Source organism: Roseobacter sinensis, from assembly GCF_025755255.1.
GTDB lineage: Bacteria > Pseudomonadota > Alphaproteobacteria > Rhodobacterales > Rhodobacteraceae > Roseobacter > Roseobacter sinensis.
In genome coordinates this window covers 1-110,693 of record NZ_JALIEB010000006.1, presented here as the reverse complement: position 1 = coordinate 110,693, position 110,693 = coordinate 1, and the positions used below count along the sequence as shown (strand labels likewise).

General features: G+C 63.9%; 115 protein-coding genes, 3 tRNA genes and 1 other RNA gene (1 of these 119 running past the window's edge). 52 read left to right on the top strand and 67 right to left on the bottom strand.

Annotated features, from left to right (window positions below; translation table 11 throughout):
* The 3 genes from MUB52_RS11310 to MUB52_RS11300 form a co-directional block, all read right to left on the bottom strand.
* On the bottom strand, positions 1-645 hold the 5' portion of the coding sequence (locus MUB52_RS11310; RefSeq protein ID WP_263844331.1) for an SAM-dependent methyltransferase. Its footprint begins 567 nt before the window's first position; the window shows 645 of its 1,212 coding nt (coding positions 1-645); it begins with the start codon at positions 643-645; the stop codon falls past the left edge of the window.
* A gap of 75 nt (positions 646-720) precedes the next feature.
* The gene (locus MUB52_RS11305) at positions 721-2,139 is read right to left on the bottom strand and encodes a cryptochrome/photolyase family protein (protein ID WP_263844330.1); all 1,419 of its coding nucleotides are present in this window, start codon (positions 2,137-2,139) and stop codon (positions 721-723) included.
* A gap of 68 nt (positions 2,140-2,207) precedes the next feature.
* Positions 2,208-3,431 carry an aminotransferase class V-fold PLP-dependent enzyme gene (locus tag MUB52_RS11300; RefSeq protein ID WP_263844329.1) on the bottom strand — a complete coding sequence of 408 codons (1,224 nt, stop codon included), beginning with the start codon at positions 3,429-3,431 and terminating at the stop codon, positions 2,208-2,210.
* 274 nt (positions 3,432-3,705) lie between these two features.
* Here MUB52_RS11300 and MUB52_RS11295 point away from each other — a divergent pair, with 274 nt between their 5' ends.
* Positions 3,706-5,559: a BCCT family transporter gene (locus MUB52_RS11295; RefSeq protein ID WP_263844328.1), complete on the top strand. Its 1,854-nt coding sequence runs from the start codon at positions 3,706-3,708 to the stop codon at positions 5,557-5,559.
* A 41-nt stretch (positions 5,560-5,600) separates the two neighbouring features.
* Here MUB52_RS11295 and MUB52_RS11290 read toward each other — a convergent pair whose 3' ends face one another.
* From MUB52_RS11290 to MUB52_RS11265, 6 genes are all read right to left on the bottom strand, one after another.
* Positions 5,601-6,389 (bottom strand): metallophosphoesterase family protein, encoded by a 789-nt coding sequence (locus tag MUB52_RS11290; protein WP_263844327.1) that lies wholly within the window; start codon positions 6,387-6,389, stop codon positions 5,601-5,603.
* Positions 6,386-7,378 (bottom strand): acryloyl-CoA reductase, encoded by a 993-nt coding sequence (acuI, locus tag MUB52_RS11285; RefSeq protein ID WP_263844326.1) that lies wholly within the window; start codon positions 7,376-7,378, stop codon positions 6,386-6,388. The genes MUB52_RS11290 and acuI overlap by 4 nt, the downstream gene beginning before the upstream one ends.
* Before the next feature lie 92 nt (positions 7,379-7,470).
* On the bottom strand, positions 7,471-8,574 hold the full coding sequence (locus tag MUB52_RS11280) for a dimethylsulfoniopropionate demethylase (RefSeq protein WP_263844325.1): 1,104 nt from the start codon (positions 8,572-8,574) through the stop codon (positions 7,471-7,473).
* Positions 8,565-9,080, bottom strand: coding sequence for a DinB family protein (locus tag MUB52_RS11275; RefSeq protein WP_263844324.1), 516 nt, complete (start codon positions 9,078-9,080; stop codon positions 8,565-8,567). The genes MUB52_RS11280 and MUB52_RS11275 overlap by 10 nt, the downstream gene beginning before the upstream one ends.
* Complete coding sequence (locus tag MUB52_RS11270) at positions 9,077-9,784, bottom strand: DUF1326 domain-containing protein (RefSeq protein ID WP_263844323.1); 708 nt, start codon at positions 9,782-9,784, stop codon at positions 9,077-9,079. The genes MUB52_RS11275 and MUB52_RS11270 overlap by 4 nt, the downstream gene beginning before the upstream one ends.
* 3 nt (positions 9,785-9,787) lie before the next feature.
* Positions 9,788-10,561 (bottom strand): DUF2182 domain-containing protein, encoded by a 774-nt coding sequence (locus MUB52_RS11265; protein WP_263844322.1) that lies wholly within the window; start codon positions 10,559-10,561, stop codon positions 9,788-9,790.
* 71 nt (positions 10,562-10,632) lie between these two features.
* Here MUB52_RS11265 and MUB52_RS11260 point away from each other — a divergent pair, with 71 nt between their 5' ends.
* The 7 genes from MUB52_RS11260 to MUB52_RS11230 all read left to right on the top strand — a co-directional run bounded on the left by MUB52_RS11260 (position 10,633) and on the right by MUB52_RS11230 (position 16,133).
* Positions 10,633-11,364, top strand: a complete 732-nt coding sequence (locus MUB52_RS11260; RefSeq protein WP_263844321.1) for a FadR/GntR family transcriptional regulator — start codon at positions 10,633-10,635, stop codon at positions 11,362-11,364.
* Positions 11,365-11,630: 266 nt separating this feature from the next.
* On the top strand, positions 11,631-12,365 hold the full coding sequence (locus MUB52_RS11255) for a leishmanolysin (RefSeq protein WP_263844320.1): 735 nt from the start codon (positions 11,631-11,633) through the stop codon (positions 12,363-12,365).
* A gap of 38 nt (positions 12,366-12,403) precedes the next feature.
* Positions 12,404-12,757, top strand: a complete 354-nt coding sequence (locus tag MUB52_RS11250) for a DUF4345 family protein (protein WP_263844319.1) — start codon at positions 12,404-12,406, stop codon at positions 12,755-12,757.
* Between the two features lie 153 nt (positions 12,758-12,910).
* Positions 12,911-13,259, top strand: a transfer-messenger RNA (tmRNA) gene (gene ssrA / locus MUB52_RS11245).
* A 265-nt stretch (positions 13,260-13,524) separates the two neighbouring features.
* A complete protein-coding gene (locus MUB52_RS11240; protein WP_263844318.1) occupies positions 13,525-14,283 on the top strand; it encodes a chromate resistance protein ChrB domain-containing protein in 759 nt (252 codons plus the stop codon).
* Positions 14,280-15,533: a chromate efflux transporter gene (gene chrA, locus MUB52_RS11235; RefSeq protein WP_263844317.1), complete on the top strand. Its 1,254-nt coding sequence runs from the start codon at positions 14,280-14,282 to the stop codon at positions 15,531-15,533. Before MUB52_RS11240 ends, chrA begins: the two co-directional genes overlap by 4 nt.
* 81 nt (positions 15,534-15,614) lie before the next feature.
* Positions 15,615-16,133 carry an SspB family protein gene (locus MUB52_RS11230; protein WP_263844316.1) on the top strand — a complete coding sequence of 173 codons (519 nt, stop codon included), beginning with the start codon at positions 15,615-15,617 and terminating at the stop codon, positions 16,131-16,133.
* Between the two features lie 3 nt (positions 16,134-16,136).
* Here the strand turns inward: MUB52_RS11230 and MUB52_RS11225 are convergent, their stop codons facing one another.
* Entirely contained in the window at positions 16,137-16,691 is a 555-nt protein-coding gene (locus tag MUB52_RS11225; protein WP_263844315.1) for a hypothetical protein, read from the bottom strand.
* A 227-nt stretch (positions 16,692-16,918) separates the two neighbouring features.
* Between MUB52_RS11225 and fumC the strand changes: the two genes are divergently transcribed.
* The 3 genes from fumC to MUB52_RS11210 are packed head-to-tail and all read left to right on the top strand — an operon-like array spanning position 16,919 to position 18,748.
* Complete coding sequence (gene fumC, locus MUB52_RS11220) at positions 16,919-18,310, top strand: class II fumarate hydratase (protein WP_263844314.1); 1,392 nt, start codon at positions 16,919-16,921, stop codon at positions 18,308-18,310.
* A gap of 4 nt (positions 18,311-18,314) precedes the next feature.
* Complete coding sequence (locus MUB52_RS11215; protein WP_263844313.1) at positions 18,315-18,491, top strand: DUF4169 family protein; 177 nt, start codon at positions 18,315-18,317, stop codon at positions 18,489-18,491.
* The gene (locus tag MUB52_RS11210; protein ID WP_263844312.1) at positions 18,488-18,748 is read left to right on the top strand and encodes a ribbon-helix-helix domain-containing protein; all 261 of its coding nucleotides are present in this window, start codon (positions 18,488-18,490) and stop codon (positions 18,746-18,748) included. The genes MUB52_RS11215 and MUB52_RS11210 overlap by 4 nt, the downstream gene beginning before the upstream one ends.
* A gap of 260 nt (positions 18,749-19,008) precedes the next feature.
* Here the strand turns inward: MUB52_RS11210 and MUB52_RS11205 are convergent, their stop codons facing one another.
* From MUB52_RS11205 to MUB52_RS11190, 4 genes are all read right to left on the bottom strand, one after another.
* Positions 19,009-19,899 carry a fructose bisphosphate aldolase gene (locus MUB52_RS11205; protein ID WP_263844311.1) on the bottom strand — a complete coding sequence of 297 codons (891 nt, stop codon included), beginning with the start codon at positions 19,897-19,899 and terminating at the stop codon, positions 19,009-19,011.
* A 69-nt stretch (positions 19,900-19,968) separates the two neighbouring features.
* Entirely contained in the window at positions 19,969-21,321 is a 1,353-nt protein-coding gene (locus MUB52_RS11200; RefSeq protein ID WP_263844310.1) for a cytochrome P450, read from the bottom strand.
* The gene (locus tag MUB52_RS11195; protein WP_263844309.1) at positions 21,318-22,556 is read right to left on the bottom strand and encodes an alpha/beta fold hydrolase; all 1,239 of its coding nucleotides are present in this window, start codon (positions 22,554-22,556) and stop codon (positions 21,318-21,320) included. Before MUB52_RS11195 ends, MUB52_RS11200 begins: the two co-directional genes overlap by 4 nt.
* 55 nt (positions 22,557-22,611) lie before the next feature.
* Positions 22,612-23,364, bottom strand: coding sequence for a cytochrome c biogenesis CcdA family protein (locus tag MUB52_RS11190; protein ID WP_263844308.1), 753 nt, complete (start codon positions 23,362-23,364; stop codon positions 22,612-22,614).
* Positions 23,365-23,456: 92 nt separating this feature from the next.
* Here MUB52_RS11190 and MUB52_RS11185 point away from each other — a divergent pair, with 92 nt between their 5' ends.
* On the top strand, positions 23,457-23,687 hold the full coding sequence (locus MUB52_RS11185; protein WP_263844307.1) for a sulfurtransferase TusA family protein: 231 nt from the start codon (positions 23,457-23,459) through the stop codon (positions 23,685-23,687).
* Positions 23,688-23,740: 53 nt separating this feature from the next.
* On the opposite strand, the gene MUB52_RS11180 is transcribed toward MUB52_RS11185, so the two are convergent.
* From MUB52_RS11180 to purC, 6 genes are all read right to left on the bottom strand, one after another.
* Positions 23,741-26,329 carry an Rne/Rng family ribonuclease gene (locus MUB52_RS11180; RefSeq protein ID WP_263844306.1) on the bottom strand — a complete coding sequence of 863 codons (2,589 nt, stop codon included), beginning with the start codon at positions 26,327-26,329 and terminating at the stop codon, positions 23,741-23,743.
* A 479-nt stretch (positions 26,330-26,808) separates the two neighbouring features.
* Positions 26,809-28,143 carry a sigma-54-dependent transcriptional regulator gene (locus MUB52_RS11175; protein WP_263844305.1) on the bottom strand — a complete coding sequence of 445 codons (1,335 nt, stop codon included), beginning with the start codon at positions 28,141-28,143 and terminating at the stop codon, positions 26,809-26,811.
* Between the two features lie 3 nt (positions 28,144-28,146).
* Positions 28,147-29,907: a sensor histidine kinase gene (locus MUB52_RS11170; RefSeq protein ID WP_263844304.1), complete on the bottom strand. Its 1,761-nt coding sequence runs from the start codon at positions 29,905-29,907 to the stop codon at positions 28,147-28,149.
* A 37-nt stretch (positions 29,908-29,944) separates the two neighbouring features.
* Positions 29,945-30,613, bottom strand: coding sequence for a phosphoribosylformylglycinamidine synthase subunit PurQ (purQ, locus tag MUB52_RS11165; RefSeq protein WP_263844303.1), 669 nt, complete (start codon positions 30,611-30,613; stop codon positions 29,945-29,947).
* Positions 30,613-30,843 (bottom strand): phosphoribosylformylglycinamidine synthase subunit PurS, encoded by a 231-nt coding sequence (gene purS / locus MUB52_RS11160; RefSeq protein WP_263844302.1) that lies wholly within the window; start codon positions 30,841-30,843, stop codon positions 30,613-30,615. Before purS ends, purQ begins: the two co-directional genes overlap by 1 nt.
* Positions 30,844-30,884: 41 nt before the next feature.
* Complete coding sequence (gene purC, locus MUB52_RS11155; RefSeq protein WP_263844301.1) at positions 30,885-31,646, bottom strand: phosphoribosylaminoimidazolesuccinocarboxamide synthase; 762 nt, start codon at positions 31,644-31,646, stop codon at positions 30,885-30,887.
* 154 nt (positions 31,647-31,800) lie between these two features.
* On the opposite strand from purC, the gene MUB52_RS11150 reads away from it, so the two are divergent.
* Together MUB52_RS11150 and bmt are read left to right on the top strand one after the other, a co-directional pair.
* Entirely contained in the window at positions 31,801-32,115 is a 315-nt protein-coding gene (locus MUB52_RS11150; protein ID WP_263844300.1) for a DUF1476 domain-containing protein, read from the top strand.
* Positions 32,116-32,269: 154 nt separating this feature from the next.
* Complete coding sequence (gene bmt / locus MUB52_RS11145; RefSeq protein ID WP_263844299.1) at positions 32,270-33,292, top strand: betaine--homocysteine S-methyltransferase; 1,023 nt, start codon at positions 32,270-32,272, stop codon at positions 33,290-33,292.
* Positions 33,293-33,297: 5 nt separating this feature from the next.
* Here the strand turns inward: bmt and MUB52_RS11140 are convergent, their stop codons facing one another.
* Positions 33,298-33,927: a TetR/AcrR family transcriptional regulator gene (locus MUB52_RS11140; protein ID WP_263844298.1), complete on the bottom strand. Its 630-nt coding sequence runs from the start codon at positions 33,925-33,927 to the stop codon at positions 33,298-33,300.
* Between the two features lie 78 nt (positions 33,928-34,005).
* On the opposite strand from MUB52_RS11140, the gene MUB52_RS11135 reads away from it, so the two are divergent.
* From MUB52_RS11135 to MUB52_RS11110, 6 genes are all read left to right on the top strand, one after another.
* Positions 34,006-35,169 (top strand): efflux RND transporter periplasmic adaptor subunit, encoded by a 1,164-nt coding sequence (locus tag MUB52_RS11135; protein WP_263844297.1) that lies wholly within the window; start codon positions 34,006-34,008, stop codon positions 35,167-35,169.
* The gene (locus MUB52_RS11130) at positions 35,169-38,306 is read left to right on the top strand and encodes an efflux RND transporter permease subunit (protein ID WP_263844296.1); all 3,138 of its coding nucleotides are present in this window, start codon (positions 35,169-35,171) and stop codon (positions 38,304-38,306) included. The genes MUB52_RS11135 and MUB52_RS11130 overlap by 1 nt, the downstream gene beginning before the upstream one ends.
* Positions 38,307-38,517: 211 nt before the next feature.
* Positions 38,518-39,216 (top strand): corrinoid protein, encoded by a 699-nt coding sequence (locus MUB52_RS11125; protein ID WP_263844295.1) that lies wholly within the window; start codon positions 38,518-38,520, stop codon positions 39,214-39,216.
* Positions 39,217-39,257: 41 nt separating this feature from the next.
* Positions 39,258-39,473 (top strand): hypothetical protein, encoded by a 216-nt coding sequence (locus MUB52_RS11120; RefSeq protein WP_263844294.1) that lies wholly within the window; start codon positions 39,258-39,260, stop codon positions 39,471-39,473.
* Positions 39,474-39,475: 2 nt separating this feature from the next.
* Entirely contained in the window at positions 39,476-39,799 is a 324-nt protein-coding gene (locus MUB52_RS11115; RefSeq protein WP_263844293.1) for a YbjQ family protein, read from the top strand.
* Entirely contained in the window at positions 39,786-40,418 is a 633-nt protein-coding gene (locus MUB52_RS11110; protein WP_263844292.1) for a DUF1638 domain-containing protein, read from the top strand. The genes MUB52_RS11115 and MUB52_RS11110 overlap by 14 nt, the downstream gene beginning before the upstream one ends.
* Before the next feature lie 128 nt (positions 40,419-40,546).
* Here MUB52_RS11110 and MUB52_RS11105 read toward each other — a convergent pair whose 3' ends face one another.
* Entirely contained in the window at positions 40,547-40,957 is a 411-nt protein-coding gene (locus tag MUB52_RS11105; RefSeq protein WP_263844291.1) for a SufE family protein, read from the bottom strand.
* Positions 40,958-41,084: 127 nt separating this feature from the next.
* Here MUB52_RS11105 and MUB52_RS11100 point away from each other — a divergent pair, with 127 nt between their 5' ends.
* Positions 41,085-41,600 carry a hypothetical protein gene (locus MUB52_RS11100; RefSeq protein ID WP_263844290.1) on the top strand — a complete coding sequence of 172 codons (516 nt, stop codon included), beginning with the start codon at positions 41,085-41,087 and terminating at the stop codon, positions 41,598-41,600.
* A 12-nt stretch (positions 41,601-41,612) separates the two neighbouring features.
* On the opposite strand, the gene rnd is transcribed toward MUB52_RS11100, so the two are convergent.
* From rnd to purM, 3 genes are all read right to left on the bottom strand, one after another.
* Positions 41,613-42,773, bottom strand: coding sequence for a ribonuclease D (gene rnd, locus MUB52_RS11095; RefSeq protein WP_263844289.1), 1,161 nt, complete (start codon positions 42,771-42,773; stop codon positions 41,613-41,615).
* A 96-nt stretch (positions 42,774-42,869) separates the two neighbouring features.
* Positions 42,870-43,463, bottom strand: coding sequence for a phosphoribosylglycinamide formyltransferase (gene purN / locus MUB52_RS11090; RefSeq protein ID WP_263844288.1), 594 nt, complete (start codon positions 43,461-43,463; stop codon positions 42,870-42,872).
* Positions 43,460-44,506: a phosphoribosylformylglycinamidine cyclo-ligase gene (gene purM, locus MUB52_RS11085; protein ID WP_263844287.1), complete on the bottom strand. Its 1,047-nt coding sequence runs from the start codon at positions 44,504-44,506 to the stop codon at positions 43,460-43,462. Before purM ends, purN begins: the two co-directional genes overlap by 4 nt.
* 129 nt (positions 44,507-44,635) lie before the next feature.
* On the opposite strand from purM, the gene MUB52_RS11080 reads away from it, so the two are divergent.
* Both MUB52_RS11080 and MUB52_RS11075 read left to right on the top strand, forming a co-directional pair.
* Positions 44,636-44,712, top strand: a tRNA-Ile gene (locus MUB52_RS11080).
* A 268-nt stretch (positions 44,713-44,980) separates the two neighbouring features.
* Positions 44,981-45,790, top strand: coding sequence for a VPLPA-CTERM sorting domain-containing protein (locus tag MUB52_RS11075; RefSeq protein ID WP_263844286.1), 810 nt, complete (start codon positions 44,981-44,983; stop codon positions 45,788-45,790).
* A 10-nt stretch (positions 45,791-45,800) separates the two neighbouring features.
* On the opposite strand, the gene MUB52_RS11070 is transcribed toward MUB52_RS11075, so the two are convergent.
* Positions 45,801-47,126 (bottom strand): ATP-binding protein, encoded by a 1,326-nt coding sequence (locus MUB52_RS11070; protein WP_263844285.1) that lies wholly within the window; start codon positions 47,124-47,126, stop codon positions 45,801-45,803.
* Between the two features lie 48 nt (positions 47,127-47,174).
* On the opposite strand from MUB52_RS11070, the gene MUB52_RS11065 reads away from it, so the two are divergent.
* The 5 genes from MUB52_RS11065 to MUB52_RS11045 all read left to right on the top strand — a co-directional run bounded on the left by MUB52_RS11065 (position 47,175) and on the right by MUB52_RS11045 (position 51,059).
* Positions 47,175-48,086, top strand: coding sequence for an MBL fold metallo-hydrolase (locus MUB52_RS11065; protein WP_263844443.1), 912 nt, complete (start codon positions 47,175-47,177; stop codon positions 48,084-48,086).
* Positions 48,087-48,166: 80 nt separating this feature from the next.
* Positions 48,167-48,241, top strand: a tRNA-Asn gene (locus MUB52_RS11060).
* Positions 48,242-48,465: 224 nt separating this feature from the next.
* Complete coding sequence (locus tag MUB52_RS11055; protein ID WP_263844284.1) at positions 48,466-49,293, top strand: DNA adenine methylase; 828 nt, start codon at positions 48,466-48,468, stop codon at positions 49,291-49,293.
* Between the two features lies 1 nt (position 49,294).
* Positions 49,295-49,909: a hypothetical protein gene (locus MUB52_RS11050; protein ID WP_263844283.1), complete on the top strand. Its 615-nt coding sequence runs from the start codon at positions 49,295-49,297 to the stop codon at positions 49,907-49,909.
* On the top strand, positions 49,902-51,059 hold the full coding sequence (locus MUB52_RS11045) for a DGQHR domain-containing protein (RefSeq protein ID WP_263844282.1): 1,158 nt from the start codon (positions 49,902-49,904) through the stop codon (positions 51,057-51,059). The genes MUB52_RS11050 and MUB52_RS11045 overlap by 8 nt, the downstream gene beginning before the upstream one ends.
* A gap of 27 nt (positions 51,060-51,086) precedes the next feature.
* On the opposite strand, the gene MUB52_RS11040 is transcribed toward MUB52_RS11045, so the two are convergent.
* The 15 genes from MUB52_RS11040 to MUB52_RS10970 form a co-directional block, all read right to left on the bottom strand.
* Positions 51,087-51,590, bottom strand: a complete 504-nt coding sequence (locus MUB52_RS11040) for a hypothetical protein (protein WP_263844281.1) — start codon at positions 51,588-51,590, stop codon at positions 51,087-51,089.
* A 109-nt stretch (positions 51,591-51,699) separates the two neighbouring features.
* Positions 51,700-52,779, bottom strand: a complete 1,080-nt coding sequence (locus tag MUB52_RS11035; protein WP_263844280.1) for a DUF3800 domain-containing protein — start codon at positions 52,777-52,779, stop codon at positions 51,700-51,702.
* 145 nt (positions 52,780-52,924) lie between these two features.
* The gene (locus tag MUB52_RS11030) at positions 52,925-53,263 is read right to left on the bottom strand and encodes a DUF3684 domain-containing protein (RefSeq protein WP_263844279.1); all 339 of its coding nucleotides are present in this window, start codon (positions 53,261-53,263) and stop codon (positions 52,925-52,927) included.
* Positions 53,264-53,274: 11 nt separating this feature from the next.
* The gene (locus MUB52_RS11025) at positions 53,275-53,634 is read right to left on the bottom strand and encodes a hypothetical protein (RefSeq protein ID WP_263844278.1); all 360 of its coding nucleotides are present in this window, start codon (positions 53,632-53,634) and stop codon (positions 53,275-53,277) included.
* Between the two features lie 194 nt (positions 53,635-53,828).
* Positions 53,829-54,269 carry a hypothetical protein gene (locus MUB52_RS11020; RefSeq protein ID WP_263844277.1) on the bottom strand — a complete coding sequence of 147 codons (441 nt, stop codon included), beginning with the start codon at positions 54,267-54,269 and terminating at the stop codon, positions 53,829-53,831.
* Entirely contained in the window at positions 54,266-54,928 is a 663-nt protein-coding gene (locus MUB52_RS11015) for a hypothetical protein (RefSeq protein WP_263844276.1), read from the bottom strand. The genes MUB52_RS11020 and MUB52_RS11015 overlap by 4 nt, the downstream gene beginning before the upstream one ends.
* Positions 54,929-55,106: 178 nt before the next feature.
* On the bottom strand, positions 55,107-55,481 hold the full coding sequence (locus MUB52_RS11010) for a hypothetical protein (RefSeq protein WP_263844275.1): 375 nt from the start codon (positions 55,479-55,481) through the stop codon (positions 55,107-55,109).
* On the bottom strand, positions 55,474-55,635 hold the full coding sequence (locus MUB52_RS11005) for a hypothetical protein (RefSeq protein WP_263844274.1): 162 nt from the start codon (positions 55,633-55,635) through the stop codon (positions 55,474-55,476). Before MUB52_RS11005 ends, MUB52_RS11010 begins: the two co-directional genes overlap by 8 nt.
* Positions 55,636-55,827: 192 nt before the next feature.
* Positions 55,828-56,115 (bottom strand): hypothetical protein, encoded by a 288-nt coding sequence (locus MUB52_RS11000; protein WP_263844273.1) that lies wholly within the window; start codon positions 56,113-56,115, stop codon positions 55,828-55,830.
* A complete protein-coding gene (locus tag MUB52_RS10995; RefSeq protein WP_263844272.1) occupies positions 56,108-56,809 on the bottom strand; it encodes a hypothetical protein in 702 nt (233 codons plus the stop codon). Before MUB52_RS10995 ends, MUB52_RS11000 begins: the two co-directional genes overlap by 8 nt.
* 557 nt (positions 56,810-57,366) lie before the next feature.
* Positions 57,367-59,775 (bottom strand): bifunctional DNA primase/polymerase, encoded by a 2,409-nt coding sequence (locus MUB52_RS10990; RefSeq protein WP_263844271.1) that lies wholly within the window; start codon positions 59,773-59,775, stop codon positions 57,367-57,369.
* 3 nt (positions 59,776-59,778) lie between these two features.
* Positions 59,779-59,934, bottom strand: a complete 156-nt coding sequence (locus MUB52_RS10985; RefSeq protein ID WP_263844270.1) for a hypothetical protein — start codon at positions 59,932-59,934, stop codon at positions 59,779-59,781.
* Positions 59,935-60,173: 239 nt separating this feature from the next.
* Entirely contained in the window at positions 60,174-60,632 is a 459-nt protein-coding gene (locus MUB52_RS10980; RefSeq protein ID WP_263844269.1) for a hypothetical protein, read from the bottom strand.
* Positions 60,629-60,829 carry a helix-turn-helix domain-containing protein gene (locus tag MUB52_RS10975; RefSeq protein ID WP_263844268.1) on the bottom strand — a complete coding sequence of 67 codons (201 nt, stop codon included), beginning with the start codon at positions 60,827-60,829 and terminating at the stop codon, positions 60,629-60,631. The genes MUB52_RS10980 and MUB52_RS10975 overlap by 4 nt, the downstream gene beginning before the upstream one ends.
* Before the next feature lie 205 nt (positions 60,830-61,034).
* A complete protein-coding gene (locus MUB52_RS10970; RefSeq protein WP_263844267.1) occupies positions 61,035-62,159 on the bottom strand; it encodes an integrase family protein in 1,125 nt (374 codons plus the stop codon).
* 482 nt (positions 62,160-62,641) lie between these two features.
* Between MUB52_RS10970 and MUB52_RS10965 the strand changes: the two genes are divergently transcribed.
* Positions 62,642-62,731 (top strand) — tRNA-Ser (locus MUB52_RS10965).
* Positions 62,732-62,857: 126 nt separating this feature from the next.
* Positions 62,858-63,247, top strand: coding sequence for a cytochrome c (locus MUB52_RS10960; protein WP_263844266.1), 390 nt, complete (start codon positions 62,858-62,860; stop codon positions 63,245-63,247).
* Here MUB52_RS10960 and choV read toward each other — a convergent pair.
* The 4 genes from choV to MUB52_RS10940 form a co-directional block, all read right to left on the bottom strand.
* A complete protein-coding gene (choV, locus tag MUB52_RS10955) occupies positions 63,244-64,281 on the bottom strand; it encodes a choline ABC transporter ATP-binding protein (RefSeq protein WP_263844265.1) in 1,038 nt (345 codons plus the stop codon). The genes MUB52_RS10960 and choV overlap by 4 nt on opposite strands.
* Entirely contained in the window at positions 64,278-65,111 is an 834-nt protein-coding gene (choW, locus tag MUB52_RS10950) for a choline ABC transporter permease subunit (protein ID WP_263844442.1), read from the bottom strand. The genes choV and choW overlap by 4 nt, the downstream gene beginning before the upstream one ends.
* 68 nt (positions 65,112-65,179) lie before the next feature.
* Complete coding sequence (locus tag MUB52_RS10945) at positions 65,180-66,106, bottom strand: choline ABC transporter substrate-binding protein (protein WP_263844264.1); 927 nt, start codon at positions 66,104-66,106, stop codon at positions 65,180-65,182.
* Positions 66,107-66,221: 115 nt separating this feature from the next.
* Positions 66,222-69,461 (bottom strand): chemotaxis protein CheB, encoded by a 3,240-nt coding sequence (locus tag MUB52_RS10940; RefSeq protein WP_263844263.1) that lies wholly within the window; start codon positions 69,459-69,461, stop codon positions 66,222-66,224.
* 243 nt (positions 69,462-69,704) lie between these two features.
* Between MUB52_RS10940 and MUB52_RS10935 the strand changes: the two genes are divergently transcribed.
* Together MUB52_RS10935 and MUB52_RS10930 are read left to right on the top strand one after the other, a co-directional pair.
* The gene (locus MUB52_RS10935; protein WP_263844262.1) at positions 69,705-70,385 is read left to right on the top strand and encodes a hypothetical protein; all 681 of its coding nucleotides are present in this window, start codon (positions 69,705-69,707) and stop codon (positions 70,383-70,385) included.
* A gap of 348 nt (positions 70,386-70,733) precedes the next feature.
* On the top strand, positions 70,734-71,063 hold the full coding sequence (locus tag MUB52_RS10930; protein WP_263844261.1) for a TfoX/Sxy family protein: 330 nt from the start codon (positions 70,734-70,736) through the stop codon (positions 71,061-71,063).
* A gap of 55 nt (positions 71,064-71,118) precedes the next feature.
* Here the strand turns inward: MUB52_RS10930 and ndk are convergent, their stop codons facing one another.
* On the bottom strand, positions 71,119-71,541 hold the full coding sequence (gene ndk, locus MUB52_RS10925; RefSeq protein ID WP_263844260.1) for a nucleoside-diphosphate kinase: 423 nt from the start codon (positions 71,539-71,541) through the stop codon (positions 71,119-71,121).
* Positions 71,542-71,662: 121 nt separating this feature from the next.
* Between ndk and MUB52_RS10920 the strand changes: the two genes are divergently transcribed.
* The 3 genes from MUB52_RS10920 to MUB52_RS10910 all read left to right on the top strand — a co-directional run bounded on the left by MUB52_RS10920 (position 71,663) and on the right by MUB52_RS10910 (position 74,844).
* Complete coding sequence (locus MUB52_RS10920; protein ID WP_263844441.1) at positions 71,663-73,522, top strand: ABC-F family ATP-binding cassette domain-containing protein; 1,860 nt, start codon at positions 71,663-71,665, stop codon at positions 73,520-73,522.
* Positions 73,523-73,623: 101 nt separating this feature from the next.
* Entirely contained in the window at positions 73,624-74,211 is a 588-nt protein-coding gene (locus MUB52_RS10915) for a MarC family protein (protein ID WP_404818219.1), read from the top strand.
* A gap of 51 nt (positions 74,212-74,262) precedes the next feature.
* Positions 74,263-74,844 carry a retropepsin-like aspartic protease family protein gene (locus tag MUB52_RS10910; protein ID WP_263844258.1) on the top strand — a complete coding sequence of 194 codons (582 nt, stop codon included), beginning with the start codon at positions 74,263-74,265 and terminating at the stop codon, positions 74,842-74,844.
* Between the two features lie 23 nt (positions 74,845-74,867).
* Here the strand turns inward: MUB52_RS10910 and MUB52_RS10905 are convergent, their stop codons facing one another.
* Together MUB52_RS10905 and MUB52_RS10900 are read right to left on the bottom strand one after the other, a co-directional pair.
* On the bottom strand, positions 74,868-75,341 hold the full coding sequence (locus tag MUB52_RS10905; RefSeq protein ID WP_263844257.1) for a DNA polymerase III subunit chi: 474 nt from the start codon (positions 75,339-75,341) through the stop codon (positions 74,868-74,870).
* 4 nt (positions 75,342-75,345) lie between these two features.
* The gene (locus tag MUB52_RS10900; protein ID WP_263844256.1) at positions 75,346-76,818 is read right to left on the bottom strand and encodes a leucyl aminopeptidase; all 1,473 of its coding nucleotides are present in this window, start codon (positions 76,816-76,818) and stop codon (positions 75,346-75,348) included.
* Positions 76,819-76,954: 136 nt separating this feature from the next.
* Here MUB52_RS10900 and lptF point away from each other — a divergent pair, with 136 nt between their 5' ends.
* Genes lptF through rsmA form a run of 6 tightly spaced genes read left to right on the top strand, consistent with a single transcriptional unit; the run spans position 76,955 to position 84,385 of the window.
* Positions 76,955-78,091 carry an LPS export ABC transporter permease LptF gene (gene lptF / locus MUB52_RS10895; RefSeq protein ID WP_263844255.1) on the top strand — a complete coding sequence of 379 codons (1,137 nt, stop codon included), beginning with the start codon at positions 76,955-76,957 and terminating at the stop codon, positions 78,089-78,091.
* Positions 78,088-79,185 (top strand): LPS export ABC transporter permease LptG, encoded by a 1,098-nt coding sequence (gene lptG, locus MUB52_RS10890; RefSeq protein ID WP_263844254.1) that lies wholly within the window; start codon positions 78,088-78,090, stop codon positions 79,183-79,185. Before lptF ends, lptG begins: the two co-directional genes overlap by 4 nt.
* A gap of 5 nt (positions 79,186-79,190) precedes the next feature.
* Positions 79,191-81,308 (top strand): LPS-assembly protein LptD, encoded by a 2,118-nt coding sequence (locus MUB52_RS10885; RefSeq protein ID WP_263844253.1) that lies wholly within the window; start codon positions 79,191-79,193, stop codon positions 81,306-81,308.
* Between the two features lie 8 nt (positions 81,309-81,316).
* Positions 81,317-82,537: a peptidylprolyl isomerase gene (locus MUB52_RS10880; RefSeq protein ID WP_263844252.1), complete on the top strand. Its 1,221-nt coding sequence runs from the start codon at positions 81,317-81,319 to the stop codon at positions 82,535-82,537.
* Positions 82,534-83,508 carry a 4-hydroxythreonine-4-phosphate dehydrogenase PdxA gene (gene pdxA / locus MUB52_RS10875; RefSeq protein ID WP_263844251.1) on the top strand — a complete coding sequence of 325 codons (975 nt, stop codon included), beginning with the start codon at positions 82,534-82,536 and terminating at the stop codon, positions 83,506-83,508. Before MUB52_RS10880 ends, pdxA begins: the two co-directional genes overlap by 4 nt.
* A 34-nt stretch (positions 83,509-83,542) precedes the next feature.
* Complete coding sequence (gene rsmA / locus MUB52_RS10870) at positions 83,543-84,385, top strand: 16S rRNA (adenine(1518)-N(6)/adenine(1519)-N(6))-dimethyltransferase RsmA (RefSeq protein WP_263844250.1); 843 nt, start codon at positions 83,543-83,545, stop codon at positions 84,383-84,385.
* Positions 84,386-84,524: 139 nt separating this feature from the next.
* Here the strand turns inward: rsmA and MUB52_RS10865 are convergent, their stop codons facing one another.
* From MUB52_RS10865 to prfA, 3 genes are all read right to left on the bottom strand, one after another.
* A complete protein-coding gene (locus MUB52_RS10865; protein ID WP_263844249.1) occupies positions 84,525-85,079 on the bottom strand; it encodes a DUF4167 domain-containing protein in 555 nt (184 codons plus the stop codon).
* Between the two features lie 224 nt (positions 85,080-85,303).
* Complete coding sequence (gene prmC, locus MUB52_RS10860; protein ID WP_263844440.1) at positions 85,304-86,119, bottom strand: peptide chain release factor N(5)-glutamine methyltransferase; 816 nt, start codon at positions 86,117-86,119, stop codon at positions 85,304-85,306.
* Between the two features lie 14 nt (positions 86,120-86,133).
* Entirely contained in the window at positions 86,134-87,189 is a 1,056-nt protein-coding gene (prfA, locus tag MUB52_RS10855; protein WP_263844248.1) for a peptide chain release factor 1, read from the bottom strand.
* Positions 87,190-87,251: 62 nt separating this feature from the next.
* Between prfA and MUB52_RS10850 the strand changes: the two genes are divergently transcribed.
* Positions 87,252-87,539 carry a hypothetical protein gene (locus MUB52_RS10850; RefSeq protein ID WP_263844247.1) on the top strand — a complete coding sequence of 96 codons (288 nt, stop codon included), beginning with the start codon at positions 87,252-87,254 and terminating at the stop codon, positions 87,537-87,539.
* Here the strand turns inward: MUB52_RS10850 and MUB52_RS10845 are convergent.
* The 4 genes from MUB52_RS10845 to MUB52_RS10830 are packed head-to-tail and all read right to left on the bottom strand — an operon-like array spanning position 87,483 to position 91,019.
* Positions 87,483-87,878: a DUF1499 domain-containing protein gene (locus MUB52_RS10845; RefSeq protein ID WP_263844246.1), complete on the bottom strand. Its 396-nt coding sequence runs from the start codon at positions 87,876-87,878 to the stop codon at positions 87,483-87,485. The genes MUB52_RS10850 and MUB52_RS10845 overlap by 57 nt on opposite strands.
* Before the next feature lie 46 nt (positions 87,879-87,924).
* Positions 87,925-88,878: an agmatinase gene (speB, locus tag MUB52_RS10840; protein WP_263844245.1), complete on the bottom strand. Its 954-nt coding sequence runs from the start codon at positions 88,876-88,878 to the stop codon at positions 87,925-87,927.
* On the bottom strand, positions 88,875-89,849 hold the full coding sequence (gene speB, locus MUB52_RS10835) for an agmatinase (protein ID WP_263844244.1): 975 nt from the start codon (positions 89,847-89,849) through the stop codon (positions 88,875-88,877). The genes speB (MUB52_RS10840) and speB (MUB52_RS10835) overlap by 4 nt, the downstream gene beginning before the upstream one ends.
* Positions 89,850-89,852: 3 nt before the next feature.
* Positions 89,853-91,019, bottom strand: a complete 1,167-nt coding sequence (locus MUB52_RS10830; protein ID WP_263844243.1) for a M20 aminoacylase family protein — start codon at positions 91,017-91,019, stop codon at positions 89,853-89,855.
* 64 nt (positions 91,020-91,083) lie between these two features.
* Between MUB52_RS10830 and mazG the strand changes: the two genes are divergently transcribed.
* From mazG to MUB52_RS10810, 4 genes are all read left to right on the top strand, one after another.
* Positions 91,084-91,902, top strand: coding sequence for a nucleoside triphosphate pyrophosphohydrolase (mazG, locus tag MUB52_RS10825; protein WP_263844242.1), 819 nt, complete (start codon positions 91,084-91,086; stop codon positions 91,900-91,902).
* Positions 91,903-91,987: 85 nt separating this feature from the next.
* The gene (locus tag MUB52_RS10820) at positions 91,988-92,929 is read left to right on the top strand and encodes a nucleoside hydrolase (protein WP_263844241.1); all 942 of its coding nucleotides are present in this window, start codon (positions 91,988-91,990) and stop codon (positions 92,927-92,929) included.
* Positions 92,926-93,375: a GNAT family N-acetyltransferase gene (locus tag MUB52_RS10815; RefSeq protein ID WP_263844240.1), complete on the top strand. Its 450-nt coding sequence runs from the start codon at positions 92,926-92,928 to the stop codon at positions 93,373-93,375. Before MUB52_RS10820 ends, MUB52_RS10815 begins: the two co-directional genes overlap by 4 nt.
* A 40-nt stretch (positions 93,376-93,415) precedes the next feature.
* A complete protein-coding gene (locus MUB52_RS10810; RefSeq protein WP_263844239.1) occupies positions 93,416-94,828 on the top strand; it encodes a protein adenylyltransferase SelO in 1,413 nt (470 codons plus the stop codon).
* Positions 94,829-94,888: 60 nt separating this feature from the next.
* On the opposite strand, the gene MUB52_RS10805 is transcribed toward MUB52_RS10810, so the two are convergent.
* Both MUB52_RS10805 and MUB52_RS10800 read right to left on the bottom strand, forming a co-directional pair.
* Positions 94,889-95,788: a DMT family transporter gene (locus MUB52_RS10805; RefSeq protein WP_263844238.1), complete on the bottom strand. Its 900-nt coding sequence runs from the start codon at positions 95,786-95,788 to the stop codon at positions 94,889-94,891.
* A 77-nt stretch (positions 95,789-95,865) separates the two neighbouring features.
* On the bottom strand, positions 95,866-97,200 hold the full coding sequence (locus tag MUB52_RS10800) for a DEAD/DEAH box helicase (RefSeq protein WP_263844237.1): 1,335 nt from the start codon (positions 97,198-97,200) through the stop codon (positions 95,866-95,868).
* Positions 97,201-97,551: 351 nt separating this feature from the next.
* On the opposite strand from MUB52_RS10800, the gene MUB52_RS10795 reads away from it, so the two are divergent.
* Positions 97,552-97,965 (top strand): Fur family transcriptional regulator, encoded by a 414-nt coding sequence (locus MUB52_RS10795; RefSeq protein WP_263844236.1) that lies wholly within the window; start codon positions 97,552-97,554, stop codon positions 97,963-97,965.
* Between the two features lie 273 nt (positions 97,966-98,238).
* On the opposite strand, the gene MUB52_RS10790 is transcribed toward MUB52_RS10795, so the two are convergent.
* From MUB52_RS10790 to MUB52_RS10755, 8 genes are all read right to left on the bottom strand, one after another.
* On the bottom strand, positions 98,239-98,538 hold the full coding sequence (locus MUB52_RS10790; protein ID WP_263844235.1) for a putative quinol monooxygenase: 300 nt from the start codon (positions 98,536-98,538) through the stop codon (positions 98,239-98,241).
* A 64-nt stretch (positions 98,539-98,602) separates the two neighbouring features.
* Positions 98,603-100,162, bottom strand: coding sequence for an amidase (locus MUB52_RS10785; protein ID WP_263844234.1), 1,560 nt, complete (start codon positions 100,160-100,162; stop codon positions 98,603-98,605).
* Positions 100,163-100,226: 64 nt separating this feature from the next.
* Positions 100,227-100,934: an ABC transporter ATP-binding protein gene (locus MUB52_RS10780; RefSeq protein WP_263844233.1), complete on the bottom strand. Its 708-nt coding sequence runs from the start codon at positions 100,932-100,934 to the stop codon at positions 100,227-100,229.
* On the bottom strand, positions 100,931-101,653 hold the full coding sequence (locus MUB52_RS10775) for an ATP-binding cassette domain-containing protein (protein WP_263844232.1): 723 nt from the start codon (positions 101,651-101,653) through the stop codon (positions 100,931-100,933). Before MUB52_RS10775 ends, MUB52_RS10780 begins: the two co-directional genes overlap by 4 nt.
* A complete protein-coding gene (locus MUB52_RS10770; protein WP_263844231.1) occupies positions 101,650-102,681 on the bottom strand; it encodes a branched-chain amino acid ABC transporter permease in 1,032 nt (343 codons plus the stop codon). Before MUB52_RS10770 ends, MUB52_RS10775 begins: the two co-directional genes overlap by 4 nt.
* Positions 102,681-103,547, bottom strand: coding sequence for an ABC transporter permease subunit (locus tag MUB52_RS10765; protein ID WP_263844230.1), 867 nt, complete (start codon positions 103,545-103,547; stop codon positions 102,681-102,683). Before MUB52_RS10765 ends, MUB52_RS10770 begins: the two co-directional genes overlap by 1 nt.
* Positions 103,548-103,557: 10 nt before the next feature.
* Complete coding sequence (locus tag MUB52_RS10760) at positions 103,558-104,796, bottom strand: urea ABC transporter substrate-binding protein (protein ID WP_263844229.1); 1,239 nt, start codon at positions 104,794-104,796, stop codon at positions 103,558-103,560.
* 111 nt (positions 104,797-104,907) lie between these two features.
* A complete protein-coding gene (locus MUB52_RS10755; protein WP_263844228.1) occupies positions 104,908-106,428 on the bottom strand; it encodes an amidase in 1,521 nt (506 codons plus the stop codon).
* 420 nt (positions 106,429-106,848) lie between these two features.
* Here MUB52_RS10755 and nthA point away from each other — a divergent pair, with 420 nt between their 5' ends.
* Genes nthA through MUB52_RS10735 form a run of 4 tightly spaced genes read left to right on the top strand, consistent with a single transcriptional unit; the run spans position 106,849 to position 108,535 of the window.
* Positions 106,849-107,457: a nitrile hydratase subunit alpha gene (nthA, locus tag MUB52_RS10750; protein ID WP_263844227.1), complete on the top strand. Its 609-nt coding sequence runs from the start codon at positions 106,849-106,851 to the stop codon at positions 107,455-107,457.
* 30 nt (positions 107,458-107,487) lie between these two features.
* Entirely contained in the window at positions 107,488-107,799 is a 312-nt protein-coding gene (locus MUB52_RS10745; RefSeq protein ID WP_263844226.1) for a nitrile hydratase subunit beta, read from the top strand.
* Complete coding sequence (locus MUB52_RS10740) at positions 107,799-108,149, top strand: nitrile hydratase subunit beta (protein WP_263844225.1); 351 nt, start codon at positions 107,799-107,801, stop codon at positions 108,147-108,149. The genes MUB52_RS10745 and MUB52_RS10740 overlap by 1 nt, the downstream gene beginning before the upstream one ends.
* Positions 108,149-108,535, top strand: coding sequence for a nitrile hydratase accessory protein (locus tag MUB52_RS10735; RefSeq protein ID WP_263844224.1), 387 nt, complete (start codon positions 108,149-108,151; stop codon positions 108,533-108,535). The genes MUB52_RS10740 and MUB52_RS10735 overlap by 1 nt, the downstream gene beginning before the upstream one ends.
* A 68-nt stretch (positions 108,536-108,603) precedes the next feature.
* Here MUB52_RS10735 and MUB52_RS10730 read toward each other — a convergent pair whose 3' ends face one another.
* Positions 108,604-109,068, bottom strand: coding sequence for a MarR family winged helix-turn-helix transcriptional regulator (locus tag MUB52_RS10730; RefSeq protein WP_263844223.1), 465 nt, complete (start codon positions 109,066-109,068; stop codon positions 108,604-108,606).
* 50 nt (positions 109,069-109,118) lie between these two features.
* On the opposite strand from MUB52_RS10730, the gene MUB52_RS10725 reads away from it, so the two are divergent.
* Positions 109,119-110,261 (top strand): substrate-binding domain-containing protein, encoded by a 1,143-nt coding sequence (locus MUB52_RS10725; RefSeq protein ID WP_263844222.1) that lies wholly within the window; start codon positions 109,119-109,121, stop codon positions 110,259-110,261.
* A 144-nt stretch (positions 110,262-110,405) separates the two neighbouring features.
* Here MUB52_RS10725 and MUB52_RS10720 read toward each other — a convergent pair.
* On the bottom strand, positions 110,406-110,693 hold a 288-nt coding region (locus MUB52_RS10720), incomplete at its 5' end, for a hypothetical protein (RefSeq protein ID WP_263844221.1).

Sequence of the window (110,693 nt, the reverse complement as noted above, 5' to 3'; positions counted from 1 at the left end):
CAGCCCCGTAACCTTGAGCCCGCGCTCGCGTGCTGCGTATTCGGCGAACCCGCCCCAGCCGCAGCCGATCTCGAGGATATGATCGCCCGGCTGCGCGCCCATCTCATCGACCATGGACTTGTACTTGGCGATCTGCGCCTTCTCTGTGCTCTCTTGCCCGTTCTCGAAGAGCGCGGAGGAGTAGGTCATCGTGTCGTCAAGCCAGAGCCCGTAGAACTCGTTGCCGAGATCGTAGTGAAAACTGATGTTGCGCCGCGCCTGTGTCTTGTGATTGCGCTGCAGCCAGAAGCGGAACTTCTCGAAGTTGCGCAGCACGATCATGCCCGGAAAGCCGTCGTAGATGTGCTCGTTGTCCTGCGCGTGCACCAGATCCATGAAGGCCTGCAAATCGGGTGTGGACCACCAGGCATCGAGATAGGCATCGCAGAACCCCAGATCGCCCTCGCGAATGAGCCGTGCAAAGAGATCCTCGTTGTGGATATGCAGCTCGGCCACCGGGCCGGGACCGTGCCCTTCGGCCCGAAAGCGGCGCCCGTCCGGCAGGACGAAATCCGCCCGCCCGCTCTGCATCTGCTGTGCCATCGCAAAGACATGCGTGAAGTACCGCGGCAGCCCCGCCTGCCCCTGAGTCGTCGTTAAAACCATCTGCGCTCCCCGTTTCGCATCTTGGTCAGGCTAGGCTGACACATATCCCATAGCAAGTTGATATTGCTTCATTTTCTAAAACTCCCGGTTCTCGTAAGCCGCAAGGGCTCGTTGCCGCCCTTCGTCAGCGGCTACGACCGGCTCCGGATAGCTGTCCTCCGGGCTCAACCCCCAGCTGCGCGGCACCGCGTCGAAGTAGGCCAGCGCGGTCTCCGACGGGCTTTTGCGTCCTTCCGCGATCCAGCGGCGCACGTAGGCGCGATCCTTGTCGAATTTGTCGAGCTGTGTGACCGGGTTGAAGACGCGAAAGTAGGGCGTGGCATCGGGGCCGGAGCCTGCCGACCATTGCCAGCCCATCGCGTTGCTCGCCGGGTCCCAGTCGATCAGGCAGTCCTCGAACCACTGCAGCCCGATCTTCCAGTGGCAGAGCAGATGCTTGGTGAGGTAGCTCGCCACGATCATCCGCCCACGGTTGTGCATCCGCCCCGTCACATACATCTCGCGCATCGCCGCATCGACGAACTGGATGCCGGTGCGGCCCTGTTTCCATCGCCGCACCTCGGCAAGGCGCTCGTCCTGATTCCAGGGGAAGGCGTCCCAGTCTTCTTTCCAGTTGCCAGTGAGCAGCTGCGGCGTGTGGTGCATCAGGTGGTAGGCGAACTCGCGCCAGACCAACTCCTTCAGGAATGTCTCGGCGCCCGCCTTTCCCTCTTCCCGCGCCCGCAGCCCGGCATGCCAGCACTGGTGCGGGCTGATCTCACCCAAGCTGAGGTTTTCAGACAGCCCCGAGGTCCCGTCCACCGCAGGCAGATCCCGGGTTTCGTCATAGCCGGCCACGATCTGCGCCATGAAGGCCCCCAGCCGCGATTGCGCCGCCTTTTCCCCCAGCCGCACGTGGGGCCGCACCACTGCCGCGCCGCGATCCATCGCCGCCCCCAGGTGCCAGTCGTCCAGATCGTCGCTGCCGGGCCAGCTCTCCGGCGCCGGAATCTCGCTGGGCGCGGACAGCGGTGCCTCGACGGCGCGGCTCTTCACCATGTTCCAAAACGGCGTATAGACCTTGTAGAACCCGCCGGTCTTGGTCTCGACCGTCCAGGGTTCGAACATCAGATGCCCGCCGAAGGACTTCGCCTCGACGCCGGCCTCCTTCAGCGCCGATTTGATCGCGGTGTCGCGCTTGATCGCTTCGGGATCGTAAAGCCGCGACCAATAGACCGCCTCGGCTCCCGTCTGGTCGATCAAATCCTGCAACACCTCCAATGCGTCTCCGCGCCGCAGCACCAAGCGGCTGCCTTTCTCGCGGAGCGCAGCGTCGAAACACTCCAACCCCAGCCCCAGCCGCCATTTCGGCGCAGCACCCAAGCTGGCCACGCTGTCGTCATGGATAAAGACCGGGATCACGGGGCGCCCGCTGTCGCAGGCTGCATGCAAGGCCGGATGGTCGCTCAACCGCAGATCGCGGCGAAACCACACAAGAACAGGAGACACACTCACGCAGCAAGGCCTTTGCAATTCATTTCAAATGCTACGTAAGCCAAATCGCTTTGGATCAACCCGAAAGCTCACAAAACATCGTCGAGCGCGTTCAGCAGCTGGTCGATCTCGCCGGGGGTCGTGTAATGCGTAAAGCTCAGGCGCAGAACGCCTTTCTGTGTATCGACGCCCATCGCCTCCAGCGGGCGGCCCGCGTAGAAGTCGCCGCCGCCCGCCATGATGCCGTGATCGGCCAGCAGAGCGGCCACCTCTTCGCCCGGCTGTTCCAGCGCCAGGGCCACCGTGGGTGCACGCCGCTCTGCGTCGCCCGGCCCGATCAGCCGGACGGAGTTGCGCGATTTGACCGCCTCGAGCAGCGGCGCAAGCAGCGCGACCTCATGTGCGCGCATCAAGTCGTGCACGGCGCGGCCCGTCTCCACCGGACTGGCGGCCCCGCCGATGTGGTGGTCATGGAGCGCGTCGATGTAATCCGCCATGCCGGCGCAGGCCGCCACCTGCGCGTGATCGGGCCCCGCGGGCGTGAAGCGCTTGGTGAGCACGTCGCCGTTGAAATGGTGCCCCTGGTTCGGCAGCAACTGGCCCAGCGTGCGGCGGATCACCATCAGCCCCTGATGCGGCCCATAGGTCTTGTAGGCCGAGAAGAGGTAGATGTCGGGGCCCAGGCTGCCCACATCCGGCAGCCCGTGCGGCGCGTACGACACTCCGTCGACGCAGGTGAAGGCGCCCGCCGCATGGGCCAGGGCCGTGATCTCCGTCACCGGGTTGATCTCGCCCACAACGTTCGAACAATGCGGAAAGCACACCAGCCGGACATCATCGTCCAGCAGGTTTTCCAGATCCTCGGGATCGAGATGCCCGGTGTCGGGATCAAGCCGCCATTCCCGGACCTCGATGCCGCGATCCGAGAGCCGCCGCCAGGGTCCGGAGTTCGCCTCGTGGTCCTGATTGGTCACGACGATCGCTTCGCCGGGCTGCAACATCTGCGCAAAGGCCTGCGCAAGCACGTAAGTGTTTTGCGTGGTCGAGGGGCCAAAGCTCAGCTCATCACTTTCCACCCCGAGGATCGCCGCCAGTCGCGTGCGCGCCTCATCCATCTCGGCTCCCGCCAGCCGGCTGGCCTCGTAGGGAGCATAGGGCTGGACCTTGCGCTCTCGGTAGAACCGTATCAGCCGGTCGATCACGGCCCCACAGGTGTAGGAGCCGCCCGCGTTCTCGAAAAACGCCTGCCCCTGCAGGCTCGGCTCGGAGAAGGCGGGAAACTGGCGGCGGACGAAGTCTGTATCAAGTGTCATGCCCGCACCGTTCCCCGATGGAGGGCGCAGGTCAAGAAACGAAATACAGAGAGGCGCGGCAGGCACGAGTCTCATTTTTCGTCGCTTTAGTGCCGGACATGTCGCGGATTCGACAACTGGCACGGGAATCATTTGGCAGACTCAAGCATCGCGCGGGGTCCGCGCGTCCTCCAAACGGTCGGCGAAACATACCGCGCCATCGCGCGAACGCCGGTCTGACCCCGATACCGACCCATCAAGATGGTCGGATCGCAACAGAGAGAAAACAAAACACATGTCAGTCAAACCGCCCTTTACGGACCTGGAGATCAACACCCAGGACTCCGGCTTTTACGAAGGCTACAGCTTGCCGATTGCGCTGTTGTCGAAAATCACCATGGTCGCCCTCGTGCTCTGGGCCATCATCTGGCCCATCGGAGCCACCCAAACGCTCGACGCCTGGAATTGGGCGACGCTTCAGGATTTCAACGCCTTCTACATCATCTCCGTCGGCTTCTTCGCGTTCTTTCTGTTTGTCGTGGCGCTGCTGCCCACGGGCAAACGCAAGCTCGGCGGGCCGGACACCAAAACCGAATTCACGACTTTTTCGTGGTTCGCGATGATGTTCGGCGCCGGTCTCGGTGTGGGGCTCATGGTCTTCGCCACCGCCGAGCCAGTGGGCCTCTGGGGCTCGAACCCGGTGATCGTGGCGCAAGGCGCCGATCCCAATTCGGCCGAGGCGGTGCAATCGGCCTTCCGCTATGCGCTGCTGCACTTCGGCTTTCATGCCTGGGCGATCTACGTGATCACCGGGCTGAGCCTCGCCTACTACGCCTATACCCGCGACATGCCGCTGACCATCCGCTCGGCGCTGACCCCGCTTCTGGGCCGCTTTGCCAATGGCTTCCTGGGCCATGTGGTCGACGTGCTGGGGGTGGTTGCAACCATCCTGGGCGTCGCCGTCACCATCGGTTATGGCGTTAGCCAGTTCGTCGATGGCGTCTACAACGTGACGGGCATGGAGTGGCTTATGGGCACCGCCGCCGAAGGTGAGGCCGCAAAACCTTCCACCGTCGGGCTGATCACGGCGCTTTCGATCATCATGGGCATGTCGATCCTCTCCGCCGTCTCCGGCGTCGGGCGCGGCATCAAGTATCTGTCGAACCTCAATCTGGTGCTGTCGCTCCTGCTACTCTTGACCTTCATCGTCTTCGGCTCGTTCCTCTTCTCGCTGACAACCTATGGCACCGCACTGGCGGATTACGTCTGGAACTTCATCCCGCTGAGCTTCGAAGCCTATAGCCCGCTAGATGAGGCGAGTTTCGCCGCCGCCCTGCCCGCCGAGGCACAGCCCGTCGCGGGGAGCCTCTACAGCGGAGCCACCAATGCCTGGGGCAGCTACGACAGCTTCGCCTCCGGCCTAGACGGCGACGCCGCCGCCCTTGCGCCAGCCACTCTGGCCGCGGCTTATGAGGCCGGCACCCAGGGCCGTCTTTTCGGCTGGCAGTCGGGCTGGACGACCTTCTACTGGGCCTGGTGGATCGCGTTTTCACCCTTCGTGGGCCTGTTCCTCGCGCGCATCTCCAAGGGCCGCACGGTGCGCGAGTTCATCTTCGGCTGCGTCATCGCCCCGGCGCTGGTGTGCTTTGCCTGGCTCACCATTCTCGGCGGCACCGCGGTCAACAACGAGCTTCAGGGCGTGGCCGACGGCGCCATCATCGCCGCGTCGAACACCAACAAGCTCTTCGTTTCACTGCAGATGATCGTGCCGGAGTGGCTGCTGGGTGCGGTCATCATCATGTGCGTCGTGCTGATCATGACGTTCCTGGTGACCTCGGCGGACAGCGGCATCCTCGTGATGAACACCATCATGTCGGGCGGCGAGCAGGAGACGGGCGTCAAGCATCGCATCATCTGGGGCCTGATCCTGACCTTCGTGATCGGCAGCCTGATTGTGGCGGGGGCCATCGATCCGAACAACGCGGACCCGCTCGCACCGCTTCAGGACGCGATGATCGTCGGTGCCCTGCCCTTCACCATGGTGATGGTGCTGATGGCGATCGCGCTGATCAAGGCGCTCGTCAACGACGGCCGCCGCGTGAAGGCCGGCATGACCATCGGCGAGACCGATCCGCAACCGGCCGAGTAACCGGCCACCGCACCAACGTGGGCGCCCCACCCTTGGGGCGTTCACGCTTGTGTCTGCGCCCTCAGCCACCCCGTTGCCACGGCACTGGCCCAGTCCGGTCGTCCGGCCGCCTCGGCCAGGGCCGCCATCCGCGAGGCGTCATAGGGCACCGCGCGGAAACTGACATCCCACCCCGCAGCCCCCTTGCTCAGGACGGCATAACAGGCCGCTGGATTTCCACTTTCCATCACGTGGTAGACGGGCAGATCGTCGTCATAGGCCGGCAGTCCGACGCTGCCGGGGTTCAGGATGATCCGACCATCGCGCAACCGAACCAGCCGAGGGCGATGCGTGTGCCCGCAGAGCAGGACGGGCGCCTCTAGCCCGTCCGCTGCCGTCTCGATCTCATCAAGCGGGCGGAACAGCACCTCACCCGAGGGCGCCACCCGCTCCATCCAGTAGCTCGTATCGCTGGCCGGGGTCCCGTGGCACATGAAGATATCGTCGCCCAGAGGCAGGGTCGCGGGCAATGACCGCAGCCAGTCGAGATCACGCTCCGCCAGTTGATCGTAGGCAACCCGGTCCGAGGGCCCCATCTCGTCCGGGGACTGGTCGATCAGCCAGCGGTCATGATTGCCGCGAATGCAGATCATGTCGCGCGCAGCGATCAGCTCTGCGGTCTCGGCGGCAGCAAGCGGCCCGCTGAAATGGTCCCCGAGGTTCAGGATCGGGCCGATCCCCAGAGCATCGATATCGGCCAGCACGGCGCGCAGGGCATCGCTGTTGCCATGCACATCCGCAATGACCGCAATCGCTGCCCCATGCGACCCGTGCTCGGGGACAGCGGTCATCCGTTCACATCGACGACCACACGGCCCTTGACCTGACCTTTGAGAATCTCGGCGCCGAGCTGCGGCAGGTCAGACAGGGTTGCGGGCTGTACCATCGCCTCGAGCTTGTCCATCGGCAGATCGCTGGCAATCCGGCTCCAGGCCCGCACGCGATTGTCATAGGGCTGCATGACGCTGTCGATGCCCAGGAGGTTCACACCTCGCAGCAGGAAGGGAATGACGGTCGCAGGCAGCCCCGCGCCGCCCGCAAGCCCCACAGCGGCAACCGAGGCGCCATATTTCATCTGCCCCAGCACCCGTGCCAGCATGGCGCCACCCACCGCATCGACGCATCCCGACCAGGTCTCCGCCTCCAGCGGGCGCTTCACGGTCTCATTGATCTCCTCGCGCGCCACGATCTGGCTCGCGCCGAGGCCTTTCAGATACTCGGCGGTCTCTGGGCGGCCTGTCACACCGGCCACCTCATGGCCGAGTTGCGCAAGGATCGCCGTCGCGACCGAGCCCACGCCACCCGCGGCCCCTGTCACCAGAACCGGCCCGTCGCCAACCTTCAACCCATGGTCCTCCAGTGCCATCACCGCCAGCATCGCGGTGAAACCCGCTGTCCCCACGGCCATCGCCGCCCGCGTGTCCAGCCCCTCGGGCAAGGGCACCAGCCAATCGGCCTTGACCCGCGCCTTCTGCGCATAGCCGCCCCAATGCACCTCGCCCACGCGCCAGCCGGTCAGCACCACCTTGTCGCCGGGTGTGTAGCGGTCATCGTCCGATGCCTCGACGGTCCCGGCAAAATCGATCCCCGGCACATGCGGATACTGCCGCACCAGCCCGCCTCCGGGCCCAATGCACAAACCATCCTTGTAGTTCACCGTGGAATACTCCACTGCGACAGTCACATCCCCCTCGGGCAGGCGGGCTGCATCGATCTCCTCGACGGCAGCGGATGTCTTGCCGCTTTCCTCATCCTTGTCCACCACAAGTGCCTTGAACATCGCTCTCTCCTGTCCTTCGGGATGCGTGGGGCAAATGGCCTCCCGCTTCACCCGTCCACAAATACTCAATGGCGCAACAGCTGTCGCCTCGCTCACGCCCAGAAGCCTGGTTGCACCACAGCCTTGCGCATGCCATCGGGCGTCTCCACCTCCAACTCGGTGCCGCTGTCCCAATGGGTCATGCGCACCATACCGATGGCGACATTGGTCTGAAAGTCGGGGCTCCAGGCGGCAGAGGTCACCTGCCCCACGCGTCGGCCCGAGCCATAAAGCGGCCAGATCCGATCACAGACCGGCACCGGATCGCCTTGAATCGCAATCGCCTGGACCTGCTGCACGGGCCCTTCCTTGGCGACCCGCAGGAGCGCATCGCGCCCGATGCAGCCAATCGCCGTCTGCGTGTCGCAGAACCGCCCGAGCCCGCATTCATGGGGCGTATTGTCGTCGGTCATGTCGTTGCCGTAACTCAGCAAACCGCCCTCGATCCGCTCGATGGCGTTTGGACAGCCGGCGCGCACGTTCAGGTCTTCGCCCGCCTTGAAGAGCGCATTCCACAACGGCATGCCCAGGTCGCTGCCCTCCATGTAGATCTCGAAGCCGCCCTGCTTGGAGTAGCCCGAGCGCGCAATCGCCAGCTCGCGCCCCTCAAACTCGAAAAGGCCGAAGCGGAAAAACCGCACATCCCGGATGCTGTCGCCAAAGACCCGCGCCATGAGGTCGTCCGCCTTGGGCCCCTGCACGGCCAACGGGCTCACGTCCGGCTCGTCGATCAGCACATCGAGCCGCCAGCCATTGGCAATGCCCTTGACCCAGAGCAGCAAGTCCGAATCCGCAATCGAGATCCACCAGCGGTCCTCGGCCAGCTTCACCGCCACAGGATCATTCAGCATGCCCCCGGTTTCATCCACGATGGGGATGTAGAAACACCGCCCCGGCAGCATCCCCCGCAGATCGCGCGGGGTCAGCATCTGCATCAGACGCGCCGCATCAGGCCCGCGCAGTTCCACCTGCCGCTCTACCGAGACATCCCAGACCTGAACGTGGTTCTTCAGGTGGTGATAATCCGCTTCAACGCTCTCGAAGACCGTCGGCAACAGCATGTGGTTGTAGATCGTGTAGGCTTTCACGCCCGCGGCCTCGACACCGTCGGAAAAGGGCGTGCGGCGCAACCGCCGCGAGGGAGAAATCAGCGCCATTCCGGCACCTCGTCAGGCATGAAGGGTACATCGGTATCGTCGGGCCGTGCGCCGGCCGCGGTGAGCATCGCATGGACCTGCCCGCGGTGATGGGTCTCATGGTTAAAAAGCTGCACGACACAGAGCGCCTTCGGACGGGTCAGGTCGGCGCCGAGAAAGCCCGAATGCCACGTCAAGTCCCCCTTCAGATCATCGTCCGCCACCGACCAAGCCCATCCAGCGATGCGGGCATCGAGTTCGGGCCGCAGCGACCAGAGCGTCTCCCAATCATAGGCCTCGAATGCCTCCATCGCGCCCATCGCCGGACCGTCACCGCCATCAAAGCGCGCGATCCAGATCTGGTCGCCCCAGGCAAGGTGCGCCAGCGTCTTGCGGATCGACCCCCAGAACGCGCCGCGGTCGGCCTCGCGCGCCTCGGCGTCCAGACCAGCGGCCGCGTAATAGAGCGAATGGTTCTGCCAGGCGTTGTAGCGCGCCATCAGCCGCACATACTCCCGGTCGATCACGGCTTGGGACCTTTCCAGTCAATCGGGCAGATCTCGGCCGATTTCCCGCCGAAATCCCAGACGCGGCCATAATCCCGCACCCGGCTCTTCAGCCCGGTGGCCGCGATGATATCGGGGCCCATCCAGTACTTCGAGTTGCTCACCATCACCGGATGCTCGGGATCCTTGCCCGCCAGCATCTCGATCTCTCCTTGTATCTTGCGCCCGATCATGATGGAGCGGCGGTTGCCGTCCCGCACGATCTCCACTGGCGCGCGTTCCGCCCCGATAATCTCGCTCACCAGCATCGTGAAGAGCCCCGTCGTGCCTCCCGCAGCACCCGAGAAAATCTGCAAGATCCCGTTGTAGGCCTTGCCCGTGGCGCGTTCGTCCACGTAAGCCGCGACCTTCCAGTTCCCCTCGCCCATCCGGCCAGGGATGTCGACGAGCAGCCCGATGTTCAGACCGCCGAGGTCTTCGCCCTCGTAGTGCCCCTCGTCGATGGCAATCGCCATCCAGGCGTGGCAGTGCCCTTCAGTGGGCGGATGCGCGCCCAGCGACACCACGCAAGGGCAGAACACCGTGCAGGAGCAGTTGAGGAACAGTTCCCCCTTGATCGCCCATTCCGTCGGGCTCATCTCCCGACGCTTTGGGTTCGGCATCCGCTGGTCGATCCGCTGGCTGATCGGCAGACGATCCGCATCCGGCTTTCTGTTCTTGGCCATATCCTATCCTCCCACGATGACCGCAAGCCCCGCGAGGCACAGCAGCACACCCATTGGTTTCGTCACATAATGCCCGATCTGCGGCAGCTTCTCGATCACCATGAAGAGCGTCGCGAGGCCCATCCACGCCAGGTTCATCACCCCGCCGACAAAGCCGAGGCTCATGAACCCCCAGCAACAGCCGACGCAGAATGCGCCCAGGCCCAGACCCATGCGGAGCCCGCCCGCAAAGCCGGTGCGCCAGTGCCCCAGGAAATACATGGCCGGCGCGTGGCACACACCATGGCAGATGTCCTTGGCGCGCGTGAACTGGAAGGCGCCCACGGCGAGCAACAATCCGCCCGCGACCCAAGGGCTCCGGGCGATGCCCAGCATATCCACCACGCCACCAAAGAGCAGCGCAAGCTGTGCACCCGTGATGACCGCGGCAAAGCCCACCCAAACGATGAAGTAGCCCAGCAGCACGCCCAACCACCCGGCGCGGGTTCCGTTTGCGCTGACCATCAGGTCCTCATATGCGCGGAGCGTGGGCACCAGCGTCGGCAGCATCATCGCCGCCATCATCACCGCCCACATCGCGAACAGCGGCCCGAAAGTCGCCATCGGCATATACATGGGCATGCGCGGATCCATCGCCGCCATCGCCTGCCCCGCCGGGCCGGGACGGCCCAGCAGGTCGAGGTCCATTTCGACGCTCATCGCATACATCACCCACCACGCGGCCAAGATTGCCGCGAAAAAGCCCAACCAGAGAGTGGTGCGCAGGGTGCCTTGCATGAGTCGCCTTGTCTCCTTGCGATTCAAATGCCAGACATTTAGAACCCGGGCAAACATTAAATGTAAGACATATGAAAATCGACCCCGACAGCACCGTCGACCTCTCTGCCCAGATCGCGGGCGCCATCCGCGATGCGATCATCTCCGGCAGCCTGATTGTCGACGAACGCCTGCCGTCCGAGGCGGAGCTCGCCGAGCAATTCGACGTCTCGCGCCCCACTGTGCGCGAGGCGCTGAAGCGGCTGGCCGCGCAGTCGCTCATCCGCACGCAGCGCGGGGCGACTGGCGGCGCTTTCGTGAACCGGCTCAGCTTCGAGGCGGCGCAACCCCAGCAGATCACCACCTCGACGCTGCTGCTGAGCATGAACGCGGTGAGTTTCGAAACCGCCTGCGAGGCGCGCTACGCGCTCGAGCGCGCCTGCGCCCCGCTCTCAGCCGCACGGCGGACGCCGGATCACCTCGCGACCATGCGCGCCGAGATCCATCGCCAGGCTCAGCCGGGCCTGACTGACGAAGCCTTCTGCGCCTCCGACGTGGCCTTTCACCGCGCGTTGGTGGATGGGGCCGGAAACCCGGTGCTGAGCTACCAGCTCGCGGGCGCTGTGGAGGCGATGCAGCCGCTGATGAACATGATCACCTTCACCGCCCGCGACCGCGCCCGCATCATCGCGCTGCATGAAGGCATCGCCGACGCCATCGAAGCGCAAGACGGTGGCGCCACGGCCACCGCTCTGACTGCGCTGGAGCAGGAAACCCAAACGCTGGCACAAAGCGTTTTCGCCGCGCGTGCCGCCCGCCGCTAGAGCAGCGGACGACACGTCTCCCTGTCTGTCCTTTGCGTTGAGGACAGCCTTCGTCCTTGGCCTCGCGCTGCCCAACAGGCAAAACACCTCCACGGTTGGAGCGAAAGTCCCTCACCGCAGTCTCTAGGCCGGAACCCGCCGCCCGCCATTCGTCGTTCTCGCAGGAATGCGCCGCTTGCAGGGGTGGCCGTTCCCCCTGGGCTACCGCGCCCCCACGTCATGGAGAAGACGGCCCGAGAGGCCGCGTCAAAGCATGAGGCCCTGATATGATCACACTCGATTTCACCACCCCAATCTCCGACAGCCGCCGCGGTGCCTTCACCCGCGCCGCCGACCGCTGGGATGCCATCATCGAAACCGCCTTCGAGCCGATCGACTTCGATGGGCGCCGCCTGGACGGCGTGCTCATCGAGGTGTCGATCGCCCCGATCGACGGGCCGGACGGCGTACTCGGGCAAGCCGGCCCCACCGCCTTGCGCCCGGGCTCGGAGCTTCCCGTCGCAGGCATCATGCAGTTCGACACCGCCGACGTCGAACGGCTGGAGGCCAACACCAGTTTCGAGGACGTGGTGCTGCATGAGATGGCACATGTGCTGGGGTTCGGCACACTCTGGGCCCGCGCCGGGCTGGTGCAGGCCAGCGGCACGAACGATCCGCGCTTCGTCGGCGCGCAATCAACGGTCGAGTACCGCGATCTCGGCGGCACGGGTGCCGCGGTGCCCATTGCCAACACCGGCGGCGCGGGCACGCGCGAGGGCCACTGGCGCGAGCTCATTTTCGGAGACGAGTTGCTCACCGGTTTTCTGTCGGGCGCCAACCGGCCGATCAGCCGGCTCTCCATCGCTTCCTTTCAGGACCTCGGCTACGAGGTCGATCTGGGCGCCGCGGATGACTACACCCTGCCCGATTTCCGCGCGCTGGCCGAGATGGGCATCACCGAGGCGGTGCGCATCTGCGATCTCTGCCGCATGGGCCGTCCCGAGCCGGTTGTGTTGAACTGACGCTTGCCAGCGGCCGCGCGCAGTCTAGATCGCGCCGCATGCTGGACCTTCTGAACATCTGCGCAAGCCTCATGACCATCACCTTCGGGCTCTTCGGATTCCTCGCACCACGCTACACCGCCGCCGCGCTGGACCTCGCGCCGACCGACAGCACCATGGGGCTCAGCGAGATGCGCGCCTCGGTGGGTGGTCTCTTCGTGGTGGCCGGGCTCGCGGCCCTCTGGCTCGATGAGCCGCTGGCCTATGCGATGATCGGCTTCGCGTTCGTCGGGGCCGCGCTGGGACGCGGGCTGTCCTTGATCTTCGATGAGCCGCCGCGACGCAAGGTGCTGATCTTTGGTGGGATCGAAGCCGCACTCGCTGCGGCCTTTCTGGGCGCTAACCTGGTTTGAGCGCGTCCGCGCGGTTGTCGTCCTGTGTGCCGACCGCCGACGGACGTACGGCCTGGCTTCGAATGACATTAATTACATCTACTTATGAGTTGATACTATTTTATTTTTCCTCTTCGGCCATGTAACGACCGCCAAACCTATGCAGGCGGCTTCCCTCTTGAGATTTTCGTCCGGGCGGCCTATATCTATCGTGTTCTTCGGAACTATGGACATAAACGCGCTCGCAATAAGCGGATCGGACCCGGGGGCGGTACCCGGCGGCTCCACCACCATCCTTCATTTGGGGATCATGGGGCCGAAACAGGATCGACGAACGTCTAAAGGGGTTTGCTTTGTCCCGGTGAGATACCACCGTTATCGGTTCAAAACGTACAATTGCAAATGACAATCGTGCACCGGTGGCAATGGCTGCGTAAGCAGTCGGAACTACCGAAATCTTAAGCCCTAGCGCCTTGCAGCGCTAGGCGGGGTTCGCAGGCACCTGGCAACAGAAGCCTGCACTTCTTCTCCTCACAGCCGCCGCCCACAGACAGCGCGGAATGCTGATCGCGCATTGTCCAGCGGCCGCAGCCCGGACTGGTATTGCGGCCACTGTCATAACCGGCCGCTTCCGTGCCTGCCCGGGCGGCCGTGCCGCTCGGGCGACATCGGCGTTGACCGCGCGCGCTCTTCTATGGCACCCCTGACCTCAGGGGAGTTCGCGATCGCCCCGTGAGGCGTTGGCCCAAGTATCGCATCCTGTTGACGTGACAAAAGGATGCTTCGATATGGCGCAATTCGCCACACTGACCCCGCAAACTCTCATGCGCCTGATCGGAACCGATCACGCTCCGGCAATCGTTGATGTGGCTCTGGACGGCGACGTGCAGAAAGACCCTTTCATCGTGCCGACTGCTCGTCGCTGGAGTCACTTGAAGATCGACGCTCTTCTCTCTGACTTAAAAGAAAAAACCTTCGTTATCGTCTGTCAGAAAGGGCGCAAGCTCAGCCACGGGGTGGCGGCCCTGCTGCGGCAGCGGGGCGCAGACGCGCTGGTCCTCGAAGGTGGCAATTTCGCCTGGCGCGCCGCCGGTTTGCCACGGGTGCCGCTTGGCCAGCTGCCAGCCCCGGCCGGGCCAGGCCGCTGGGTGACCGTGACAGACCCGGCGCTTGAGAGTCTCGCCTGCGCCTGGCTGATCCGGCGGTTCATCGCACCCGATGCGGAGTTTCTCTTCGTACCTCCTGCGGAGGTGGACGATGTTGCGGAGCGGTTTTCGGCGATCCCCTTTGGCACGACGGAGGGCTCGGCCGCGGCCTTCAGTGCCCTGTCTCAGCGCATGGGGCTCGACACCGATGCGCTCCGCAAGATGGCGGGCGTGCTGGCGCCCCGCGCAGCACCGGCAGAGGCTGCGGGCATTGCCGCGCTTGGCACCGGACTGGAACTGAGCGGCGCGGGCGATCATGCGCGCCTCGCAGCGGCGATGACGCTCTGCGATGCGCTCTATCTCTGGGCGCGGGACGGGCAGACACCGGAGCTGGCCGCATGAGCGCGCCCAGCCAGGCCGAGTTGATCCGCGTCTTCGGGCGGATTGGCCTTTTGTCCTTCGGCGGACCGGCGGCCCAGATTGCACTGATGCACCGGGAGCTGGTCGAAGAGCGTCCCTGGCTGACGGAAGACGGGTTTCTGCGCGCGCTCTCGCTCTGCATGCTGCTGCCCGGCCCCGAAGCGATGCAGCTTGCAACCTACGCCGGATGGCGGCTGCGCGGCACGCTCGGCGGGCTGATTGCGGGCCTGCTCTTCGTGCTGCCGGGCGCGGCGGTGATCCTGTGTCTGGCGCTCGGCTATGCGCTCTACGGGCAGGTGCCGCTGGTGCAGGCGGCGTTTTCGGGTATCAAGGCAGCGGTGATCATCATCGTGCTGCAGGCCTTGCTGAAAGTCGCACAGAAGGCGTTGACGACGCGCAGCGCCTATGTCCTCGCGGGGTGCGCCTTTCTGGCACTCTTCGTCCTGGGGCTGCCCTTTCCGCTGATCATCGCCGCCGCAGCGCTTTACGGCGCTGGGGCGGCGGGCGCGGTGCCGGGCGAGGCGCGCGCCGCGCCCGGCGCCGCGCCCCACACCGTCCGGACGCTGGGGCTTTGGGGCAGCCTTTGGGCCTTGCCCGTCGTCGCAGTCTGGCTCGCAGATCACAGCTTCCTGACACAGATCGCCCTGTTCTTTTCCAAACTGGCCGTCGTGACCTTCGGCGGGGCCTATGCGGTGCTGGCCTATATGACCCAGACAGTCGTGCAGGACTATGGCTGGATCAGCACCGCGCAGATGATCGACGCGCTGGGTCTGGCCGAAACCACCCCGGGGCCGCTGATCCTGGTGACCGAATTCGTCGCCCTGTTGGCGGGGTTCGCCCAAGGCGGGATCCTGCTCGCGCTCGCAGCAGGGGCGCTGGCGCTCTGGGTCACCTTCACGCCCTGTTTCCTCTGGATTTTTCTGGCCGGCCCCTACCTCGATCTGATCTCGACCAAACCGCGGGTTGCGGCAGCCCTGCGCGCCATCACTGCGGCTGTCGTCGGGGTGATCCTGAACCTCGCGATCTGGTTCGGCATCCACGTGCTCTTTCGCGACATCGGCAGCGCGGAGTGGCACGCGATCCCCGTCCCGCAACCGGCTTCGCTCGATCCCGGCGCGCTTGGTCTCACGCTGCTGGCGGCGGTTCTGCTCCTCGGACTGAAGCGCGGGCTCGTGGAAACGCTCGCCACGATGGCGGCCGCCGGGCTGGTGCTGTCAGCCATCTGGGGCTGAGGTGAATTCTGCATCCCCTCTTTCCTCCCTGCGGGAATCGGCTATGCTTTGATCATACCCCCGAGACGTGCAGAGGACTTCATGGGCCGCAGCATTGATTATGGCAACCTGATGCATGAAGCCATGCGTGGCCTCATCCGGAAGGTGCTGGACGATGTGGCGGAGAACGGGCTGCCCGGCGCGCATCACTTCTTCATCACCTTTGACACCAGCCACCCAGACGCCGAACTGGCAGATTGGCTGTCGGACCGCTACCCGGGCGAAATGACAGTGGTGATGCAGCATTGGTACGACAATCTCGATGTGGGCGAGGATGGCTTTTCGGTCACGCTGAATTTCGGGGATTCGCCCGAACCGCTCTACATTCCTTACGATGCGATCAAGACCTTCGTGGATCCATCGGTCGAGTTTGGCCTGCGGTTCGAGACGCAGGAAGAGGAAGAGACCGCGCCGGCCCGGACAGAGCTTGCCCCTGCCCCCGCGGCCGGCCTGCCGGCGCTCAAGCCCGAGGACAAGCTGCCCGCCGAGACAGACGCCAAGAAAACAGACAAGAAACCGCAAGATGCGGAAATCGTCTCGCTCGACAGTTTCCGCAAGTAGCGGTCACTCCGCTTCGAGAAAGGTGGTCACGGTGCGCTGGATTTCACCGTTGCGCACGCTCTTGTAGTCCAGCTCCAGCCCGCCTTCGGCCAAGGTGCGGTTGAACTGCTGGATCTCGTATCCGCCGTCTTCCGACACAAAGAGCGAATAGACACTCAGCGTGTCGCCTTCGATCCGGCTCCAGACATAGGGTTCGCCCTTCATCGGATCGAGCTGCACGTCATGGCCGAAGACATTGCGCTTCATGGCCGAGGCATAAACATCGCCGCGGTCCGACGGCACGAACTCGACCTTGTAGGATTTCTGCTTGGTAGATCCGTCCGGGCGAAAGGTTGACGTGGTCCAAGAGACCACGAACCCCTGTTTGGTCTCGGAAATGGTCACGCTCATGTCACGATCTTGCGTGCTGCCATCGGCCGACTTCACCTCAGCCGATCCCGTGTAACTGCCCACAAAGCGCGAGATGTCCGCCTGCGCGGCCTGCACAGCGGCGGCCAGGAGCAGCAGCGCTGCAACCGCAAGCGCTGCCCATGACGTCATCTGGCGGGTCACACGCATGGCCGGGGGTCCTTCTCATTACGCACCGCGAGGCGGCGCGGCAGACCGCGGACCTCCTCACATCAAAGATAGCATCTCGGGGCGCCCGTTCAACGGGCAGCGCCATTCAATAGGGCCATCGGCGATCACAAGTATTTGTGCGTGCGTGCACCCCCGGACGATCTGCCAGTTGCACCGCACAGCACGCGAGGCTACACCGCGAATACCGCAATTGTAGGGAAGAGATCATGGCTGAGACCCGCACAGAAACCGATAGCTTTGGCCCGCTTGAGGTCCCCTCGGACAAGTATTGGGGTGCGCAGACGCAGCGGTCGATCCTGAATTTCCCCATCGGTTGGGAGAAACAGCCCGTGGCCGTCGTCCGCGCCCTCGGCGTGATCAAACAGGCCTGCGCCCAGGCGAATCTGGAGTTGGGCAAGCTCGATGCGGAGCGCGGCAATGCGATCATGCAGGCCGCCTCCGAGGTGGTTGCGGGCAAGTTTGATGACAACTTCCCGCTGGTGGTCTGGCAGACGGGCTCGGGCACCCAGTCGAACATGAACGCCAATGAGGTGATCGCCAACCGCGCCATCGAGATCCTCGGCGGCGAGATCGGCTCGAAGGACCCGGTGCACCCCAACGATCACTGCAACATGGGACAATCCTCCAACGACACCTTCCCGACGGCCATGCACATCGCCACCGCGATGATGGCCCGTGACGTGCTGCTTCCGGGCTTGAACAAACTGCATGATGCCCTGCAGGCCAAGGTCGAGGAATTCGATGGCATCATCAAGATCGGGCGGACGCATACGCAGGACGCCACACCACTCACGCTCAGCCAGGAATTCTCCGGCTACACGCATCAGGTCGCCATGGGCATCCAGCGGGTCAAGGACGCGTTGGGGCGCATCTACGAGCTGGCCCAAGGCGGCACCGCCGTCGGCACCGGGCTCAACACGCCGAAAGGCTGGGACGTCATGGTGGCCAAGAACATGGCCGAGATCACCGGCCTGCCTTTCGTGACCGCACCGAACAAGTTCGAAGCGCTTGCCGCCCATGACGCGATGGTCGAGATGTCCGGGGCGCTGAAGACCGTGGCTGCGAGCCTTTTCAAGATCGCCAATGACATTCGCCTTCTCGGCTCCGGGCCGCGTTGCGGCTTGGGCGAGCTGATCCTGCCCGAGAACGAGCCCGGCTCCTCGATCATGCCGGGCAAGGTCAACCCCACGCAATGCGAAGCGCTCACCCAGGTCTGCGCCCATGTCTTCGGCAATGACGCCGCTGTGGGCTTTGCGGGCAGCCAGGGCCACTTCGAGCTCAACGTCTACAAGCCCATGATGGCCTACAATGTCCTGCAATCCATGCAACTGCTTGGAGACGCCGCCTCGGCCTTCACCGACAATCTCGTTGTGGGCCTGAAAGCGGATGCGGAGCGCATCGACAAGCTCATGCGCGAGTCGCTGATGCTCGTGACGGCCCTCGCCCCCGAGATCGGCTATGACAACGCCACCACCGTCGCCAAGACCGCGCATAAGAACGGCACCACCCTGATCGAGGAGGCGGTGAACCTCGGATTCGTCACCGAGGAGCGCTTCAACGAGGTGGTCCGGCCAGAGAACATGGTCGGCCCGAAGTGAGACGATGAGCGCACCGATCAACCTCAACAAGCACCGCAAGGCGCGGGCCAAGGCTGCGAAGAAGACGCAGGCGGATGAGAATGCGGTGCGCTTTGGCCGAACCAAGGCCGAGAAAGACGCTGAGAAATCGCAGGCCGCGAAAGACGCCCGCCATCTCGATGGCCACAAACGCGAGACATGAGCCGGCGACCGGTGAAGCATTCGGTGACGCTTAAGGGGCATCGCACGTCGGTTTCACTGGAAGAGGAGTTTTGGCAGGCGCTGCGCGCCATCGCCGAACGGCAGGGCAAGCCGATCAACGCACTGGTCGCTGAGATCGACGTCGCCCGCGGGGCGGAGATGGGCCTGGCGTCCGCCATCCGCGTCCATGTGCTGAGGGATCTGCAGGCTCGTGCGGAACCAGCCAATGGAAAGGATATGCCTCCTGCCGGACGATAGCGCGCCAGACCCCTCTTTGCACTGAGGGCATCGCACGACCCGGAGGGCTTCTCGTTGGGTCTATGTTAAGCGATGCGCTGAAGACCAGCTGACGTCGAGCTGCTTGCCAACGTGAAAATCGCCCTGCGGGGGGAGGTGTCGCCACTGTCGCTCGAACCAATGGCGCGACAACGGCAACCGATGCCCGGCTTGTCAGCCGGGCGGGACATCCTCGTTGCGTCTCTTAGAAAGTCGGGCGCTCCGCCAACCGCGATGGCCCCTTAGATCGACGCCCGGTAGATCTTGTCGATATTGCTGCCCAAGGCGGCGTTGAACTCCGCATCCGACATCTTCACGTTCAGGCCTTCGGTCAGCGCACGGCTGAAGCTCGCGATCATGCTGGTGGCCTGCGTCAACCGCTGACAGGCCTCGTCGGTCGAATAGCCACCCGAGAGCGCCACGACCCGCAGCACCCGCGGGTGGGCCGCGATCTTGTCATAGCGCCAGGGCTCGTCCGGCAGCGTCAGCTTCAGCATTACGTCCACACCATCGTCCAAAGTATCGAGGTGCTTGGCGATCTCCGCTTCGAGGATTGTCTCGGCCTCTCCTTTGGTTTTGGAATGGATATTCACCTCCGGCTCAAGGATCGGCACGAGGCCAGCAGCGATCACCGTGCGCGCCACCTCGAACTGCTGGGCGACGTTCTCGGCGATGCCTGTCTCGTTCGCCTCATGGATGACCGAGCGTTCCTTGGTGCCAAAAATGCCCTTCGATTTCGCGACCTGCAGGGTCTCCTCCAGGCCGGGCATGGGCTTGAGGAGCTGTACCCCGTCGGCCTGCTCTTCGAGCCCCTTGTCGATCTTCAGAAAGGGGACAACCCCGCGCTCAGACCAGAGCAGCTCGGCCACGGGGGTGTCGTTGATCGTGTCGTGCATGGTGCGCTCGAAGAGAATGGCGCCGATCACCTTGTCCTTGGTGAAATCATCCGCCAGGATGATCCGGGCCCGCATGTCATGCATGGCGCGGAACATCTCTTCGTCGCCGGAATAGTCCGACGGTTCAACACCATAGAGGCTCAACGCCTTGGGCGTGGAGCCGCCCGACTGGTCAAGGGCGGCGATGAAGCCTGCGCCGGATTTCATTTGTTCGCGCATCACGCTGTGGTCTGACATGATCGAAATATCCTTCTGATTCCGCCCCTTGGCCTCTCCATAAAACAGACCGGCGCGGGATGGTACATGTTAGCGCCGGACAACCTTAAGCCGGATCCCGTCGCGGGACCGCACGGTCAGATGCGCCACCGGGATGGGCGGCGGACCCTCGCCTAAGGTCACCCTCAGATCGCGTAGAATATGCGCCAGCATCATCACCCCTTCGAGCATTGCAAACCCGGCCCCGGGGCACACACGCGGACCGGCGCTGAACGGCAGATAGGCGTCCCGCGCGCAGGTTTGCCCGGTCTCAGTGTCCCAGCGGGTCGGGTCGAAGTCATCCGGATGCTCCCATATCCGCGTTTGCCGGTGCAGATGCCACTGGCTGATCACCACCTGCGCGCCGGGGCGCACGTCGCGGTTGCGAAACCGCTCTGGCGCCGTGGTCTCCCGCACCATCATCGGCACCGGCGGGTAGAGGCGCAGCGTCTCGCGAAAGACATCGCGCGTGGCCTTCAGTTTCGACATCTGCGAAAACGCGGTCAGGTCAGCGCCTTGCGCCTCTTGCGCGACCCGGTCCTGCCAGTCGGGAAACAACGCGAGCAGATAGAGCGCCCAGGCCAGCGCCGACGCACTCGTCTCATGGCCGGCCAGAAAGAAGATCGCCACCTGATCGACCATTTCATCCACATCGAAGCGCTCGCCGGTCTGCGGGTCCGCCGTTGTCATGATCTTGGTCGCGAGGTCCTGCGGGGCGCGCCCGGCGTCGATCTCGATTTGCCGCTCTGCTGTCAGCTGGTGGATCAGCCGGCGGATCCGTGCAGCACTCGCCCGTGTCTCGCGCCGATACCCACGCGGCACCCAAGGTGGAACCGGCACGAAGGCGGCGAGGTTCAGGATCGGCTGGCTGCGCTGGTAGGTCTGGAAGGCCTCGAAGACCTCTCGCGCCACCGCATGCTCGATGGGGATGGAGAAGAGCGTGCGAAAGATCACGTCCGCCGCGGCATGGCTCGTCTCCGGTTCGATGTCGATGTCCTGATCCATGTGCCCGGCGAAGCGCTCCGCTGCGTCCTGCGCGGCCCGACAGATCGAGGGGAATGTCTCGCGCAGCCGCCCGCCTTCGAAAGCCGGGTCGATGATGCGCCGCTGCCGCTCCCAGGTGGCGCCATTCGTCAGGAAGACCGAATTGCCCAGGAGCGGCCGCAGCCCGGAACCCACACGATCCGACTTGGGAAAGGCCTTGGGCCGATCCTTCAGCACCGCGCGGATGACATCGCGATCATTGACCATGTAGCTGCGGAAAAACGGCGTGCGGAATTCGGCCATCCAGGCACGGTAGAGCTTCTCCGGTTGAGCCGACAGGATATCGCGCCGAAAGAGCCGCATGTACTGCCAGAGGCTGACCTTCTCCGGGCGGCTCCGAGGTTTCGGCGGCCGGGTCACGAGATGGATGTGTATTTGCTGACCGCGCGCGTGATCCGTGAGGCCGAGGCCGGGCGCCCCGCGTAGCGCGCCCGCAGCGTCAGCGGGCCGGCGGTGATCTGGAAATAGTCGTAGTCCTTGGGCCGGTCGAAAGCGCAGAGATACTGAAAATGCAGCCGGAAGAAGCGCCAGCGCAAGGCCCGCCAGCGCGCGGGGCTCAGGCTCTGCGTGAAGGCCGCCGAAAAGACCAGCGGCCAGCGCTTGTCAGGCGTCTCCTGCCCCGAAACGCTCACCGGATCACAGAGTGCAAAGGAGCAGCCGTCCCCCGGGGCGGTGACATCGACCCAGGCGATCTCCTCCGCCACCGACAGATCGCGCAGGTCGCGGCGCATCTGCTGCGCCTCGGGCAGAAAGGCGATCATCGGCACCACATGGCCCAGCGACAGGAAGCTCAACGCAGGCCGCGCACCGGCCAGCGCTCCGCCGCGGAGCAGATCCGCCAGCACCGTCACGGCCAGATGCGCGCCGGAGGAATGACCCACGACCAGCACCTCGTCCACGGGCTCTTCGAGGGCGGCCGCGATCGCGGCCCGGAAGTCCTGCAGCCGAGAGAGGATCGCGGGCGGGTAGGCCCCACGCAGCGCCGCGCTGTGGGCAAAATCATGCATGAGGTAATGGGCGAAGATCTTGCCGTCGATCTTCTGGAAGAAGCGCAGGCACGCCGCGAAGACCGCCGCCGCAGCGCAGGCGGCCACGATGATCTGCGCCGTGGGCCAGATCGGCAAGAGCGCGAGCAGCACCTGCACGACGCGGCCCACAGCCCACCCCAGGGCGACCGCAAAGATGAACTGGCCCGTCAGCATGACCACCGGGTAGAGCGCTGCGATCACCGGCCCCTTGCGCAGCCGCATCAGCCGCCAGAGCGCACCTGTCGAGACATAGATCCAAGCGGTGCGCAGCATCGCGAGATACGTGCGTGTGATCGAGGCGTGGAAGCTCTCCTGCACGATATCGGACCAGATCAGCACTTCGATTTCGGCCTGTGTGACGGCGCCGTCGATCTCGCTGCGCACCTGCCAGCCGAAGCGCTCGGCCTGGGCGTTGGCGCTTACCTCCAGCGTGTAGCCGCTGATCGCTGCCTGCGCTGCGCCCTCGGTGCGGTAGAGCTCGCGATAGCGGCGCGGCGGAAAGGGGTCGTATCCCGGAATATAGAAAACCTTGCGGCGTCTCACCTGTGTTTCAGACGTGCTGCCCATGGCAAACCTTACTAATCCCGGCAGCAACGCAGGGTTGCCGACCAGTCTAAGGGGATCAGCCCAGCAAAGCCAAGGCCGGGAATTGCTCCAGCAGCCAGTAGGAGAAGGTGGTGAAGGCGCCGGTGACCATGGCGAGACCCACGAAGATCAGAAGGCCACCCATCACGCGCTCGATCGCTTTCATGTGGCGCTTGAGGCGGTTCATCACGCCGACAGCCCGTGTCATGAACATCGCGGCCAGCAGGAAGGGGATGCCCAGCCCCGCCGCATAGACACCCAGCAAGACCGTGCCGCGGCTGACCGAGGCCTCAGACGCGGCGAGCGACAGGATCGCGCCAAGCTGCGGCCCGATGCAGGGTGTCCAGCCAAAGGCGAAGGCAAGGCCGAGGATATAGGCGCCAAAACTCGACCCGCCCTGATCGCCTGCGTCCAGCCGTGCCTCGCGGTCCAGAAAGGGGATGCGAAAGAGGCCGAGAAAATGCAGGCCGAAGACGATCACCACGAGGCCCGACAGCTGGGCGAAAAGCACTTGATTTTGAAGGAAAAACGCCCCGAATGCCGAGGCCGTGAAGCCAAGCAGCAGGAAGACCGTACTCAGACCCAACACAAAGAACAGCGCCGAAATCACCGCACGGCGGCGCGCCGCGGTCTCGCCGCTCATGTCGCCGACCGAGACCCCGCTCATATAGGCGAGATAGGGCGGTACGATCGGCAGCACGCAGGGGCTCAGAAAGCTGATGATCCCGGCAAGCAGGGCAACCATCATGGCAGGCAGCAGACTGGCGTCAATGATTTCGATTCCGAACATGCCCAACCCCTAACGGATAAGCGTTAAGACGTCACGCAGATGACAGTCACAACCTTGTGGACAGAGTGAAACATCGCGCCTATCTGAGGGCCATGAGTGAGACCAGAACAGAGCTTGACGCAACCGGGCTGCTCTGCCCCCTGCCCGTCCTGAAGGCCCGCAAGAGGTTGCAGGCCCTCACCCCCGGCAGCACGCTCACCCTGCGCGCCGACGACCCGGCGGCGGTGGTCGATGTGCCGCATTTTTGTGCAGAATCTGGGCATGAGCTTGTGTCATCCGACATAGAGGGTCCCGTGCAGGTCTATGTCATCCGCAAAACCTGACACGAAAAAGGGCGCGCCCTCCGGCACGCCCTCCTGATTCTGTCCTTGCTGCCTCAGCTACCGAGCGACCACCAACCCTTGCGTTTGGGCTTTGCAGGTGCCGGTTCGGGCGCAGGCTCCGGTGTGGCCGTCGCCGGCTCTGCCGCCACAGGCTCCGGTTCGGGCGCAGGTTCTGCGGCTGCGGGTTCGGGCGCGGGCGCCTCGGCAGCTTCGGGGGCCACCTCCTCACCTTTCGGCTTCTTGGCGCGACTGGCGCGCTTGCGCTTGGGTTTTTCCGCCACCTCCTCGGGGGCCTCCGCCGCAGGTTCCGGGGCGGCTTCACTTGTCTTTGCGTCTTCGGTGGTGACCGCTTCCGCCTCTTCCTTGGCCTTCGACTTGCGTGTGCGGCGCTTGGGCTTGGGCTTTTCCGCGTCGGCACTCTCGTCCGGCGCAGCCTCGACCGGCGCTTCTGCCGGTGTCTCGGAGGTATCCGCGCCGTTCTCGACCGGCGCATCCTCGCTTGCGTCCTGCGTCTCGGCGGACTGGCCGTTCTCCGCACCGTTCGACTTGTTCCGGCTGCGCCGACGACGGCGACGGCGGCGCTTGGGCTTGCCGTCCCCCTCCCCGTCGTCCGGTCGTCCCTGGTCCGCCGCTGGCGCCTCTTCGGCGACCGCATCGCTATCGTCGTCGGCGTCCACCTGATCCATGATCGAGGTGTCGACCGAGACCACAGTGTCCGGGGCCGCCGTCACAACGCGCGTGGCCGTCTTGAACTTCTGAAGGTCGAAATCGGGGCTGACCAGCATCGGGTCTCCCTCGATCCGCACCGACATGCCATAGCGCGCTTCGATCTGGGCGATGTGTTCGCGCTTCTGGTTAATGAGAAAGTTCGCGATACCAACCGGAGCGCGCACAAGCACCTCGCGCGAGCGTTTGCGCGTCCCCTCTTCCTCGATCTGCCGCAGGATCGACAACGCCATGCTGTCATCGGAGCGGATAAGCCCGGTGCCGTGGCAGTGCGGACACGGTTGGGTCGACGCTTCAAGCATGCCGGGGCGCAGGCGCTGCCGGGACATTTCCATCAGGCCGAACCCCGAGATCCGGCCCACCTGGATGCGCGCGCGGTCGGTCTTGAGCTTCTCTTTCACGCGCTTCTCGACGGCGGCGTTGTTCTTGCGCTCGTCCATGTCGATGAAGTCGATCACGATCAGACCGGCAAGGTCGCGCAGCCGCAGCTGGCGCGCCACCTCATCGGCGGCTTCCAGGTTGGTCTTGGTCGCGGTCTGCTCGATCGAGCCTTCCTTGGTCGCGCGCCCGGAGTTCACGTCGATCGCCACCAGAGCCTCGGTGACACCGATGACGATATAGCCGCCCGACGGCAGCTGCACCGTCGGGTTGAACATGGCCGCCAGGTAGCTTTCCACCTGATAGCGCGCAAAGAGCGGCAGGCTCTCTGTGTAGAGCTTCACGTTCTTCGCGTGAGACGGCATGATCATCTTCATGAAGTCCTTGGCGATGCGGTAACCGCGTTCGCCTTCCACGAAAACCTCGTCGATCTCGCGGTTGTAGAGGTCGCGGATCGACCGCTTGATCAGGTCGCCCTCCTCATAGATTTTCGTCGGCGCAATGGACTTCAGCGTGAGCTCGCGGATCTGCTCCCAAAGCCGCTGCAGATACTCGTAGTCGCGCTTGATCTCGGCCTTGGTGCGCTTGGCGCCTGCCGTGCGCACGATCAGCCCGGCGCCATCGGGCACCTCGATCTCGTTGGCGATCTCCTTCAGCTTCTTGCGGTCGGCCGCGTTGGTGATCTTGCGGGAAATGCCGCCGCCCCGCGCGGTGTTGGGCATCAGCACGCAATAGCGACCTGCCAGCGACAGATAGGTGGTCAGCGCCGCGCCCTTGTTGCCGCGCTCTTCCTTGACGACCTGCACCAGCAGGATCTGACGGACCTTGATGACCTCCTGGATCTTGTAGCGCCGGGGCCGCGGCTTGCGGACCGGGCGAATGTCTTCCTGGTCGTCGTCATCGGCCACGGATTCGATGCTGTCATCCTTGGCCGACGCGTCGGATTTGCGCGCAGATGGTGCGGCATCGTCATCGTCGCCCGCGTCGTCCTCCGCGTCGACCTCTGCCACCTCGGCGTCATCTTCGGGTTCTTCCACAGGGGTTTCCGCCACCCGCTCCATCGGCGAGGAACCTTCCTCGTCGTCGAGGTCGATGGTCTGCATCCCGTCGATCTGGTCGGTGTCCACATCGGCGGACGCGGTGGCGTCCTCGCTCACCGTCTCCTCGGCTTTCACCTTGGTGCGGCTGCGGCTGCGCGAGCGGCGCTTGGGTTTTTCGTCCTCGTCCTCCTTGGCTCTCTGCGCTTCGGCATAGGCCCGTTCCTCTTCCATCAGAGCCTGACGGTCCGCGACCGGGATCTGATAGTAGTCGGGATGGATCTCCGAGAACGCGAGGAACCCGTGGCGATTGCCGCCGTAGTCAACGAATGCCGCCTGCAGCGACGGTTCGACGCGCGTTACCTTTGCAAGATAGATGTTGCCGGCCAGCTGCCGGCGGTTTTCGGATTCAAAATCGAACTCCTCGACCTTGTTTCCGTCCACCACCACAACGCGGGTCTCCTCCGCGTGGGTGGCATCGATAAGCATTTTCTTAGCCATATTTCCAGTTTGCACAGCCGTGACCGCGCAGACCCTGGCGGGTCGGCGAGGTAAGGGACGTGTCTTGTCAGGGCGATCTTAGACGTGCGCTGCGCCCGGCCCCTCGGGGCCATGGCGGATCTGCTCAGTGCATCGGCGCGCGTCATCGCGGTTCTTCTCCGACACGGGCACGCCAAGGCGGCCTCGTGTCCATTATATACTGCGTGGTTTGGGGCGCTTGCGCCTTGTCCACGTCAGCGGTTCGTTGGCCGTTTCCAGCCCAATCGGTCTACCCCGGCGGTGTAATACGTCCCACACCGCGCCCAGAGCAGCGAATCTCATCCGACGGCAGCATGCACAGATGCAGCGCACCATCGTTCCCTTAGATAATGCGACTGTGTGAGAAAACACAATGGGGAATGTGCGGGGCGAGCCGCAAAACGGCTCTAGCCCCCGGATTCTACGCGATTTTTCGCGACATCAGCGGAAAGTCGCGGCTCTCAGAGGTAATCAGACCGCTGCAAGCCGTACTTCGCCATTTTCTCGTTTAACGTGCGGCGTGGCAGGCATAATTCCTCCATCACCGACGCGATGGACCCACGATGACGGCGCATGGTGTTGTCGATCAGCATCCGCTCGAAGGCTTCCACATACTCCTTGAGCGGCTTGCCTTCCGTCGTCATCACCGGCTGCATGTCTTCGTGATCGTTCATCAGCAGCGACGCGATGGTGCCGGAGCCGCGGCGCGACTGCAGCACCGCGCGTTCCGCCACGTTGATCAGCTGACGTACATTGCCGGGCCAGGGCGCCTGCAGCAGCTGTGCGGCCTCCTGCGCCGAAACCTGCGGCGCGTCACAACCGTATTCGTCCGAGAATTGTTCGCTTAGACGGGTGAAGAGGGTCAGGATGTCTTCGCCGCGCTGGCGCAGCGGCGGCACGGTAATCCGCAGCGCGGCCAACCGGTAAAACAGGTCCGCGCGCAGGGCGTCCTCGCAGGTGCGTCCCGCCTCCTGCAGGTTGGAAATCGCCACGATCCGCGTCTCCGCCGGCGCGCCCTGCTCGTTGATTACGCTCAGGAGCCGCGCCTGCATCGTTTCCGACAAGGCCTCGATGTCTTCCAGCACCAGCGTGCCGCCGCGCGCTTCCTCAATGGCCGGTAACTGCGCGTCTTCCGGGTTCATCGGGCCAAAGAGCCGCTTGCTCAGCGCCTCCTCTTCATAAGCACCACAGCTGATCAAGACGAACTTCTTGCCCGCACGGGAGCCCACGGCATGCAGCGCATGCGCCACCAGCGTCTTGCCGGTGCCGGTCTCGCCGTCGATCAGCACGTGGCCATCGGCCTGGCCGAGATCGAGAATGTCCTCACGCAGCCGCTCCATCACCGGGCTCTGCCCGATCAGCTTTTTCATCAGCTGGCCGCCGTCGCTGAGCTCGCGGCGCAGCGCGCGGTTGTCCATCACCAGACGCCGCGCGCCCGTGGCCTTCTTGGCCAGTTCGTTCATCCGGTCCGGGTTGAACGGCTTTTCGAGGAAGTCGAACGCCCCCACGCGCATCGCTTCCACCGCCATCGGCACATCGCCATGCCCGGTGATCATGATCACCGGCAGGGCGCTGTCGTTGCCCATCAACTTCTTAAGGAACTGCATCCCGTCCATGCCGGGCATCTTGATGTCGGAAATCACGATCCCCGGATAATCGGGACCCAAGACCTTGAGCGCATCCTCGGCGCTGCCAAAAGTCTCGGTGTCGTATCCCGACAAGGCCAACCATTGGCTAATCGACTGCCGCATATCTTGTTCGTCATCAACAATTGCAATTTTCATGGCTTGTGTCATGGCTTACTCCGCCGCTTGTGTACTGTGCTCGTCACCCATAATTGGCAACTGCATCTCAAAGACCGCGCCCCCGGCCTGTCCATTGCGCGCCGTCAGGCGCCCCCCTAAGTCGTTCACGATACCAGATGAAATGGCGAGGCCCAGCCCCACGCCGTCTCCCGGCTGCTTTGTCGTGTAAAATGGCTCGAACAGCTGATCGAGATCCTCGATGCCCGGACCGTTGTCGCGCACCGTCAGCGTGGCCGTTTCGCCTGCGGTCAGCAGGATTTCCACCTTCGGCGCCGCTTCGGATTTGGTGGCGTCAATCGCATTGCGCAAGAGGTTCACCATGACCTGCTCGATCCGCAGACGGTCGCCCATCACCTGCACCGGCTGATCCGGGACAATCCGGTTGATCTGGACATGACGCTGACGCAGCTGTGGCTCCATCATCGACAGGGCAGACGCCAGCGCATCGCCCATATCTACAGGGGAAAACGCCTCTTGCCCCTTGCGTGCATAAGACTTCAATTGCCGCGTGATCCCGCCCATGCGCTCGATCAGGTCGTCGATCCGACCGAAGGACGACAGCGCCTCATCGAGCCGGTTGCGGCGCAGCAAGAGCCGCGCTCCGGCCAGATAGGTTTTCATCGCAGCGAGCGGTTGGTTGAGCTCGTGGCTGACAGCCGCCGACATCTCACCGAGCGCTGCGAGCTTGCTCGATTGCTCCAGCGTCTGCTCGGCCACCGCAAGCGTTTCCTGCACGCGTTTTCGCTCGGCAATTTCCCGCTGGAGCGCTGCATTCAGCGTCCGCAGCTCGGCAGATTCCCGCTGAAACAGCGCCATCCTGAGCGCGGTGCGTCGGCTCAGCGCATAGAAGCTCAGCGCCAGCAGAATCGCGAAGCCCATGATTTCCAGTGCCAAAACGCCGTTCACGCGTTCGCGCACCGAGGCGTAGGTGGTGAAGCTGGCCATGCGCCAGCCCCGGAACGGAATCCGCGTCTCGAGCCGCATCACCGCCTCGCCTTCGAGATAGGAGTCGGTCGGCTGCGCGGTCCAATCCGCAGTTGCCTGGATAGCGCGCTGGATGGCGTTCTGCGGGGTCTGACGCGCCAGCGCCTCTTCCTCGGTGCGCCCGCGCCAGCGTGGCTCGGTGGTCAGAATGATCGTCCCGGTGCTGTCCGTCACGATCACCGCATCCGAGATCCCGGCCCAAGCGCGGCCGAATTTCTGCAGATCGACCTCGACCGCGATGACGCCGAGCACGTCCGACCCCGATTGCACCCGGCGCGAGTAGAAGAAGCCATAGCCCCCCGCCTCCCGCGGGGCGACGGTGAAAATCGTGGCATTGGCGCGGATCGCATCGACGAAATAGGGCTCCGCACGGTGGCTGGAGCCCAGGCGGCTGCGGTCGGTGGCGGCGACGGTGCGCCCATCGATATCCAGCAGCATCAGCGAGGCCGCGCCGATCTCTTCGACGAAAGAGATCAGCCGCCGCGTCGAGGCGGTGTAGTCAGCGGAATTCAGCGCTCCGATCAACTCCGCGTCGCGGGCCAGAAGCTGCGGCACAACGGCGTTCTGGCGCAGCTCCGACAAGAGGTTACCGCTGTAGAGCGCCAGACGAAGCTCGGCCCGGTTGCGCGTGCTTTCTGTGAAGCGATCGGTCAACAGCTTGTTGGTCACCGACACCACAACCACAGCCAGTAGCAGCAGCACCGCCAAGGCAACGCGCACGCGCCAGTTGATGGTGCGGGTCTGTGGATCAGGATCGGCAGAGTTATCCATGGCGCGACAGTACGCGAAAGCGCCTTACGCGCTCAAGTCACGCTTTGACAAGCGCGCCGGCCAATGCGCGGAAGAGCGCCTGCCCGTCGGTGCCGCCATGGACGGGGTCCGCAGCGCGCTCCGGATGCGGCATCATGCCGAGAACCCGGCGGTTTTCCGAGAGGATGCCGGCGATGTCGGCGCGGGCGCCGTTGGGGTTGTCGGTGTAGGTGAATGCGATCCGGTCATCGCCCTGCAGCCGCGCGATGGTCTCGTCGTCCGCGAAGTAGTTGCCATCGTGATGGGCAATCGGAATATCGATCACATCGCCGGCGTTGTAGCCTTCCGTGTAGGCCGATTGTGAGGTTTCTACTTTTAATCCAACGGTTTGGCAGATGTACTTCAACCCCGCATTGCGCAGCAGAGCGCCCGGCAACAACCCGGTCTCCGTCAGCACCTGAAAGCCGTTGCACACGCCCAAGACGTATCCGCCCCGGCCCGCGTGCTCCGCAACCGAGCGGCAGATCGGCGAATTGGCGGCAATCGCCCCGCACCGCAGGTAATCGCCGAAGGAGAAGCCGCCGGGGATGCCAACGATGTCCACACCTGCCGGCAGGCTGCTGTCCTTGTGCCAGACCATGCTGACCTGTGCACCCGCGGCCTTGAAGGCCACGGCCAGATCGCGGTCGCAGTTCGAACCGGGAAAGACAACAACCGCTGCATGCATCAGATCATCTCCACGGAGTAGGATTCGATCACCGTGTTGGCCAGCAGCTTCTCACACATGGCGGTCACATCGGCCTCGGTCGCGCCCGCGTCCAGATCAAGCTCGATGACCTTGCCCTGCCGCACCCCCTTGACGCCATCGAAGCCCAGCGCCCCGAGCGCATGCCGCACCGCTTCGCCCTGCGGGTCCAACACACCGTTTTTCAGCATCACCTGCACGCGCGCTTTCATGTCCTGCCCTTCATTGTTCCCCAAATATAAATGTCCGACGCTCAATTGATGAGCGTCGGCTTGGTGATCGGCGCTGTCGTCTTCGGCATGACGCCGAGCCGCCGCGCCACCTCGGTGTAGGCGTCCTTCAAATCGCCCAGATCGCGCCGGAACACATCCTTGTCCAGCTTCTGCCCGGTCTCGATGTCCCAAAGCCGGCAGCTGTCCGGGCTGATCTCATCCGCCACGATCAGACGCTGGAAGTCGCCGTCAAAGATCCGCCCGACTTCGATCTTGAAGTCCACCAACCGAATGCCGACGGCCAGCATCACGCCAGAGAGGAAATCATTCACCCGCAGCGCGAGGCTGAGAATGTCGTCCATGTCCTGCTGGCTGGCCCAGCCGAAGGCTGCAATATGCTCTTCGGTCACCAGCGGGTCGCCCAGGGAGTCGTCCTTATAGCAATACTCGACGATCGGCCGCGGCAGCTGCGTCCCTTCCTCGATGCCCAGACGCTTCGACATGGTGCCCGCCGCATAGTTGCGTACGATGATCTCGAGCGGGATGATCTCGACGCTGCGCACCAGTTGCTCGCGCATGTTCAGCCGCTTGATGAAATGATTGGGCACGCCAATCTGGCCCAAGCCGGTCATGAAGAATTCGCTGAGGCGGTTGTTCAACACACCCTTGCCCTCGATCACGGCCTTTTTCTCGGCATTGAATGCGGTGGCATCATCCTTGAAATATTGAACAATCGTGCCTGGCTCGGGGCCTTCGTACAGAATTTTCGCTTTGCCTTCGTAGATTTTCTTGCGCCTGGCCATGGGCGTCCTTTCCCCTCGGGCCATGGTGATCACGACCGCGTTGCGCCTCTCTTAGTGGAAGCCCCGCGTTGCTGCAAGCCAGCGCCACTTGCGCAAGCTGCCGCAAGTCCGCATATCTGGTGCAACACGAACCCCTTCTTCAGGAGACGAGCCGATGACCACCTTCGATGATCGCGAAAACGCGTTTGAAAACAAATACGCCCACGATGCGGAGATGCAGTTCAAGGCCGAAGCCCGTCGCAACAAGCTCCTGGGGCTCTGGGCCGCAGATCTTCTTGGCAAGACTGGAGAGGATGCGGCAGAGTACGCCAAGGAGGTCGTGAAAGCCGATTTCGAGGAAGCGGGCGACGAGGATGTCTATCGCAAGGTCTCGGGCGACCTCGGCCACCGCGCCGACGAGCAGACCATTCGTACGAAGATGGTCGAGCTGATGGCCGAAGCCAAGGCGCAGCTGATGAAGGAACACTGAGCCGTCGCAAGGTGGCGATGGCCGAGCCGCCCTACACCTGCGCCAGCGTTGCGCACGCGCTGTTGCGCGCCTCATAACCAAGATGAGTTTTATGGGTTTGCCTTGAGGTGGCGTTCGTGACATCCGCAGGGCGAACTCTCCATCGAGGCGCCCCATGACCAACCCCATGATCGAGCTGCTGTCGGAAAAAGGCACCCTGCTGGCCGACGGCGCAACCGGAACCAATCTCTTCAACATGGGGCTGATGTCGGGTGATGCGCCCGAGCTTTGGAACACCGAAGAGCCGCACAAGATCAAGGCTCTCTACAGTGGCGCGGTCGAGGCGGGCAGCGATCTCTTTCTCACCAACTCCTTCGGCGCAAACGCCGCGCGGCTGAAGCTGCATGACGCCGAGAAGCGCGTGCATGAGCTCGCCCGTGTATCGGCCGAGATCGCCCGCGACGTGGCCGACACCGCCGGGCGCCGGGTGATTGTCGCCGGGTCCGTCGGACCAACGGGCGAGATCATGGAGCCGGTCGGCACGCTCAGGCACAGCCTCGCGGTCGAAATGTTCCACGAGGCCGCCGACGGGCTCAAATCCGGCGGCGCAGACATCGGCTGGCTCGAGACGATCAGCGCCCCGGAGGAATACCGGGCCGCCGCCGAGGGGTTTGCCCTGGCCGGGCTCGACTGGGCCGGCACCATGAGCTTTGACACCGCGGGGCGCACAATGATGGGTCTCACCAGCGCCGATATGGTCAAGATGGTCGGTGATCTGGGCGATCAGGCGCCGCTCGCCTTCGGGGCCAATTGCGGCACGGGCGCATCGGATCTGCTGCGCACGGTTCTGGGGTTTGCCACGCAGAGCCCCGACCGCCCCGTTATCGCGAAGGGCAATGCGGGCATTCCCAAGTATGTCGACGGTCACATCCACTATGACGGCACGCCGGAGTTGATGGCCGATTATGCCGTGATGGCGCGCGCCTGCGGTGCGACCATCATCGGCGGCTGCTGCGGCACCCAGCCCGAGCATCTGCGCCAAATGCGCGAAGCGCTCGACACGCGCACGATGACCGAACCACCATCGCTGGAGGAAATCGCGGACCGACTGGGCGCCTTCTCGTCGCAAAGCGATGGCACCGGCGAAGGCGCCGCCCCCGCTCGGCGCAGCGCGCGCCGCCGCCGCGCCGCAAGCTGACCGCCTCAGCCCCGGGCTGATGCATCGAGCACGGCGCGGCTGACAGTCATCAGGAAATCCCAGTCTTCAAGCGCCTTCGCCTCGGTCTTCTTCTTGTTGTCGATGCTCAGAAAGGCGTGCCCGTGCACGTTGGTCCAGAGAATGTAGGCGGCCCGGCGCGCTGCCTCTGACTCGGGCGCTGTGTCAAGAAACCGCGCGCAGTCCTCGACGACGATGCCGAAACAGTCCTCGCCCTTCTGCTGCAGCACCTCCTGGTCTTCATGGCCTTCGGTCAGCCCGAACATCAGCCGGAAGATGCCCGGCTCGTCTTTTGCGAAGTCGATATAGGCCTGCCCGATTCCCGCGACCGACTCGTAGGTACCCGCCTCGAAGCGATCGCGCCCCTGCGCCATCTGCGCCGCCATCCGGTCCATGGCCTTTGAGACCAGCGCATTCATCAGATCCGTCCGATCCTTGAAATGCTTGTAGGGGGCAGCGGTGCTGACCCCGGCCCGCCGGGCCGCCTCGGCCACGGAAAACCCTTCAGGACCATGGGTTTCCACGAGCTCGCGCACAACGTCGAGAAGCTGCTCTCGCAGATCTCCGTGGTGATAGGTCGTGCGCCGGTCCGGCAGCGTGTCTTGCGCGTCTGACAAAAAAAGCTCCTTTTCGCTTGATAAAGTTAGAGCCTATAACATATGTAAGTGACACTTACTTCGCAAGTGAGGCTCCACATGACCGCTACGGCAACTCCGCAAAAACCGCTCTGGCGTCGCATCCTACGACAAGGTGCAACCTTAGTCTTCACCCTTTTGGCCATAGCCGCTGCGATCGGTCTGATGATCTTCGGGCAGAGCGTGCTGGCGGAGCGCGCAGCCGACGTGGACGCCCCGCAGGCCACAACGCCCCTGAGAGTGACGGCTGACCGTCTGACGGTCGAAGACGGATATGCCGTGGCCCGCAAGTTCCCCGGACAGATCCAGGCGGCCCAACGCACCACCATGGCCTTCGAGCAAGGCGGGACGGTCGCCTCCCTCGCCGTGGACGAAGGCGATACGGTCGAGGCCGGGGCCCTTGTCGCGCGCCTCGACACCCGGTTGATCGAAGCGGAACGGACGCGCCTTCTGGCCGCGCGCCGCGCGCTCGAAGCCCAGACCGAGCTCGCACGGCGCACCACCGACCGCCAGACCGAACTGCGCGAACGCGGTTTCGCCTCCAATCAGGCGGTGGATGACGTGGCCCTGCGGCTGGCGGAGCTCGAAGCGCGGATCGCCGAGATCGACGCGAGCCTGGTCTCTGTGGCTATTCAGCTCGAAAAATCGGAGCTGCGCGCGCCCTTCGACGCAACCATCTCGACCCGGGCGGTCGATACCGGGGCCACGGTCGGTGCAGGACAGGCGATCCTGTCGCTGGTCGAGACGGGCGGGCAGCAGTTCCGCGTCGGGCTCGCACCGGACATCGTCAGCACCCTGTCGCAAACCGACAGCTATGAAGCCGTCTTTGCCGGGCGGCACTATCCGCTCACCCTGCATTCGGTGCTGCCAGAGCTGGACGGCGCAACCCGGACACGCACCGTCCTGCTCGACTTCGCGGGCGATGATCTGCCACCCTTGCGCGAAACCGGCACGCTGGTGCTGCGCCAGTCGGTCTCCGAGCGCGGCGCCTGGGTTCCGCTGTCGGCGTTGCAGGACGCCCCGCGCGGTTTGTGGCAGCTGATGACCCTGGCTGAGGACGCCGAGCGCCTCACGGTCGGCATCGAAGCGGTCGAAGTGCTGTTTTCGGACGGTGCGCGGGCCTATGTGCGCGGCACCTTCGCGGACGGGGCGCGGTTCATCCCCGACGGGCCGCACCGCGTCGTCGCCGGTCAGGCGGTTCAGCTGACCGGTGAGGCCGGCTGATGGAAACTCTCACCTTCCGGGAGCCGCGTCTTGTCGCGCTGGCGCTGCTCGTCATCATCGCGGCCGGTCTTTCGGCCCTGCTCGCCATCGGGCGGCAGGAGGATCCGACGATCACCAACCTCTTCGCGACCATCACCACGCCCTACCCCGGCGCCGATCCGGCGCGTGTCGAGACGCTGGTCACCGCCGAGATCGAAGACGAGCTGCGCGAAATCCCTGAAGTCGACGAGATCAACTCGACCTCCGCCACAGGCATTTCCATCGTGCGGGTGGATCTGCTCGAGACCCTGCCGGACGACCGGATCGAGCAGGTCTGGTCGGAGATCCGAGACGCTCTGGGCGATGCGGAGGCCAATTTCCCACAAGGCGCGCTGACGCCCGAGTTCTCCTCCGACGGGGCCGGCACCTTCGGCGCGATCATAGCGCTGTCCGCCGATCACGCCGGGGTGCCGCTGTCGATCATGGGCCGCTATGCGGAGACACTGGCGGACAGCTTGCGCAGCACCGCCGGCACCAAACAGGTCGAAACCTTCGGCGCACCCGAGGAAGAGGTGCTGGTCACGCTCGACCCGGTGAAAACCGCCGCTCTCGGCCTGACGGCCGACGACGTCTCCGCCGCGGTTGCCCGCGCCGACAGCAAGGGCCAGGCGGGCCGGTTGCGCAGCCTCGAGAATGAACTGATCCTCGATATCGCCGGAGACATCACCGCGCTGGAGCGGGTGCGCGAGATGATCGTGCGCGAGGGGCCCGATGGCCAGGTGACCCATGTCGCCGACATCGCCGAGATCAGCCGCGGGCCGCGCTTGCCGCTGGCCGAGCAGGCGATCCACAACGGCGCCCCAGCAGTGCTGGTGGCCGCCAAGCTGGAAGACGGGCTTCAGGTCGACGTCTGGATGGACCGGGTGATCGCGGCGCTTGATGCGTTTGCGGCCACCGTCCCCGACAGCATCACCGCCGAGCTGGTCTTCGACCAAAGCCGCTATACGGCGGAGCGGCTCGCCGAGGTCGGCGGGAACATGGCAATTGGCGTGAGCCTGGTCGTGGGCGTTCTGCTGATCACCATGGGCGTGCGCGCGGCCCTGATCGTCGCGCTGATCCTGCCGATTGTGTCGCTCGCGACGCTCGCGACCATGAACATCATCGGGCTTGCCATCCACCAGATGTCCGTCACCGGGCTGATCGTGGCCCTGGGCCTTCTGGTCGATGCGGGCATCGTGATGACCGACGAAGTCGGCCAGCGGATCGCGCGCGGGCAGGCGCGGGTCACCGCGGTGCGGGGTGCCGTGCGCCGGCTGCTTGCCCCGCTCTTTGCCTCGACGGTCACCACCGCCCTCTCCTTCACACCGATGATCCTGTTGCCCGGCCCGGCCGGTGATTTCGTGGGGTCCATCGCCATCGCCGTGGTCACCATGCTGCTGTGGTCCTTCGTCGTTGCGGTGACGCTGACCCCGGCCATCGCTGGCTGGACAATGCCTGCCGCGGACAAGACCGGCCCGATGTCCTCGGGTCTCAAGCTTCCGGCTGTTTCGGCCGCCTTCGCCGCAAGCCTGCGGTGGGCGGTGCAGAACCCGATCCGATCGGTCGCCTTTGCACTGGTGCTGCCGGTGCTGGGCTTCCTGTCGATGCCGTTGCTGACAGCGCAGTTTTTCCCCGGCGTGGACCGCGACCAGTTCCACATCGAAGTCGACCTGCGCCCGGGTGCCGCCATCGGCCAGACCAGCGCGGTGGTGGAACGGCTCGACACGCTTCTGCGGGAGGCGCCCGAGACGCGGCAGGTCTCCTGGGTCTTGGGGAAATCCGCGCCAGCCTTCTACTACAATATGGCCGGCGGCCGCGACGACGCCGCTCGCTTCGCGGAAGCTCTGGTGACGACCACGTCTCCGGAGGCCACGGAGACCCTGATTGCCCGGCTGGAGCGCGAAATCGACGCCGTCGCCCCGGAAGCGCAGGTGCTGGTGCGGGGTCTCGTACAGGGCCCCCCCGTCGACGCGCCTGTCGAGTTGCGCATCGTCGGCCCCGATCTCGCTACCCTGCGCGAGGTTGGCGCAGAGGTCCGGCGGATCGTGGCGGATGTGGACATGGTGACGCTGGCGCGCGGGACAGTCACCACCGGCGCGCCGGAGGTGCGGATCGACGTCGATGAAGCCAAGGCCCGCCAGCTTGGGCTGGAACTGGCCACCGTCTCGCGCCAGCTCGAAGCGGGCCTTGAAGGTGTCGCGGGCGGCTCGCTGCTGGAAGGGCCGGAGGAGCTGCCGGTGCGGGTGCGCTTCGGCGATGCCACGCGAAGTGACCTCACCGCAATCGCCGATCTGATCCTGCTGCCGCCGACCGCTGCGGCGCTCTCGGCGGAGGGGCGCTTCCCTGGCATCCCGCTGTCCGCCATCGCAAATCTGACGCTGGTGCCGAGCGAGCCGATCATCACCCGGCGCAACGCGGAGCGGGTCAATACGATACAGGCGTTCATCCTGCGCGACGTGCTGCCCGAAGAGGCGCTGGTCGACGTGCAGGCGGCCCTCGATGCAGAGGGCTTCGCGCTGCCCGCGGGCTACCGGCTGGAGATCGGCGGCGACAGCGACGCGCGCGCCGAGACCATGGGCAACCTGCTTGCCTCGCTCGGGCTGATCGTGACGCTGTCGATCGCGGCCATCGTGATGACCTTCAACTCCTTCCGGCTGTCAGCCATCGCCCTGGTGGTCAGCGTGCTCTCTGCCGGTCTCAGCATCCTCGCCCTGGCCATCTTCCAGTATCCCTTCGGGATCAACGCGATCATCGGGGTCATCGGCTCCATCGGTGTGTCGATCAACGCCGCAATCATCATCATGACGGGCCTGCGTGACGACGCGAAGGCCCGCACGGGCGACGCTGACGCCATGGTCGGTGTGCTGATGGGCTCCAGCCGCCACATCATCAGCACCACGATCACCACCTTCGGAGGCTTCCTGCCCCTCATCCTCGCCGGGGGTGGCTTCTGGCCGCCCTTCGCGATGTCGGTGGCCGGCGGCGTGCTGCTCTCGACGGTGGTGTCCTTCTATTTCACGCCGCCGATGTTCGCGCTTCTCTACGCCCGGCGCACGCGGAAGGACCCTGCCCGACCACAGGCGGAACCCGTCCTCAACCTCGTGCGGGCCGCCGAGTAACTCACGCTTAACCTCTACATCTTTATGAAAAGTTTTCGGACGCGGCGACGTCGCAACCGCTTGTGCGGGCCGCATCCGGCGCGATAAATTCGCGGCGGATGGTCGCACGCCGTTATCCGCGTGTCGCTATTTGGACAGTGCGTTTTATGCAATCTGTCAGAACCGAGAAGAGGCCGAACCTCCTTGCGGGGTCAGCGATAGAGGAATGCCCATGTCGGACGAAGACGAAATCATCCTGTCGGAGCTGGACGACGAGGAACTCGTTCAGCAGATGTTCGACGACCTCTACGACGGTCTGAAGGAAGAGATCGAGGAAGGGGTCAACATTCTGCTGGAACGCGGATGGCAGCCCTACGACATCCTGACCAAGGCGCTCGTCGGCGGCATGACCATCGTCGGCTATGACTTCCGCGATGGCATCCTCTTCGTGCCCGAGGTGCTGCTGGCGGCCAACGCGATGAAGGGCGGTATGGCGATCCTGAAGCCGCTGCTGGCCGAAACCGGCGCACCGCGTGTCGGCAAGATGGTGATCGGCACGGTCAAGGGCGACATCCACGACATCGGCAAGAACCTCGTCGGCATGATGATGGAAGGCGCCGGGTTCGAGGTCGTCGACCTCGGCATCAACAACGCCGTGGAGAAGTATATGGAGGCGCTGGAAACCGAGGCGCCCGACATCCTCGGCATGTCCGCCCTGCTGACCACGACAATGCCTTACATGAAGGTCGTGATCGACACGATGGTGGAACAGGGTGTGCGCGATGACTATATCGTGTTGGTGGGCGGCGCGCCGCTGAACGAGGAATTCGGCAAGGCCATCGGTGCCGACGCCTACTGTCGCGATGCGGCTGTGGCAGTGGAAACCGCCAAGGAATGGGTTGGCCGCAAGCACAACCAGAAGACCGCCTGAGACCCCGCCGCATGGCCGCAGGCTTCAAAGGAGAACTGCGCGTGCCGCTCGACAAACTTGTTCTGATTTGCGTCTGTGTGCTCGCCGCTTTCGGCGTCACCCTGTGGCTCGCGGCGCTGGTGCTGACGGCGCTGCAGGTCCCCGCCGGATGGCTGGCGCTGATCCCCGCCGCACTTGCGGCATACATCTTCTACCGGGTGCTGGCCGAACGGCTGGGCAACGCCGATGAGGATCACTACGACAGGATGAAACACTGACCATGCTGGTCGTGACCGCCTCCGAAATCGCCGGGCGGCCCGTGCTGGAGACCCTCGGCCTCGTGCGCGGCTCGACCGTGCGCGCCAAGCACATCGGCACCGACATCGTCGCCGGCCTGAAAAACCTCGTGGGCGGGGAGGTCACGGGCTACTCATCGCTCATGGCCGGGGCACGCGAGCAGGCGCTCGACCGGATGATTGCCGAGGCCCAGGGGCTCGGCGCGGATGCGGTGATCGCCGTGCGGTTCGAGACCTCGCAGATCATGGGCGGCGCCTCCGAAATCGTGGCCTACGGAACGGCGGTGCGCCTCGATGCCACTTCGTGACACAGAGCTGACCGAAGATGGCCTGTCGCCCAGCGGCGTCGGCCGCGTCCTCCTGATCGCCTGTGGCGCGCTCGCCCGCGAAATCCTCGACCTCAAGGCGGCCAACGGCTGGACCCACCTCGATCTGACCTGCCTGCCCGCGAAATATCACCTCACGCCCGACAAGATCACCGAAGGCGTGCGTGAGAGCGTGGCGAAACACCGCGCCGCTTACGAGCAGATCTTCGTCGTCTACGCCGATTGCGGCACGGGTGGGCAATTGCAGGCGGCCTGCGATGATCTGGGGGTCGAGATGATCCCGGGTCCGCACTGCTATTCCTTCTTCGAAGGCAACGCGCGCTTCGCCCAGCACAGCGAGACCGAGATCACCGCCTTCTATCTTACAGATTTTCTCGTGCGGCAGTTCGACGCCTTCGTCATCAAGCCCATGGGTCTCGACCGTCATCCCGAGTTGCGCGACATGTATTTCGGCAATTACGAAAAGCTGGTCTACCAGGCGCAGACCGATGACCCGGATCTCACCCGCAAGGCGGAAGCCTGTGCCGCGATGCTCGGCCTCAGCTTCGAGCGCCGGTTTACCGGCTACGGCGATCTCGCAACCACGCTGGAACGACTCTGAGACAGAGACGCGGCCCAAAGCCCGGCAGGGCTTTGCCAGAAATCGCGTCGCGCCGCAGGCGCGCCCGCTGGATCAGAATGCCGCAGGTGCCTCCGCCGGATTACGACACGACAGGCGCCCTCGCCGGATCAGGCCGCCGCGGAGGCCACGGAACGGATGCGCTCGATCATGGCCCGCAGCCCGTTCGAGCGCTGCGCCGAGAGGTGATCGTTCAACCCCAGCCGGGCCATCTCGGCCCGCGCGTCGACGGTCAGGACTTCGGAGAGCGGCAACCCGTTGTAGAGCTTGCGCAGAACGGCGATCAGCCCGTTCACGATCATCGCATCGCTTTCCCCATCGAAGTGCAGCCTTCCGCCCTCGGTCACGGCGTGCAGCCATACCTGGCTTGCGCAGCCCTCCACCTTGGTGGCCGGTACTTTCAGGGCAGCATCGAGCGGCGGCATCGCCCTGCCCGCCTCGATCACCATGCGATAGCGATCTTCCCAATCTTCGAGGAATTCGAAATCCTCGACCAGTTCCTCAAATTCTGCCTGTGCCATCTCGGTCCTCTTTTTCTTCCTTGCAGGTAAGCCGCACCATGCCGAAGGTCCAGCCCGCCTTGGCGCTTTTCAACCGGGACCAGATGGGATAGTCGAAGAGGAAGAAGAAGAATTGATGGCAGGCTCCATGCGTACGACAGTTTCCGCCCTTCTGGTCTCGACCCTCGTGCTCTCTGCCTGCGGGGGCTTCCGCGACAGCCGCGCCAACCCCTTCAACTGGTTCGGCCGCAGCGAACCTGCACCGGTGGCCGTCGCCGAGGGCGACGAGAACACCCTGATCCCGACGCGAACCGGGCTCTTCAGCTCCAACCGGCCGCGCGACGTCTACCTTGGCCAGCCGATCGACACGGTAAGTGACTTGGTGATCGAACGCGTACCGGGTGGCGCCATCATCCGCGCCACCGGTGTGGCGGCGACCCAGGGGATCTATGATGTCCGCCTGACGCCGGCCAATGAGGATGAAGCGGTCGTCGACGGTGTGTTGGCGTACCGGCTGGAAGGGCTGCGCAGCGGCGGCACGCCGCAAGGGGCCCCGGTCACGCGCGAGGTGTTCGTGGCGCGCAAGGTCACGGATCAGACGCTGACCGGCGCCCGGACCATCCGGGTCGAGGGGGCGCGGAACGCCCTGCAAGCCCGCCGCTGACGGCACGCGCGCTCAATCCAGCGCGACGATCCGAACGTCCGATCCATCCGCGGCCAGGGCGATCTTGCCGTCGCAGAGGCGCAGGGCATCATCGCCGAACACTTCCTTGCGCCAGCCGTGCAGGGCCGCAACGTCGCGGATGCCGGCGGCAATCGCATCGAGATCGGCCGCGGGCGCGATGAGCTTTGCGGCCACGCCCGCGCTCTCGGTCTTGGCCTTCAAGAGCACGCGCAGCAGATCCGCCAGCGCCGGGTTCACCTGCAGCTTGTCGCGCGACCGGTCGGGCTTGGGCATGTCGGACTGCACGCAGTTCAGCCCGCGATCGACGGCGGCCAGAATGCCCTCGGCGATGTCGCCCCGCCGCGCCTCGCGCAGCAAGAGGCGCGACCGGCCAAGCTCCTCGGGCGTTTTCGGCTTGTTGGAGGCCAGCTCCACCAGAGCGTCGTCCTTGAAGACGCGGTTCCGCGGGATGTTGCGCTCCTGCGCGAAGCGCTCTCGAAAGGCCGCCAGCTCGCGGACCACCGCGAGGAACCGCGGCGAGTTCGTCCGCGTCTTGACCCGCCGCCAGGCGTCTTCCGGGACCACGACGTAGGTATCGGGGCTGGTCAGAACGGTCAGCTCCTCCTGTACCCAGCGGCTGCGCCCGCTGTCCTCCAGCTTGCGGGCCAAGTATTCGTAGATCTCGCGCAGGTGCGTGACATCGGCCAGCGCATAGTGTTTTTGCGCATCGGTCAGCGGACGGCGCGACCAATCGGTGAAGCGTGAGGTCTTGTCGAGCGACTTCTTCGCGATCCTGCGCACCAGCGTCTCATAGCCCACCTGCTCGCCAAAGCCGCAGACCATCGCGGCAACCTGCGTGTCGAAGAGCGGTGTCGGAAAGACCTCGGCGTCGACATAGAAGATCTCCAGATCCTGCCGCGCAGCGTGAAACACCTTGACCACGGAGGTGTCGCGGAACAGATCGTAAAGCGGCTCGAGCGAGATCCCCTCGGCCAGCGGGTCGACAAGCACGGCGGTGCTGTCATCATCGCCGGGCATAGCCAGCTGGATCAGGCAGAGCTTGGAATAATAGGTCCGTTCCCGCAGGAACTCCGTATCGACCGTCACATAGTCATGCTGGGATGCCTCTGCACAGAAGGCGGCCAGCTCGGCGGTCGTTGTGAGTGTTCTCATGCGGGCGTGTCTTTTTCTTCGTCTTGATCAACTTAACGCAGTCCGGGGACTGTTACACGAGGCATCCGGCTTTGGCCAGAACCGCATCCCCGAACCTCAGGGCAGCAGGATCGGGCGGCGATCTCCTTGCGCAAATCGCTCCAGAACCATCGGGTAGAGCCGGTGCTCCTGCGCGAGGACGCGTGCGGCGAGGCTCGCCTCGGTATCGCCCGGCTCGACCGGCACGCGCGCCTGTCCGAGGATCGGTCCGTCATCGAGCGCGGCGGTCACTTCGTGCACGGTACATCCGTGCGCCCTGTCCCCCGCGGCGAGTGCCCGGCGATGCGTGTGCAGGCCCTTGTATTTGGGCAGCAGCGAGGGGTGGATGTTCAGCATCCGGCCCTGCCAGCGATCCACGAAGCCCGCCGTGAGCTTGCGCATGAACCCCGCGAGGCAAATGATGTCGGGCGCGTAGGGCACAAGCACACCCATGACGGCGTGTTCGAAGCCCTCCCGGTCATCGCCGAAGGGCTGATGCCGGACCACCTCGGTGGGCACACCGCGCGCCGCGGCCCGTTCGAGCCCGCCCGCCTCCGGCTGGTTCGAGAGCACCACGCAGGGCCGGGCCGGATGATCACCCTGCATGCTCTCCAGCAGCTTGAGCATGTTGGACCCGCCGCCGGAGATGAAAATCGCGACCCGTTTCGTCAAAGCAGGGCGCCGTCGTACTGCACGCCCGGCCCTGTGCCGACCCTTCCGATGCGGCGGACGGTCTCGCCTTCGGCCTCCAGAAGTGCGGTCAGCGCATCTGCACGCGCAGCCTCCACCACCAGCACCAGCCCGATGCCGCAGTTGAACGTCTTCAGAAGCTCGGCCTGCGCAATCCCCCCGGTCTTGGCCATCCAGCGGAACACGGCCGGAAGCGCCCAGGCGCCAAGATCGATGCGGGCGCCCAGATCATCCGGCAGCACCCGTGGCAGGTTTTCCGTCAACCCGCCGCCGGTGATATGCGCGAGCCCATGCACGCCGCCGGCGCGAAGCGCAGCAAGCGCGGGGCGCACGTAGAGCCGGGTCGGCGTCAGAAGCTCGGCGCCCAGTGATGGATCCGCCCAGGGGCAGGCATCGTCCCAGCCGAGACCCGAGATCTCGACCAGCTTGCGCACGAGGCTGTAACCGTTGGAGTGCACGCCATCGGAGGCCAGCCCCAGCAGAATGTCACCTTCCGCGACACCGGTTGGCAGCTCCGCCCCCCGCTCCATCGCACCGACCGCAAAGCCCGCCAGATCGAAATCGCCGGCGGGGTACATGCCCGGCATCTCCGCCGTCTCGCCGCCGATGAGCGCACAGCCCGCACCCTCGCACCCGCGTGCGATCCCTTCGATGATCCGCGCCGCCTGCTCGGTGTCGAGCGCGCCGGTCGCGAAATAGTCGAGGAAAAACAGTGGCTCCGCGCCCTGGCACACCAGATCGTTCACGCACATGGCGACGAGGTCGATGCCCACCCCGTCCACGTGGCCCGTGTCAATGGCGATGCGCAACTTGGTGCCCACCCCATCGGTGGCCGCCACCAGGATCGGGTCGACATATCCCGCCGCCTTGAGATCGAAGAGCGCGCCAAAGCCGCCCAACCCCGCCATCACACCCGGCCGGTCGGTCCGCTTCGCTGCCGGTTTGATCCGGTCGATCAGCGCATTGCCCGCATCGATATCCACGCCCGCGTCGGCATAGGTGATCCCGTTCTTGGGCAGTGTCATGGCAGGCTCCCTCGCGCCGCTCGTTGGATGCCCGGGGGTTAGAGCATTCACCGGCGGCTTGCAATCACCTGCATGCCGCAACCGCGCTCTTGACGTCGGCAGCGGCGCGCCGTACGCAGCACTCATGGCGGGCCTGTAGCTCAATTGGTTAGAGCAGAGCGCTCATAACGCTTTGGTTGCGGGTTCAAGTCCTGCCGGGCCTACCATTTCCCTCGTGATGACCTTCCCTCAGAATCAGGCAGCTTTGTGGCGCGTTTCGCGCGCAATTCCGACCCAACCTGAGCGGGAAATGGCATAAACCGCTGAATTTGGGCCATATTTTTGTTTACCATTTCTTCATACTTTTGACACAATTCGGAAAATTTGTGTTAAAAATAAGGCCATTTCAGCGGTCTGTTTCGCTGAAGACGTAGTGATCGTTTTGGTAAGTGTGGGGCGAGGCCCGTGTTCGGTGTGCGAGTAAAACTGGTTTGCGTGGCGGTTCTCTTCGGGGCGACAGCCGCGCCGCTTCAGACCACCGCCGCGACAACGGCGGATCTCCCCAGCATTGAGACCGACCCCTTGGGAGCGTTCACGCTCGGCGAGTTGCTGCGCGAGGACCCGCTGGGGGACGAGTGTATCGCGGAAGAGGACATCGACCTGGCATTCTTCGCCTCCGGCAAAGGAATGCGCCTGCCGCGCACCTGTTTGCCCGATCCCTGCAATGAAGCCCTGACGCCTTTCCGGCTCGCCGAGTTGATCGGGCGGCCCGCCCAGCCTGAGGAATGGGACAGGTACTTCTCGCGCTATGCCGATACCTGCCGCAAGGAGATCGTCGACTTTGCCGATGCCACACAGGCGTCCGAGCCGCCGTCGAAGGCAGCATTCTGGGCACCGGTCCTCGGCGGGCGCGTCGAGCAGGGCGCAGTGGTTCTGTCGCAACCGCTCTTCAGCCGGGCGGCTCGGATTCTCGGAGCAAGCTCGGGCAGCGGCAGTGGCGGTACGTTGGGCGCTGGCACATCCGATACCGGAGGCAGCGGCGGCTCTGGCACGTCCGGCTCTGGCACGTCCGGCACGGGCGGTTCGGGCAGCGGCGGTAGTGGCGATGGTGGCGGCGACGACGGAACTCCGATCACGCCGCTGGTGGACCCGCCGGAAGACGGCTCTCCGACAGGCACATCCCCAGGTCCGGATGGCGATTGGCCAGAGGGCCAGAGCCCGAGCCCCGTGCCGCTGCCCCTGGGCGCATGGATGCTGCTGACTGCGCTTGCAGGGCTTGCCGCACTGCGCCGCCGCAGAGCCTGACAGCCCCTCCTCAGCGGGCGATCACGATATCGGCCCGCAGACCGCCAAGCCGGTCCGAACTGCTGAGCCGCAACACCCCCCCGTGGGCGCGCGCGATATCGGTCGCAATCGCGAGACCAAGCCCGACACCACCTCCCCGATCCTGGTTGCGCGCGGCATCAAGCCGGGTAAAGGGCCGCGTCGCTTCGGCGCGGCGGTGTTCGGGAATGCCCGGGCCGTCATCTTCCACACGCACCCGCAGCGTCTTGTCTGTCAACAGTACGGAGACCTCGGCCTTGGCCCCGTAGCGCACGGCGTTGGACATCAGGTTGTCGAGCGCACGGCGCATCGCCAGCGCATTGAGCTGCACGGTGCCCTCCCCGTTCCCGTCCGCCGGCATCAGCGTGACGTTGCGCCCCGCGCGCCGCGCCTCCTCGACGGCCTGGGCGACAAAGGCGTGCGGCTCGATCGGCTCGGTCTCGCCCTCGCTGGCTCCTTTCACGAAGTTCAGGAAAGCATCGAGCATGCCTTGCATGTCATCGACATCCTGTTCGAGTGCGGCGCGCTCGTCGTCGTCCAGCATAGAGAGGCTGAGCCGCATGCGCGTAAGCGGCGTGCGCAGATCGTGGCTGACACCGGAGAGCATCAGCGTGCGCTGTTCGATCTGCCGCTCGATCCGGTTGCGCATATCGAGAAAGGCGTTGCCGGCCGCGCGCACTTCCAGCGCCCCGGCTGGGCTATAGGGTTCGTGCCGGCCGCGTCCGAAAGCTTCCGCCGCGCTGGCAAGCCGCTTGATCGGGCGCAGCTGATTGCGCAGGTAGAGAATGGCGATCACGGTCACGAGACCGCCGAAGAAGATCATGTTCACGAACAGCTGGTGCGGATTCGACGCGGAAATGCGGCGCCGGTCGAAACCGATCATGACGGGGCCGGAGGCCGTCTCCGCATAGACGAGGACCCTGCGATCCTCGGTCAGATCAATGCGCGTCACCTGCTCGACCAGTTCAGGCAGCATGCTCAGGATGACCCGTCCCGAGAAATCCAGCGGGCCGCGCAGATCGGTGAGCGGAACGTCCCTCGCCGTGACGGGTTCGACCGTCATGTCCAGTTGCGACAGGGCGGCCTGAACGTGATCGCTGATCGCCGCGCGATCCGGAGCCTCATCGATGACGTCAAGCACCAGCTGCAACTCGCGGGCGACGGTTGTGGTCATCTGCTGCGTCACGTCCTCGAAGTGACGCGTGAGGAAAAGAACGGTCACCACCAGCTGCAGCACCACCACCGGCAGCAGAAGGATCAGGATCGCCCGGGCGTACAAACTCCGCGGCATATAGTGTTTGAGCCAGTGGAACGACATGCGCTAGACCCTATCTGCGCCCCTGCCCTTTAGAAAGAGCGAATGGCCATGCCGCCTGTGCACGACTTCGACCCGCCCATCGGCATACCCCAGGTGCTTGAGCCGGGCCTGCGCCGGCTGCTGGCCCCGAACCCTTCCCCGATGACTTATCGCGGCACCAACACCTATCTGTTGGGCGAGACGCATCTCGCGGTCATCGACCCAGGACCCGCCGACAGCGACCACCTGGCTGCGATACTGGACGCGGTGCAGCCGGGCCAGACGATCACCCATATTCTCGTGAGCCATGCGCATCTGGATCACTCGCCGCTCGCGGGGGGCCTGCAAGACGCCTGTGGCGCCCCGATCTACGGCTTCGGGCCTGCCGAGAAGGGGCGGTCGGAGGTCATGCAGGCCTTGGCCGAGGGCGGTCTGGTGGGGGGTGGCGAAGGCATCGACAGTGGCTTTGCACCCGACCACGAGGTTGCGGATGGCGAGGTGATCGAAGGGACAGGCTGGCGGGTGCAGGCGTGGCACACGCCCGGGCATATCGGAAATCACCTGTGTTTCGGCTATGACGATGTCTGCTTTACAGCGGATCACGTCATGGGTTGGGCCACGTCCCTTGTCTCACCGCCCGATGGCGATCTGACGGATTTCATGCGCTCTTGCAGGCGTCTGCGCGCCGCGCGGTGGCGGCGCTTCTATCCCGGGCACGGGGACATCGTGCATGATCCGCATGCGCGTCTCGACGGCTTGATCGCGCACCGGCTGGCCCGCGAGGCGGCGATCCTCGAGGCGTTGGCCGCCGGTCCGTCCGACGCGCATGAGCTCGCACAGCAGATCTACCTGGACACACCAGCCAGCCTCATGGCCGCCGCGACCCGCAACGTCCTTGCACATCTGATTGATCTGGCTGGCAAAAACAGAATTGCGCCGGCAGCACCTTTGCGGGCGGATACGCCGTTTCGCTTGCTCTGAGGCCCCTGTCGCAAAATCTGTCGAATCGCGCAAAACCCTCTGGACGACCGAAAGTGCCACTGCTATATCGCCCAGACCGTTCCGGCGTAGCTCAGCGGTAGAGCAGTTGACTGTTAATCAATTGGTCGTAGGTTCGATCCCTACCGCCGGAGCCATAAAAATCAAGCACTTAGACTGATTTTCGTGGTGCCCCTCGGGGCTCAAGTACAGAATAAGCACAGAAAATGCTTTGAGAGCCTATGCCGTACGCCCCGCGACCGTGCTCAACCGGCGGATGGGCGTGGGAATATCCAGTGGCTGTGAGCGATATTGGTTGTACCGCACCTCCTTTCTCAACTAACTTACTTGAGAAGCTAAAAAAAAATGGAAGACAATCAGCGTGAGTAAAGATCGTCCTCCCAGTGTTAACTCCTTTCTCAAGTGGGCCGGTGGAAAAAGATGGCTCGTCCCGGAACTCCAGCGTCATCTCCCAACCTCTTTCAACAGGTACATTGAGCCCTTTCTCGGCGGCGGCGCAGTTTTCTTTGCACTTCGACCGACAAGTGCCACTCTGTCAGATCTGAACAGAGACCTAATTGAACTCTACCAAGTCGTAAGAGATCACCCACAGCAGCTCCGAGAATTACTCCTAGATCATGAGCAGAAGCACACAAAAGACTACTATTATTCCACGAGGTCTGACGTGCCCACTGCGAAACTTGAGCGCGCGGCAAGAACCCTCTACCTGAATCGGACGTGCTTCAATGGCCTATATAGAGTAAACAAAAAGGGTGAATTTAATGTGCCTATCGGCACCAAAACAACGGTGGTGTTCCCAGAGGAAGACTTCAATGCTTATTCCGCAGCGTTGGCGAGTGCTGACCTGATCGTAGCTGATTTTGAAGAAGTGATAGACGACGCAGAGGACGGCGATCTTGTATATGTCGACCCTCCTTACACCGTAGCTCATAACATGAACGGCTTTTTGAAGTATAACGATCACATCTTCTCGTGGTCCGATCAAGAACGCCTGCGATCAGCAATAAGTAGGGCAGCTGAACGAGGTGCGATGGTCATCGCCAGTAATGCAAACCATGACTCAATCAAGGATCTGTATTCCGGGCTCGGCAATCATCACGAAGTAACACGTCACTCTGTTATCGCAGGTCCGGTTGCAAAGAGGACTCCCACGTCAGAGGTCTTGATGACCTTTAACTTAGGTAGCTGAAATGCGCTGGCTGTGGTTGCGGATTAGATGGCTCATCACGAAGGTCCCTGTGTATGGGCAGTTGATCAACTCGGAAAGAAAGTCCCTTTCTTCCGCCGGGGTTGAGCTGCTCATAGCGACTATTTTTTCGCTTTTCCCAATTTGGTTATACCCGATTATCATGATGGTCGGATTTGGCGATCCATTTTGGCAGAATGCAGAGACATTCATTGAGAACGGGGAATTTTTTCTGTTTTCTTCAGCTCTTGTAGGTCCGCTGATTTACTCCATCACGAAGAAGTACGGTGAGGAGAGAGAGCCTGAGGATAGCAATTATACCTTTCCGAGGATCCGAGCGATCCAGTTTCCATACGGATTCTGGTTCGTCATAATCTCCGTCTTTATCTGTCTGTTTTCTGCCGTTTTCTTTGGATTGATGCGAGTAAACTCAGCAACACCTCTTGCAAGCGGCCTAGACGAGGCGACACTCTTTTCGGTCTCGGTGTTTATGTATCTCTTTACCCTTTCATGCTTTTTCTGTGTCTCAGTTTACAGGCTAAACCTGGAGAAAACGACCGAGGCTTTTGGAGAGGACACTAAAGACCTTATGCGGCAGTGGGAGCGGCGTGATGACTGACCAGATGAACTTGGTTGACCCGGACCCGATAGAGCTAGAGTTCGAATGCCTGAAGGCAGAGCAACCGATCGGCGACGTGTTCCTCGCCAAGATCCCGTACAAGGACTTGGTCAAAATCACATATTTTGATGTTCGGCGCGTACTTCAAGATGATCGCGACGTTGAGCGGTACCTCGGGATTCAAAGACCGCTGATCACGTCACGCGTTGCAGGGCTACAGAAGTACGTTAACTTCTTTGATGCATCGTTTCCGACCGCAATCATCATCGCAATTGATGAGCGGTTCACGGAGTACGACGAAGATCGAAGGATCATCACGCTTTCGAATGTTGCTCGCGGCGGTAACGATCCAGAGATCCCAATCAGAAACCTAGCCAGGGTTTTGGACGGTCAGCACCGCATTGCGGGCCTAAGAGGCTTTGAGGGCGACAAGTTTGATCTGCCTGTCACGATATTTGTCGGTGCGGACATTGCAGATCAGGCACACATCTTTGCAACGGTTAACCTGGAACAACAGAAGGTCAACAAGAGCCTCGCATACGACCTTTACTCATTGGCGAAATCTAGGAGCCCCCAAAAGACATGTCACAACGTGGCAGTTGTTTTGGACCAGGACGAAAAGAGCCCATTCTACAAGAGGATCAAGCGTTTGGGTGTGGCGACTGATGGTCGGAGTTTTGAACCAATCTCTCAAGCAACATTTGTCGAGTCTCTTATGAGATATGTGAGCGCTGATCCAAAGGGAGACCGCGACCGCCTACTGCGAGGAGAAAGGCTGGAAAGACCCGATCCCGCGGAAATCCAGAAACTGCCTTTCAGAGAATTGTTCATCCTTGAAAGGGATTTGAAGATTGTTGAAGCGGTCTTCGATTATTTTTCTGCGGTCAAGGAAAGATGGCCACTCGCTTGGTCGAATCAAGATCGTGGTAATATGCTCAATCGCACGAATGGATTTAGAGCGCTAATGCGTGCATATGCTCATGTTTTTGAGCTTACCGGACAGAGCGATGGAACCATCGCAAGAGCGGACGTTGATCGCTTCATGAAAAACGTACCGCTCAAGGATGACCAGTTTAATACAGAAGAATTCCCGCCAGGCACGAGTGGTGAGTCCAAACTGGTGAACTTGCTTCGTGATGTAAGAGTCTGATAAGCGCATGATCGGCCATCGAGAGCTTCAGCGCCGCATTGGCACCGAAACTCCCTTCTTTCGCAGGACCGCGGCGACCGACGCGATAGACCGAACCGTGGTTTTGGCGTCTGGGAATTCGGCCATGACCCGATCCACGATGGCCGCGTAGGCCAACGCCTCGTCCATGAGCAGCTCCTGGACCACCGAGCCGATGGTCCGTTTCGGTTTGGCGCTCTCCGGCACGTGGACCTTGGCCTCCCGTATCTTCTGATCGATCGTCTTCCCTTCTTCCGTGGGCGTCGCGGTCGGTTCGGTGACCTCCGCCTCGGGCATGTCAGGCGCACGGTCACCAAGGACGCCACACTCGACCACGATCGATCCTGGGTGCTCGCCGCGCTTCTTCTCGGCCAAGTCGGGACGGCCGCAGAAGCCGACAGCGCCCCAACCCTCCTTGCCTTCGACCAGAACGGCCTGGGTGTAGGTCCGGTCGGTCTTGCGGGTGTGCTGCGAGCCGTCGGGGGCGGTGGCGACGTATGTGGTCTTGGTCATGGCTGGTCTCCTTATCAGCGTTGAAAGGTCCACCATGTCGCCAACCCGTGAGCCCGTGGGCCCTCTACGCCCGCTTTCTCTGTTCACGATATGCTTCGATTTCCCACGTCTAGCCTAGCCGGTCCCGAAGCAATGCTGCCATCTGATCCACGACGTCGGGGCCTTCCAGTCTTTTCGGCGGAATCTGGATAGGAAACTCCCCGCTGGGAACCAACCTGTTCGACGAGATATTCCCAAGCCCTTCGCCGATGAGTTCGTTCATAAAGGCGCGTTCGTCGTCATCTAGATCGGGATTGAAGTGCTTGGCCGTCAGTCCAGCCAAGATGTCGCAAAACTGGATCGAAAAGCTCTCCCGCGAGTCCCTGGCCTCCGTCGAGACCACCCGCAAAGGATGCGGCACGAAGCTGCCATCCCCGGCTTTCAGCTCGACCTCTTGATTATCCGCGGCGGTGATGGCTTCCCACATCACTCTGTCCCGTAGAAAAGCCGACGATGCATCGTGAACCACGGCAAAGTCCTCGGGATGGGCCTGACGCCAATGGCCGATGACCGCGATCATCGTGCTTGTCTGAATGTTGTTTGAACTGCGGAAGTCTTCGAGGCCCGTATATCTCTCGAAGAGTTCCGCTCCCATGGCCATTTGATCGAGAAAGACCTGGACACGTTCGTCCGCACTGTTCGCCATCATCCTAAGCCGAAGTTGAAGCGTCGAAAGGTTCTCGCGCGTCGGGTCACGGCTGAACTCTTGGTAATAGGCCAAGAGGCAATCCAAGAGTTCGGGCGGCGCAAATTGCGTCAGACCGAAATGTACGTAGTTCGAGTACCGCCAGCAGAAACCGTCATCGTAGAAATCGAACCCAGCGTCAGTGATCGCAGGTTCGACAAGGTAGTCCATGATCTTCGTCAGGACGGCGAAACGCTTGTTCGTCGCATAGCAAAAAGCCTTGTCGGCTACTTCGTCTAGGTGGTTACAGAAGGTCCTCAACCCGTCTCTATGACGCTTTGACTTCCAGATGCGGGTGAAATGATGCTCGTCTGCGCGATTGCGCGGAAACGATAGGCGCAGAATTTCTTCGGCGCGCGCATCCTCAATATCCGCGCTGGCAACCGTGAACACAGGTTGTTCCGGGTCCAGAAGGTTGTAGCCGGTGAAGCCCGACTCATCAAAGAAAATGGTTCTTGTGGTCATTCTGAACCTGCACACAGGGCGAGTTTGGAATTTGCGCTTTTGTTCAATTCATTTCAAGGGAATGGTCGCCCCGCCACCGCCGTTCAGATACAGAGTACAAGCTGGCGGCGGGGCCGTCGGGCACGGAGGCGCCCAACGCGATGGGTCAGGCTGCCACTGGCGAACAGCGAGCGAGGAGTTCGGCCTCGAACGCAGCACGGAGTTCGACGGCATTGTCCTGGTCGATGGCTTCAGCACCGAAGACGCGTTCCTCCTCCAGGATGCTCTCCAGGAGTGGGGCAAACAGCGCCGCCCTGTGGTGATGCCCGAGCCAGCGTGTCAGGGCGGGGAGCGCCGCGGCCAGGGCGACGGACTCCTCATCCTCGCCGTGGTCCCTCATAGTCTCCATCAGATCGTGATCAATTGCGTCCCTCGGCAAGCAAAAAGTTAAACGTACCCGAGCAAAACCAGGAATATCTGTAACGTGAATCTTCTTGAACGTCATTGACCCCTCTCTCATGCTGCGTCGCAGGCTGCTGAAGCCGCACCCAGCTCGCAGTCGAACCATTCATTCACCTGAGCGCGAAGTTCCTCAATCTCCCGCCGTTCCCGCCCCATCACAGCGACGTCGAGAGCTACGAGGACCAGCATCCCATCGTACCAGTGTCCATGGCTGCCCAGCAGTTCTCTCATGACGCCGAGAAGCCTGAGGTCGCCCTCGTCCATGCCGACCTGGTCGCGAAGGCGACGTGTCGTGGCGTCCTCGAGGGTTGTGCGAGGGAACTTGGCCTCCACGCGTACGCTTTCGCCGTACTCGTCGACCCTGTAGAACTCGGAGTAAGTCGTAGGGAGGTTCTTTCCAAAATGGTTGGTCACTTCGCTTTCCTTTTCTTGCGATCCGGCCCTTTCGGCCGTGCGATGAAGGTCGGCGAGGAAACCTAACTCTTCGAATAATTTAAGAACTGTCGATTTAGGGAAATTTTAACGCCTGAAAGAGCAAGGCCCACACTACCGAAAGGAAGCGTGGGCCAAGGCAGCGCGCTTAATTACAGTACGTAGACGTCCGCTCTTTAGCGAGCCAGGTTTTTGCAGGCTTCGTCAATGTCCATGCTGGTGATCCCGCCGACCTCTAGGGCTGCCGCGTCGTCGTGGCTCCGCATCAACGCCCTGCCCATGTCCGTGTCCAGCGCCCGCGAATAAGCCTTCTCGAAGATCTCGCCGGGCCGCTTGATCTGCTTGGCCAGCCTATCCAGCTCGGCCTCGGCTGCTTGACGGTTGAGCGCTGCGGCCTTCCGAACGTCTTTGGTCTTGGTCATAGTCTTCTCCATATCTGCCGCCGCGCGGGCGGTCTCCACGTGGTGTTCTAGTTGCTCGACGAGGGTGGCCAGCTCCATGACCTCCTCGGCGTCGGCCTCGTCGCGTGCGAGGCGACCGAGGGCGTCCTCAAGCTCCTTCTTGCGATCCTCCAGCCGCTTCAGTTCGGCAGCGTAGCGTTGTCCCTCTTTGCTCATCCGACCTTCTCCATGTTCTCCAGTTCCTGCTTGGCCTCGCGGGCCACGTTCGGCTGCGGGCTGTCGGCGCGCACACGGAGCAGCTCCGTTCGGAGGCTCTCGGCAACACGCTCCTCCGCGTCGGCCAGTGCGATCGCGTGGCGCTCGCGGATGGCGGTCTCGACGCCTAGGGCGCGGGCCATTGCCATGCCGCCTGCGCTCACCAGCGTTCGGACCAGGACCTCGTTCTGCCGGTTCGCGACCAGCCCGCGTTCGATCGGAGCCACGTCGCCGTTCGCGATGGATGCGGCCCCGAGGTCTCTGCGGAGGGCCTGCTGGTAGGCGGGCCATGCGGTTGAAAGGGCGGTCAGCGCGTCGTCCACGGCTCGGGCCAGCTTCGCCCGCTCGGCGGTGGCCTCAAGCGCCTTCTCGGCGCGCACTTTACGCTGTCTGCGTTCGGCACTTGCATCCGCAGCGCCCAGACGCTCTTGAAGCTCGGCCATGGCCTCATCAACGATCGCGATGCGCTCGGCCAGGGCCGCGACGGTGTTGGACGGCTTCTTGCCGTCGATGATCGCCTGCTTGGCCTCGGTTCGCACCTTGTCCAATTCATCTGCCAGGCGGGCGCGCTCGTCGCGCAGCTCGCCGATACGGGTCTCAATTTCCTGTCTGGTTTTCATTGGCATGTGTCCTTTACGTGCGTCGGGGGTGGCGAACGGAGCCCGTCGTAGAAACCCCGTCCGCCATGCGTCCGGGAGAAGGAGGCTCCCAATGGCCAACCGGACACGATGACAGCTTGCCGTGTCGGCTCAGTGCGGGGGACCAGCGTGTACGACCGATGCGGCGAATGCTGGTCGGTCAAGCGCCCATGAGGTCCAGCTCCATCTGTCGCAGCAGCTCGGTCGGCGTGCCCTTCGTGGATAGGAAGCCGCCGGGGTTGTCTTGGACGTCGGAGCGGTAGGAACGCCAGCACCGTGCGTTCGGACAGTCCACGCCGGCGTCGATGAAGGCCTGCATGGCGGGGCGGACCCATCCGCGCGGGAACCGCGTCGATCCGTGGACGTGGTACATCGAAGCTAAGAGGCGCACTGCGTTGGCCCGCATGGTCAGTCCGGGGAGCGGTGGCCAGTCGGCCACGGCCTCCTCGACCAGGGTCTCGGCCTCCCGCTGGGTGGCGGCGTACCGGATCACCGGCAGCGGCGGGACCGGCCTCGCCTCGGCCGGTTCAGTCATCGAGCACCACGCCCATAGCCGCGAGGCGTCGGCGCTTTCCCTCGATCATTTCGAAGCGTTCGTCCTGCTGCCTCTCCACCTCGGCGAACTCGCGTTCCATCTCGGCCAGCTGTTGCTTCTCGCGCGTGATGATCCTTTTCGGCGTCTGGTCCATCGTCGGTCTCCTCGTGAGGGTTTACGACGCACGATGCCGCGCGGGCGACTCCGCGTAAGCCAGTGAGGGCGCACGCCTGACAGACGGTCAGGAGGCCCGAAGGTGATGGGACGATCCCGATCAAGAGCTTACGGGAGTTCGACCCGACGGAGCACAGCGCCGGGCACAGGGCCGGGCCGTGTTGGAGGGCCGTCAGGCGTCCTCGAAGTACGGCGTTGCGGCGATCCACTCCAACAGCCTCGCACGGGTCTCGTCGTCTAGGTCCAGCCGCGTCTCCACGGAGAAAGTCGCCTCGTCACGCACCTGCGCCGACTGCCACGGAACCGGCTCGCGTCCCTCGTCCATCTCGGCAATCAGACCGTCTGCGGGGGACTCCAGGTATCCCAGCGCGACCCGCATCGTCTCGTACCCGTCCGCGAACTTCACCGTGGCGACGCCCCCGGCGTTGACGATGGTGACGTGCACCGCGCCGTCAGTCATCGGTTCGTCCCCCGGTCTCATACGTCGCCCCCTGGACCACCTCGGCGTCTATGGCGTCGTCTCGTGCTCCCGAGGCCTTGGAGGCGACTAGAGGACGCCGTATGGACCCGGTGGAGCCTCCGACGAGCTTAGGCTTCCTCGGCAGCTCGTTGTGAACGTTCGTCTGGTTGTTGATCTGGACGTTGGTCTGGGACGGGCCGTCCACGGAGCTCATCCGCAGGGCGAGTAGCTTGGTCAGTACCCGCGGGTCCACGTGGCTGGTCTCGAAGCGGTGGACCACCTCGAAGTCGTCGTCCAGCTCAGGCTTGCCGGTCGCCGGGTCGATCACAGGGACCCACTTGCCGGTTCCCATCTCCAGGGCCGTCTGGACCACGCGCTGGGTCAGCTCCTCCTCGAAGGCCGCCACGGCGTCGTCCCACGCCTCGGCAAAGTCGGGGTTCTTGCTGCGCCGGTCGTAGAAGGTGCGCCGGGTCAGGCCGGTCATGTTCGCCGCGTAGGTGACGTGCCCGAACTGCCTGAGGTAGCCGAGGAACTCGTCGCCCTTCTCGCCGTACACCTGGGCCACGACCGGGGCTAACTGGCTCCGTCTGTGCGGGTCTGGCGCTGGCTTGATCCTGTTCATCCGCATGATGCTCACATCGGCATCTCCTCTTCCACCCGCCTCGGGTTCGTGGTGTTCGATCTGATCGAGCACCTCGCCTCACGCCGTCTGGGGCCCCGAGGCTCCCCATGAGGAGCATAGGCGGTGCTCGACGCTGTGCTTGGAGGGGTGGCGACCGGACAAGCCCCTGACGCGGTTGCCCTTCCCGTCGCGAGGCCCCCTGATCCAGTATCAGAGGGGCGCCCTTCGGAATGGTGGCGGGCAGGCGTCGAGGTTTTCCGGGCGGCTCGATCCTCACTGTTTCGAGGTAAGGATGCCGCGTCCGGTTGGCGGCGTATGCCAGCGAACTCACGTGGGCGTGAGCCAACCTCTCACTGGCGTGAGGCGTACCCTCCGCCGATTTCGGTGACGGCCTCGGCTTTCCCCGTCTTCCAAGGCGGGAACCGTGCTGCCTTCAAGCCTGAAAGCGCCTCCCCACGGACAGACGGACAAGGGCGGACGCGTTTCTGGCATCATACGCGAAACTTAATTCAGTATCCTTTCGTCAGTATGTCTATTTATCATACCCTATGATTTCGGCAGGCTGTCCGCCCTTGTCCGCTTGTCCGTGAGGTCGTCTCGAGCGGGGTGTTCGATCAGATCGAACAGGCTCAATCGTCCTCCGTAGCCTTCTCCCTGGCACGCCATTTCGCCCTCGCTGCGTCGATGATCTTCGCCATGACCGCCGGTCTCTCGCGCTTGACCCGCAGAGCGTCCCATTCTCCCCGCCGGGCTATTACGACCCGGTCCTTCTTGGCGCCACCCGAACCCCTCTTGTTGAAGCGCCGTTGTGTGACCGAACCGCCGGCCTCGTCCACGATGAACTTGAGGTTGGAGGGGAAGCCGTCGCAGGTGGCCTCAAGGTGGTCCATCACGTCCGACATGCCGATCAGGTCGGCCGGCCATTCGGCGAACAGCGCCTTGAGCTCGCGGTGCTCCTCGGTCTCGAGGAACTCGACCACCGACCTCTTGGCGTCTGTCATCGGGGCCGGGAGGCCCGGGTTGAAGGAGGACAGGTCGCGCTCCCGCAGGAACCTCGCGACCGACGCCACGAACTGAGGGTCCCGGCGCGTCTCGTAGAGGTCCCGGTAGTAGGAGGGCGCCCGCACGCTCTCGGGGTTGTAGGCCACGCGGATGCGCCGATCCCTGTCGTCGATAGGCAGGGCGTCCATGAAGTTGGAGAACATCAGGAACCGGCAGCAGTTGTACTGCACCGACTTCAGGCCGAACTTCGGGTTGATCTCACGGTGCTCCTCGGTGATGACCTTCTGCAGCTTGTTCGCCTTGCGGTGCCGGTCGGCACCCGAGCCCTCCCTGGTCTCGTCGACGACGAGCAGAAGCTTCTCGGAGAGCCGCTCGTTGAAGCTGCCACCCAGGACGTCGCCGAGGTCGACGCCGAGCGCCGCGTGGCCTGCGAGGACGCGCGCGAGGACCGAGGCCACCCAGTTGCGCCCGACGCCGCGCTTCGACGTTATCATCAGCCAGGCTGTGTGCGGCAGGACGCCCGGATGCTGGACGATGTGGGCGATCCAGTCGAGGAAGTCGTCCGCGTCGTCACCGTCGGGGAGAAGCCAGCGTACGTGGTTCACGAACTTCGCCGCCCGTTCGGTCCAGTCCTTGGGTGCCTCCTTGAAGGTGAGCTTGCTCCACACGTTAACAGCCTCGCCACGACCTTCAGGCGGCGCGCAGATAGCCCGCCGACCCGGCGCCCAGGTCATCACGTCCACGGTCTTGCGGTCACCGTTTCGGTCACCGACCCAGACGTTGACAACCCGTATCTCCTTCGGCTGAGGCGGGCGACCGCGCTTAGGCCCGTCTCCGCCGTCCTTGGGCTTCTCGGGCTCCACGGTCATGCGGCTGCCTGCGAAGTGTGTGGCGGCGAGCTCGACCGTGCGCCATGCCCGGCCGCTCCTCAGGTCCACGACGCCCCCTGCGAGGCTGACGTAAACCAGGTCGCGCTTCGCTCCCTTCAGGTCGATGCGGCGCACGCTCAGCCGCTCCCGAACACTGGTCTCACCGATCTTGCGGTCCTCCTTGCGCTCCCTCTCGGCGAGCGCTGACAGGGTCTCCTCGTCCAGATCGTCGAAGTCGTCAGCGGCTGGCGTCTGCGGGATTGCGTCCTCGGCCCCGGCGTCGCGTAGCAGCTTGTGCAGCGTCTTGTACGTGACGCGGGCACCCTTGTTGTCGGCGTGCAGGCTGTCCCACCGGAGACCGATGATCGTCCCGTGGTCGGCGTACTCAGGGTCGCGGGTGCACCACTCGATGAACTCGTCCCGGCCGTCGCCTGCGGTGGCATGGTGGCTGGCCTGCATGAGCTGGAGCCAATCGGCGTGGTCCTGGAAGTCCTCTGGGTCCAGGGCTTCCAGCATAACGGCCAGCTCCTCTTGGTCGTGCTCGCCGCCGCCGGTCGGAGCCGCGCCGTCTGGTCTTCGGACCAGGTCGAGCAGACCGTCTGGCGCGGGATCGGCACCGAACGCGTCTAGCTCGGGTCGGTCACGGTCCCAAGTGTAGGGCCTCAGCGTGTCGGGATGGATCGAGCCGGGCGCGACGACCTGACGGCCCAGGCTCTTGAACTCGACGCCGGGGAAGTCCTCGCCCAGGCTGTCCCTGGTCGAGACGCCTTCCGGCTTGGTCATGTAGACGTGCAGGCCACCGCCGCCGGTGACCACGGTCGGGAACTGGTCAGGGTCCATGCCGGTCCAGAGCACGAGGTCGACGAACGGGTTGAGCGACGTGTCCAGGGTTTCGCCCTCAGGGAAGTTCCTCGGGTCCACGTCCAGGATCAGGTCGGCCGCTGTCAGCCTGACGCCGACGTTGTCGCCGGTCTCCATGTGGTCCACCTGGTCAGCGGACCTGTACGGTCGTTTCGTCCAGTTGCCATGGATCGGGCTCTTGCCGCGCTTGCGCCTCTTGCCCTTGTGCTCGTCTTCGTACGCGTGGTTGTGCAGCGGGATGAGTTGGTAGCCCGCCTCGATCAATGGTGCCAGCTCCGCCGGTTGGGTCTTCGACTGTCCGGTCATGGTTCAGCCCCGCTTGCCAGCGAGATACGCCCGTACGGCCTCGCGGGTGTAGAAAACCTCGCGGCCGACCTTGACGAACTCTGGCCCCGCGTGGGGCGAACGACCGGTGTTGCGGCGGGAGCGGTAGACGGCGAGCACAGTCTCCGGGTGGCCCGTCATCTCGCTTGCCTGCCTCGGCGTAAGGAGATCGGCAAACGAGGGTATGGAGGGGGCCGTCGGCACGGCATACTCGGGATCAGTCATGTGATCTTCCTTTCCAAGGTGGTGGATCAGGTAGCCGGCCGCAGGAGGCGGTCCTCGCGGCCGGCTTGCTCTCTATGAACACTGTCGTGACGGTCGGGCGCCGTAAGCCAACGTGGGCGCAGGCGCGCTTCAACACTGGCGAAGCTGACGGCGGCTCAGTGGCCCCCGCGGGAGAGGACGAACTCGATGCGGCGGGCCTCACGGTCCAGCTCGGCCTTGACTTGATCCCATACCTCCGGGGCCTGTCGGGCCGCCTCCTGCACTAGCGCTTCGTCCTCCCAGAAATCAGGGTTCTTCGTTCGCGACGACCGTAGGGCCTGCGAAGCCCAACCCAGTCGGATCGTGTAATGAGAGTGGTTCGAAGTCGCCCTCTTCGGGAGCTGGAAAGATACGGGGAATTCTCCGGTCCTCCGTGCGAGGAGGCGCAGAGTTTCGCAGTCGAAGCCGTTGAAGCCGACACGGCTGCACGCCTCGATGACTCCGTCGGTCGGGTCCATTGTGATCAGCTCCGGCACCGTGTCGAGGAGCCGCGCGGCGAGCTCTGCCCGCTCCTCTTCGTTCGAGTAGTCCGGGTCGTCGTCGCGGTGCTGGTAGTACGTGTACGTCCTGCTCATGCTGCGCCCTCCATCATGAAGGCATCGAGGTCGTCGCGGTGGTATCGTACCATCCGTCCGACCGCACGGTAGCGCGGACCAGTGCCCTTAGTGCGCCAGTTAGCGAGGGTCCCAGCGGACACACTGAGGTAGGCTGCGGTCTGCTCGGTCGTCAGCCACGGGCTGGTGAATATCTGAGGCTCTGATTGAGCTTCCATGGCACATCTCCTCAATCGGACGCCGTGCGTCCGTCGAAAGTGTGTGCCGTTTAGCTATCTATCTCTCTGGGGTGCCCTCAGCCGGCGGCATCGTTTGAACCGACAGAACCCTACGGCCCGGGATGTGCCCGGACGCTTTTATGATCTCAGATTATCGAGTGTGGACCGGAATAGTTACCAGCGTCTTACCCCTACGCACCGTCGTTCACACAACACCCGCCCTCTCCAGGACCAGGTCCTCAAGGGCCTGGGCGTGCGGGCGCAGAGCCTCGACGAGGTGCGTCTGGTGGACGTAGCCGCCACTGGCGCCGGGGAGTCGCTGGCCGAGCAGGAGCGCACCCTCGGCATACGGGACGCCCGCCGCGATCATCATCGTGCGACAGTGGTGGCGGAGGGCGTGGGGAGACGGGACGCCGCCCCGCTTCGGCTCGGCGACGTGACCGGAGGCCGCGCCCGGCGACGGCCACAGCCAAGGCGAGTTCAGTGGCCTATCCTCCTCCATCCTTGCGGCCAGCGTCGCGGTGAGCCAGCGCCCGGTCGGGAACGACCACGACCCGCCAGTCTTCATGTGGGTGAAGGTCAGAACGCCCCGCCCGGCGTCGAAGTCCGCGCGCCTCACGCCCAGCAGCGACGTCCGCCTCGCCCCGGTCAGCAGGAACGCGCGCTGGAGATCCCGCATTAGCGGCGACATGGCCTCCGTCGTGGCCCAGAAGCCGGCCACGTCCAGTTCCCCGACCTCTCGCTTTGGCGTGGCGGGCACGCGGATGGCGTCCACCGGGTTGGCCCCTATCGTCTCGTCGTGCCTCCGGGCCGTGTTCACGAGCGCTCGGACGGTGCGCATCACCGACGCGCCTGTTGTCTTGCCGTGGCGCCTTTTGAGCTGTTCCATGAGCTCTCGGCAGTCCTGGCGCGTGATGTCAGCCACCGCCCGCCGCCGAAGCCGACCGAGGTAGTTGTCCATGTGGTATCGGTAGTTCCTGACCGTGGCGTCGGAGAGGTCCCGTTCGCGCAGGTGCTCCTTCAGGGCCTGCTCTAGCGTGATGCCGGTGGACTCCGGTCCCGCCGTCGGATCGATGCCCGACTGGATCGTCGCCATGAGCCTCCTCGCCTCGTTCCTGGCCTCGGCCAGGCGCACGTGGTCGACGCGGCCGATCTTCACCCGCACCGACCGGACGAGGCGCTTTTCGCGGCGCACGTCGCCCTGCACGGCGAAGCTCTTGGTTGTCTTGTGAGCGATGCACATGAGGCCCTTGACCTCGGTGTCGCGGTGGATGCCCGAGCCGAGCGGGAGGTCCCTGATGTGGGCCTCGGTGAATTTGAAGATGGCCATGGAAAGTACAGTCCCGAGTACAGTATTTGTGGTTGATCCAGATGAAGCTGGATGGTGCTACCCGGACAAAGTTGTCATGATTTCAAGGGACCGTACGCCCCGAATTGGCGAGAATGGACCATGATTTACTCGCTTCGCCAGACTGTTAATCAATTGGTCGTAGGTTCGATCCCTACCGCCGGAGCCATAGAATTCCAGAGCCTCGCACTTCGGTGCTGGGCTTTTTTGTGTCCAGTGCTCCGATTGACCCTGTCTGGACTTCGAGCAATTCCCGGCCATCAAAGAACGGCTCTTGTTGCTTTGCGGACCTTCGACCGGTCTGGTCATTGGATCACGCAATGGGCGAAGAAAGGGCGTTCGCAAGGCCCGCCCGATGATCGCTCAGTTGCCCCGATCGCTCGGAGAACCATACTTCGGCAGAATTCTGGTTCTGGCGAGTTTCGTCTTGTAACTCTGACGACTGCACGGCTATACCCGTCGGCGGAGACGTGGCCGAGTGGTCGAAGGCGCTCCCCTGCTAAGGGAGTAGGCGGGAAACCGTCTCGAGGGTTCGAATCCCTTCGTCTCCGCCACCTTCTGCTCTTCGCGGATTGCCCTTCCGCGCGTCATCAGGCGGCGCGAAGATCGATTTGACGCAGGTCAACGTGCACGTCCTTTCCACAACCTAAGCTGAGCGAAACAAGATATAGGAGAGGACCATGCGCTTCCTAGTCGTCGCTGCGCTCTGTTTCGCCCAACCGCTTGCCGCTCAGGATGTCGCTGAAGGCGAACGGCTTTATCGCCTGCATTGCGCCGCCTGTCACGGGGCCGAGGCGGACGGGGGCGGACCGATGGCGCCGGTGCTTCTGATCCAACCGGCTGATCTGACCACACTTTCAGAGCGGAACGACGGCACATTTCCCGTCTTCCGCGTGGTCAAGCGGATCGACGGGCGTGACCCGCTTGTCAGCCACGGCAGCGACATGCCGGTCTACGGCTGGTTCTTCGAAGGCACGGGGGTTGCGATTGCGAGCCAAAGTGGCCAACCCATCATGACAAGCCAACCGGTTGCAGACCTCGTGACCTGGCTGAAGACGGTGCAGGACTAGCCCTGATCGGTATCACGCGGGTCGAGGAGTCGCGCGATCACACCGCTCTTGGTCACTTGGCCCACCAGCGCCCCTTGATCCTCGACACCGAGCGGGCCTTCGGATGTCAGCAGCTTGCGCATCACGGTCTCGACATCCGTCTCCAGCGGCACGCGATCTGCGGGCGCGGCATCGGCAGGCTCCATCACATCGCCCGCCGACAGAACGCCAAGCGGGTTCATATGCGCCACGAAATCCGCCACGTAGTCATTAACGGGGTTGGAAAAAATCTCCTGCGGGGTGCCGCATTGCACGATGCGCCCGCCTTCCATGATGGCGATCCGATCCCCGATCTTGAAGGCCTCGTCGAGATCGTGGCTGACAAAGATGATGGTGCGCTTGAGATCTCGCTGCAGCTCGATGAGCTCGTCCTGAAGCCTGTTGCGGATCAGCGGGTCGAGCGCGGAGAAGGGCTCGTCCATCAGCAGGATCGGCGCTTCCGTGACAAAGGCACGGGCCAGGCCCACGCGCTGCTGCATGCCGCCTGAAAGCTCGCCCATCTTCCGGTCGGCCCAATCGCTCAGGCCGACAAGCTCGAGCTGTCGGTCGGCCCGGGCCAGGCGATCTTTCTTGGAGACATCCGCCAGTTCCAGCCCCAGCGCCACGTTTTCGCGCACGGTCCGCCACGGCAGCAGACCGAACTGTTGGAACACCATGGAGACGCACTCGCGTCGCACGCGGCGCAGGTCCGTTGGGGCGCTGTGGGTCACATCGCAGGACCAGTCGCCATCATAGACCCGCACCGCGCCGCGGACCACGGGGTTGAGCCCGTTCACGGCACGCAGCAGGGTCGACTTGCCCGAGCCCGACAGCCCCATCAGCACAAGGATCTCACCCGCAGCCACATCCAGCGAGCAATTGTGTACACCAAGGACCTGCTCGGTCGCCTTTTGCACTTCGGCCCGGGACTTGCCCGCATCCATTTCGGGCAGCGCCTTCTCGGGCGACTGGCCGAAGACGATGGAGACATTGTCGAATTCGACGGCATTTCTCATTTGCGATCCACCCGCAGCATCCGGTCGAGCATGATCGCCACGACCACGATGATGAAGCCACTTTCAAACCCGAGGGCCGTGTTCACCTGGTTCAGCGCGCGCACAACCGGCACGCCGAGGCCGTCGGCACCCACAAGCGCTGCGATCACCACCATCGACAGCGACAGCATGATGGTCTGGTTCAGCCCGGCCATGATCTGCGGCAACGCAAAGGGCAACTCGACCTTCCAGAGCTTCTGCATCGGCGTGGCCCCGAAGGCGTCGGCCGCTTCCAGCAGCGGCTTTGGCGTGGTGCTGATACCGAGATGCGTGAGGCGGATGGGTGCGGGCACCACGAAGATCACGGTTGCGATCAGCCCCGGCACCATGCCAATCCCGAAAAACACAATCGCCGGAATGAGATAGACGAAGGTCGGTAGCGTCTGCATCAGATCGAGCACGGGCCGCATCGCCTGATAGAGCCGCGGGCGATGGGCCGCAGCGATCCCGATGGGCACACCGATCGCCATGCAGACCACACAGGCTGAAAGTACCAGCGTGATGCTCTCGGTCATCTCTTCCCAGTAGTCCTGGTTTAGTATGAAGAGGAACCCCAGCGCCACGAAAAGGCAGACCTTCCAGCTGCGCTGCAACACCCATGTGAGCGCGACGAAGGCCGCGATGATCACGAAGGGGTGTGGGGTTTGCAGCACCCAGAGGATCGCGTCGATCATCCACTCCATGACCACCGCCAGCCCGTCGAAGAACCAGGCGCCATTGGTCTGGAGCCAGTCAAAGAACGCCGCTGCACTTTGGCCAACAGGTATCTTGGTTTCAGTCAGCCAGTCCAACAAGACGCCCGCCCTCCGCTGCAGAAAGAAGAATCCCCGCGCCGGGTGTGGCGCGGGGGCTCAGGTGGTCAGAGGCCGAGGGCCGCGCTCACTGCCGCAACGCTGTCGCCACCATCCAGCGTCGTCACGCCGTCCAGCCAGGCGACGAACGCGTCCGGGTTCGCCTTCAGCCAGTCAGTTGCGGCCTCGGAGGGCTCGGTGCCATCGTTCAGGATCGCGCCCATGATCTCGTTTTCCATGGCCAACGTGAACTTGAGGTTGGTCAACAGCTTGCCCACGTTCGGGCAGTCCTCCACGTAGCCCGCGCGGGTGTTGGTATAGACCGTCGCACCGCCCAGATCGGGGCCGAAGAAGTCGTCGCCACCGGTCAGGTAGCCCATGTCGAAGTTGGCGTTCATCGGATGCGGTTCCCAGCCGAGAAAGACGATAGGCTCATCCTTCTTCGAGAGCCGCTCGACCTGTGCCAGCATGCCCTGCTCCGAGCTTTCCTTCACCTCGAAGCCGCCCAGCCCGAAGGCATCCGCGTCGATCATCGACTGAATCAGGCGGTTGCCGTCATTCCCGGGCTCGATCCCGTAGATCTGGCCGTCGAGCGCGTCAGCATGTTGCGCAATATCGGAAAAGTCTTTTATTCCAAGGTCTAGCGCGGCTTTGTTCACAGCAAGCGTGTACTTCGCGCCTTCGAGATTCTCGCGCACCGTATCGACCGTGCCGGCCTCGCGATAGGGTGCGATGTCGCCTTCCATGGTCGGCATCCAGTTGCCCAGAAACACGTCCACATCGCCCTGCGCCATGGAGGTATAGGTCACCGGAACGGAGAGCACCTTTATGTCCGTCTCATAGCCGAGCGCATCGAGAATGACAGTGGTCGCTGCCGTGGTTGCGGTGATATCCGTCCAGCCCACGTCGGAGAACGTCACCTGCGAGCAATCCGCCGCGGCAACCCCGGCCATCGAGACGAACGCCAGCGCGCTCGCAGTTGTTCTGAGTTTCATGTCGCATCTCCCATCTGATTTTTGCTTATACATGCGCAGGTTGGATCAGAGGGTCAAGACGAAACGCCGCCCCCGCCCGATGCGGAGACGGTGCCGGAACAGCGAAAGAGGGGCGCTAGGCCTCTTCGGGCAAGTCGCGCATCACACCGACGATCTTGGCGATCTTGCCGTCCCGATCCTTGCGCGCAAGGCCGAAGGATTCCACCCAGACCACATCGCCCTTGCGGTTGACCAGCCGGTGCTTGAAGTGGAATTCGCCACCCCGTTTCGACACCCGATCGACATGCTTCATGACGGTCTCGCGGTCATCCTCATGATAGTAGGCGAGGCCACCGTCCAGATCGGGCGGGTTGCTCGACGGATCTTCGCCGTGAATGCGGTAGACCTCGGAAGACCAGTAGACCTTGCCGGTTTCGAGCTCGAGTGACCAGTAGCCAATTTTGGCGAGGTTTTGCAGCAACTCCAGTTGGGCAAGAGCATCTTCTGCTGCATCGCGCGCCTCGACCACCTCGGTGATGTCCGTTCCGACCGAGTAGATCGACGGTACGCCGACGGCCGGATCGTCGAAAATGAACTTCTCCGTGCTTGTCCAATAGCGCTCGCCGTCCTCCTTCGAAATCATCGCGCGCACGTCGCTGATGCGGCCGGATTTGCTGGCCATCAGCTCCTCGTCGTGCTCCTTCAGTGCATCGGCCGTCTTTTTGCTGACCAGTTTGCCAAGATCTCGCCCCTCGGCCTCTTCCCGCGTGGTGCCAAGGCTGTTGGCCGATTTTTCGCTGATCCGGATAATCGTGCCGTCGATGGTCCGGTTCAGCATGAAAATGTCCGAGCTGTCGAGTATCAGGTCGAGCTCCTGGGCAAGGCCCGGGAACTCCGAGACCACCATGGTAGAGCCCTTCATCTGGCCCCGCATGTCGAAGAACGGCGAGCAGGTGAGCTTGTAGCGGGCGCCTTTCGAGGTGAACTCGCGGGAAATCGGCTCGCCCAGCTTGAGCGTTTCGTTGCAGATCGGGGCCAGCGAGGGGCAGTTTTCGGGCACCACGCATTGGCTGATGTGCGGGTTCGAGACCGGGCGTGACAGCCCGAACATCTCGGCCGCGGCATTCGTCGCCTGCGAAATCTGCAAAGCGGTATCAAGCACCATGATCGCAAGCGGCGCCGTTTCCAGAACCGACATCAGCTCGCCGGTGCGCCCGCTCAGCTCGGCCGCAGTCACCTGCAACTCTTCGTTGACCGTGATCAGCTCTTCGTTGGTCGACTGCAACTCTTCGTTCGAGGTCTCGAGTTCTTCGTTGGTGGCCTGCAGCTCTTCGTTGGTCGACTGCAGCTCCTCATTCAGCGATTGCAGTTCCTCATTCGAGGTCTCCAATTCTTCGATGGTTTGCTGCAAGGCTTCCCGGGTTGTCGCGACCTCGTCCTCCAGCAGCCGGATGCGATCGGTCTCAAAGGCTTCTCCCTCAGGCTTGGGGCCCATCTCCCTGCCCCTCGACCGGTCGACCTGCACCTCGCTGAAGACCACAAGCGCCGCGCGTTCGTTGATATCGCGCGCGATGATCGGGTAGACGTCGAGCCGGATCTCGGCATCGTCGTCCTCGGCCAGCAAGTGGCGCACGCCAGAGCGGTGCTCGCCGTTCTTGAGCGCGAGCGTGACCAGGCTGCGGGCCTCTTCACGGAATGGCCGCCGCAGAAGGTCGATGTGCATCTTCAGATTGCTCGACTCGTTCATCTCGATGAACGCGCTGACGTTTCCATAGATGCGGACGATCGAGTATTCTTCGGTCACCAGTATCGAGTTCCGCCCCAGCGCGAGTGCCAATGCCTCGAACATCTGACGGTCGGTGGAATAGCCTGGGGCGGGTGTTTTCGTGGCCGCCGGCATCGTGTTGCGAGAGGTCGGCAGCGCGCGGGAGTTCGAAAACGCTGTGTGTTCAGAGCGGCGGATGGAGCGGCGCCGATAGATATGTGCCGATTGGCTGTCCTGTATGAAGAGCTCGTCCGATCCCGCGACGGTTTCCGCAGTGCCGAGGAACATCAACGAACTTTCGGTGAGCGCGTAGTGGAATCGCGACATCACCTTGTGCTGTAGCGTATTGCCGAAATAGATCAGCAGGTTCCGGCAGCACAGCAGATCGACCTTCTGAAACGGCGGGTCCTGACAGACGTTGTGATCCGAGAACAGGATCGCGGAGCGCAGAGAGTCGATCACCCGAATGCCGTCGTTCTGCTGAATGAAGTACTGATCGGCGAGATCCTTGGGGATATCGTTCAGCGCGGCCATCCCGTAGATGCCCTTGCGCGCCACTTCCAGCGCCTCCTTGTCGATGTCCGTGGCGAAAATCTGCACGTGATCCTTGAGCTGGACCTTGGCCCCTCCCAGGGCCTCGGCGAGCAGGATGGCGATGGAATAGGCTTCCTCGCCCGTCGCACAGCCTGCAATCCAGACCCGGAAAGGCGCGTTGGTCTTCTTCAAGACGCCTGGCAGCAGCTCCCTGAGCGCTTCGAACTCGCTTTTGTCGCGGAAGAAGCGCGTGACCGAGATCAGCAGATCCTTGAAGAGCGCGTCGACCGCGTTGGGGTTGACGCGACAGAACTGGGTGTATTCCTCGTGGCTTTCGATCCCCAGCGCGATCATGCGCCGTTCGATCCGCCGGTTGATCGTGGTCTGCTTGTACTCGCGGAAATCCACGCGGGTGCGTGCGAGGAGGATCTGCAGCAGATCGGATGCCGGGCTCTTTTCGGAGGCCTCCTGCCGGAAGGCATCGAAGTCGCGGGGGCTGGTCAGGATCTTTTGCAGATGGGTCCCGATTTCGAAGGGACGTAGCACCAGATCGACGCAGCCTGTCTGCATCGCCGCCATCGGCATCCCGTCGTATTTTGCACTCTCGGTGTCCTGCGCGATGGTGATGCCGCCGGCCTCGCGGATCGCCTGCACGCCATAGGCGCCATCGGTTCCGGTGCCGGAGAGGATGATCGCCATCGACTTTTCGCCATGCCCGTCCGCGAGGCTGAGCAGGAAGCGGTCAACCGAGGGCTTGGGGGAGGCGACCTCGTGGCTGGGATCCACAAGATTGAGCTTGCCCTCCTCATAAACCACATCGGTCTTCGGAGGCGTGACGTAGACGACGTTCGGCTCCGGCACGGTCCCGTTGACCACATCGCGCACGACGAGGCTGGTCTGCCGGGCCACGAGCTCGGTCATGAGGCTCTTGTGGTGAGGTGACATGTGCTGGACAACCACATAAGCCACCTGCAAATCGGTGGGCAGCGTGGCAACGAGCTCCCGGATGGCTTCGAGCCCTCCCGCCGAAGACCCGATTCCGATGATGGTTAACTCTTCCGTATCCGCGCCGTCCAAATCTGCACTCCCCACCACGCAGTGCCGGCCTACCGCGGCAGTACGCCCGGTCGGCCGACAGTGACCTCTAGCAACCCTTAGTTGCAATCTATTGGGTCTGATGCGATAGATTCAACCGAAAGATTGGTCCGGGCCTAAATATTCTCGACGTGATGCGCAACAGGCACCGTACGGTGCGTTTACACTTGGCTACGGGTTTTGCGCCAGTCTATCGATATTGATTGCGCTTTCTGGATAGATAACATGAATGATCCATCGACAGCCGTTGCACCTTTACCGTCGGATTTGTCCGACCGGGTCTTGACGTTCAACCTGGTGGTGAAAGACGACCAGACCATCCTGATCCGGTCCTCGGAAGTGCTCGGGCGCGGGTTTCGAAACCGCGTTTCGTTCCAGACCCTGGACAGCATCGACGATGTTCTGGTGCCGCGGCTCGCCCATGCGTTGCACAGGTCCATGGCCTCCATTCCCGAAGGCTCGCAAGTGCTGTCGCTCCCGGATTTTCTGGTGGAATTGCCGGGATTGGTGCTGTCCGGTGCCCATATTCTGGTGATGGATGTCAAGGACGGCGTGCGCAATGCAATCTTCCGGTTCAAGGAGTTCATGGGTGCGTTGAACAACGCGTTCACCCAGAACATCGGCCTGCAGGAACCTTATGCCAACCACGCCGAACGCCTGGCGACCAACGTGCTGGCCGACATCTGCCTGCCATTGCTGAACATGTGTCACGACCTCGAATATGCGCGGGTTGATGCGAAGGAGCGCCTGCCGCGTGGGTTTGCCGAACGCGCACGCGAGTTCGAATTCCAGACCGAGCTGCTCAAGCGCTTCATCTTCAATGCCGGTATCGGCCACGCGCAGCCAACGCAAATGCATCTGAGCGCCGACACGGCTCCCAAACCGCTCGGCCTGCCTGACGCCTGATCTCATCCGATCCGAGCACTCTGCTGCCAGCGCGGTGATCCTCCCGGGCGCCGCACGTCTCTGTGCGCGGCCGTTTCACGAAGTTTCAACCGAAACGCCCTAAAGTCGTCACGTCGTGGCCCTGTCATCGGCAGGAACGCCGCGGAGGCTGACCACTGACACGTAAGGAGATGTGTCGCTTAACGAGGGAAATGTGATGAGTAAAGAGCCGCCCAAACCAAACCCGAAGCCACCGGTGCAAGGGAACAAAGAGGCAACGCCTCCACCCCCGCCCATCACGGATTACGCCAGCATCTGAGGCGATTTGAGAGGTGACAGGGTACGGCGTGCCCATGTAGTATCCGCGCTATGTCCGCCGCTGTATCATCCATTCGCAACCTCGGCCCGGCCTATGAGACCGCTTGTACACGGGCGGGCATTCCATCAGCCGAAGCGCTGCGACAGCTCGGTGCGGACGCCGCCTATGCAAAGCTTCTGCAATCCGGCATGAAACCGCATTTCATCGGCTACTACGTGCTCGTCATGGCCTTGCAGAACCGCCCGTGGAACGATTGCAAAGGCGCGGAAAAGAAGGCCCTGCGCAAGCGGTTCGATGCGATCAAGGCCAGCTCCTTCGATGCCGACCGGGACGCCTTCGAGCAGATGATGGATCAGATCGGCGTGCGCCCGGCCCCCTGAACGAAGAAGGGCCTCCCCGCAGGAAGGCCCTCCGCAACACTCGCTTTCGGTTGGCTCAGCCAACCAATTCCATGCCGGAAAAGAAGTACGCGATCTCCACCGCCGCGGTTTCCGGTGCGTCCGAGCCGTGCACGGAGTTCTCGCCCACGCTTTCCGCAAACTCGGCGCGAATGGTACCCGGTGCCGCATCCGCAGGGTTGGTAGCCCCCATCACTTCGCGGTTCTTGGCGATCGCACCTTCGCCTTCCAGCACCTGCACAACCACGGGAGCCGAGGCCATGAACTCGCAGAGCTCGTCATAGAAGGGCCGCTCTGCATGCACCGCGTAGAACACGCCCGCTTGCGCTTTGGTCATGTGAATGCGCTTTTGCGCGATGATGCGCAGGCCCGCCTCTTCGAACTTGGCGTTGATCTTGCCGGTCAGGTTGCGCCGTGTGGCGTCGGGTTTGATGATCGAGAATGTCCGCTCGAGGGCCATGGGTGTCTCCGCTTGTCGTGATGCGCCGGTGCGCCGTGAATTTCGCGGCCCACCTATCATGGGCAATCGGGCATGAAAAGCGGCGATTGACGCAAGCGGTGGGATGCGGCACACCGCCTCCATGTTGCGGATTTCCAACATCAGCTATTCCGTCGAAGGGCGGCCTCTGTTTGAGGAGGCGAGCGCCGTCATTCCCGATGGTCACAAGGTCGGCCTCGTGGGCCGCAATGGCGCCGGCAAGACGACGCTCTTCAAGATCATCCGGGGCGAGCTGGCGCTGGACGGCGGCGATTTCTCGCTGCCGAGCCGCGCCAAGATCGGCGGTGTGGCGCAGGAGGTGCCGTCGTCGTCGACGTCATTGCTGGACACGGTGCTCGCCGCCGACACCGAACGCGCATCGCTGCTGGCCGAGGCCGAAACGGCGACCGATCCCACCCGCATCGCCGACGTGCAGACCCGGCTTGCGGATATCGACGCCTGGTCCGCCGAAGGGCGCGCGGCCAGCATTCTCAAGGGTCTGGGCTTCGACGATGCGGAACAACAGATGCCCTGCTCGGACTTCTCGGGCGGCTGGCGCATGCGCGTTGCCCTCGCCGCGGTGCTGTTTGCGCAGCCGGATCTGCTGCTGCTGGATGAGCCCACGAACTACCTCGATCTGGAAGGCGCGCTCTGGCTTGAGGCCTATCTGGGGAAATACCCGCACACGGTGATCATCATCAGCCACGACCGCGGGCTTCTGAACCGGGCCGTCGGCGCGATCCTGCATCTGGAAGACCGCAAGCTCACGCTCTATCAAGGTCCCTACGATCAATTCGCCCGCCAACGCGCCGAACAACGCGCGGTGCAGGCCGCGATGGCCAAGAAGCAGCAGGCCCGGCGCGATCACATGCAGGCCTTCGTTGACCGCTTCAAGGCCAAGGCGTCGAAGGCCAAACAAGCCCAATCGCGTTTGAAAATGATCGAAAAGATGGACATGATCGCCAGCCCCGAACAGGCGGCCAAGCGTGTCTTCACCTTCCCCGAGCCCGAAGAGCTCTCGCCCCCCATCATTTCCATCGAAGGCGGGGCGGTGGGCTACACCGACACCCCCGTGCTCAGCCGGCTCAACCTGCGCATCGACCAGGACGACCGCATCGCTCTGTTGGGCAAGAACGGTCAAGGCAAGTCCACGCTGTCCAAGCTGCTCTCGGGGCGTCTCAACCTCATGGGCGGCAAATCCGTGCAGTCGAACAAGCTGCGCATCGGGTTTTTCGCCCAGCATCAGGTCGAAGAGCTCAACGTTGATGACACGCCGCTGCAGCACATGATCTCCGCCCGCCCTGGCGTGATGCCGTCAAAACTGCGCGCGCAGCTCGCGGGCTTCGGTCTCGGCCCCGATCAGGCCGAAACCGAGGTCGGGCGCCTTTCGGGCGGTCAGAAAGCGCGGCTGTCGCTGCTGCTGGCAACCCTCGACGCGCCGCATCTGCTGATCCTGGATGAGCCCACCAACCACCTCGACATCGAAAGTCGCGAGGCCCTGGTCGAGGCGTTGACCGCCTATTCCGGCGCGGTGATCCTCGTCAGCCACGACATGCACCTCTTGTCCATGGTGGCCGACCGGCTCTGGCTTGTGTCAAACGGCACCGTGACGCCCTACGACGACGATCTCGAAGCCTATCGCAAGATGCTTCTCACCGTTGAGAAACCCGGCAGCAAGCAGTCCAAGAAAACCGCCGAGCCCAAGCCGAAACGCCCCAGCCGCGACGCGTTGCTCGCCCTGAAGTCGGAGACCCGCAAATCCGAAGCCCGCGTCGAAAAGCTCAACGAGATGCGCGAGAAGCTGGCCAAGAAACTCGCCGACCCCGCGCTCTACGAAGACGCCAAATCCGGCGAGCTGGAAGTCTGGAACCGCAAATACGCCGAAGTCATGGAGGCGCTGGAACGGGCCGAAGCCCTGTGGATGACCGCGCTCGAAAAACTCGAGAAGGCCGAAGCTGCGTGATCGGCGCTTCTTCTGGCCTGAAATATCCTGGGGTTTGGGGCAAAGCCCCAATCGGTCGCTGAGCCGTGGACACCGCCTTCTTCATCACCGCTTTCGTGACCATGTTCGTGGTGATCGACCCGATCGGCCTCGCCCCGCTCTTCGTGGCGCTGACGCAGGGCATGACCGAGGGCGCGCGGCGGCGCATCGCCCTGCGGGCCACACTCATCGGCATCCTGATCCTGCTGGCCTTTGCCGCCTTTGGCGAGGCGCTTCTCGCCTTCATCGGGATTTCCATGCCCGCCTTCCGCGTCGCGGGCGGCATCCTGCTGTTTCTGACAGCCCTCGACATGCTCTTCGAACGCCGCACCAAGCGCCGGGACGACAAGCGCGAGGAGGAGCGCGAGGACCCGTCGGTCTTCCCGCTCGCGATCCCGCTGATCGCCGGCCCCGGGGCCATCGCCTCGGTGATCCTGCTCATGGGCCAGCGCCCGGGGATCGACGGCGCGCTGCATGTGCTGGGTGCCACCGGGATTGTCATGCTGATCGTGATGGCCTTCTTCCTGGCCAGCGGACTCATCGAACGCGCCCTCGGCAAGACCGGCGTCACGGTGGTGACGCGCCTGCTTGGCATGCTGCTGGCCGCGCTCTCTGTGCAATTCGTCCTCGACGGGCTCAGCGCTTTCGGCTTCGGCCCGGGCGCGGGGTGATTTCCGCACGCGCGGGCTTATATTGACGGAGCGAAACGGCAGGAGCATCTCATGGACGGCTACGACACAGGCAGGCTGATCTATCTCATTGTTCTGGGGCTGATGGTCTGCACCTGGTTCTTTGCCCAGAACCGCCTGTCCACCAACAAGCTGTTGCAGCAGGGCGCGATCTGGGGCCTGATCTTTCTGGGTGTGATCGCCGCCTATGGGCTCTGGGATGACATCAGCCAGACGGTGCGCCCGCAGCAGGCCGTGTTCTCCGAGCAGGGCCAGGTCGTCGTGCCGCGCAGCCCCGACGGGCACTACTATATCTCGGCCGAGGTGAACGGAACGCCGGTGCAATTCGTACTCGACACCGGGGCGACGATGCTTGTGCTGACCCGTGCCGATGCGCTGGCGGCCGGTCTGGATCCGGACACGCTCACCTACACCGGCCGCGCAATGACCGCCAACGGCGAGGTCCGCACGGCCCCGGTGCGCCTCGACACGCTGACCCTCGGCCCCGCGACCGACACGGATATCCCCGCCGTCGTGAACAGCGGAGAGATGGCGCAGAGCCTGATGGGCATGACCTACCTGCAGCGCTGGGGCCGGATCGAGATCGCCGGCGGAGAGTTGACGCTCACCCGGTGATGACCGGCAGGTGCGGTGGGCTTTCAGGCCACCGCCCCGGCGCTCTCCGCTTTCATCTCCCAGCGGCCACTCTCTTCCGACCAGTATTGCGCGGCTGCCCCCGCCTCGGTCAGCGCGGTCCACTGATCGCGCGCCTGCTGCACGGCCTGCGGATCATTGCCGTCAAAGAGCACGCAGGTCCGCTGCATCTGCGCCACCTCATCCGCGGCAACCGGCGCCCCGTCGACCACCATGAGGCATGCCGCCTCGTTCGGAGCGTCCAGCCCGGTCGTCAGCAGGATGGGCTGCATCGCATCATGCGCACCACCCGCGAGCCCGTGCGGCAGGAACCCCTCTTCCGCACCGAGCCACAGCTTTTCGTCGAGCCAGCCCATCCGCGCCAGATCGGTGCCGCGCACCACCACGCGCATCCCCGCCCCCTGCGCCTTGCTCAGCAGCATCGCCAGCGTCTGCTCAAGCGGGCGCCGCGTCAGATGGTAGAAGAGCGCGCTGCCCAAGCCGTCAGCCCTTCTCGAACATATCCGATACCAGCCGGTCGAGCGCCCGCACGCCCCAGCCCGTCGCCCCCTTCGGCGCGAGCTTGCTCTCGGACTTCAGCGAGGCCACGCCTGCGATGTCGAGGTGGATCCACGGCACCCCCTCCTTCACGAAGCGCTGCAGGAACTGGGCCGCGGTGATCGACCCTGCGGGCCGGCCGCCGATGTTCTTCATATCCGCGATGGGCGATTTCAGCATGTCGTCATAGGCCTGCCCCAGCGGCATCCGCCAGGCGCCCTCACCTTCGGCCTCCGCCGCTTTCAGGAAAGCCTTGCAGAGCGTGTCATCGTTCGAGAAGACGCCGGCATTCTGATGCCCCAGCCCGATGATGATCGCCCCTGTCAGCGTGGCGAGGTCGATCATGCCCGCAGGCTCGAAGCGCTCCTGCGCGTACCACATCACGTCGCAGAGCACCAAACGCCCCTCCGCATCGGTATTGAGGATCTCGACGGTGTCGCCCTTCATGGATTTCACAACATCGCCGGGCCGGATCGCAGTGCCCGAGGGCATGTTCTCCACAAGGCCGACAAGCCCCACCACATTCGCCTTGGCCTTGCGCAGCGCAAGGCTGCGCATCACGCCCGCGACCGTGCCGGCCCCGCCCATGTCCATGGTCATGTCTTCCATGCCGGCGGCCGGTTTCAGGCTGATCCCGCCGGTGTCGAAGACAACGCCCTTGCCGATCAGAGCGAGCGGCGCTGCGCCCTCTGCGCCGCCGTTCCACTGCATCACCACAACCTTCGAGGGGCTGGCCGAGCCCTGGCCCACCGCCAGCAGCGTCCGCAGGCCCAGCTCTTCCAGCTTGTCTTCTTCCAGCACCTCGACCTTCAGCCCCAATGCCTCCATTTCGGTCAGCCGGTCCGCAAATTCGGTTGTGGTCAGCACGTTCGCCGGTTCATTGACCAGATCGCGGGTCAGGAAGGTGCCTTCGGCCACGGCCAGCAGCGGCTGCACGGCAGCCTCGACCGCTGCGGGGTCATTGGCCATGACGGTGATCGCGCCCTCCGGACCCTCGCCCGAGGTCTTGTGATCCCGGAACTGGTAGTCGCGCAGGACTGCACCCTGGATCACGCAGGCCGCACGCCGCGTTGAGCCGAGAGCGAGCAGAAGATCGGCCTTGCCACGCTTCTGTCCCAGCAGCGCGCCCGCATGCCGTGCCACGATCTCGGTTGCGCCGCGGGTGAGGCAGATCACATCCACCGCCTCGGCGGCCATGCCGGCGGGATAGGCCAGCGTCAGGCTTTCACCCTCCTTGAACCCCTTGTCGACCCGCGCATCGAGCGCGCGCTTCAGAGCACCCTTGCTCAGCCGGTTCACGCGGCGGCCCGCCACATCCAGCCGCCCGCTGGGATCGACGATCAGACCGATCCGCCCGGCATGGTCGGACAGAAGCTCGATATCGGTTTCGCGGAAGCTGACGGCAGTGAGCGTGGTCATGAGACGGCCTTTCTGATTGGGGTGCCCCCACGACCTAGCGCGCCCACCCGCCAAAGACCAGATAGCAGTTTTCCAGCCGCGCGCTTTGGTCTATCGTCGCTCAAAACCGGGCAGAGCGAGAACGAGGTGAGCAGAGGTGAGCAGAATCGACAGATACATGCTGTCGCAATTGCTGATCCTCTTCGGGTTCTTTGCCCTGGTTCTAGTTGCGGTCTTCTGGATCAACCAGGCCGTGGTGCTTTTCGACCGGCTGATCGGCGATGGGCAATCCGCCCTGGTGTTTCTGGAATTCACCGCCCTGGGCCTGCCGAAGCTTGTGACCACGATCCTGCCGATCGCTGCTTTTGCCGCCGCCGTCTACGTCACCAACCGCATGAACAACGAAAGCGAGCTCACGGTCATGCAGGCCACGGGCTCGGGCCCCTACCGGCTGGCGCGTCCGGTCTTGGCCTTCGGCATGATCGTGTTCCTGATGGCCTCGGCCCTGCATCACATCCTGTTGCCGATGGCGCTGCAGCAGCTCAGCGAGCGCGAGACGGAGATCTCGCAGAACGCGACCTCGCGGCTGCTGACCGAGGGCACCTTCCTGCACCCCTCGAAAGCGGTGACTTTCTACGCGCGCGAGATCACCGAGGACGGGGTGCTTCGCGATGTCTTCCTCTCAGACCGGCGCAAGCCCGAAGAAGGGGTGATCTATACCGCAGCGGAGGCGTACCTGCTGCGCAACCAGAGCGTCACCACGCTGATCATGCTCGACGGGATGGCGCAGCGCCTCAGCACCGAGACCAACCGTCTGTCGACGGCGAAGTTCCGTGACTTCTCGTTCGATATCAGTGCGCTGGTACAAAACGACATCGCGCAGGCGCTGCGCGTCCGCAATATGACCACGCCAATGCTGATGACCTCCTGGGAGGCGCTCGGGCAAGAGACGGGCCAGCGCGTCGGCGTGATCGCCCAAGAGTTCCACGCCCGCTTCGCCGAGCCGCTGTTCTGTATCGTGGCCGCGATGATCGGCTTCACGACACTACTGGTCGGTGGCTATTCGCGTTTCGGGGTCTGGCGTGAGGTCGTGGTGGCCTTCGGATTGCTCTTGCTGCTTGATGGCATCGGCTCGACCCTGGAGAACCCGGTGCGCGAGACCGCGCGGCTCTGGCCCTTGCTCTATCTGCCGGCGGTCACCGGCGCGCTTCTGGCTCTTGGCATGATCGCGTATCTGGCAGGGCCACGCTGGCTGCGACGAAAACCCTTGGCCGGCGGAGAACCGGCGTCATGACCCTGCATTTCTACTTCGCGCGGCGCTTCGCGATCAGCTTCCTGATCCTGACGATTGTGCTCTTCTCGCTGGTCGCACTTGTCGATCTCGTCGATCAGGCGCGGGATTTCGGTGATCTCGGCGTGAGTTTCGGGCGCATTGTCGGTCTGACCCTGCTGAAAGCGCCCGAGACGGTGAACGAGATCCTGCCGTTGATCATGATGCTTGCGACCATCGTGCTCTTCGTGGGGCTAGCGCGCTCGTCCGAGCTCGTGGCGACCCGCGCCGCCGGGCGTTCGGGGCTGCGCGCGCTGCTGGCGCCGGTCGCGGTCGCGCTGGCAATCGGCGTGCTGGCTGTCACCACGCTCAACCCGATCGTCGCCGGAACTTCGAGGTACCATAGTGAACTCGCCGAGAGCTACTGGACTGGCGGCGCCTCAAGCCTATCGATCTCGGGCGAAGGTCTCTGGCTGCGGCAGGGCGGACCGGAGGGGCAGACGGTCATTCGCGCCTGGCAATCGAACGCTGATGCCTCGGTGCTTTACGATGTGACCTTTCTGTCCTACGCGCCCGACGGCGGGCCGGTCCGCCGCATCGCTGCCGATAGCGCCGCCCTGGAAAATGGCGGGTGGTCGCTGAGAGGCGTCAAGCTTTGGCCGCTTGACCCCAGCGCCAACGCGGAAGCCAACTCCGAGCTGCACGACGAGTACGTCATCTCGACCACCCTGACGCTGGACCGCATCCGGGACAGCCTCGGTCGCCCCAGCGCGATTTCGATCTGGGCACTTCCCGAATTCATCACGCAGCTCGACCAGGCCGGGTTTTCCTCGCGCCAACACCGCGTGTGGTTCCAGTCCGAGCTCGCGCGCCCGCTGTTCCTGATGTCCATGGTTCTGGTTGCGAGCGCCTTTACCATGCGGCATACCCGGTTCGGGGGCACCGGGATTGCGGTGCTGGCGGCGGTGCTTCTGGGGTTCGGCTTGTATTTCATTCGCAGCTTTGCGCAGATCCTCGGAGAGAACGGCCAGATCCCCATCGCACTCGCAGCCTGGGCGCCACCCGTAGCCTCCGTCATGCTGGCCCTCGGTCTACTCCTGCACGCGGAGGACGGGTGACGCGCATGATCCGCCTCCTGCTTACCTTGCTTCTGCTGTCCTGCCCGACGCTGCTGGCGGCACAGCAGGATGCGCCAGAGCCCGCGGTGCTGATCGCGGATGAGCTCTTCATCGTGAACGACCGCGAACTCGTGGCCCGCGGCAATGTCGAAGCCTTCCAGGGGCCTACACGGATCACCGCGTCCGAAATCCGCTATGACCGCGGGACAGGTGCGCTGACGATCCTCGGCCCCATCCGAATGGACGATGGCACGGAGATCACGGTGCTCGCCTCCGGGGCCGAACTCGACGCGACGCTGCGCACCGGCCTTCTGCGGGGCGCGCGTATGGTGCTGAACCAGCAGCTTCAACTTGCAGCGGTGCAGATCCAGCGGGTCAACGGACGCTACAGCCAACTCTACAAGACAGCTGCCACCTCCTGTCAAATCTGCGAGACCGGCGAGCCGCCGCTCTGGCAGATCCGGGCCAAGCGGGTGATCCACGACAAGGAAGAGCGGCAGCTCTACTTCGACGGCGCGCAGTTTCTGATCCGCAATATCCCGGTCTTTTATCTGCCCCGGCTGCGGCTGCCTGACCCCACGCTCAGCCGTGCCACGGGCTTCCTGATCCCCGAGTTCGAGCAGACGACCGAGTTCGGCCTCGGCATCAAAGTCCCGTATTTTATCAACATCGCACCGGACCGTGACCTTACCGTCACGCCCTACATCGCGCCCGGCACGCGCACGCTTGAACTGCGCTACCGGCAGGCTTTTCGCCAGGGGCGGATCGAGTTCAACGGCGCCCTATCGCGCGACGATGAACGCCCCTCGGAAACCCGCGGTTACGTTTTTGGCAACGGCCGCTTCAATCTGCCTGACGATTTCAACCTGACATTCGACATTGAGGTCACGACCGACGATTCCTACCTAAAGCAGTACGGTTTTTCCGGCAAAGACCGGCTCGACAGCGCGATCACCATCAGCCGCGCCCGGCGCGACGAATACATCTCCGGAGGGCTCATCGCCTTCAAATCGCTGCGCGAGGCGGACGTCAACGCAGAGCTGCCCACGCTGGTGGCCGACGGGATTTACGAGGCGCGCTACTTCCCCGACCGGATCGGCGGCGAGTTGCGCCTGGGCGTCAACGCTCACAGCCACTACCGCTACTCGGACGACGATATCGTCGGACGCGATGTCTCCCGCGGCAGCGTCGAAGCGGACTGGCTGCGCAGCTGGACCCTGGCCGCGGGGTTGCGTGCCGATGTCACGCTTGGGCTAACCACGGACCTCTTCAACGTCACCCAGGACAGCTCCGTTCCGCAGACCCAGGCGCAGATCAGCCCGCGCGGCGCCGTTGCGCTGCGCTATCCGATGGTGCGCGGTGGCGAGGGCGGCGTGACCCAGTTTCTCGAACCGATCCTGCAGGTCGGCTGGGTGGGCGGTGACCAGATCGACGTGCCTAATGAGGAAAGCACGCGGGTAGAGTTCGACGGCGGCAACCTGACCTCGCTCTCGCGCTTCCCCGAGTCCGACCGCCGCGAACGCGGGCGGACCATCGCCCTGGGCATGAATTGGTCCCGGTTCGACCCTGACGGGCTCGACACCTCACTGACCCTGGGGCAGATCCTGCGGCAAGATTCGGATCCGGCTTTCACGGAGACATCCGGGCTCACCGGCACCTCATCGGACTATCTCGTTGCGGGGCAGATCAAGTCACTGTCCGGCCTGACCTTGACCGCCCGGAGCCTGTTCGATGCGGACTTCGACTTTACCAAGGCCGAGATCCGGGGGGACTATTCCGGCCAGCGCACGAGGCTTGGCGGCAGCTACCTTTGGCTGACCCGCGACCCCGGCGAGGACCGGTTCGAGAGCATCGCCGAGATCGCCCTCGACGGCGCCTACCGCGTTGACAAGCATTGGACCGCCAGCGCCGACTGGCGATACGACATCTCGATCAGCCGCGCCTCCACCGCGGGCATCGGGGTCACCTATGAAAACGAATGCGTCACAGTGGGCTTCTCGGTCGACCGGCGCTATTCGACCTCCTCAAGCCTTGAACCCTCGACCACTTTGGGCTTAACCATCGGTCTGCGGGGCTTTTCTGCACGAAAAGGCACCGAGACCTACACAAGAACATGCGGGTAGATCGACACATGACGGCAGTGAGCAGACTGAGCACCATCATCGCACTGGCAACAGGCATCGCCCTGGCCGCACCCGTTGCGGCCCAGGGGCTCTTCGACCCGGCGGTCTATGTCAATGACGATGTGGTCACCGAATATGAGATCGAGCAGCGCGCCGCCTTCCTGCGGCTGCTGAACTCTCCGGGCAGCGGCCGGGCCGATGTGATCGAAACGCTGGTGAACGAGCGGCTGCAGGCGCAGGCCGTGGAAGCCGCGGGCTTCGAGCTCACGACCGAGGCACTTGAGGCGGGCATGGAGGAGTTTGCCGCGCGCGCCAACCTGAGCGCCGAGCAATTCATCATAGCCCTTACAGAAGGTGGCGTGGCCGAGCAGACCTTCCGCGATTTCGTCGAGGTTGGTATCGCCTGGCGCGATCTGATCGGCGCGCGGTTCGGCGCGCGGGTGCAGATCAGCGAGACAGAGATCGACCGCGCCCTCGGCTCCAGCGGCGGGACGACCGGCATCCGCGTCCTCGTCTCCGAGATCATCATCCCTGCCCCGCCCGAACAGAAGGCGCAGGTGGACGAGATCGCGCTTGAGATCGCGGCCAGCCAGTCGACTGAGGAGTTCTCCAACTACGCCCGCGAGTTCTCCGCCACTGCCTCGCGCGAGGCAGGCGGGCGGCTGCCTTGGCAGGACTTGAACAACCTGCCGCCGGTCCTGCGGCCGATCCTGCTGTCGCTGGCGCCGGGCGAAATCACCGACCCGCTGCCCATTCCAAATGCGGTCGCACTCTTCCAGCTGCGCGACATCGAGGAAACCGGCGCGCCGTCGCAATCCTTCGCCGCCATCGAATACGCGGCCTACTACATCCCCGGCGGTCGGTCGCCCGCCGCCCTGGCGACGGCCGAGCGCGTGCGCGCCGAGGTCGATGTCTGCGATGATCTCTACGGCATCGCACAAGGCCAGCCCGAAGAGGTGTTGGAGCGGGGGAGCAGGCCACCGGGCGAGATCCCGCAGGATATCGCCTTCGAACTGAGCAAGCTCGATCCCGGCGAGGTCTCCACCGCGCTCACACGGGCCAATGGTGAAACGCTGGTCTTTCTGATGCTCTGCGGGCGGACATCTGAGGTGAACCAGGATGTGGCGCGTGAGGATGTGGCGCGCTCGCTGCGCTCGGCCCGGCTCAATGCCTATGCGGACAGCCTGCTCGACCAACTGCGTGCCGACGCCCGTATCGTCACCCCATGACAGACACCACGGCGCCCGTGGTGATTAGCTGCGGCGAACCGGCGGGCATCGGGCCAGAGATCGCAGCTGCGGCCTGGTCGGCACTCCGCGGCGCGGTCCCCATGGTCTGGATGGGCGATCCGCGCCACCTGCCTCCCGCCACACCGCACCGGGTGATCGAGACAGCCAATGAAGTGGCCGAGGTCGGCGACGCGGCGTTGCCCGTCCTCGCCCATCCCTTCCCGCAGCCCGCCACGCCGGGCGTGCCGGACCCGGCCAACGCGCAAGGGGTGATCGATGTGATCGCGGCCTCGGTGGAGCTGGTCCGCCGGGGCGGGGCCTCTGCGCTCTGCACCGCCCCCATCCACAAGCAGGCGCTGATCGAGGGCGCGGGCTTTGCCTATCCCGGGCACACCGAGTACCTCGCAGCACTGGCAGGCGATGGACAACGGGCGGTGATGATGCTGGCCTCTGATCAGCTGCGCGTGGTGCCCGCCACCATCCACATCGCGCTCGAAGACGTACCGCAAGCGCTCACTCCGGCACTGCTGCGCGAGACCATTGAGATCACCCATGCAGACCTCAGGACCCGGTTCGGCGTTGCCTCCCCGCGCCTCGCCGTCGCCGGTCTGAACCCGCATGCCGGCGAAGGCGGCACCATGGGACGGCAGGAGCTGACATGGATCGCGCCCCTGCTCGACGCGATGCGCGGCGAGGGCTTCGATCTGCGTGGCCCCCTGCCGGCCGACACGATGTTTCATGCTGCCGCGCGGGCGCAGTATGATGCGGCCATCGCCATGTACCACGACCAAGCGCTGATCCCGATCAAGACGCTGGATTTCGACCGCGGGGTGAACGTGACCCTCGGCCTGCCCTTCATCCGTACCTCACCCGACCACGGCACCGCCTTCGACATCGCAGGCAAAGGCACCGCGAACCCCACCAGCATGATCGAAGCGATCAGACTGGCGGCGCGGATGGCCGGCCTGTGACGCCCCCGGCGGGCATATTTGGGAAGCAATGAAGATGGGTGCCATAGACAGCCTTCCTCCCCTGCGCGAGGTGATCCGCGCGCACGACCTGCGGGCCCGCAAGTCGCTGGGGCAGAACTTTTTGCTGGATCTGAATCTCACTGCCAAGATCGCGCGACAGGCGGGCGACCTTGCGGCTTGCGATGTGCTCGAGATCGGCCCGGGGCCTGGTGGGCTGACCCGCGGGCTGCTCGCCGAAGGTGCGCGCCATGTGCTCGCCATTGAGAAAGACGCGCGCTGCGCGCCGGCGCTGGCCGAGATCGCCGCGGCCTACCCCGGCCGCCTGACCGTGCTGGAAGGCGACGCGCTGCACATCGACCCGGCGGCGCATCTGACGCCGCCGATCCGCGTCGCGGCCAACCTGCCCTACAACGTGGGGACGGAGCTTCTGGTCCGCTGGCTGACCCCGCCCGACTGGCCTCCCTTCTGGCAGAGCCTCACGCTGATGTTCCAGCGTGAGGTGGCCGAGCGCATCGTGGCGCAGCCGGGCAGCAAGGCCTACGGGCGCCTCGCCATTCTCGCGCAGTGGCGCGCCGAGGCCCGGATTGTGATGCAACTGCCGCCGGAAGCATTTAGCCCGCCGCCCAAGGTCTCGAGCAGCGTGGTGCATCTGACCGCGCTGCCGGAGCCACGGTTTCCGGCCGATGCAGCGGTCCTGAGCCGCGTCGTCGCCGCCGCCTTCAACCAGCGCCGCAAGATGCTGCGGGCCTCCCTGAAAGGGATTGCGCCCGATATCGAAGATCGGCTCACCGCCGCAGGGCTCGCGCCCACCGACCGGGCAGAGCAGATCTCGCTGGAAGGATTTTGCGCTTTGGCGCGTGCCGTCGCACAGCCGTGAAAAACCCCGCCAAAGCGGGGTCTGAGGTGGTCTCAAGCAATTCGTCTCGAACCTGCATCACCTATCGCTGCCTGATTTCAAAAAAAATCAACGCAAGAGGTGATACATCCATCCCGTCTGAGGCCAAAGGCGAAACGCTCTATTCCGCAGCCTTGGGCGCGTCGTCCCCGCCAGGGGCGGATCCCTCCGGGCTCTCGGCTTTCTCCGCCTTGGGACGCGGCTTGCGGCGTGGGGCCCGCTTGGGCTTGGGCTGGCTTTCGGGCGTTTCGACCAGCGTGCTCTCCTCGTCATTTCCCGAAACATCGGGCTGCGGCTGCGCGCTCTGATCCACCACGGCCTGATTGGCTTCGCGCTCCTGACGCTCGGCCCGCTCGCGGTCGCGTTCGGCCTGGCGTTCGCGGTTCTGCCGCTCCTGCTCTTCCCGGCGCGCTTCGATCTCGCGCTGCGCCTCCGACAGCAGCCGCGTGTAGTGCTCGGCATGCTGCTGGAAGTTCTCTGCTGCCACGCGATCATTGCTCAGCTGTGCATCCCGCGCCAGCTGGTTGTATTTCTCGATGATCTGCTGTGGTGTCCCGCGCACCTTGCCCTCTGGGCCGGAGCTGTCGAACACGCGGTTGACGACGTTCCCGCCCTGATTGCCTTGTGACCGGTTACGGTTGCCCTTCGAGCGGGACCGGGATCTCGATGATTTCATGAAGCTCGCTCAGCCTTCGTGCTGTGGATCGTGTGACCGGATAGGGCGTCTCGACCAATGCTATCCGGGATGTCGACATGTTGGGCTTAACGCCGCGCGGGACCGCCTTGCCTGGGCATCCACCGCTGCAACACCTTTGAATAAGCACGCAGCCCGCGCTGCCGCAAGAGTTAAGTCGGGTTTTTACACAGATTTGTGGATTTTTCCTGCGTTTTCAGAGGATCTCACCCGGGTTTTGCGGCGGAAACCACCCGGTCGCGCCCCGCCAGATCGGGAAGAATCGCCACCTCGCCCCAGCCCTGCGCGCGGAAAATCGCGGTGACCTCAGGACCCTGTTGCCAGCCAATCTCAACCAGAACGCGACCTTGCGCGCTCAAGTATCCTTGTGATTGTGCCGCAATGACCCGATAGGCCGTCAGACCATCCGCACCGTCGGTCAGCGCCAGCCGCGGCTCGTGATCGCGCAGCTCCGGTTGAACCCGGCCCATTTCCTCCGCGGCGAGGTAGGGCGGGTTCGCCACGATCAGATCAAAGCGCCCCTCCACCGCCTCGAACCAGTCCGATTGCAGGATGCGCGCGCGCGCGGCAACGTCGTGGCGCGCCGCGTTGGCGCTGGCGTGCAGGCAAGCGGCCTCCGAGAGGTCGACGCCGACGCCCTCGGCCTCCGGCCGCTCGGCCAGCAGCGTGACCAGAATGCAGCCCGACCCGGTGCCAAGGTCGAGCACGCGCTCGAAGGGCTCCGACAGGGCGGCCTCGATCAAGGCTTCGGTCTCGGGCCGCGGGTCCAGCACCTCGCGGCTGATCTCGAAGGCGCGGCCGTAGAACTCACGCGCACCGATGAGCTGCGAGACCGGCACACGCACGGCTCGCAATGCGACCAGAGTGTCATAGCGCTCGGCGATATCGGGCGCGATGTCCTCGGGCGCGATCAGCGTGACCCGCGCCGCGTCGACCTTGGCCGCATGGGCGAGCAGCACCCGCGCATCCCGCGCCGGGTCCGGCACCCCTGCGGCGCGCAGCCGCGCCATCGCGGCCACCATGGCCTCGGCCGCCGTCACTGGCCCATCTCCGCCATCAGCCGCGCCTGTGCATCCGCGGTGAGCGCATCGACGATCTCATCCAGATCGCCCTGCATCACCGCGTCCAGCCGATAGAGCGTGAGGTTGATCCGGTGGTCGGTCATGCGGCCCTGCGGGAAGTTGTAGGTCCGGATGCGCTCCGAGCGGTCACCCGAGCCCACCTGTGCCGCCCGATCCGCCGAGCGTTCGCTGTCGACACGGCTGCGCTCCATATCGTAAAGCCGGGCGCGCAGCACCTGCATGGCGATCTCGCGGTTGCGGTGCTGCGACTTCTCGGAACTCGTGACCACCAGGCCGGTGGGCAAATGGGTGATCCGCACCGCCGAGTCGGTGGTGTTCACATGCTGCCCGCCCGCCCCGGACGAGCGCATCGTATCGATGCGCAGATCGCCCGGGTCGATCCGGATATCCACCTCCTCGGCCTCGGGCAGCACCGCCACTGTGGCCGCCGAGGTGTGGATGCGCCCGCCGCTCTCGGTACTGGGGACGCGCTGCACCCGGTGGACCCCGCTCTCGAACTTCAGCCGCGCAAAGACATCCTGACCTTTGATGTGGGCGACCATTTCCTTCACGCCGCCAAGCTCGGTCTCCTGCATCTCGATGATGTCGAAGGTCCACCCCTTGGCATCCGCATAGCGCTGGTACATCCGCATCAGATCCCCGGCAAAGAGCGCCGCCTCATCGCCACCCGTACCGGGCCGGATCTCCAGCATCGCGGGCCGTGCATCCGCCTTGTCGCGCGGCAAGAGAGCGAGTTGCAAGGCGGCCTCCGCCTCCGGCAGTGCCTGTTTCAGTCGCGGAAGCTCCTCTTCGGCCAAAGCGGCCATGTCGGGGTCAGACAGCATCTGCTGCGCCTCGTCGAGATCGCTCAGCAGGCGCCGGTAGGCTGCGATCTGCTCGACCACGGGCCGCAGATCAGAGTACTCCTTGGCCAGCGCAGCGATGTCAGCGGACGCGTCGCCCGCCGCCATGGCAGCCTCGAGATACTCGAACCGTGCCGTAATTTGTTGCAATTGCTCCACCGGGATCATGCAGCGTCTCTGAGACATTGAAAGCCGTTGGTCAAGGGCCACAGCCATGCTAGTCTGACGCGATGAAACGATTGAGCCTGCTTCTGATATGGGCCGCCCTGCCCGGTCTCGCCGACGTCACCAGCCCCAGCGGCAAAACCGTCGAGTGCTATTGCACCGACAGCTCCGGCAGCCGGATTGAATTGGGGCAGACCATCTGCCTGCAAGTGGACGGGCGCATGTTCATGGCACAGTGCCAGATGTCGCTCAACGTGCCGATGTGGCGCGAGGTGAGCCAAGGCTGCCTGTCTTCGTCACTCGAGGGCGGCGATCACCCCCTCCAGTCGTTTGCGGTTGACGCCCAGATCTGACGCGCCAAAGCGCAATCGCCCAAACATCCGGATGTCGTTGCCACGCAGCTCGACCGTTGTCATGTCCGGAAAGCCGAACACGGCAGAGCGCGTCACATAGGTGACATGGCCCGCGTCGACCGATCCGGCCAGAACCCGCGTCCGCGGCAAGCCCCGCATCAGCTCATCGACCGCCTGCAAGGTCCCCTCCTCCGCCGGAATAACCCGCACCGCACCGCCCGCGAGATCCGCATCCTCCGCCATCTCCACCGGCAGATGCCAGCGCTCTGGATCAATCGGGGCCAGCCGCACATAGGCCATCGCCGCAACGATCGCCCCGATCAGACCCCAAAGCACCATGCGTTTCACCCGTCCAGAAATACTCCCGCCGGAGGCGCCCACACCCTCAGCGCACCTTCACGCCGGGCAGGACGCACAACAGCTCAAAGAGGATATTCGCGCCCACCAGCGCCGTGTTGCCCGTCGCATCATAGGGCGGCGAGACCTCCACCAGATCGCAGCCCACGATGTTCAGCCCCTTCAGCGCGCGAATGAGCTCCATCGCCTGGGGCGTGGTCAGCCCGCCGATCTCCGGTGTGCCCGTCCCCGGCGCGAAGGCCGGGTCGAGACTGTCGATGTCGAAGCTCACATAGGTCGCCTGATCCGGCCCGATGTCGCGGCGCACCTCGCCCCCCAGCGTCGAGAGGCTGCGGTGCCACAGCTCCTGCGCCGGGAACTGCTGGAACCCCCAGCCCTGCGCCTCCGAGAAATCAGACGCGGTATAGCCGGTGCCGCGCAGCCCGATCTGATAGGTCTTCTCCGGCAGGATCAGCCCCTCCTCATAGGCGCGGCGGAACACCGTCCCATGCGTTTCGCGCTCGCCGAACATCTCGTCGTTGACATCCGAATGCGCATCCACATGCACCAGCGCCACCGGCCCGAAGCGCTTGTGCATCGCCCGCAGGATCGGCAGCGTGATCGAATGATCGCCGCCAATCGCCATCGGCATCGCATCGTAGTTGAGGATCGCCTCATAGCTCTCCTGAATGATCCGCAGACTGTCGGCCAGCGAAAAGGTGTTGATCGCCAGATCGCCGATGTCCGCCACCTGCAGGCTGTCGAACGGGGCCGCGCCGGTGCCCATGTGATAGGGCCGGATCATCGCGCTCTGGCTCCGCACCTCTTTCGGTCCGAACCGCGTGCCCGACCGCCAGGAGGTGCCGATGTCCATCGGGATGCCGAGGAAAGCCACATCGAGCCCCTTGAGATCGTTCACATACGGCAACCGCATGAAACTGCCCGGCCCCGAAAACCGTGCGAGATCGTTGCCGCTGATCGGTTGGTTCTTCTGTCTGCTCATGCCTTGCCTTCTTCGCGCATCCGCCAGCCCAGCAGACACAGGATCTCCGTCGCCACATGGGCGCCCGCAATCGCGGTCGCCCCGGTTGTATCAAAGGGCGGCGAGACCTCAACCACATCGCCGCCGCGGATGTTGATCCCGGCCAGCCCCCGCAGCATCGCCGCCGCCTGCGCCGAAGTCAGCCCGCCCCAGACCGGCGTGCCCGTGCCCGGCGCATAGGCCGGATCGAGCGCGTCGATATCGAAGGTCAGATAGCAGGGCCGATCCCCGAGAATGGCTTTGATCTTCTGCACCACCGCCGCCGGCCCGCATGCGTGCACTTCGGCGGCATCGATGATACTCACCCCCAGCGTGTCCGCATTCGTCGTCCGGATCCCCACCTGCACAGAGCTCGCCGGGTCCACGATCCCCGACTTCACCGCCTTGTAAAACATCGTGCCATGATCCACGCGGGACATGTCGTCATCCGCCCAGGTGTCGGTATGGGCGTCAAACTGCAACAGGCTCATCGGACCATACCGCTCCGCATAGGCCCTCAGGATCGGGAAGCTGATGTAGTGATCGCCGCCCAGCACCACGCTCGCCGCACCTGCCTCGAGAATGCCGCCGACATGCGCGGTCAGCGCGTCCGGGAAAGCCGGGATAGTGGCGTAGTCGAAGGCCAGATCGCCGTAATCCACGATCACCCGCTCGGACAAGACATCGAAGGGCCAGCCATAAGGCGGGTCCGGCGCCTGCAGGGTCGAGGCCTCGCGGATCGCACGCGGACCCAGCCGCGTGCCGGGCCGGTTCGTCACCGCCTGATCGAAGGGTACGCCCGTCACGGCAATATCGACACCCGCGAGGTCCTTGGTATAGCGCCGGCGCAGGAAGGACAGCGCGCCGCCGAAGGTCAGCTCGAAGCTCGGCCCCCGCGGATCCTCCCGCGTGAAGGCGTGGTCCATCTGGGTCTTGGCATCTTCCAGCGCCATGGGTCAGGCGCTGACCGGTTGCGACCGCTCGACCAGCCGGGCAAAGAACGAAGCGCCAATCGGTGCAATCTCATCGTTGAAATTGTACTTCGGATGATGCACGCCCGCGGTATCGCCCTGCCCCAGCATCAGATACGCGCCCGGCCGGGCCTCCAGCATGTAGGAGAAATCCTCGGCCCCCATCACCGGGTCGACGTCCGGGTTCACACCCGCTTCGCCCGCCACGTCCCCGGCCACCTCTGCCGCAAACTCGGCCTGAGCCGCGTGATTCACCGTGGGCGGATAGCCGAATTCGATCTCCAGCTCGGCCGTAAGGCCAAAGCTCGCCGCATGGCCGTCCACGATCTCCTGCATCCGCTTCACAACCATGGCCTGCACCTCCTTGCTGAAGGTCCGGATGGTCCCGTTGATATAGCAGCTCTCGGGGATCACGTTGTCGGTGGTGCCGGCGTGGATCTGCGTCGCCGAGATCACCAGCTGGTCGAGCGGGTTGCGATTGCGGCTGACGATGGTCTGAAGCGCCTGCACCAGAGAACAGGCCGCCACCACCGGGTCGATGGTATCATGCGGCCGCGCCGCATGGCCGCCCTTGCCGGTTATACGAATGTGGAAGGTGTCCGCAGCCGCCATAATCGGCCCACTGCGCGTGTTGAAACTGCCGAAGTCCTTCCCCGGTGCGTTGTGGATGGCAAAGACCTGCGCAATGTCGAAGCGCTCCATGATGCCCTCCTGCACCATGACCTCGCCGCCGCCGCCGAACTCTTCCGCCGGCTGGAAGATGAGCGCCACCCGGCCTGCGAAATTCCGCGTCTCCGCCAGGTACTTGGCCGCCCCCAGCAGCATCGCCGTATGTCCGTCATGGCCGCAGGCGTGCATCTTGCCGTCATGGGTCGAGGCATAGGGCACGCCCGTCTCTTCGGTGATCGGCAAGCCGTCCATATCGGCGCGCAGCCCGATCGTCGGCCCCTCACCGCGCCCTTCGATGATCGCGACGATCCCGGTCTTGGCGATCCCCTCATGCAGCGCATCGACCCCGATCTCGCGCAGCCGCTCCGCCACGAAAGCGGCGGTCTTGTGGCACTCCAGCCCCAACTCCGGGATCGTATGCAGATGCTGGCGCCAGGCCGCCATCTCCGCACTCATGTCGGCAATCCGGTTTACCACGGGCATAGGGGTGGACTCCTTGGGTGATTGTTTGTCAGGTGCATGTGACACGACAGAGAGGCGGGCTGCAATGGGGGACGATCTGATCCACGACCAAGACGCGGGCATCGAGCGGCTGCTGCACATCATGCGCTGCCTGCGCGACCCCGACACCGGCTGCCCGTGGGATATCGAACAGGACTTCGACAGCATCGCGCCCTACACCATCGAGGAAGCCTATGAGGTTGCCGATGCAATCCAGCGCCGCAATTGGGCCGAGTTGGAGGGCGAGCTGGGCGATCTGCTGTTGCAAACGGTCTATCACACGGCCATGGGCGAGGAGGCCGGACATTTCTCCTTTCAATCCGTGGTGCAGGCGATCTCCGACAAGATGGTCGCGCGCCACCCGCATGTCTTCGGCGACGAGAACCGGGATAAATCCGCCGCTCAGCAGACCGCCGATTGGGAAGCGATCAAGGCCGCCGAACGGGCAGGCAAGGCGCAGAAAGGCGCGCTTGATGGGGTCGCCATCGGACTGCCGGCACTACTGCGCGCGCTGAAACTGCAAAAGCGCGCCGCCCGCGTAGGCTTCGACTGGCCCTCGACCACACAGGTGCTCGACAAGCTGCGCGAAGAGGCCGCGGAACTGGTCGAAGCGCAGAACACCCTCAGCGCCGATGAGATCGAGGATGAATTCGGCGATCTGCTCTTCGTCATGGCCAACCTCGGGCGCCACCTCGGCGTCGACCCCGAAGCCGCCCTGCGCCGCACCAATGCGAAGTTCACACGCAGATTTGAAGAGGTCGAAGCCCGTCTGGCCGCGCGCGGCAAAACCCCCGCAACCAGCACGCTGGAAGAGATGGACGCGCTCTGGTCCGACATCAAGGCCGCAGAACACGCCCGCGCCTGAGCGCGCCCGCGCTCACCCATTCCTGACCGTCTGGACAAATTCCGCGTTGCTTGCGACGGTGCGGCGGCGCGATTCTGGAGCCTCCATGCCCCCCCGTAAGATCATCATCGACACCGACCCCGGTCAGGACGACGCGGTTGCTATCCTGCTGGCCCTGGCCAGCCCGGAGGAGATCGAGGTCTTGGGCATCACCTGTGTGGCTGGCAATGTGCCGCTGGCGTTCACTTCGAAGAATGCCCGGATCATCTGCGAATTGGCGGGCAAGCCGGAGGTGAAGGTCTATGCCGGCTGCGACCGCCCGCTGGGGCGCGATCTGGTCACGGCCGAGCATGTGCACGGCGAGACCGGGCTGAACGGCCCCGTGCTGCCCGATCCAGTGATGCCGCTGCAAGAGACGCACGCCGTCGACTACCTCATCGAGACACTGCGCGCCGCCGCACCAAAATCGGTCACGCTCTGCCCGCTCGGGCCCCTCACCAACATCGCCACCGCGCTCACCCGCGCGCCCGAGATCGCTGAGACGGTACAGGAAATCGTGCTGATGGGCGGGGCCTATTTCGAGGTCGGCAATATCACCCCCACGGCAGAATTCAACATTTATGTCGACCCGCAAGCTGCTGATATCGTGTTTAAATCCGGTGTTCCGATTGTGGTCATGCCGCTCGACGTGACCCACAAGGCCCTGGTCACCGCCCCCCGCAACGCAGCCTTCCGCAATCTGGGAAATGCCGTCGGAACCGCCGTCGCTGAAATGACCGATTTCTTCGAGCGCTTCGACCGCGAGAAATACGGCTCCGACGGCGCGCCGCTGCATGACCCTTGCGTGACCGCTTATCTGATCCGCCCGGAGCTCTTCAGCGGCCGCCAGATCAATGTCGAGATCGAGACGCAGTCTGAACTGACCATGGGCATGACCGTGGCCGACTGGTGGGGGGTGACCGACCGCCCGCCCAATGCGCTCTTTATCCAGGACATCGATGCGGATGGCTTCTTCGGGCTTCTGACCGAGCGGTTGGCCCGGCTATGAGTGCCGCGCTGACCTTGGCACAGCCCGAACACGCTGACCGGCTCGACGCGCTGGTGGCGGCCTTTCATGCCGAGGCCGGGATCGACCTGGCTGATGATGCCCGCCGCGCCGGGCTGATGCCGCTCCTCGAAGGCTCACCGCATGGGGCCGCCTATCTCATCGGGCCGCCCCGCGCGCCCATCGGCTATGTCGTGATCACCTTCGGCTGGTCGCTGGAGTTCGGCGGGCTCGACGGATTTGTCGATGAGATCTACATCCGCCCCGGCGTGCGCGGGCGCGGCATCGCCTCGGAGACGCTGCACAGCCTGCCCCGGGCACTTGCGGGCGCGGGCCTCAAGGCGCTGCACCTGGAGGTTGACCGCACTGCGAAAGGCGCACAGAAGCTCTATGCCCGCGCCGGGTTCACGCCGCGCCCCGATTACATGCTGATGACCCGCCGGTTCTGAACCTCTGGCGTCCCAAGCCTCGTGCGCCTATCTAGGAGGCATGAGTTTCGCCGCCCCCTTCGACAACAGCTATGCCGCGCTGCCACCCGGCTTCTACACCCGGCTTGATCCGACCCCGGTCAAGGCGCCGCGGCTTTTTGCCTACAACACCGATCTGGCCGCACGCCTGCGCCTGCCGGAGGCGCCGGAAGACGAGCTCGCCGCGATCTTCTCCGGCCAGAAAGTGCCGGAGGGCGCCGCGCCGCTCGCCCAGCTCTACGCCGGCCACCAGTTCGGCACCTTCAACCCACAGCTCGGCGATGGCCGCGCGATCCTGCTGGGCGAGACGGTGGGGACCGACGGAGTTCGTCGCGACATCCAGCTGAAAGGCTCGGGGCCGACGCCCTACTCCCGCATGGGCGACGGCCGCGCCTGGCTGGGCCCCGTGCTGCGGGAATATGTCATCTCCGAGGCGATGCACGCGCTTGGCGTCCCCACCACGCGGGCACTTGCGGCCGTGCTCACGGGCGAAGAGGTCTACCGCGAGGCGGCCCTGCCCGGCGCGGTGCTCACCCGCGTGGCCCAAAGTCACTTGCGCGTCGGCACCTTCCAGGTTTTCGCCTATCGCGGCCAAAAGGCCGAGTTGAAGCGCTTGACCGACTACGCCATCGCCCGCCACGCGCCGGACGCCGACGGCCCTATGGGGCTGCTGCGCGCGGTCTGCGCCCGCCAGGCCGATCTGGTCGCCGCCTGGATGTCGGTGGGGTTCATCCACGGCGTGATGAACACCGACAATTGCACCATATCGGGCGAGACCATCGACTATGGCCCCTGTGCCTTCATAGACGACTATCACCCCGACACGGTCTTCAGCTCCATCGATCAGATGGGCCGCTATGCCTACTCCAACCAGCCGCGCATCATCGTCTGGAACATGGCGCAATTCGCCACCGCGCTGATCCAGCAGCTGGAAGATCCGGCACAGGCGGTCGACGAGGCCAGCCAGATCGTGCACGCGATGCCGGCGCAGATCGAAGCCGCCTGGCTCAAACGGTTCGGCGCCAAGCTCGGCCTCTCCGACCCGCAACAGGACGACATCGCGCTCATCGAGGACCTGCTCAAGCTGATGCAGGAGGAGCGTGCCGACTTCACCAATACCTTCGACGCACTTGCCCGCGCGGACGCCCGCGATCAATTCCTTGACCGGGACGCCTTCGACGCCTGGGCCACCGGCTGGCAGGCCCGCATCGCCACCGAGGACGACCCGCAGGCCACGATGCAGGCCGCCTCACCAAGGATCATCCCGCGCAACCACCGCATCGAAGAGATGATCGAGGCCGCCGTCGCGGGCAACACCGCGCCGTTCACCCGGCTGATGCAGGCGCTCGCCGCCCCCTACACCACGGATGACCGCGACCTCATGCGCCCACCCACCGATGCTGAACGCGTGCCCGCCACCTTCTGCGGCACCTGACGGCCCCTCACCCGCCCGCCGGATCTTCTGGCGCTCGCCCCTTCACCCGTCCAAAAATACTCACATCCCCGACCGCACCAATCGCGGCCGCCGGTTGATCAGAGTGATGCCTGCCGCCACCAGCACCAGCGCGACCCAGACCTTCACACTCACCTCCTCACCCAGCAGAAGCCAACCGAGGATCACCGCAAAAACCGGCGAGAGGAAGCTGAAGGAGGCCACCGAGGAGGCCGGGTAAATCGACAGAAGCCAGAACCACGCCAGAAACCCCAGGCTCGCCACCGCCACGATCTGAAACAGCAGCCCGGCCAGGTGAATGGGCTGCAGATCGCGGATCAGATCGCCGAAGGCCAGCGAGGCCAGCAGCAACAGCGGGGCCGAGACCACCACCTGAAACATCAGCTGCTGCGCGGGCGGCACCGCGTTGAGCGGCGTGATCTTCACGCAGAGCGCGATCCCGGCCCAGCACATGGCTGAGGTCAGCGCCAGCAGGTCGCCCGTCAGGCTCGCGGTGCTGTCACCGCGGTCGAGCAGCGCCAGCGCCACGCCAACCATGGCCAGCACCAGCCCGAGCACCCGCACGCCCGTCAGCCGGTCCGACGGGATGAGAAAATGGCTCGCAATCGCCAGCCAGACCGGCATGGAATAGAAGATCACCGAGGCCCGGCTCACCGTCGTGAAATCGAGCGCGGTGAAAAGGCAGGTGAACTCCAGCGCAAAGAGCGCACCCGAGACCAGCCCCGCAGGCACCGCTGCGCCCGGCACCGCGAGGCTGATGCCGCGCAGCCGCATCCAGAGCAGCAACACCAGAATGGCCCCCGCCGAGCGCAGGCCGGCGGCGAAGACCGGGTTGAAGCCCCCATTGGTCACCTTGATCACCACCTGGTTGAAAGCCAGATGCAGCGCGAAGGCGATCAGCGCCGCCGCCCCGAAGGCATCCATGTGAGATTTCTGCTCCATGGCGCCACAAGGGCGCGGGGCCGGAGGAATGTCAATTCCCGGCCCGCCCCGTTACAAAGTCAATTCACCGGCACCGCTCAGGCTACATGTCGCCCGCCGCCCGAGGGCCCAGAGGCACCGCCCTGCCCGCCACCAGGTTTGCCGCCGCGCCGCCGCCGACGCCGGTTGCCACCGGGCTTCGCCGCCGGCGCCTGTCCAGCAGCAGACATGCCAGAGCCCGAACGGCGCCCACGCCCCCGACCGCGGCCCTTGGGCTTGGTCTCAGCCGGCGCGTCCATGGCCTCCCAAGGCCGCCCCGATCCCACGGGAATCGCAACCCCCATGGTCTTCTGAATGGCCTTGAGCTGATCCATCTCGTCCGGCGCACAAAAGGCGATGGCCGCGCCATCCTTGCCTGCTCGCGCGGTCCGCCCGATCCGGTGCACGTAGCTGTCCGGCACATTCGGCAGATCGTAGTTGTAGACGTGTTTCACATCCGGGATGTCCAGCCCCCGCGCCGCCACATCCGTCGCGACCAGCACGGTGATCTCGCCGGATTTGAAGGCGGCCAGCGCCCGGTCACGCTGCCCCTGGCTCTTGTTGCCATGGATCGACGCGGCGGCATAGCCGGCCTTCACCAGCGTCTTCATCAACTTCTCCGAGCCGTGTTTCGTGCGCCCGAAGACCAGCGCGCGCTCCTCCCGATGCCCCGCCAGCATCTCGATCAGCAGCCCCGCCTTCTCGGATTTGGCGATGAAATGCACCTCCTGCGTGACCTTGTCCGCCGCCTTGCCCGGAGGCGAGACCTCCACGCGAATGGGACGGCGCAGATAGCTCTGCGCCAGTTCGTTCATCTGCTTGGGCATGGTCGCCGAAAACAACATCGTCTGACGCTCTTTCGGAAGAACTGCGGCGATCTTGCGCAGGTCATGGATGAAGCCCATGTCCAGCATCTGGTCGGCCTCATCCAGCACCAGGAAGACCGTCTCATCCAGCCGCACCGCACGGCGATCCATCAGATCGAGCAAGCGCCCCGGCGTCGCCACCAGCAAATCCACGCCGCGCGCCAGCCGATCGATCTGGCGGTTGATGGACTGCCCGCCCACCACCATCGCCACGCGCACATTCGTCTTCTCGGCAAAGCCGCGCAGGTTCACGCTGATCTGCGTCGCCAGCTCCCGCGTCGGCGCCAATACCAGCCCGCGCACGGACTTCGGCGCGGGCCGCCCCTCCAGCTCGAGCATCTGTGCCACCAGTGGCACGCCGAAGGCCGCCGTCTTGCCGGTGCCGGTCTGTGCCAACCCCATCACGTCGCGCCCGTTCAGCGCATGCGGAATCGCCTGTTTCTGGATCGGGGTCGGATCGGTCAGACCCATCTCGGTCAGCCGTGCCACCAGTTTCGGCGGCAGGCCCATCATGTCAAAATCGCTCATTCATCTCTTTCCGGCGCAGCGCCACAGCGGGCGCGCGCGATATCTCATATCGAGGCCATCTCGGCCCCGTCGTGGCACGCCAACCGGATCGCAGGCGCCGCCTCATGCTGGCACCCGTCCATGGCGTCTGCACCCACGCGTGATTTTGGGAACATCAGCGGGCCGTTCGAGGAGAGCACTTCCGGCGGGGAGATCCCGCAGCTCTCCGGACTGCTCACGCGGCAGACGACATCGCTTGGGTTGCACTTGGGGGTTCTGGGCCCATAAGTCAACCGAAAAGAAGCGAAAAACGTCACTGGAAGCAAAGCGCAAGACCCGCTAAACCTGTCGCCCAATCGGGAAGGGAGCGACATGGGCACCACCATCATCGAGCGCTGCGAAGCCAAGGGGCTGCGGATGACCGGGCAGCGCCGCGTGATCGCAAGGGTGCTCGAAGACAGTGCCGACCATCCGGATGTGGAAGAGCTCTATGCCCGCGCCTCGGCCATCGACGCCGGCATTTCGCTGGCGACGGTCTACCGGACGGTCAAGCTGTTCGACGAGGCTGGTATTCTCGACAAGCTGGAGTTCGGCGACGGCCGCGCGCGCTATGAGGATGCCGAGCGCGATCACCACGATCACCTGATCGACATCACCTCCGGAGAGGTGATCGAATTCGTCGATGCCGAGATCGAAGCGCTGCAGGAACGCATCGCGCGCAAACTCGGCTATGAGCTGCGCGGCCACCGGCTGGAGCTCTACGGTGTGCCACTCAAGAAAAACTGACCCGGCGCTGCATACGCGAGAGGCCTTCTTGCACCAGCCCTGCGCCATTCACGACAGGGCCAAAATCGCAAGAAAACGATGGTGCAATGCCCGGAGCTCGTCCTGAACGGCGACATCCGAAGGCAGCCCGCATTTCGGCCATTCGCTGCAACTGCAAATTTGAGAGATGAACGCACTCAGACATCGCGGACGAACCCGTCGTTCGGCGGGCAAACAGCGACCCCTGCATGACGACCTTCCGACGACATTGCGTCCAGAACACGCGTCGTGAAATCATCCTTCGGTCGATACTTCGCGGCAGGTGTGCAGGACCACATCACCGTCGATCAGCGCCTCGCCTTGGGCGAAGAACCGGGCGACGGCCTCGGACGCGTTGTGCGTGTCCTTCGCCGCCTCGTCCCTGAAGCGTTCATAGGTTGTGAAGACCGACGGGTCCTCCAGGCCTTGCGACACATGAAAGCCGAGCGTTTCGGGCTCATGCGCTTTCACATGGGCGGCGACATCCAGCAGCGCATCGCGCAGGGCCGTCTCCTGGCCGGATCTGGCCCGAATAATGGCGGTGATCGTGATCATCTAGCGTTTCGAGTCCAGAGGCCCGGCGAGGCCAACCCAGTCAGTGGCCGACCTCGCTTGCGCCCTATTGTGCCGGCGTCAGTTCAGGTTCGGCGGCTGCAGGCTTGGCGACGGTTCCGGTCCAATCCACCGTTGCCTCGAAGGCTGCCGCAGCGGCATAGATGGTGCTTTCCGCATAATCCGCACCGGTCAGCATCAGACCCACCGGCAAGCCGTCGACTTCGCCGCAGGGGATCGACATGGACGGGTGCCCCGTCACATCGAATTGCGAAGTATTCGCGATCATCTCGAAGGCCCGCGCAATCACTTCCGAGATCGGCGCGCCCGGCTCCGGCAGTTTGGAGGCGGTGATCGGCAGGGTCGGCATCAGCAGCAGATCGTAGTCGGCAAAGACCGCGTCATAGGCCGCCTTGACCTTGCGCGACAGGTTCTGCGCCTTGGCGTAGTAGCGCCCGTTGTAGTGGTCGATCCCGTATTGCCCGATCAGCATGCAGATTTTCAGGCTTTCGGAGAGGTCATCGGCCTTGCCGCGCCAGCCTGCATGGTAGTCCATCAGGCCGACGTCATAGGCGCCTTTCCAGTTCATACCCATGCCGTTGCCCTGCATCATCTGCCACTGCAGACCTTCGATCGCGATCGGGCCCCAGACGGCGGCGGCCAGCAGGTGCTCGGGGATCGAGATCTCCTCGACCGTAGCACCCAAACCACGGAAGGTTTCCGCTGCTTCCTTCACCGAATCCGCCACGCCGGGCATCATGTTCGCGGCGACAAAGCCTTCCTTCAGGACACCGATCTTCATGCCCGAGACGCCGCGATCCAGCGCATCGGTGTAGCTGTCGACCTTCGGGGAATACTGGCGCGGGTCCAGCCCATCGGCACCGGCCAGCACCTCGAGCATCAGAGCGTTGTCGGCGACGGACATAGTCATCGGGCCGGTGTGATCAATCGTGCTCTCGATGGGCATCACACCGGTATAGGGCACAAGCCCGTGGGTCGGCTTCATGCCCGCGATCCCGCAGTAGGACGCAGGCATCCGGATCGATCCGCCCTGATCGCCCCCGATGGCCATGTCCACGTCGCCCGCGGCCACGAGGGCTGCACTGCCCGAGGAGGAGCCACCTGCGGAGTACCCTATGCGGCGCGGGTTGTGGACCATCGACGGCTTCGACGTGTGGCTGCCGCCGGAGAGGCAGAAGTACTCGCAGACCGCCTTGCCTTCGATTGTCGCCCCTTCGTCCAGCATGCGTGTGACGATGGTTGCGTCCGCCACCGGCACAAAGCCTTCCAGGGTGGAGGCGCCGTTCGTCATCGGCACGCCAGCCAGGGCGACATTGTCTTTCAGGGCCACCGTCTTGCCCTTGAGCTTGCCGTCCGCAGCGCCTTTCACTTCGACCTTGCGCGCCCAGGCACCATAGGGGTTCTCTGCCGCGGTCGGCGCGTAGCCGGAGGTGCGGGGATACTTCACCGGCGGGGTGAAATCGGGCTCCGCATCGACGACATCGTAAGCGTCGAAATTCGGCTGCATCAGGGTATGATACTCCTCCGCCTCGGCCCGCGTCAGGGTCATCCCCAACCCGTCCGCTATCTCCAGAAGCTTTTCGACTGTGGGTCTCTTGATGGTCATGGATCTTCTCCTCTCGATCATTTGGGTTTCGGTGATGCGGCCTCCCCGCCGCAGGCTCGGATGATCAGGCTGTTGTCATGCCGACAAATTCAGACACGGTTTCCGGGTTCTTGAGATCTTGCGGCATCAACTCGCCGGTGATGGCGCCTTTCTGGATGATCAGCACCCGGCCCGAGAGGGCCGCGATGAAATCGAGGTTCTGCTCCACCAGCACGAGCGACAGCCCGCGTGTGCGCAAGGTCTTCAGCGTGTCCACGATCTCCTCGAGGATCGAGGGCTGTATGCCTTCCGTCGGCTCGTCGAGCAGCATGAGCTTGGGCCGCGCACACAGGCATCGGGCCAGCGCCAGAAGCTGTTGCTCGCCGCCAGAGAGCGCCCCACCGCGCCGGTCGAGCAACCGTTGCAGACGCGGGAACAGCTCAAGGATCTCATCGAGGAGCGCGGGGTCTTCCTGGGTGCTGCCCGCCATGCCCATGCGGAGATTTTCGTGCACGGAGAGATCGGGAAAGATCTGCCGCCCCTGCGGCACCAGTCCAAGGCCCGCAAGCGCGCGCTTGTGCGCAGGCATTCCGGTGATGTCCTGCCCGTCAAAGCGAATGGTCCCGCCCGTGGCCGGCAGATGGCCCATCAGCGTGTTCATCAGCGTGGTCTTGCCCATGCCATTGTGGCCGAGAATGCCTAGGAACTCGCCGTCTTCGACCCCGAGGGTCACACCGGCCAGGATGGGGATGCGGCCATAACCGGACCGGAGCGCATCGACTTCGAGGATCATGCCGCCAACCCCTTGCCCAGATAGACGTCGCGGACCCGCGCGTCTTCCAGCACGCGCGCCACATCATCCTCGATCAGCACAGCACCCTGATGCAGAACCGTCACCGTCTTTGCGATCATCTTGATGAACTGCATGTCGTGTTCGACCACGATGAGCGCGCGGGTCTTGTTGATCTCCTGGATCAGGTCCGCCGTGCGCTCGACCTCCTCATGGGTCATGCCCGCCGCCGGCTCATCCAGCAGGATCAGCTCAGGCTCGCCGGCCAGAACGGTGCCGATCTCGACCCATTGCCGTTGACCATGGGCAAGCTGTCCGACCTCCTTGCCCGCAATCGCGGTCAGCCGCAGGTCAGTCAGGATCTGCTCTGTCAGCTCGGTCGCAAAGTTCGGGGTATGTTTGTGACGCGCGGCGATCCACAGGTTTTCCTGCACGGTCATCGCGTTGAAGACATTCGGCACTTGGGTCTTGATCCCGACCCCTTGCCGCGCGATCTCATGCGGACGCGCGCCCGAGATATCTTGGCCGCGCAGATGCACGTGCCCCTCGGTGGGGCGCAGCTGCCCCGTCAGTAGCTTGAAGAAGGTGGATTTGCCGGCGCCGTTCGGCCCGATCAGACAGCGCAGCTCGGATTCCTTCAAGGTGAAGTCCACACGGTCGACGGCCGTGACCCCGCCGAAGCGGATCGTCAGGCCACTGGTTTGCAGCAAAGGCGCGCTCATGTCTTCACCTTCACGGAGACGTCGGGCGGGGCGTCACCGCGTTCGGCAAACCGCGACATCACCATGTCGCGCAATGTGGGCGCGATGCCTTTGGGCACGAGCAGCACGAAGACGATCAGGATGGCGCCGAGCACGAAATTCGCGTCAAACGCCTGCTGCGCACCGATCTCCGTCACCAGCCACTGCAGCAGCAGGCAGCCGATGATCGGCCCGATCAGCGTACCCCGCCCGCCGATGATGACCCAGATGATAATCTGCGCCGAGAGGCCCAAGGCAAAGATCGTCGGGCTGACGAAGGCGCCCCAGTTCACGTAAAGCGCGCCTGCAAAACCCGCAATGGCCCCGCCGATCATGAAGGTGATCAGCTTGTAGATCCGAGGGTCGTACCCGAGCAGCGCCGCCCGCGTCTCATTCTCGCGAATTGCGATGATGATGCGCCCGAAGGAGCTTGCGATCAGCAGGCGCAGGCCCAGGTAGACAACGATCAGCGCGATGCCAGTGACCATCCAGGCCTGCTCTGGCGTCAGGATGTAGCCGGGATTGCCCGGCAGATTGAACGTGGGCACGCCCGGCATGCCGTTGAAGCCGCCGAGGCGCGCGTCTCCGATCTTGTAGAAGTCGCCCGCGGTCGAGTTGACCAGATTGAACAGGATCAGCGAGACGGTGAGCGTGATCACCCCCAGATAGACATCGCTGATCCCGCCGTAGATCATGAAGTAGCCCAGCAGCGCCGCGAAGATCACCGGGATCAGGATCGCCAGCAGGATCGCAGGCGTGCTGTCGGCGAAGTTGATGGCCGCCACCGCGTAGGTATAGGCGCCCAGCCCGAAAAACGATGTCTGACCGAAGCACAGGATGCCGCCGTAGCCCCAGATGAACCCAAGGCTGAGCGCCAGAACGGCCATCGCCGCAAAGACCGTGAGCTGCATGATCTGGAAGAGATCGACGTAAAGTGGTGCGGTGAGGATCCCGACGGCAGCGATGGCCGAGCCAATCAGGGCGCCTGTCATTCCGTTCAACAGTTGCATTACAAACGTCCCTTGAAGAAGCGGCCCGAGATGCCTGTGGGCAGCAGCCGGATCAAGATCACGGCCGCGATGAAGAGGATCACCTCGCCAAAGACCGGCGTGGTCAGGAAGGCCGCGATCTGGTTGATGAAGCCGAAGAGCCCCGAGGCTGAGATCAGACCCCAGAGGACCGAGGTGCCGCCCCCCACAACGGTGATGAAGGCCTTGGCGATATACGCGGCTCCCATGGTCGGCACCACGCCCGCCACCGGGGCGAGCAGCCCGCCCGCGAGCCCGGTCATCGCCGCCCCTGCCCCGAAGGTCGCCATATAGACGCGTGCCGGATTGACGCCCAGCGTCGCCGCCATATCCGGGTTCTGCATGACCGCGCGGGCAATGAGCCCCGCGCGGGTATAGCGCATCACCGCAAAGACCGCGGTCATGAGGAAAAGCGCCATCAACGCCAGGAACGGCGTGTAGAGGCTCGACTGATAGGCACCGACCTGAAACCCACCCAAGGGCGAGGAGACGCCGACAATCGTATTGCCGAAGATCATCGTTGTACCGCCCACGATCACCAGGCTCAGACCCCAGGTCGCCAGCATCGTGTCGACTAGCCGCCCGTAGAGAAACTGGATCAGGCATCGCTCGACGATAACACCCACAAGCCCGACGAAAACCGGCGCGATCACCAGCATCGCAAACCAGATGTTCACGCCCGCGTTCACCGCCAGCACCGTGGCGTAGGCCCCGAGCATGAGGAATTCCCCATGCGCGAGGTTGATGATTTTCATCATGCCGAAGATCACCGCCAGGCCGGCGCTGATCAGCACCAACGAGGCGATGCCGCTGACAACGTCGAGCCCTACGATGATCGCGATATCCATGCGGCCGACCTCAGATGTCGATGATGTAGTGGGTGGTGTCGTTCGGATTGGCCTCCAGATCGCAGACAGCGGCCGTATCCAGCGGTGCCTGCTGTTCGAAGGTTTCCAGCACGTTCCACCTGCTCTCGACCACCTCGGCGAGGAAGGTGTTGCGCGTCACGTGATGGGTCTTCGGATCCACCACGACCGGACCACTTGGCCCCTCGAAGGAGAGCCCGGTCTCCAGTGCTTCGATCACCGCCATCCGCTCGACGCTGCCCGCCTTCTTCACGCCCTCGGCCCAGAGGTGCACGCCCTCGTAACTGGCTGCGGCCAGCTCACTGATATAGGGCGTCTGCGCGCCGTGCTCGCTCTTGATCGCTTCGACAAAGGCCTGGCTTGCCGGTGTCTGCAGCTCTTCGAAGTATCCGTAGCTGCCGAGCACGCCGCGGCTCTCGGCATCTTCCAAGGTCGCGGGTTCGTTCACGAGGCCAAAGGTGGTGGAGGCAATCGGGATCTCGTCCTTCAGCCCGGCCGCCGCCCACTGGCGGTAGAAGGCGGTGTGGTTGCCGCCGACCATGGCAGACAGCAGCAGGTCGGGCTCCGCCGCCTGAATGCGCGAGATCGACGGGCCGAAGTTCGTCACATCAAGCGGGAAGAAGTCCGTCGACAGCACCTCGCCGCCGTTGTCTTCCACATATTTCCGCATCCACTTCGCGGTGATCTGGCCATAGTTGTAATCCGCCGCGATGATATAGGCCTTCTTGCCCCAGAGGTTCATCGCGTAAGGCACCAGCTTTTCGACCGTCTGCGCAGGCGTGGTGCCCGTATTGAACGTGTTGCGGTCACAGACGCCGCCTTCGTAGAGCGTGTTGTAGAAGTAAAGCGTGCGGAACCGGCTGAAGATCGGGCGGATCGCCTCGCGCGAGGCCGAGGTGATGCCGCCGTGGATCACGTCCACCTTGTCGCGCACGGCCAACTGCTGCGCGAATTGCGAATACAGCTGGATGTTCGACTGCGTGTCGTAGTTGATCAACTCGACCTCACGGCCCAGGAGGCCACCCGCATCGTTGATCTCCTTCACCGCGAGCATGATGGCATAGACCATGGGCTCTCCGGTGGCGGCCAAGGGGCCGGCCAGATCGTGCAGGCTGCCCAGCTTGATCGGTCCGTCGTCTGCGCGCGCCACACTGCCAATGAGCGCGGGCGCGGCCAATACGACGCCACCCGCGGCGGAGTTCCGGATAAATCTACGACGAGAGAGTGTCATCTACGTTTCCCTTCTGTTGGTCGGTGTCTCTTTGTTTTCCGAGACTGTTCCGTGGTTGATCCTTCGCCGCGCGCCGGGATCCGGCCCGCGAGCGGTGCTTTGGCTGTGGCATCACTCCGCCATGGTCTTCTCAAACGTGAGCTGTTCGACAGCAGCGGCGATGCGGAAGAGTGTCGTCTCCTCGAGCTTGCGGCCGACAAACATCGCGCCGATGGGCCGGCCGTCGTCGGTGGTGCCTGCCGGAACCGAAATGCTGGGGTGTCCGGTGACGCAGGAGGGGGATGTGTTGGGGATCATCGCAAAGGCGCGCTCGACAATCGTCTCGCGGCTGGCGTCCGGGCCCGGTAGCGGCGTGGCGGCCATCGGTGTCGTTGGCATTAACAGAACATCGAACCGGCTCAGCGCATCGTCATAGGCCGCCGTCAGCAGCCGGTTGAGGTTCTGCGCCTTGCCGTAGTAGCGCCCCTTGTGCCGCGAAGACATGTAATGCCCCATCAGCAGACCCAGCTTCAGCGTCTCCGACATCTCGTTGGCACGGGCTTTCCAATGCGACTGCTTGTCCAACAGGCTCTCGAGAAAGACGCCCTTCATGTTGGTGCCATAGGCGTTCTGCCGCATCATCAGCTCGGTCGCGCCTTCGAGGAAGATCGGCGTCCAGATCGCAGCGCCTGCCGCGTGCAGCGGCATCGAGACCTCTTCGACATGGGCTCCCAGCGATGCCAGCCGATCGGCCACGTCGCGGATGCGCGCGTCGACTTCAGCTTCACCGCCCGGGTGTCCGAAGCCTTCGGAAACGACACCGATCTTGAGCCCGCGCGGCGACTGTCCGAGCCCGGCGGAATAGTTTTGGCTCGGCGCGCCCGACTGGCGCGGATCAAGCCCGTCCGGGCCCGCCATGACCTCCAGCATCAGCGCGCTGTCCGCTACGGTCCGTGTAATCGGGCCCGCGTGATCCACGGTCAGCTCGACCGGGAAGATACCCGTGTAGGGCACCAGCCCGTGCGTTGGCTTCAAACCCACCACCCCACAGAACGACGCCGGAATGCGGATGGAGCCGCCCTGGTCGCCCCCCGTCGCCATATCGACGATACCGGCCGCCACCAGCACGGCCGATCCCGAGGACGACCCTCCTGCATTATGGCCGGGCACCACCGGGTTTTCCACCGGTCCGCTGGCCGAGGTGTGGCTGCCGCCCGAGGCGCAGTAGTACTCGCAAACCGCCTTGCCGTGGATATCGGCACCGGCGTCCAGCAGCCGTGTCACGATCGTCGCGTCGGTTTCGGGCACGTAGCCTTCGAGGATGGTGGAGCCGTTTTCCATCGTCACACCGGCGACGTTCACGTTGTCCTTGATCGCGACGGTTTTGCCGGAGAGCTTGCCGGAAGGGGCGCCCTTGATCTCTGTCTTGACGATCCAGGCATTGAACGGATTGTCTGCGGGATCAGGTCTGACACCCGGCGCGCGGTCGTAGCTCACCGGTGGCAGCGGGCTTTTCATGTCGTCCACAACATCGTAGGCGTCAAAGAGGCCGCCCATAAGGCCTAGAAAAGAGGCACTGTCCTCTGCGCTCAGTGTCAGGCCCAGTTCAGCGCCCGCCGCCTGCACGTCGTTGACTTCTGGACGGTCTATCATACCAAAATTCCAGCCTTCTCGGGCCGCCCAGGCGCATGTCCCTGGCGGCGCAATCCATGTCCGATGCACGCGATGAGTCGAGCTTCGACGCGTAGTGACCTGATAAAACTATATAAAATGAGGCGGTCGCGTCTTGCCGCGCAACGCTGCTTCATGCACTCCCAGTCTCCAGCATCAGCATATAAGTGAATTTAGTTGAATTGGAAACTTATTTTTGGTTAACCTTTGAGAACCGCATCGGCAACAGACTGCGATCGCAAAATTCCTCGTTTTTGGTTGCCAGGCGGCAAAGTGCTCAACATTTAATCAGTGACCCCGCATGTTGTGACACCGTTTGACCCGCCGCAAAACGGCGCCGGGTCGTGATCACCGATCCAACGGCCCCCCGGCTGACCAGACACGTGAGAAGGAGACGACACGATGCCGCATGACCACCCTCATCCGCACAACAGACCGCTGTCGGATGTGGAACTGCGCGTGAAGGCGCTGGAATCCATTCTGACGGAGAAGGAGTTGATCGACCCCGAGGCAATCGATCTGATTGTCGAAACCTACGAGACGAAGATCGGCCCGCGCAACGGGGCCCGCGTCGTCGCCAGGGCCTGGAGCGATCCGGCCTACAAGGAGCGTCTTTTGAGCGATGCCACCGCGGCGATCAGCGAGCTTGGGTTCTCCGGCGTGCAGGGCGAAGACATGGTGGTGGTCGAGAACACGGACGAGGTGCACAACATAGTCGTCTGCACCCTCTGCTCCTGCTATCCGTGGCCGACCCTCGGCCTGCCGCCGGTCTGGTACAAGGCAGCCCCCTATCGTGCGAAGGTGGTCAAGGACCCGCGCGGCGTGCTTGAGGAGTTCGGCGTCACCCTGCCGGAAGACACCGAAATCCGTGTCTGGGACAGCAATGCCGAGCTGCGGTACCTGGTCCTGCCGAAACGGCCCGACGGAACAGACGGGATGACCGAAGAGCAACTGGCCGAGCTGGTCACACGCGATGCGATGATCGGCACGGATGTGCTGACGGCGCAGTGACGGCCGCAACCCGACAAGAAGGATCTCACAATGAACGGCATACATGATCTCGGAGGCATGGACGGTCTTGGCCCGATCAACCCGGCCAAGGACGAACCCATTTTCAAGGATGACTGGGAGCGGCGGATGTTCGGCCTCTTCATCTCGTGTTTTGCGGGTGGGCATTACAACGTGGACGAGTTCCGCCACGCCATCGAGCGCATGGACCCGGCGCATTACCTGGAGACGAGCTACTACGAACACTGGCTGACGTCGCTGGAAACGCTTCTGGTGGAAAAGGGTGTCGTTACGCAAGACGAGCTCGCCGCCCGCAAGAAACATATCGCGATGGAGGATGCCTGATGCCGACCCTGACACCCGATGTCGTGCCGGGTCTGATCGCCACCGGAGCCTCGGCGCGGCTGGACGAGGATGTGGCGCCGACATTCAAGATAGGTGACAGGGTGGAGATGAAGAACATCAACCCCGTCACACACACCCGACTGCCGCGCTACGTCCGCGGCAAGACGGGGGTCGTGGAGCGCGATCACGGCGTTTTCGCCTTTCCCGACACCGGCGCGCATGGGCTGGGGCACAAGGCGCAGCATGTCTATTCCGTGAAGTTCTCCTTCCGCGAGCTCTGGGGGGACGATCATGCGGAGAACATGTATCTCTATATCGACATGTTCGATGACTACATGAAGGCGGTATAATGAAGGATCAGATCAAGGGGTCCGACCTCAAACGCACACCGCACCTGCCGCATGACGAAGGTGGTCCCGTCTTCAATGCGCCATGGGAGGCAAAGGCTTTCGCGATGACGGTGGATCTGCACAAGCGTGGTCTCTTCGCATGGTCCGAATGGTGCGAAACACTCTCGGAGGAGATCAAATCGGCGCAAGCGGCGGGCGATCCGGACCTGGGCGACACCTACTACAAGCATTGGCTCAGCGCTCTGGAACGCATGATGACCACAAAGAAGGTCACCGATGTGCAAAGCCTGCGGGCCGCCAAGGAGGACTGGCGCGCCGCGGATCAGCATCGCGGGTTCGGCGAAGCGCCTGTGCTTGTGAAAGGAGCGGCTCGGTCCGAGGCATAGATGCTCTGGTCTGGTCGCTGTGAGCTTGGCCGGAACCTGGGTCGGATCTCACCATGCCGCGGAGAGCGTCAGGTCAGCGTATCCAGTGCTTCCCGCAGCAGCTTCGCTTTCTCCGACCCGATCGCCTCGATGATCCGGTCGTTCTGTTCCTCGACGTGCAGGGCGATCTTGTCCGACACGCTGATCCCCAGATCTGTGAGCGCCAGTTGAACCCTGCGTTGGTCTTCAGGGGAAAGTTGCCGCTGGACCAGCCCATCCGCGACCATCCTGTCCACCAGCTTGGTCAAGGTCGGAGGGTTCATCAAAACGACTTCTGCCAATTCGCGCATTGTGATACCCTCAGAGGCACGAAGCGATTGCAACACCCGCCACGTCTCGACCTGAACGTTCAGCGCTTTGAGTTTCTGGCTCAGCTCGGTGTGGAGCTTTCGATGCGCTGCGGCGAGCGCATAAGAAATGTACGAATCCACTGTTTTTTGAGGCTTTGGCATCCGGCGACCCAAGGTTCGATAGGTACGTAGTTGACGTTGCACACCCCGAGTATCACCGTCTTTGGGGCAAAACTAGCAAAGAAACCTGATCAATGGCGTCGGCGCACATATATCTTTGGAGACGTGGCGAGACGGCATCTTTTCCGTATGGCGTTTCGGATGTCCGCCAGCATAGCAAGGCACATCGGCCTTACCGCGTCGCCCTGCTCATCCCCATGTGTGGCGCAGCAGGTCTGTGGGCTCCGTCGTGCATCGCAAGTGCGGAAGTGGCGCTTCAGGAACTCAACGCCACCGCGGGCATTGCCGGGCGTCCGGTCGAGATCGTGGTGATCGACGCGGCACTCGAAGCCGAAACGCCGGTCGAGGATGTGGCGGATGAGCTGGTCTCGCACGGATGCATCGATGCGATTGTCGGCATGCATATCAGCGCTGTGCGGCAGAAGCTCGTTGCAACCGTTCGAGGGCGTGTGCCGTTCGTTTATACGCCACTCTACGAGGGCGGCGAGGCCTCTCCGGGCGTCTTCACGATTGGCGACACCCCAGCGCGGCAGCTCGGCCCCGCAATCGGATACATGAGTGCGCAGTTCAAGCTAAAGAAATGGGCCTTGATCGGCAACGACTATATCTGGCCGCGGGTCTCGCACGCCTATGCCAAGACACAATTCCATCACGAACACCGCGAGTTGGTCTACGAAAAATACCTCCCGTTCAGCTCAAAAGAGCTCGCAGATGAGGTGGAGACCATTGGCAAGTCCGGCGCGGATGCGGTTCTCATATCCCTGGTCGGCCAGGACGCGGTGGAGTTCAATCGCCTTTTCGGCGCGATGGGGCTGTCATCCAAGATGTTTCGCCTCTCCTGCGCAATCGAGGAGAACGGCTTGTTGGCCAGCGGTGCCCGCAACCTCGACCGGCTCTTCTCCTCGGCTTCTTACTTTGCGGGGCTGGAAACCGCCGGCAATGCCGAGTTCCGCGAAAAGTATCACAGCCTCCACCAGGAGCGCGCGCCCATGCTGAACGCGCTCGGCCAGTCCACCTATGAAGGTCTGCATTTCCTGGCCAGGCTGGTCGAGCAATCGGAAGGGCATTGGCTGACACGTGAGGGGGTCGCACCAAGGCCGATCGAGTACAAGAGCGCGCGGCGTGGATTGTACCTGACAAACGCTCACAACAAATCGCCGGTCTTTCTGGCGCGTGCGAATGGCTTTTTGTTTGACGACCTGACGCGGCTGTCCTGAAACGCGACGGATTATGTATTCATACCCCACAGGTCCAACGCTTGAGCGTTCGGCAATCGCAAGTCCGCGCGCACGTGAGCGCATCAAGCCATGCTTTTCCCGGCGCAGCGTGCACGGTGCACATCATCCTGCCACCGCAGTCTGTCAAAGGAAGATGTTCACGGCGGCCTGCAAAACAGTGTCGGGAGCGATATTCGAACGTGATCCCTCTCGAGCTTCAGGGTCCGATCCTGATCGCGCTGTGCATTGATCTCGGATTCTGCCGCTGCGCAGCAGCACCAGAATGTGTATGCGCACAAAGGCATTGAGACCGCGTGCGCTCTTATCGGAACACCAAGAATTCTGAAAAGAGCCTATTCTGTTCTCTAATCTGTCAATGCGTGTTTTCTGAACTTCCTTCTTCTTGCGTCTGAGGTTGCCTTTGTTCTCTTC

Coding starts and splice junctions, on each gene's coding strand:
- MUB52_RS11300 (WP_263844329.1), bottom strand. CDS start 3,431: ATGACACTTGATACAGACTTCGTCCGCCGCCAGTTTCCCGCCTTCTCC.
- MUB52_RS11295 (WP_263844328.1), top strand. CDS start 3,706: ATGTCAGTCAAACCGCCCTTTACGGACCTGGAGATCAACACCCAGGAC.
- MUB52_RS11290 (WP_263844327.1), bottom strand. CDS start 6,389: ATGACCGCTGTCCCCGAGCACGGGTCGCATGGGGCAGCGATTGCGGTC.
- acuI (WP_263844326.1), bottom strand. CDS start 7,378: ATGTTCAAGGCACTTGTGGTGGACAAGGATGAGGAAAGCGGCAAGACA.
- MUB52_RS11280 (WP_263844325.1), bottom strand. CDS start 8,574: ATGGCGCTGATTTCTCCCTCGCGGCGGTTGCGCCGCACGCCCTTTTCC.
- MUB52_RS11270 (WP_263844323.1), bottom strand. CDS start 9,784: ATGGCCAAGAACAGAAAGCCGGATGCGGATCGTCTGCCGATCAGCCAG.
- MUB52_RS11265 (WP_263844322.1), bottom strand. CDS start 10,561: ATGCAAGGCACCCTGCGCACCACTCTCTGGTTGGGCTTTTTCGCGGCA.
- MUB52_RS11260 (WP_263844321.1), top strand. CDS start 10,633: ATGAAAATCGACCCCGACAGCACCGTCGACCTCTCTGCCCAGATCGCG.
- MUB52_RS11255 (WP_263844320.1), top strand. CDS start 11,631: ATGATCACACTCGATTTCACCACCCCAATCTCCGACAGCCGCCGCGGT.
- MUB52_RS11250 (WP_263844319.1), top strand. CDS start 12,404: ATGCTGGACCTTCTGAACATCTGCGCAAGCCTCATGACCATCACCTTC.
- MUB52_RS11240 (WP_263844318.1), top strand. CDS start 13,525: ATGGCGCAATTCGCCACACTGACCCCGCAAACTCTCATGCGCCTGATC.
- chrA (WP_263844317.1), top strand. CDS start 14,280: ATGAGCGCGCCCAGCCAGGCCGAGTTGATCCGCGTCTTCGGGCGGATT.
- MUB52_RS11230 (WP_263844316.1), top strand. CDS start 15,615: ATGGGCCGCAGCATTGATTATGGCAACCTGATGCATGAAGCCATGCGT.
- MUB52_RS11225 (WP_263844315.1), bottom strand. CDS start 16,691: ATGCGTGTGACCCGCCAGATGACGTCATGGGCAGCGCTTGCGGTTGCA.
- fumC (WP_263844314.1), top strand. CDS start 16,919: ATGGCTGAGACCCGCACAGAAACCGATAGCTTTGGCCCGCTTGAGGTC.
- MUB52_RS11215 (WP_263844313.1), top strand. CDS start 18,315: ATGAGCGCACCGATCAACCTCAACAAGCACCGCAAGGCGCGGGCCAAG.
- MUB52_RS11210 (WP_263844312.1), top strand. CDS start 18,488: ATGAGCCGGCGACCGGTGAAGCATTCGGTGACGCTTAAGGGGCATCGC.
- MUB52_RS11205 (WP_263844311.1), bottom strand. CDS start 19,899: ATGTCAGACCACAGCGTGATGCGCGAACAAATGAAATCCGGCGCAGGC.
- MUB52_RS11195 (WP_263844309.1), bottom strand. CDS start 22,556: ATGGGCAGCACGTCTGAAACACAGGTGAGACGCCGCAAGGTTTTCTAT.
- MUB52_RS11190 (WP_263844308.1), bottom strand. CDS start 23,364: ATGTTCGGAATCGAAATCATTGACGCCAGTCTGCTGCCTGCCATGATG.
- MUB52_RS11185 (WP_263844307.1), top strand. CDS start 23,457: ATGAGTGAGACCAGAACAGAGCTTGACGCAACCGGGCTGCTCTGCCCC.
- MUB52_RS11180 (WP_263844306.1), bottom strand. CDS start 26,329: ATGGCTAAGAAAATGCTTATCGATGCCACCCACGCGGAGGAGACCCGC.
- MUB52_RS11175 (WP_263844305.1), bottom strand. CDS start 28,143: ATGACACAAGCCATGAAAATTGCAATTGTTGATGACGAACAAGATATG.
- MUB52_RS11170 (WP_263844304.1), bottom strand. CDS start 29,907: ATGGATAACTCTGCCGATCCTGATCCACAGACCCGCACCATCAACTGG.
- purQ (WP_263844303.1), bottom strand. CDS start 30,613: ATGCATGCAGCGGTTGTTGTCTTTCCCGGTTCGAACTGCGACCGCGAT.
- purS (WP_263844302.1), bottom strand. CDS start 30,843: ATGAAAGCGCGCGTGCAGGTGATGCTGAAAAACGGTGTGTTGGACCCG.
- purC (WP_263844301.1), bottom strand. CDS start 31,646: ATGGCCAGGCGCAAGAAAATCTACGAAGGCAAAGCGAAAATTCTGTAC.
- MUB52_RS11150 (WP_263844300.1), top strand. CDS start 31,801: ATGACCACCTTCGATGATCGCGAAAACGCGTTTGAAAACAAATACGCC.
- bmt (WP_263844299.1), top strand. CDS start 32,270: ATGACCAACCCCATGATCGAGCTGCTGTCGGAAAAAGGCACCCTGCTG.
- MUB52_RS11135 (WP_263844297.1), top strand. CDS start 34,006: ATGACCGCTACGGCAACTCCGCAAAAACCGCTCTGGCGTCGCATCCTA.
- MUB52_RS11130 (WP_263844296.1), top strand. CDS start 35,169: ATGGAAACTCTCACCTTCCGGGAGCCGCGTCTTGTCGCGCTGGCGCTG.
- MUB52_RS11125 (WP_263844295.1), top strand. CDS start 38,518: ATGTCGGACGAAGACGAAATCATCCTGTCGGAGCTGGACGACGAGGAA.
- MUB52_RS11115 (WP_263844293.1), top strand. CDS start 39,476: ATGCTGGTCGTGACCGCCTCCGAAATCGCCGGGCGGCCCGTGCTGGAG.
- MUB52_RS11110 (WP_263844292.1), top strand. CDS start 39,786: ATGCCACTTCGTGACACAGAGCTGACCGAAGATGGCCTGTCGCCCAGC.
- MUB52_RS11105 (WP_263844291.1), bottom strand. CDS start 40,957: ATGGCACAGGCAGAATTTGAGGAACTGGTCGAGGATTTCGAATTCCTC.
- MUB52_RS11100 (WP_263844290.1), top strand. CDS start 41,085: ATGCGTACGACAGTTTCCGCCCTTCTGGTCTCGACCCTCGTGCTCTCT.
- rnd (WP_263844289.1), bottom strand. CDS start 42,773: ATGAGAACACTCACAACGACCGCCGAGCTGGCCGCCTTCTGTGCAGAG.
- purM (WP_263844287.1), bottom strand. CDS start 44,506: ATGACACTGCCCAAGAACGGGATCACCTATGCCGACGCGGGCGTGGAT.
- MUB52_RS11070 (WP_263844285.1), bottom strand. CDS start 47,126: ATGTCGTTCCACTGGCTCAAACACTATATGCCGCGGAGTTTGTACGCC.
- MUB52_RS11065 (WP_263844443.1), top strand. CDS start 47,175: ATGCCGCCTGTGCACGACTTCGACCCGCCCATCGGCATACCCCAGGTG.
- MUB52_RS11050 (WP_263844283.1), top strand. CDS start 49,295: ATGCGCTGGCTGTGGTTGCGGATTAGATGGCTCATCACGAAGGTCCCT.
- MUB52_RS11045 (WP_263844282.1), top strand. CDS start 49,902: ATGACTGACCAGATGAACTTGGTTGACCCGGACCCGATAGAGCTAGAG.
- MUB52_RS11040 (WP_263844281.1), bottom strand. CDS start 51,590: ATGACCAAGACCACATACGTCGCCACCGCCCCCGACGGCTCGCAGCAC.
- MUB52_RS11035 (WP_263844280.1), bottom strand. CDS start 52,779: ATGACCACAAGAACCATTTTCTTTGATGAGTCGGGCTTCACCGGCTAC.
- MUB52_RS11030 (WP_263844279.1), bottom strand. CDS start 53,263: ATGACGTTCAAGAAGATTCACGTTACAGATATTCCTGGTTTTGCTCGG.
- MUB52_RS11020 (WP_263844277.1), bottom strand. CDS start 54,269: ATGAGCAAAGAGGGACAACGCTACGCTGCCGAACTGAAGCGGCTGGAG.
- MUB52_RS11015 (WP_263844276.1), bottom strand. CDS start 54,928: ATGAAAACCAGACAGGAAATTGAGACCCGTATCGGCGAGCTGCGCGAC.
- MUB52_RS11010 (WP_263844275.1), bottom strand. CDS start 55,481: ATGACTGAACCGGCCGAGGCGAGGCCGGTCCCGCCGCTGCCGGTGATC.
- MUB52_RS11005 (WP_263844274.1), bottom strand. CDS start 55,635: ATGGACCAGACGCCGAAAAGGATCATCACGCGCGAGAAGCAACAGCTG.
- MUB52_RS11000 (WP_263844273.1), bottom strand. CDS start 56,115: ATGACTGACGGCGCGGTGCACGTCACCATCGTCAACGCCGGGGGCGTC.
- MUB52_RS10990 (WP_263844271.1), bottom strand. CDS start 59,775: ATGACCGGACAGTCGAAGACCCAACCGGCGGAGCTGGCACCATTGATC.
- MUB52_RS10985 (WP_263844270.1), bottom strand. CDS start 59,934: ATGACGGGCCACCCGGAGACTGTGCTCGCCGTCTACCGCTCCCGCCGC.
- MUB52_RS10980 (WP_263844269.1), bottom strand. CDS start 60,632: ATGAGCAGGACGTACACGTACTACCAGCACCGCGACGACGACCCGGAC.
- MUB52_RS10975 (WP_263844268.1), bottom strand. CDS start 60,829: ATGGAAGCTCAATCAGAGCCTCAGATATTCACCAGCCCGTGGCTGACG.
- MUB52_RS10970 (WP_263844267.1), bottom strand. CDS start 62,159: ATGGCCATCTTCAAATTCACCGAGGCCCACATCAGGGACCTCCCGCTC.
- MUB52_RS10960 (WP_263844266.1), top strand. CDS start 62,858: ATGCGCTTCCTAGTCGTCGCTGCGCTCTGTTTCGCCCAACCGCTTGCC.
- choV (WP_263844265.1), bottom strand. CDS start 64,281: ATGAGAAATGCCGTCGAATTCGACAATGTCTCCATCGTCTTCGGCCAG.
- MUB52_RS10945 (WP_263844264.1), bottom strand. CDS start 66,106: ATGAAACTCAGAACAACTGCGAGCGCGCTGGCGTTCGTCTCGATGGCC.
- MUB52_RS10935 (WP_263844262.1), top strand. CDS start 69,705: ATGAATGATCCATCGACAGCCGTTGCACCTTTACCGTCGGATTTGTCC.
- MUB52_RS10930 (WP_263844261.1), top strand. CDS start 70,734: ATGTCCGCCGCTGTATCATCCATTCGCAACCTCGGCCCGGCCTATGAG.
- ndk (WP_263844260.1), bottom strand. CDS start 71,541: ATGGCCCTCGAGCGGACATTCTCGATCATCAAACCCGACGCCACACGG.
- MUB52_RS10920 (WP_263844441.1), top strand. CDS start 71,663: ATGTTGCGGATTTCCAACATCAGCTATTCCGTCGAAGGGCGGCCTCTG.
- MUB52_RS10915 (WP_404818219.1), top strand. CDS start 73,624: ATGTTCGTGGTGATCGACCCGATCGGCCTCGCCCCGCTCTTCGTGGCG.
- MUB52_RS10910 (WP_263844258.1), top strand. CDS start 74,263: ATGGACGGCTACGACACAGGCAGGCTGATCTATCTCATTGTTCTGGGG.
- MUB52_RS10900 (WP_263844256.1), bottom strand. CDS start 76,818: ATGACCACGCTCACTGCCGTCAGCTTCCGCGAAACCGATATCGAGCTT.
- lptG (WP_263844254.1), top strand. CDS start 78,088: ATGACCCTGCATTTCTACTTCGCGCGGCGCTTCGCGATCAGCTTCCTG.
- MUB52_RS10885 (WP_263844253.1), top strand. CDS start 79,191: ATGATCCGCCTCCTGCTTACCTTGCTTCTGCTGTCCTGCCCGACGCTG.
- MUB52_RS10880 (WP_263844252.1), top strand. CDS start 81,317: ATGACGGCAGTGAGCAGACTGAGCACCATCATCGCACTGGCAACAGGC.
- pdxA (WP_263844251.1), top strand. CDS start 82,534: ATGACAGACACCACGGCGCCCGTGGTGATTAGCTGCGGCGAACCGGCG.
- rsmA (WP_263844250.1), top strand. CDS start 83,543: ATGGGTGCCATAGACAGCCTTCCTCCCCTGCGCGAGGTGATCCGCGCG.
- MUB52_RS10865 (WP_263844249.1), bottom strand. CDS start 85,079: ATGAAATCATCGAGATCCCGGTCCCGCTCGAAGGGCAACCGTAACCGG.
- prmC (WP_263844440.1), bottom strand. CDS start 86,119: ATGGTGGCCGCGATGGCGCGGCTGCGCGCCGCAGGGGTGCCGGACCCG.
- prfA (WP_263844248.1), bottom strand. CDS start 87,189: ATGATCCCGGTGGAGCAATTGCAACAAATTACGGCACGGTTCGAGTAT.
- MUB52_RS10850 (WP_263844247.1), top strand. CDS start 87,252: ATGAAACGATTGAGCCTGCTTCTGATATGGGCCGCCCTGCCCGGTCTC.
- MUB52_RS10845 (WP_263844246.1), bottom strand. CDS start 87,878: ATGGTGCTTTGGGGTCTGATCGGGGCGATCGTTGCGGCGATGGCCTAT.
- speB (WP_263844245.1), bottom strand. CDS start 88,878: ATGAGCAGACAGAAGAACCAACCGATCAGCGGCAACGATCTCGCACGG.
- speB (WP_263844244.1), bottom strand. CDS start 89,849: ATGGCGCTGGAAGATGCCAAGACCCAGATGGACCACGCCTTCACGCGG.
- MUB52_RS10830 (WP_263844243.1), bottom strand. CDS start 91,019: ATGCCCGTGGTAAACCGGATTGCCGACATGAGTGCGGAGATGGCGGCC.
- mazG (WP_263844242.1), top strand. CDS start 91,084: ATGGGGGACGATCTGATCCACGACCAAGACGCGGGCATCGAGCGGCTG.
- MUB52_RS10820 (WP_263844241.1), top strand. CDS start 91,988: ATGCCCCCCCGTAAGATCATCATCGACACCGACCCCGGTCAGGACGAC.
- MUB52_RS10815 (WP_263844240.1), top strand. CDS start 92,926: ATGAGTGCCGCGCTGACCTTGGCACAGCCCGAACACGCTGACCGGCTC.
- MUB52_RS10810 (WP_263844239.1), top strand. CDS start 93,416: ATGAGTTTCGCCGCCCCCTTCGACAACAGCTATGCCGCGCTGCCACCC.
- MUB52_RS10805 (WP_263844238.1), bottom strand. CDS start 95,788: ATGGAGCAGAAATCTCACATGGATGCCTTCGGGGCGGCGGCGCTGATC.
- MUB52_RS10800 (WP_263844237.1), bottom strand. CDS start 97,200: ATGAGCGATTTTGACATGATGGGCCTGCCGCCGAAACTGGTGGCACGG.
- MUB52_RS10795 (WP_263844236.1), top strand. CDS start 97,552: ATGGGCACCACCATCATCGAGCGCTGCGAAGCCAAGGGGCTGCGGATG.
- MUB52_RS10790 (WP_263844235.1), bottom strand. CDS start 98,538: ATGATCACGATCACCGCCATTATTCGGGCCAGATCCGGCCAGGAGACG.
- MUB52_RS10785 (WP_263844234.1), bottom strand. CDS start 100,162: ATGACCATCAAGAGACCCACAGTCGAAAAGCTTCTGGAGATAGCGGAC.
- MUB52_RS10780 (WP_263844233.1), bottom strand. CDS start 100,934: ATGATCCTCGAAGTCGATGCGCTCCGGTCCGGTTATGGCCGCATCCCC.
- MUB52_RS10775 (WP_263844232.1), bottom strand. CDS start 101,653: ATGAGCGCGCCTTTGCTGCAAACCAGTGGCCTGACGATCCGCTTCGGC.
- MUB52_RS10770 (WP_263844231.1), bottom strand. CDS start 102,681: ATGCAACTGTTGAACGGAATGACAGGCGCCCTGATTGGCTCGGCCATC.
- MUB52_RS10765 (WP_263844230.1), bottom strand. CDS start 103,547: ATGGATATCGCGATCATCGTAGGGCTCGACGTTGTCAGCGGCATCGCC.
- MUB52_RS10760 (WP_263844229.1), bottom strand. CDS start 104,796: ATGACACTCTCTCGTCGTAGATTTATCCGGAACTCCGCCGCGGGTGGC.
- MUB52_RS10755 (WP_263844228.1), bottom strand. CDS start 106,428: ATGATAGACCGTCCAGAAGTCAACGACGTGCAGGCGGCGGGCGCTGAA.
- nthA (WP_263844227.1), top strand. CDS start 106,849: ATGCCGCATGACCACCCTCATCCGCACAACAGACCGCTGTCGGATGTG.
- MUB52_RS10745 (WP_263844226.1), top strand. CDS start 107,488: ATGAACGGCATACATGATCTCGGAGGCATGGACGGTCTTGGCCCGATC.
- MUB52_RS10740 (WP_263844225.1), top strand. CDS start 107,799: ATGCCGACCCTGACACCCGATGTCGTGCCGGGTCTGATCGCCACCGGA.
- MUB52_RS10735 (WP_263844224.1), top strand. CDS start 108,149: ATGAAGGATCAGATCAAGGGGTCCGACCTCAAACGCACACCGCACCTG.
- MUB52_RS10725 (WP_263844222.1), top strand. CDS start 109,119: ATGGCGTCGGCGCACATATATCTTTGGAGACGTGGCGAGACGGCATCT.